The organism is Streptomyces sp. NPDC007863 (assembly GCF_040633895.1).
In the GTDB taxonomy this organism is placed as follows: Bacteria; Actinomycetota; Actinomycetes; order Streptomycetales; family Streptomycetaceae; genus Streptomyces.
In genome coordinates, this window is sequence record NZ_JBEYEI010000021.1 from 1 (window position 1) to 109,920 (window position 109,920).

Annotated in this window: 111 protein-coding genes and 1 tRNA gene; 37 read left to right on the top strand and 75 right to left on the bottom strand. The window is 72.5% G+C overall.

Annotation, left to right across the window (positions count from 1 at the left end):
• Window positions 1-217 precede the first annotated feature (217 nt).
• The 3 genes from ABZ621_RS29150 to ABZ621_RS29160 form a co-directional block, all read right to left on the bottom strand.
• On the bottom strand, window positions 218-1,315 hold the full coding sequence (locus tag ABZ621_RS29150; RefSeq protein ID WP_360609415.1) for a ParB N-terminal domain-containing protein: 1,098 nt from the start codon (window positions 1,313-1,315) through the stop codon (window positions 218-220).
• 210 nt (window positions 1,316-1,525) lie between these two features.
• Window positions 1,526-2,431, bottom strand: a complete 906-nt coding sequence (galU, locus tag ABZ621_RS29155; protein ID WP_360609416.1) for a UTP--glucose-1-phosphate uridylyltransferase GalU — start codon at window positions 2,429-2,431, stop codon at window positions 1,526-1,528.
• A gap of 240 nt (window positions 2,432-2,671) precedes the next feature.
• Window positions 2,672-3,523 carry a TetR/AcrR family transcriptional regulator gene (locus ABZ621_RS29160; RefSeq protein ID WP_360609417.1) on the bottom strand — a complete coding sequence of 284 codons (852 nt, stop codon included), beginning with the start codon at window positions 3,521-3,523 and terminating at the stop codon, window positions 2,672-2,674.
• 297 nt (window positions 3,524-3,820) lie between these two features.
• Here ABZ621_RS29160 and ABZ621_RS29165 point away from each other — a divergent pair, with 297 nt between their 5' ends.
• Window positions 3,821-4,990: a transposase gene (locus ABZ621_RS29165; RefSeq protein WP_360609418.1), complete on the top strand. Its 1,170-nt coding sequence runs from the start codon at window positions 3,821-3,823 to the stop codon at window positions 4,988-4,990.
• 24 nt (window positions 4,991-5,014) lie between these two features.
• Here ABZ621_RS29165 and ABZ621_RS29170 read toward each other — a convergent pair whose 3' ends face one another.
• Together ABZ621_RS29170 and ABZ621_RS29175 are read right to left on the bottom strand one after the other, a co-directional pair.
• Window positions 5,015-6,418, bottom strand: coding sequence for a phosphomannomutase/phosphoglucomutase (locus ABZ621_RS29170; protein WP_360609419.1), 1,404 nt, complete (start codon window positions 6,416-6,418; stop codon window positions 5,015-5,017).
• A gap of 109 nt (window positions 6,419-6,527) precedes the next feature.
• Entirely contained in the window at window positions 6,528-7,220 is a 693-nt protein-coding gene (locus ABZ621_RS29175) for a ScbR family autoregulator-binding transcription factor (RefSeq protein WP_360609420.1), read from the bottom strand.
• Between the two features lie 101 nt (window positions 7,221-7,321).
• Here ABZ621_RS29175 and ABZ621_RS29180 point away from each other — a divergent pair, with 101 nt between their 5' ends.
• From ABZ621_RS29180 to ABZ621_RS29190, 3 genes are all read left to right on the top strand, one after another.
• A complete protein-coding gene (locus ABZ621_RS29180; protein WP_360609421.1) occupies window positions 7,322-8,254 on the top strand; it encodes a ScbA/BarX family gamma-butyrolactone biosynthesis protein in 933 nt (310 codons plus the stop codon).
• An 80-nt stretch (window positions 8,255-8,334) separates the two neighbouring features.
• Window positions 8,335-8,410, top strand: a tRNA-Arg gene (locus ABZ621_RS29185).
• Between the two features lie 144 nt (window positions 8,411-8,554).
• A complete protein-coding gene (locus tag ABZ621_RS29190) occupies window positions 8,555-8,998 on the top strand; it encodes a hypothetical protein (RefSeq protein ID WP_360609422.1) in 444 nt (147 codons plus the stop codon).
• A 265-nt stretch (window positions 8,999-9,263) separates the two neighbouring features.
• Here the strand turns inward: ABZ621_RS29190 and ABZ621_RS29195 are convergent, their stop codons facing one another.
• The 12 genes from ABZ621_RS29195 to ABZ621_RS29250 form a co-directional block, all read right to left on the bottom strand.
• Window positions 9,264-10,421, bottom strand: a complete 1,158-nt coding sequence (locus ABZ621_RS29195) for a site-specific integrase (protein WP_360609423.1) — start codon at window positions 10,419-10,421, stop codon at window positions 9,264-9,266.
• Window positions 10,421-10,609 (bottom strand): helix-turn-helix domain-containing protein, encoded by a 189-nt coding sequence (locus ABZ621_RS29200; RefSeq protein WP_360609424.1) that lies wholly within the window; start codon window positions 10,607-10,609, stop codon window positions 10,421-10,423. The genes ABZ621_RS29195 and ABZ621_RS29200 overlap by 1 nt, the downstream gene beginning before the upstream one ends.
• A complete protein-coding gene (repSA, locus tag ABZ621_RS29205; protein ID WP_360609425.1) occupies window positions 10,606-12,009 on the bottom strand; it encodes a replication initiator protein RepSA in 1,404 nt (467 codons plus the stop codon). The genes ABZ621_RS29200 and repSA overlap by 4 nt, the downstream gene beginning before the upstream one ends.
• Complete coding sequence (locus ABZ621_RS29210) at window positions 12,006-12,203, bottom strand: hypothetical protein (RefSeq protein WP_360609426.1); 198 nt, start codon at window positions 12,201-12,203, stop codon at window positions 12,006-12,008. The genes repSA and ABZ621_RS29210 overlap by 4 nt, the downstream gene beginning before the upstream one ends.
• Window positions 12,200-12,379, bottom strand: a complete 180-nt coding sequence (locus ABZ621_RS29215; RefSeq protein ID WP_360609562.1) for a hypothetical protein — start codon at window positions 12,377-12,379, stop codon at window positions 12,200-12,202. The genes ABZ621_RS29210 and ABZ621_RS29215 overlap by 4 nt, the downstream gene beginning before the upstream one ends.
• A 94-nt stretch (window positions 12,380-12,473) precedes the next feature.
• Window positions 12,474-13,022: a GGDEF domain-containing protein gene (locus ABZ621_RS29220; RefSeq protein ID WP_360609427.1), complete on the bottom strand. Its 549-nt coding sequence runs from the start codon at window positions 13,020-13,022 to the stop codon at window positions 12,474-12,476.
• Window positions 13,023-13,027: 5 nt separating this feature from the next.
• A complete protein-coding gene (locus tag ABZ621_RS29225; RefSeq protein ID WP_360609428.1) occupies window positions 13,028-13,339 on the bottom strand; it encodes a SpdD-like protein in 312 nt (103 codons plus the stop codon).
• Between the two features lie 13 nt (window positions 13,340-13,352).
• Complete coding sequence (locus tag ABZ621_RS29230) at window positions 13,353-13,508, bottom strand: hypothetical protein (RefSeq protein WP_190223725.1); 156 nt, start codon at window positions 13,506-13,508, stop codon at window positions 13,353-13,355.
• A 19-nt stretch (window positions 13,509-13,527) separates the two neighbouring features.
• Window positions 13,528-13,716, bottom strand: coding sequence for a mobile element transfer protein (locus ABZ621_RS29235; protein WP_169094251.1), 189 nt, complete (start codon window positions 13,714-13,716; stop codon window positions 13,528-13,530).
• Between the two features lie 21 nt (window positions 13,717-13,737).
• Window positions 13,738-14,439: a DUF2637 domain-containing protein gene (locus ABZ621_RS29240; protein ID WP_360609429.1), complete on the bottom strand. Its 702-nt coding sequence runs from the start codon at window positions 14,437-14,439 to the stop codon at window positions 13,738-13,740.
• A 78-nt stretch (window positions 14,440-14,517) separates the two neighbouring features.
• On the bottom strand, window positions 14,518-15,879 hold the full coding sequence (locus ABZ621_RS29245; RefSeq protein ID WP_360609430.1) for an FtsK/SpoIIIE domain-containing protein: 1,362 nt from the start codon (window positions 15,877-15,879) through the stop codon (window positions 14,518-14,520).
• A 2-nt stretch (window positions 15,880-15,881) separates the two neighbouring features.
• The gene (locus ABZ621_RS29250) at window positions 15,882-16,214 is read right to left on the bottom strand and encodes a hypothetical protein (protein WP_360609431.1); all 333 of its coding nucleotides are present in this window, start codon (window positions 16,212-16,214) and stop codon (window positions 15,882-15,884) included.
• Window positions 16,215-16,367: 153 nt separating this feature from the next.
• On the opposite strand from ABZ621_RS29250, the gene ABZ621_RS29255 reads away from it, so the two are divergent.
• Window positions 16,368-17,162 carry a GntR family transcriptional regulator gene (locus ABZ621_RS29255; protein ID WP_360609432.1) on the top strand — a complete coding sequence of 265 codons (795 nt, stop codon included), beginning with the start codon at window positions 16,368-16,370 and terminating at the stop codon, window positions 17,160-17,162.
• Entirely contained in the window at window positions 17,159-17,842 is a 684-nt protein-coding gene (locus ABZ621_RS29260; RefSeq protein WP_360609433.1) for a YdcF family protein, read from the top strand. The genes ABZ621_RS29255 and ABZ621_RS29260 overlap by 4 nt, the downstream gene beginning before the upstream one ends.
• Here the strand turns inward: ABZ621_RS29260 and ABZ621_RS29265 are convergent.
• From ABZ621_RS29265 to ABZ621_RS29275, 3 genes are all read right to left on the bottom strand, one after another.
• Window positions 17,815-18,612: a nuclease-related domain-containing protein gene (locus tag ABZ621_RS29265; protein WP_360609434.1), complete on the bottom strand. Its 798-nt coding sequence runs from the start codon at window positions 18,610-18,612 to the stop codon at window positions 17,815-17,817. The two genes, ABZ621_RS29260 and ABZ621_RS29265, sit on opposite strands and share 28 nt — an antisense overlap.
• Before the next feature lie 707 nt (window positions 18,613-19,319).
• Entirely contained in the window at window positions 19,320-19,820 is a 501-nt protein-coding gene (locus tag ABZ621_RS29270; protein WP_360609435.1) for a hypothetical protein, read from the bottom strand.
• A 378-nt stretch (window positions 19,821-20,198) separates the two neighbouring features.
• Window positions 20,199-20,513: a hypothetical protein gene (locus ABZ621_RS29275; RefSeq protein WP_360609436.1), complete on the bottom strand. Its 315-nt coding sequence runs from the start codon at window positions 20,511-20,513 to the stop codon at window positions 20,199-20,201.
• 673 nt (window positions 20,514-21,186) lie between these two features.
• On the opposite strand from ABZ621_RS29275, the gene ABZ621_RS29280 reads away from it, so the two are divergent.
• The gene (locus ABZ621_RS29280) at window positions 21,187-21,477 is read left to right on the top strand and encodes a hypothetical protein (protein ID WP_360609437.1); all 291 of its coding nucleotides are present in this window, start codon (window positions 21,187-21,189) and stop codon (window positions 21,475-21,477) included.
• Window positions 21,478-21,834: 357 nt separating this feature from the next.
• Here ABZ621_RS29280 and ABZ621_RS29285 read toward each other — a convergent pair whose 3' ends face one another.
• The 17 genes from ABZ621_RS29285 to ABZ621_RS29365 form a co-directional block, all read right to left on the bottom strand.
• Window positions 21,835-23,058, bottom strand: a complete 1,224-nt coding sequence (locus ABZ621_RS29285; RefSeq protein WP_360609438.1) for a DNA sulfur modification protein DndB — start codon at window positions 23,056-23,058, stop codon at window positions 21,835-21,837.
• Window positions 23,059-23,498: 440 nt separating this feature from the next.
• Window positions 23,499-24,755, bottom strand: a complete 1,257-nt coding sequence (locus ABZ621_RS29290; RefSeq protein ID WP_360609439.1) for an ATP-grasp domain-containing protein — start codon at window positions 24,753-24,755, stop codon at window positions 23,499-23,501.
• Window positions 24,756-24,840: 85 nt separating this feature from the next.
• Window positions 24,841-26,070 (bottom strand): hypothetical protein, encoded by a 1,230-nt coding sequence (locus ABZ621_RS29295; RefSeq protein ID WP_360609440.1) that lies wholly within the window; start codon window positions 26,068-26,070, stop codon window positions 24,841-24,843.
• A gap of 3 nt (window positions 26,071-26,073) precedes the next feature.
• Window positions 26,074-26,574, bottom strand: coding sequence for a flavin reductase family protein (locus ABZ621_RS29300; protein WP_360609441.1), 501 nt, complete (start codon window positions 26,572-26,574; stop codon window positions 26,074-26,076).
• Window positions 26,571-27,986: an NtaA/DmoA family FMN-dependent monooxygenase gene (locus ABZ621_RS29305; RefSeq protein ID WP_360609442.1), complete on the bottom strand. Its 1,416-nt coding sequence runs from the start codon at window positions 27,984-27,986 to the stop codon at window positions 26,571-26,573. The genes ABZ621_RS29300 and ABZ621_RS29305 overlap by 4 nt, the downstream gene beginning before the upstream one ends.
• A 65-nt stretch (window positions 27,987-28,051) precedes the next feature.
• Window positions 28,052-29,011, bottom strand: coding sequence for a D-2-hydroxyacid dehydrogenase family protein (locus ABZ621_RS29310; RefSeq protein WP_360609443.1), 960 nt, complete (start codon window positions 29,009-29,011; stop codon window positions 28,052-28,054).
• 1 nt (window position 29,012) lies between these two features.
• Window positions 29,013-30,020, bottom strand: coding sequence for a dipeptide epimerase (locus ABZ621_RS29315; RefSeq protein WP_360609444.1), 1,008 nt, complete (start codon window positions 30,018-30,020; stop codon window positions 29,013-29,015).
• Window positions 30,017-31,393, bottom strand: coding sequence for a DUF6025 family protein (locus ABZ621_RS29320; RefSeq protein WP_360609445.1), 1,377 nt, complete (start codon window positions 31,391-31,393; stop codon window positions 30,017-30,019). The genes ABZ621_RS29315 and ABZ621_RS29320 overlap by 4 nt, the downstream gene beginning before the upstream one ends.
• The gene (gene acnA / locus ABZ621_RS29325; RefSeq protein WP_360609446.1) at window positions 31,390-33,948 is read right to left on the bottom strand and encodes an aconitate hydratase AcnA; all 2,559 of its coding nucleotides are present in this window, start codon (window positions 33,946-33,948) and stop codon (window positions 31,390-31,392) included. The genes ABZ621_RS29320 and acnA overlap by 4 nt, the downstream gene beginning before the upstream one ends.
• Entirely contained in the window at window positions 33,945-35,354 is a 1,410-nt protein-coding gene (locus tag ABZ621_RS29330; RefSeq protein WP_360609447.1) for a citrate/2-methylcitrate synthase, read from the bottom strand. The genes acnA and ABZ621_RS29330 overlap by 4 nt, the downstream gene beginning before the upstream one ends.
• Before the next feature lie 55 nt (window positions 35,355-35,409).
• Window positions 35,410-36,972: an amino acid adenylation domain-containing protein gene (locus ABZ621_RS29335; RefSeq protein ID WP_360609448.1), complete on the bottom strand. Its 1,563-nt coding sequence runs from the start codon at window positions 36,970-36,972 to the stop codon at window positions 35,410-35,412.
• Window positions 36,973-37,141: 169 nt separating this feature from the next.
• Complete coding sequence (locus ABZ621_RS29340) at window positions 37,142-38,371, bottom strand: MFS transporter (protein ID WP_360609449.1); 1,230 nt, start codon at window positions 38,369-38,371, stop codon at window positions 37,142-37,144.
• 72 nt (window positions 38,372-38,443) lie between these two features.
• On the bottom strand, window positions 38,444-39,121 hold the full coding sequence (locus tag ABZ621_RS29345) for a response regulator (RefSeq protein WP_360609450.1): 678 nt from the start codon (window positions 39,119-39,121) through the stop codon (window positions 38,444-38,446).
• Window positions 39,118-39,909: an ATP-binding protein gene (locus ABZ621_RS29350; RefSeq protein WP_360609451.1), complete on the bottom strand. Its 792-nt coding sequence runs from the start codon at window positions 39,907-39,909 to the stop codon at window positions 39,118-39,120. The genes ABZ621_RS29345 and ABZ621_RS29350 overlap by 4 nt, the downstream gene beginning before the upstream one ends.
• 97 nt (window positions 39,910-40,006) lie before the next feature.
• On the bottom strand, window positions 40,007-40,741 hold the full coding sequence (gene lepB / locus ABZ621_RS29355) for a signal peptidase I (protein ID WP_360609452.1): 735 nt from the start codon (window positions 40,739-40,741) through the stop codon (window positions 40,007-40,009).
• 123 nt (window positions 40,742-40,864) lie between these two features.
• Window positions 40,865-42,553: an MFS transporter gene (locus tag ABZ621_RS29360; protein WP_360609563.1), complete on the bottom strand. Its 1,689-nt coding sequence runs from the start codon at window positions 42,551-42,553 to the stop codon at window positions 40,865-40,867.
• Between the two features lie 442 nt (window positions 42,554-42,995).
• Window positions 42,996-45,350, bottom strand: coding sequence for a serine hydrolase (locus ABZ621_RS29365; protein ID WP_360609564.1), 2,355 nt, complete (start codon window positions 45,348-45,350; stop codon window positions 42,996-42,998).
• Window positions 45,351-45,533: 183 nt separating this feature from the next.
• Between ABZ621_RS29365 and ABZ621_RS29370 the strand changes: the two genes are divergently transcribed.
• The 3 genes from ABZ621_RS29370 to ABZ621_RS29380 all read left to right on the top strand — a co-directional run bounded on the left by ABZ621_RS29370 (window position 45,534) and on the right by ABZ621_RS29380 (window position 47,809).
• A complete protein-coding gene (locus ABZ621_RS29370) occupies window positions 45,534-46,232 on the top strand; it encodes a GPP34 family phosphoprotein (RefSeq protein ID WP_169094262.1) in 699 nt (232 codons plus the stop codon).
• A gap of 228 nt (window positions 46,233-46,460) precedes the next feature.
• Window positions 46,461-47,321 carry a helix-turn-helix transcriptional regulator gene (locus tag ABZ621_RS29375; protein ID WP_360609453.1) on the top strand — a complete coding sequence of 287 codons (861 nt, stop codon included), beginning with the start codon at window positions 46,461-46,463 and terminating at the stop codon, window positions 47,319-47,321.
• A gap of 287 nt (window positions 47,322-47,608) precedes the next feature.
• The gene (locus ABZ621_RS29380) at window positions 47,609-47,809 is read left to right on the top strand and encodes a DUF397 domain-containing protein (RefSeq protein WP_169094264.1); all 201 of its coding nucleotides are present in this window, start codon (window positions 47,609-47,611) and stop codon (window positions 47,807-47,809) included.
• A 97-nt stretch (window positions 47,810-47,906) separates the two neighbouring features.
• Here ABZ621_RS29380 and ABZ621_RS29385 read toward each other — a convergent pair whose 3' ends face one another.
• Entirely contained in the window at window positions 47,907-48,734 is an 828-nt protein-coding gene (locus ABZ621_RS29385; protein ID WP_360609454.1) for a hypothetical protein, read from the bottom strand.
• A gap of 82 nt (window positions 48,735-48,816) precedes the next feature.
• Here ABZ621_RS29385 and ABZ621_RS29390 point away from each other — a divergent pair, with 82 nt between their 5' ends.
• On the top strand, window positions 48,817-49,602 hold the full coding sequence (locus ABZ621_RS29390; protein WP_360609455.1) for an SDR family oxidoreductase: 786 nt from the start codon (window positions 48,817-48,819) through the stop codon (window positions 49,600-49,602).
• 10 nt (window positions 49,603-49,612) lie between these two features.
• On the opposite strand, the gene ABZ621_RS29395 is transcribed toward ABZ621_RS29390, so the two are convergent.
• Window positions 49,613-50,707: an ADP-ribosylglycohydrolase family protein gene (locus ABZ621_RS29395; protein WP_360609456.1), complete on the bottom strand. Its 1,095-nt coding sequence runs from the start codon at window positions 50,705-50,707 to the stop codon at window positions 49,613-49,615.
• 180 nt (window positions 50,708-50,887) lie between these two features.
• Here ABZ621_RS29395 and ABZ621_RS29400 point away from each other — a divergent pair, with 180 nt between their 5' ends.
• Window positions 50,888-51,274, top strand: coding sequence for a hypothetical protein (locus ABZ621_RS29400; protein ID WP_360609457.1), 387 nt, complete (start codon window positions 50,888-50,890; stop codon window positions 51,272-51,274).
• Here ABZ621_RS29400 and ABZ621_RS29405 read toward each other — a convergent pair.
• Window positions 51,187-53,817: a bifunctional FO biosynthesis protein CofGH gene (locus tag ABZ621_RS29405; protein WP_360609458.1), complete on the bottom strand. Its 2,631-nt coding sequence runs from the start codon at window positions 53,815-53,817 to the stop codon at window positions 51,187-51,189. The genes ABZ621_RS29400 and ABZ621_RS29405 overlap by 88 nt on opposite strands.
• Window positions 53,818-53,870: 53 nt before the next feature.
• Window positions 53,871-54,704, bottom strand: coding sequence for a TIGR03619 family F420-dependent LLM class oxidoreductase (locus ABZ621_RS29410; RefSeq protein WP_360609459.1), 834 nt, complete (start codon window positions 54,702-54,704; stop codon window positions 53,871-53,873).
• Between the two features lie 91 nt (window positions 54,705-54,795).
• Between ABZ621_RS29410 and ABZ621_RS29415 the strand changes: the two genes are divergently transcribed.
• Window positions 54,796-55,569 carry a GNAT family N-acetyltransferase gene (locus ABZ621_RS29415; RefSeq protein ID WP_360609460.1) on the top strand — a complete coding sequence of 258 codons (774 nt, stop codon included), beginning with the start codon at window positions 54,796-54,798 and terminating at the stop codon, window positions 55,567-55,569.
• Here the strand turns inward: ABZ621_RS29415 and ABZ621_RS29420 are convergent.
• Window positions 55,535-56,014: a GNAT family N-acetyltransferase gene (locus ABZ621_RS29420; protein ID WP_360609461.1), complete on the bottom strand. Its 480-nt coding sequence runs from the start codon at window positions 56,012-56,014 to the stop codon at window positions 55,535-55,537. The two genes, ABZ621_RS29415 and ABZ621_RS29420, sit on opposite strands and share 35 nt — an antisense overlap.
• Before the next feature lie 59 nt (window positions 56,015-56,073).
• On the opposite strand from ABZ621_RS29420, the gene ABZ621_RS29425 reads away from it, so the two are divergent.
• Window positions 56,074-56,289: a hypothetical protein gene (locus tag ABZ621_RS29425; RefSeq protein WP_360609462.1), complete on the top strand. Its 216-nt coding sequence runs from the start codon at window positions 56,074-56,076 to the stop codon at window positions 56,287-56,289.
• Window positions 56,290-56,384: 95 nt separating this feature from the next.
• Here the strand turns inward: ABZ621_RS29425 and ABZ621_RS29430 are convergent, their stop codons facing one another.
• From ABZ621_RS29430 to ABZ621_RS29455, 6 genes are all read right to left on the bottom strand, one after another.
• Complete coding sequence (locus tag ABZ621_RS29430; protein WP_360609463.1) at window positions 56,385-57,950, bottom strand: APC family permease; 1,566 nt, start codon at window positions 57,948-57,950, stop codon at window positions 56,385-56,387.
• Between the two features lie 292 nt (window positions 57,951-58,242).
• Entirely contained in the window at window positions 58,243-59,700 is a 1,458-nt protein-coding gene (locus tag ABZ621_RS29435; protein WP_360609464.1) for an aldehyde dehydrogenase family protein, read from the bottom strand.
• Complete coding sequence (locus tag ABZ621_RS29440; RefSeq protein ID WP_360609465.1) at window positions 59,697-61,424, bottom strand: D-aminoacylase; 1,728 nt, start codon at window positions 61,422-61,424, stop codon at window positions 59,697-59,699. Before ABZ621_RS29440 ends, ABZ621_RS29435 begins: the two co-directional genes overlap by 4 nt.
• Window positions 61,425-61,622: 198 nt before the next feature.
• Window positions 61,623-62,747 carry an LLM class flavin-dependent oxidoreductase gene (locus ABZ621_RS29445; protein WP_360609466.1) on the bottom strand — a complete coding sequence of 375 codons (1,125 nt, stop codon included), beginning with the start codon at window positions 62,745-62,747 and terminating at the stop codon, window positions 61,623-61,625.
• Between the two features lie 90 nt (window positions 62,748-62,837).
• A complete protein-coding gene (locus ABZ621_RS29450) occupies window positions 62,838-63,599 on the bottom strand; it encodes an SDR family NAD(P)-dependent oxidoreductase (RefSeq protein ID WP_360609467.1) in 762 nt (253 codons plus the stop codon).
• 11 nt (window positions 63,600-63,610) lie between these two features.
• The gene (locus ABZ621_RS29455; protein WP_360609468.1) at window positions 63,611-64,528 is read right to left on the bottom strand and encodes a TIGR03619 family F420-dependent LLM class oxidoreductase; all 918 of its coding nucleotides are present in this window, start codon (window positions 64,526-64,528) and stop codon (window positions 63,611-63,613) included.
• Window positions 64,529-64,668: 140 nt separating this feature from the next.
• Between ABZ621_RS29455 and ABZ621_RS29460 the strand changes: the two genes are divergently transcribed.
• Both ABZ621_RS29460 and ABZ621_RS29465 read left to right on the top strand, forming a co-directional pair.
• Complete coding sequence (locus ABZ621_RS29460; protein ID WP_360609469.1) at window positions 64,669-64,941, top strand: hypothetical protein; 273 nt, start codon at window positions 64,669-64,671, stop codon at window positions 64,939-64,941.
• On the top strand, window positions 64,938-65,330 hold the full coding sequence (locus ABZ621_RS29465; RefSeq protein ID WP_360609470.1) for a DNA-binding protein: 393 nt from the start codon (window positions 64,938-64,940) through the stop codon (window positions 65,328-65,330). The genes ABZ621_RS29460 and ABZ621_RS29465 overlap by 4 nt, the downstream gene beginning before the upstream one ends.
• Before the next feature lie 18 nt (window positions 65,331-65,348).
• Here the strand turns inward: ABZ621_RS29465 and ABZ621_RS29470 are convergent, their stop codons facing one another.
• Entirely contained in the window at window positions 65,349-66,575 is a 1,227-nt protein-coding gene (locus ABZ621_RS29470) for an amidohydrolase family protein (RefSeq protein ID WP_360609471.1), read from the bottom strand.
• Window positions 66,576-66,729: 154 nt separating this feature from the next.
• Here ABZ621_RS29470 and ABZ621_RS29475 point away from each other — a divergent pair, with 154 nt between their 5' ends.
• From ABZ621_RS29475 to ABZ621_RS29485, 3 genes are all read left to right on the top strand, one after another.
• The gene (locus ABZ621_RS29475; protein WP_360609472.1) at window positions 66,730-69,765 is read left to right on the top strand and encodes a BTAD domain-containing putative transcriptional regulator; all 3,036 of its coding nucleotides are present in this window, start codon (window positions 66,730-66,732) and stop codon (window positions 69,763-69,765) included.
• Between the two features lie 218 nt (window positions 69,766-69,983).
• Entirely contained in the window at window positions 69,984-70,193 is a 210-nt protein-coding gene (locus ABZ621_RS29480; protein ID WP_360609473.1) for a hypothetical protein, read from the top strand.
• A gap of 468 nt (window positions 70,194-70,661) precedes the next feature.
• Window positions 70,662-71,486, top strand: a complete 825-nt coding sequence (locus ABZ621_RS29485; protein ID WP_360609474.1) for a hypothetical protein — start codon at window positions 70,662-70,664, stop codon at window positions 71,484-71,486.
• Window positions 71,487-71,655: 169 nt separating this feature from the next.
• Here ABZ621_RS29485 and ABZ621_RS29490 read toward each other — a convergent pair whose 3' ends face one another.
• The gene (locus ABZ621_RS29490) at window positions 71,656-71,859 is read right to left on the bottom strand and encodes a hypothetical protein (RefSeq protein ID WP_360609475.1); all 204 of its coding nucleotides are present in this window, start codon (window positions 71,857-71,859) and stop codon (window positions 71,656-71,658) included.
• A gap of 173 nt (window positions 71,860-72,032) precedes the next feature.
• Between ABZ621_RS29490 and ABZ621_RS29495 the strand changes: the two genes are divergently transcribed.
• Together ABZ621_RS29495 and ABZ621_RS29500 are read left to right on the top strand one after the other, a co-directional pair.
• Window positions 72,033-72,767 carry a DUF6879 family protein gene (locus ABZ621_RS29495; protein ID WP_360609476.1) on the top strand — a complete coding sequence of 245 codons (735 nt, stop codon included), beginning with the start codon at window positions 72,033-72,035 and terminating at the stop codon, window positions 72,765-72,767.
• A gap of 30 nt (window positions 72,768-72,797) precedes the next feature.
• A complete protein-coding gene (locus tag ABZ621_RS29500) occupies window positions 72,798-73,688 on the top strand; it encodes a helix-turn-helix transcriptional regulator (protein WP_360609477.1) in 891 nt (296 codons plus the stop codon).
• Window positions 73,689-73,734: 46 nt separating this feature from the next.
• Here ABZ621_RS29500 and ABZ621_RS29505 read toward each other — a convergent pair whose 3' ends face one another.
• From ABZ621_RS29505 to ABZ621_RS29520, 4 genes are all read right to left on the bottom strand, one after another.
• Window positions 73,735-74,265, bottom strand: a complete 531-nt coding sequence (locus tag ABZ621_RS29505; protein WP_360609478.1) for a hypothetical protein — start codon at window positions 74,263-74,265, stop codon at window positions 73,735-73,737.
• A gap of 2 nt (window positions 74,266-74,267) precedes the next feature.
• A complete protein-coding gene (locus ABZ621_RS29510; protein WP_360609479.1) occupies window positions 74,268-74,807 on the bottom strand; it encodes a matrixin family metalloprotease in 540 nt (179 codons plus the stop codon).
• Between the two features lie 82 nt (window positions 74,808-74,889).
• Entirely contained in the window at window positions 74,890-76,389 is a 1,500-nt protein-coding gene (locus tag ABZ621_RS29515; RefSeq protein ID WP_360609480.1) for a HAMP domain-containing sensor histidine kinase, read from the bottom strand.
• Window positions 76,382-77,056, bottom strand: coding sequence for a response regulator transcription factor (locus ABZ621_RS29520; protein ID WP_360609481.1), 675 nt, complete (start codon window positions 77,054-77,056; stop codon window positions 76,382-76,384). Before ABZ621_RS29520 ends, ABZ621_RS29515 begins: the two co-directional genes overlap by 8 nt.
• Before the next feature lie 95 nt (window positions 77,057-77,151).
• Between ABZ621_RS29520 and ABZ621_RS29525 the strand changes: the two genes are divergently transcribed.
• A complete protein-coding gene (locus tag ABZ621_RS29525; RefSeq protein WP_360609482.1) occupies window positions 77,152-78,546 on the top strand; it encodes a DUF2079 domain-containing protein in 1,395 nt (464 codons plus the stop codon).
• A 6-nt stretch (window positions 78,547-78,552) separates the two neighbouring features.
• On the opposite strand, the gene ABZ621_RS29530 is transcribed toward ABZ621_RS29525, so the two are convergent.
• Window positions 78,553-79,227, bottom strand: coding sequence for a hypothetical protein (locus ABZ621_RS29530; RefSeq protein ID WP_360609483.1), 675 nt, complete (start codon window positions 79,225-79,227; stop codon window positions 78,553-78,555).
• Window positions 79,228-79,359: 132 nt separating this feature from the next.
• Window positions 79,360-80,910: a FadD3 family acyl-CoA ligase gene (locus ABZ621_RS29535; protein WP_360609565.1), complete on the bottom strand. Its 1,551-nt coding sequence runs from the start codon at window positions 80,908-80,910 to the stop codon at window positions 79,360-79,362.
• Window positions 80,911-81,011: 101 nt separating this feature from the next.
• Here ABZ621_RS29535 and ABZ621_RS29540 point away from each other — a divergent pair, with 101 nt between their 5' ends.
• Genes ABZ621_RS29540 through ABZ621_RS29550 form a run of 3 tightly spaced genes read left to right on the top strand, consistent with a single transcriptional unit; the run spans window position 81,012 to window position 83,363 of the window.
• Window positions 81,012-82,154, top strand: a complete 1,143-nt coding sequence (locus ABZ621_RS29540; RefSeq protein WP_360609484.1) for a lipid-transfer protein — start codon at window positions 81,012-81,014, stop codon at window positions 82,152-82,154.
• A gap of 4 nt (window positions 82,155-82,158) precedes the next feature.
• Complete coding sequence (locus ABZ621_RS29545; RefSeq protein WP_360609485.1) at window positions 82,159-82,590, top strand: OB-fold domain-containing protein; 432 nt, start codon at window positions 82,159-82,161, stop codon at window positions 82,588-82,590.
• A complete protein-coding gene (locus tag ABZ621_RS29550) occupies window positions 82,587-83,363 on the top strand; it encodes an enoyl-CoA hydratase/isomerase family protein (protein WP_360609486.1) in 777 nt (258 codons plus the stop codon). Before ABZ621_RS29545 ends, ABZ621_RS29550 begins: the two co-directional genes overlap by 4 nt.
• On the opposite strand, the gene ABZ621_RS29555 is transcribed toward ABZ621_RS29550, so the two are convergent.
• Window positions 83,329-83,955 (bottom strand): hypothetical protein, encoded by a 627-nt coding sequence (locus ABZ621_RS29555; RefSeq protein ID WP_360609487.1) that lies wholly within the window; start codon window positions 83,953-83,955, stop codon window positions 83,329-83,331. The genes ABZ621_RS29550 and ABZ621_RS29555 overlap by 35 nt on opposite strands.
• A gap of 134 nt (window positions 83,956-84,089) precedes the next feature.
• On the opposite strand from ABZ621_RS29555, the gene ABZ621_RS29560 reads away from it, so the two are divergent.
• On the top strand, window positions 84,090-84,770 hold the full coding sequence (locus ABZ621_RS29560; protein WP_360609488.1) for a hypothetical protein: 681 nt from the start codon (window positions 84,090-84,092) through the stop codon (window positions 84,768-84,770).
• On the opposite strand, the gene ABZ621_RS29565 is transcribed toward ABZ621_RS29560, so the two are convergent.
• Together ABZ621_RS29565 and ABZ621_RS29570 are read right to left on the bottom strand one after the other, a co-directional pair.
• The gene (locus ABZ621_RS29565) at window positions 84,767-87,136 is read right to left on the bottom strand and encodes a PQQ-binding-like beta-propeller repeat protein (RefSeq protein ID WP_360609489.1); all 2,370 of its coding nucleotides are present in this window, start codon (window positions 87,134-87,136) and stop codon (window positions 84,767-84,769) included. The genes ABZ621_RS29560 and ABZ621_RS29565 overlap by 4 nt on opposite strands.
• Before the next feature lie 125 nt (window positions 87,137-87,261).
• A complete protein-coding gene (locus ABZ621_RS29570) occupies window positions 87,262-88,152 on the bottom strand; it encodes a VOC family protein (RefSeq protein WP_360609490.1) in 891 nt (296 codons plus the stop codon).
• Between the two features lie 188 nt (window positions 88,153-88,340).
• On the opposite strand from ABZ621_RS29570, the gene ABZ621_RS29575 reads away from it, so the two are divergent.
• Complete coding sequence (locus ABZ621_RS29575; RefSeq protein ID WP_360609491.1) at window positions 88,341-88,988, top strand: TetR family transcriptional regulator; 648 nt, start codon at window positions 88,341-88,343, stop codon at window positions 88,986-88,988.
• Between the two features lie 153 nt (window positions 88,989-89,141).
• On the opposite strand, the gene ABZ621_RS29580 is transcribed toward ABZ621_RS29575, so the two are convergent.
• Window positions 89,142-89,627: a nitroreductase family deazaflavin-dependent oxidoreductase gene (locus ABZ621_RS29580; RefSeq protein ID WP_360609492.1), complete on the bottom strand. Its 486-nt coding sequence runs from the start codon at window positions 89,625-89,627 to the stop codon at window positions 89,142-89,144.
• Entirely contained in the window at window positions 89,627-90,733 is a 1,107-nt protein-coding gene (locus tag ABZ621_RS29585) for an acyl-CoA dehydrogenase family protein (RefSeq protein WP_360609493.1), read from the bottom strand. Before ABZ621_RS29585 ends, ABZ621_RS29580 begins: the two co-directional genes overlap by 1 nt.
• Before the next feature lie 104 nt (window positions 90,734-90,837).
• Between ABZ621_RS29585 and ABZ621_RS29590 the strand changes: the two genes are divergently transcribed.
• From ABZ621_RS29590 to ABZ621_RS29600, 3 genes are read left to right on the top strand one after another with little or no spacing between them, the layout of a single operon-like run.
• Window positions 90,838-92,031, top strand: a complete 1,194-nt coding sequence (locus ABZ621_RS29590) for an acetyl-CoA acetyltransferase (protein WP_360609494.1) — start codon at window positions 90,838-90,840, stop codon at window positions 92,029-92,031.
• Window positions 92,032-92,089: 58 nt separating this feature from the next.
• Window positions 92,090-92,752 carry a pyridoxal 5'-phosphate synthase gene (locus ABZ621_RS29595; protein WP_360609495.1) on the top strand — a complete coding sequence of 221 codons (663 nt, stop codon included), beginning with the start codon at window positions 92,090-92,092 and terminating at the stop codon, window positions 92,750-92,752.
• A gap of 30 nt (window positions 92,753-92,782) precedes the next feature.
• Window positions 92,783-93,031: an SCO4226 family nickel-binding protein gene (locus ABZ621_RS29600; protein ID WP_360609496.1), complete on the top strand. Its 249-nt coding sequence runs from the start codon at window positions 92,783-92,785 to the stop codon at window positions 93,029-93,031.
• Window positions 93,032-93,064: 33 nt separating this feature from the next.
• Here ABZ621_RS29600 and ABZ621_RS29605 read toward each other — a convergent pair whose 3' ends face one another.
• The 5 genes from ABZ621_RS29605 to ABZ621_RS29625 form a co-directional block, all read right to left on the bottom strand.
• The gene (locus ABZ621_RS29605) at window positions 93,065-94,933 is read right to left on the bottom strand and encodes an AMP-dependent synthetase/ligase (RefSeq protein ID WP_360609497.1); all 1,869 of its coding nucleotides are present in this window, start codon (window positions 94,931-94,933) and stop codon (window positions 93,065-93,067) included.
• A gap of 119 nt (window positions 94,934-95,052) precedes the next feature.
• Window positions 95,053-95,670, bottom strand: a complete 618-nt coding sequence (locus ABZ621_RS29610; RefSeq protein ID WP_360609566.1) for a TetR/AcrR family transcriptional regulator — start codon at window positions 95,668-95,670, stop codon at window positions 95,053-95,055.
• A gap of 126 nt (window positions 95,671-95,796) precedes the next feature.
• Window positions 95,797-97,134 (bottom strand): dicarboxylate/amino acid:cation symporter, encoded by a 1,338-nt coding sequence (locus ABZ621_RS29615; RefSeq protein ID WP_360609498.1) that lies wholly within the window; start codon window positions 97,132-97,134, stop codon window positions 95,797-95,799.
• Window positions 97,135-97,503: 369 nt separating this feature from the next.
• The gene (locus ABZ621_RS29620; protein WP_360609499.1) at window positions 97,504-98,283 is read right to left on the bottom strand and encodes a GntR family transcriptional regulator; all 780 of its coding nucleotides are present in this window, start codon (window positions 98,281-98,283) and stop codon (window positions 97,504-97,506) included.
• On the bottom strand, window positions 98,283-98,828 hold the full coding sequence (locus ABZ621_RS29625; RefSeq protein WP_360609500.1) for a UTRA domain-containing protein: 546 nt from the start codon (window positions 98,826-98,828) through the stop codon (window positions 98,283-98,285). The genes ABZ621_RS29620 and ABZ621_RS29625 overlap by 1 nt, the downstream gene beginning before the upstream one ends.
• 132 nt (window positions 98,829-98,960) lie before the next feature.
• Here ABZ621_RS29625 and ABZ621_RS29630 point away from each other — a divergent pair, with 132 nt between their 5' ends.
• Window positions 98,961-99,215 (top strand): hypothetical protein, encoded by a 255-nt coding sequence (locus ABZ621_RS29630; RefSeq protein WP_360609501.1) that lies wholly within the window; start codon window positions 98,961-98,963, stop codon window positions 99,213-99,215.
• 181 nt (window positions 99,216-99,396) lie between these two features.
• On the opposite strand, the gene ABZ621_RS29635 is transcribed toward ABZ621_RS29630, so the two are convergent.
• Entirely contained in the window at window positions 99,397-99,663 is a 267-nt protein-coding gene (locus ABZ621_RS29635; protein WP_360609502.1) for a DUF4229 domain-containing protein, read from the bottom strand.
• 204 nt (window positions 99,664-99,867) lie between these two features.
• Between ABZ621_RS29635 and ABZ621_RS29640 the strand changes: the two genes are divergently transcribed.
• Window positions 99,868-100,401, top strand: a complete 534-nt coding sequence (locus ABZ621_RS29640) for a GNAT family N-acetyltransferase (protein ID WP_360609503.1) — start codon at window positions 99,868-99,870, stop codon at window positions 100,399-100,401.
• 108 nt (window positions 100,402-100,509) lie between these two features.
• Complete coding sequence (locus ABZ621_RS29645) at window positions 100,510-101,394, top strand: helix-turn-helix domain-containing protein (protein WP_360609504.1); 885 nt, start codon at window positions 100,510-100,512, stop codon at window positions 101,392-101,394.
• A 54-nt stretch (window positions 101,395-101,448) separates the two neighbouring features.
• Here ABZ621_RS29645 and mqnE read toward each other — a convergent pair whose 3' ends face one another.
• Together mqnE and ABZ621_RS29655 are read right to left on the bottom strand one after the other, a co-directional pair.
• Complete coding sequence (gene mqnE / locus ABZ621_RS29650; protein ID WP_360609567.1) at window positions 101,449-102,612, bottom strand: aminofutalosine synthase MqnE; 1,164 nt, start codon at window positions 102,610-102,612, stop codon at window positions 101,449-101,451.
• 50 nt (window positions 102,613-102,662) lie between these two features.
• Complete coding sequence (locus ABZ621_RS29655; protein WP_128976305.1) at window positions 102,663-103,118, bottom strand: Lrp/AsnC family transcriptional regulator; 456 nt, start codon at window positions 103,116-103,118, stop codon at window positions 102,663-102,665.
• Window positions 103,119-103,272: 154 nt separating this feature from the next.
• Between ABZ621_RS29655 and ABZ621_RS29660 the strand changes: the two genes are divergently transcribed.
• Window positions 103,273-103,398: a hypothetical protein gene (locus ABZ621_RS29660; protein ID WP_360609572.1), complete on the top strand. Its 126-nt coding sequence runs from the start codon at window positions 103,273-103,275 to the stop codon at window positions 103,396-103,398.
• On the opposite strand, the gene ABZ621_RS29665 is transcribed toward ABZ621_RS29660, so the two are convergent.
• From ABZ621_RS29665 to ABZ621_RS29675, 3 genes are read right to left on the bottom strand one after another with little or no spacing between them, the layout of a single operon-like run.
• A complete protein-coding gene (locus ABZ621_RS29665; protein WP_360609505.1) occupies window positions 103,395-104,078 on the bottom strand; it encodes a UbiX family flavin prenyltransferase in 684 nt (227 codons plus the stop codon). The genes ABZ621_RS29660 and ABZ621_RS29665 overlap by 4 nt on opposite strands.
• Before the next feature lie 10 nt (window positions 104,079-104,088).
• Window positions 104,089-104,991 (bottom strand): menaquinone biosynthesis prenyltransferase MqnP, encoded by a 903-nt coding sequence (gene mqnP / locus ABZ621_RS29670; protein ID WP_360609506.1) that lies wholly within the window; start codon window positions 104,989-104,991, stop codon window positions 104,089-104,091.
• A complete protein-coding gene (locus ABZ621_RS29675) occupies window positions 104,991-106,442 on the bottom strand; it encodes a menaquinone biosynthesis decarboxylase (protein ID WP_360609507.1) in 1,452 nt (483 codons plus the stop codon). The genes mqnP and ABZ621_RS29675 overlap by 1 nt, the downstream gene beginning before the upstream one ends.
• 90 nt (window positions 106,443-106,532) lie before the next feature.
• Between ABZ621_RS29675 and ABZ621_RS29680 the strand changes: the two genes are divergently transcribed.
• Window positions 106,533-106,916: a PLD nuclease N-terminal domain-containing protein gene (locus ABZ621_RS29680; RefSeq protein WP_360609508.1), complete on the top strand. Its 384-nt coding sequence runs from the start codon at window positions 106,533-106,535 to the stop codon at window positions 106,914-106,916.
• Window positions 106,916-107,800 (top strand): LysR family transcriptional regulator, encoded by an 885-nt coding sequence (locus ABZ621_RS29685; protein ID WP_360609509.1) that lies wholly within the window; start codon window positions 106,916-106,918, stop codon window positions 107,798-107,800. Before ABZ621_RS29680 ends, ABZ621_RS29685 begins: the two co-directional genes overlap by 1 nt.
• Here ABZ621_RS29685 and ABZ621_RS29690 read toward each other — a convergent pair.
• Window positions 107,712-108,632, bottom strand: coding sequence for a DMT family transporter (locus ABZ621_RS29690; RefSeq protein WP_360609510.1), 921 nt, complete (start codon window positions 108,630-108,632; stop codon window positions 107,712-107,714). The genes ABZ621_RS29685 and ABZ621_RS29690 overlap by 89 nt on opposite strands.
• 190 nt (window positions 108,633-108,822) lie before the next feature.
• Between ABZ621_RS29690 and ABZ621_RS29695 the strand changes: the two genes are divergently transcribed.
• On the top strand, window positions 108,823-109,446 hold the full coding sequence (locus ABZ621_RS29695; RefSeq protein WP_360609511.1) for an NAD(P)H-dependent oxidoreductase: 624 nt from the start codon (window positions 108,823-108,825) through the stop codon (window positions 109,444-109,446).
• A gap of 23 nt (window positions 109,447-109,469) precedes the next feature.
• Here ABZ621_RS29695 and ABZ621_RS29700 read toward each other — a convergent pair whose 3' ends face one another.
• Together ABZ621_RS29700 and ABZ621_RS29705 are read right to left on the bottom strand one after the other, a co-directional pair.
• Window positions 109,470-109,673 carry a hypothetical protein gene (locus tag ABZ621_RS29700; RefSeq protein ID WP_360609512.1) on the bottom strand — a complete coding sequence of 68 codons (204 nt, stop codon included), beginning with the start codon at window positions 109,671-109,673 and terminating at the stop codon, window positions 109,470-109,472.
• Entirely contained in the window at window positions 109,670-109,849 is a 180-nt protein-coding gene (locus ABZ621_RS29705; RefSeq protein WP_360609568.1) for a hypothetical protein, read from the bottom strand. Before ABZ621_RS29705 ends, ABZ621_RS29700 begins: the two co-directional genes overlap by 4 nt.
• Window positions 109,850-109,920: the final 71 nt, after the last annotated feature.

The following is a 109,920-nucleotide window of genomic DNA, read 5'->3' on the forward strand; positions in this document are numbered from 1 at the left end:
GCCTGTCCGGCACCGGCTCACCGGCACCACCACTCGCCGCCGCGCTCGCGTCCGGACCCGGACGCGCACTCTCGACAACCGACATGACCAACCAGTCCTTTCACACAGGGGGGACGGCCCTCCGAGCGGGGAGGACGGCCCTTCGAACACGAAGAAGCAGGGGGATGGGGGGTGGGGGTGGGAGATCAGGGGGAACTCGGGTTGGTGCGCGGCGCGTTCAGGCGGAGGACTCCGTGGAGCCCCGGCGGCGGAGCTCCTCCGACAGTTCCAGCCAGACCCGCGCGCACTGGGCGGCTGCGGCGGCCGCCGTCTCGGCGCGGTACGGGGGGACCGCGGCGACGATCCGTTCCCGCTGGCGCAGGGCGCTGACCTGGAGGTCCAGCATCCGCAGCAGGAGGCGGCCCGCCTCGCTGAGGCGAAGCAGCGGGTCCTTGCACAGTGCGGGCACCAGGGCGGCGAGCCGCTGACCGGCCGCGCCGGGCGGCCCGGGTTCGTCGCCCGGCCCGGATCCACCGGTCGGACCGGACCCACCGGGCAGGCCGGATCCACCGGATACGCCGGTGCCTCCGGGTACGCCGGACAGGGCGCCGCCGTCGTGGAGCGGGGGGCGGGCGCGCCGCTGGCCGGCGGGCACCGGGTCGGCGCCTTCGCCGATCCGGCGCCGGACGTCCCGTACGGTCGACGGGGCGATGCCGGCCGCCCGGGCGATCTCCCGGAGCGACGCCTGGGGGTGGTCGGCGAGCAGCCGGGCCGCGGCCTCCCGGCCGCGCACCGGGTCCAGGGGCCGGATGCGGCCGTCGCGGCCGATCCTGCCGTCCACCGCCGTCGGCCCGGTCGCCCGGGCGCGCAGTGCGGCGACGGTCCGGGCGGACAGCCCGGTGCGGTCGGCCAGGAAGCGGTCGGACCAGTCCGGGTGGGTCCGGAGGATCCGCAGGGCGGCGGTGGTGCGCTCCCTGCGGGTGAGGGGGCGTCCGTGGCGGATGTTGGCCTCCACGGAGAGGACGAAGGCGTCCTCGGCGCTGCCGTCGAAGAAGACGACGTCGACGGTGTGCCGGCCGCGGAGCCGTGCGGCGCGCAGCCGGTGGGTGCCGTCGATGACCCGCATGGTGGCGCGGTGGACGAGGAGCGGCCGGTACGGACCCTCGGCGGTGGCCAGGGTGCGTGCGTACTCCTCGTCGAGTCCGACGGTCCGCGGCGAGTCGGCGGTCCGCAGGCTGGTGGTCGGCACTCTGACCACCGCGCCGGCGGCGTCGGCGATCGGGGTGGTGTGCGCGAGGGGGGTGGGGAGTTTTCTGAGGTTCAGGTTCAGGTTCATGGGTTCACCTCCTTCCGGGAGTGGCCCGGGCGCCGGGTTCCTTCGGCGTACCCAGAAGGACAGTAAGTAACTACCGTTCGGTAACTGGCATCGGACGTGGGCGTCCGGCGCGACTCTGGCAACTCACCGCCCCGGGGCGGCCGGTGGCGGGCGACTGCGGGTCTTGCGCACTCGCCCACCCCCTCGCCCGCCGCCGGGCGAAGCGGCCGGTCAGACACCCACGAGCTCCTGCGCGCCGACGAAGTCCCGCAGCCAGGTACGGAATCCGGGCCCGAGGTCCTCGCGCTCGCAGGCGAGACGGACGGTGGCCTGGAGGTACTCGGCGCGGTCGCCGGTGTCGTAACGGCGGCCGCCGAAGACGACGCCGTGCACGGGCCGGCCGCGCTCGACGAGCCCGCGCAGCGCGTCGGTCAGCTGGATCTCGCCGCCCCGCCCCGGACGGGTGCGGCGCAGCTCGTCGAAGATCTCCGGGTCGAGCAGATAGCGCCCGATCACGGCGAGGTTGCTGGGCGCGGTGCCGGGGGCGGGCTTCTCCACCAGGTCGGTGACGCGGACGCCGTCGCTGCCGGCCAGGTGCCGTACGGCGGCGCATCCGTACTGGTGGATGCGGTCGGGGCCGACCTCCATGAGGGCCACGACGCTGCCGCCGTGGCGCTCGCGGACCTCGGTCATCCGGGCGAGGAGGGGGTCGCGGGGGTCGATGAGGTCGTCGGCCAGGAGCACGGCGAAGGGCTCGTCGCCGACGTGCGGGGCGGCGCAGAGGACGGCGTGCCCGAGGCCGAGCGGGTCGCGCTGGCGCACGTAGTGGATGTCGGCCAGTTCGGTGGAGGCGCAGACGCTGTCCAGCTTGTCCTGGTCGCCCCGGCGGGCCAGGGCCTCCTCCAGCTCGTGGTTGCGGTCGAAGTGGTCCTCCAGGGCCCGCTTGTTGCGGCCGGTGACCATGAGGATGTCCGCCATGCCGGCGGCGACCGCCTCCTCGACGACGTACTGGATGGCGGGCTTGTCGACGACCGGCAGCATCTCCTTCGGCGTGGCCTTGGTGACCGGCAGGAACCGGGTGCCGAGACCGGCCGCGGGAATGACCGCCTTGGTGATGGGGGAAGGTGTTTTCGACATGCTGGTGAGGCTAGGGAATCCGACCCGGGAAAAGCACTTCCCGGCGTTCCCCCGGACCCCACTTCGGCATTTCGTCAAAGTCGCGTGGACCACCGCGAGCCGAATGCCGTAAATGCGGTACGAGGGATTCCGGTGACGTTTTCCGCGCCCATACGAAAAGCCCCGACCGCGAAAGAGCGACGGTCGGGGCGGTCGGAGCGGTAAGGGGCAAGGGGTCAGGGAGGTCAGGGGTCAGGGAGGTCAGGGGCCGCCCTGCGGCGGGATGGACGACGGACGACCGCCGTACGGGAGAGCGGCCTGGAGCCCGCCGTACGCGCCGGCGCCGGGAGGTACCGCGATCGGACCGGCGGCGGGAGGTCCCGCGTGCGGCTCCGCGACCACGCCCCGGCACACGAGCCGCCACAGCTCGCGCAGCTCCTCCAGCGCGCGGCCGGGCAGGGCGGTGGGCCGCCGCCGGACGCGCCAGGCGGTGCCGGACAGCAGATGGCAGGCGAGCCCGGCGATCCGGCGGGGCTCGGCGCCCGGCGCCAGCTCCCCCTTCGCGGCGGCCTGTTCGAGCAGCGCCTGGAAGGACGGGAGCCAGGCGCCGCACCACGACGGGCCGGACCGCCCGCCCTCCTGGGTGAGGCGGATCGCGGCCCGGACGGCCGCCTCGCGCTCGACCAGCGCGCCGAGGGCGAGCAGCTGGACGGAGGCGGTGTCGACGGCCCGGCCACCGCGCCGCTCGGCGTCGCCGGCGACGCCGCGGGTCAGGGCCGTTCCGCGCTGCACCACGGCGGCGGCGAGATCGGCTTTCGCGTCGAAATGGAAGGTCACCGCACCCACGGAAATGCCCGCGCGCCGGCTCAACCGGGAGAACGAGGTCCCCTCGTAACCGTGCAGGTCGAATTCGACCGCGGCCGCGGAGAGAAGCTGCTGACGGGTGCGCACGGCGCGCGTTTGTTTCACCACGTGTTCATCACTGCCATTCGGATCGTCACTGCCCCGCCGATACGCGTCGACACGCACGCGTCGGTGCGCGTGCACCGGTGCGCGGGCGTCGACACACACGTCGGCACGCGCACGTCGGTACACACGCGCCGGTACGCGCATCGCTCCACGCGTCGACCGCGTCGGCGCGCGCCGTCGCGCGCCGTCCCCGGAGGGGTCAGCGGCCCGCAGCCTGCCCGTCCGCGCACCCCGACGCGAGGGCTACTTGGCGAAGACGTCACCCGCCCCTGGGTACTCCGCCGGGCGCCCTCCCCCAACCTGCCGAAGTCGTCCCTCGAAGACCAGAGGAACACTCGAAAAAAAACGATCGTTCTGTATTCTGCAGGTACGGATCGATCGACGGATCCGATGGATCGCCCGGCCGACGCACCCGCCGGCCGTTACCGAGGAGGCGGAGAGATGACGGCACTGACCCTCCCCCTGGCTCCCAGAGCCACGGAGACGCCGCACGAGCGGTTACCCCAGCCCACACCGCGGTCCGGCCCCGGACCCACACCGCTGCCCACCCCCGACCCGGCCCTGACCGGCTACACCGAGCGGCTCTTCGGCCATCTGTCCCGCGCCGACCAGCGGCGCTGGGCGGGGGTCTACCTCCAGGGGCTGCTGACCGCGCCGGGCAAGAAGTCCGTACGGGAGCTGGCCGCCTCGGTCACGGACTCCCCCACCGCGTACCAGTCGCTCCAGCAGTTCATCAACGCGAGCCCCTGGGAGTGGGAGCCCGCCCGCCGCGAACTCCTGCGCTGGGTCGGCGAGCGCCACGCCCCCGCCGCCTGGACCATCGGGCAGGCGGTCCTGCCCAAGCGCGGATCCCACTCCGTCGGCGTGCACCGCCGGTTCGACCCGGCCGCCGGACGGACCCTCAACTGCCAGCTCGGCATCGGGATCTTCGCCGGCCTCGACGAGGTCACCGGCATCCCGGTCGACTGGAGGCTGATGATCCCGGAGCCCTGGCTCGCCGACACCGACCGGCGCCGCCGCGCCCGGATAGACCCCGCGACCTCCTACCGCTCCCCCGCCGCGCTGATCCTTGACCTCGCGGACGCCGTCCGGGACGCGCCCCGCGCGCCCCTGGTCGCGGACCTGAGCCGGACGGCACGGGCGGGAGAGCTGGTCGCCGCGCTCGCGGCCCGCGGCTGGGACCTGCTCGTCGCCGTCCCGCCGACGCTCACGCTCACCCCCGCCGGTCTCCCCACCGGCACCGAACTCACGGCCGCCGGCGTCGCCACCCTCGGCCGGCTGCGCCACCCCCAGGCGATGCGGGTCCACTCGACCCTCGTACGCCTCCCCGACCTTCCGCAGCCCTGCCGCCTGTTCAGCCAGCGTCGCAACGGCCCCTTCTGGCTCACGACCCTGACCCGTCACCGGATGGACGACCTCCTCCACCTGACCCTCCACCAGGGCGCACCCGCGGCGACGGCCCGCCGACTGGCCGACGCGTACGGCCTCCTCGACTTCGAGGGGCGCTCGTACCCCGGCTGGCACCACCACATGACGCTGGTCTCGGCCGCGTACGCCTACGACGTCGCCCCCGCGCCCGTGCGCCGCCACCGCCTCCCCGGCGCGGCATGAGGGCCGGGGAGACGTGCCGGACGGTCACCCGTCGGCGCGGAGCAGGGCAAGGACCTGGTCGCGGACCTCGGCCATGGTGGCCGTGTCCCGCGCCTCGACGTTGAGGCGGAGGAGGGGTTCGGTGTTGGAGGCGCGGAGGTTGAACCACCAGTCCGCGGAGGTGACGGTGAGGCCGTCGAGCTCGTCGAGGGTGATGCCGTCCTCGTTCGCGTACGCGGCCCTCACGGCGGCGGTACGCGCGCCCTGGTCGGCGACGGTGGAGTTGATCTCGCCGGAGCCGGCGTACCGGTCGTACGAGGCGACCAGCTCCGACAGCGGCCCCTCCTGGCCCCCGAGGGCGGCGAGCACGTGCAGGGCGGCGAGCATCCCCGTATCGGCGTTCCAGAAGTCCTTGAAGTAGTAGTGCGCCGAGTGCTCGCCGCCGAAGATGGCGCCGGTCCTCGCCATCTCCTCCTTGATGAAGGAGTGCCCGACGCGGGTGCGCACGGGGGTGCCGCCGTGCTCGCGGACGACCTCGGGAACGGACCAGGAAGTGATCAGATTGTGGATGACCGTCCCGCCCGGGTGCCTGGCGAGTTCGCGCGCGGCGACCAGGGCCGTGATCGCGGACGGAGAGACCGGCTCGCCCCGCTCGTCGACGACGAAGCACCGGTCCGCGTCCCCGTCGAAGGCGAGACCGAGGTCCGCGCCCTCCGCGAGGACGCGGGCCTGGAGGTCGACGATGTTCTTCGGGTCGAGGGGATTGGCCTCGTGGTTCGGGAAGGTCCCGTCGAGCTCGAAGTACATGGGGACGGTGTCGAGCGGGAGGCCGTCGAAGACGGTGGGGACGGTGTGCCCGCCCATGCCGTTGCCCGCGTCCACGACGACCTTGAGCGGCCGGACCGCCGTGAGGTCGACCAGCGCCTTGAGGTGGGCGGCGTAGTCGGCGAGCGTGTCCCGCTCGGTAACCGTGCCAGGCACGGTGGCGGCCTCGGGGGCGCCCTCCGCCAGCCAGCGCTCGGCGAGCGCACGGATGTCGGAGAGGCCGGTGTCCTGCCCGACCGGAGCGGCGCCGGCACGGCACATCTTGATGCCGTTGTACCGGGCCGGATTGTGCGAAGCCGTGAACATCGCACCGGGCAGACCCAGGCTGCCGGAGGCGAAGTACAGCTGATCGGTGGAGCACAGCCCGATGAGCGTGACATCGGCACCGACCCGCGCGGCACCGCGGGCGAACGCGCCGGAGAGGCCGGGCGAGGAGGGGCGCATGTCATGCCCGACGACGATGGCGTCGGCCTCGGTGACACGGACGAAGGCGGCACCGAAGAGTTCGGCGACCTCCTCGTCCCACTGGTCCGGGACGACCCCGCGGACGTCGTACGCCTTCACGATCGCGGCCAGCGAGACGACGGGGGACGACAGGACCGGGGACGGCAGGACCTTCGACACGGCGGGCTCCTTCAGGCGGAGGGGAGGGACGCCGCCGGACGCTACCCGCGCTTCCATCCCACCCGCCCGCAGACCGCCGATTCACACGACGGCTATGGCACCTCGGCACTCACCCCCCGACACCGACCCCGTCCGGCGCGGACTCCGCCTCCGCCCCGGGCTCCGACTCGGACTCCGACTCGGGAAGGTCGAACCGCAGCGCGTCCCGGACCTCGGGCACGGCCACTCCGGGCAGCAGGTAGCGCCACAGGGAGACGACCCGCTGGGGCAGGTCACGCCGCTCGGACGACACCTGGGAGAACAGCTGCGCACCGGTGAAGGAGCTCACGAGCACCCAGGCGAAGTCCTCGTCGTCGAGTCCGGGCAGGAGCTCGCCCCTGGCGCGGGCGAACCGCAGCTGCTGCCGGAACTCCAGCACCCAGGCCTGGTACGCCACGTCGTCGCGCAGCCCGAACTCGCCCTGCTCTACGGCGAGTCGGACCCCGGCGCGGAGCAGCGGATTGCGCCGCAGCTCGACGGCCAGGTACAGGGTGATGTCGATGAGCCGCTGGAGCCCGTCCTCCCCCTTGGGGAAGACCAGGCCCTCTCCCTGACTGACCATCACGGAGTAGGCGAGCTCCTCCTTGGAGCCGAAGTGGAAGTACATGCCTCCCTGGGTGACGCCGGCCCGTTTCATGATCTTGCTGATGCTGGCGCCGCTGAACCCGAACTCGTCGAACACCTCGGCCGCGGCGCGCAGGATCACCGCCCTCGTCTGCACCGCCCTCGGCTGCGGCGTCCTCTGCCGGTTCCGATCTGCCACGGTCCCGCTCCCCTCTCGACAAAAAAAACGAACATCCTCTATTTTAGGGCGTGCGCCCGGTCAGGGCCATCCACACTGCGCACGACACCTGGGGGAATCCGATGACTCCATACGTCGATCACACCGCGACCGCGAACCACGCGGGTCTGAGCAGCGCGTTACCGAGGGAGTACGTGCACAAGAGCGCGCACTCCGAAGTCCTCCTCACCGGCTGGAAGACGGAAGGTCCCGACACCTTCACCGTCACCGCCCAGTGGCCCCGCACCCACGCGTTCTACGCGCCCACCGACGGCCGTCACGACCCGCTGCTGCTCGCCGAGACCGTCCGCCAGGCCGTCCCGCTGCTGAGCCACGTCGCCTACGACGTGCCCTTCGGCCACCGCCAGATCTGGAACACCTTCTCCTTCGCGCTCGACCCCGACGCCCTCGCCGTCGGCGCCACCCCGGCCGAGGTCGACATGCACGTCAGGTGCACCGACGTCACCCGCCGCGCCGGCCGCCTGCACGGCCTCACGATGCGGGTCGAGCTCACCCGCGACGGCGCTCCCCTCGGCACCGCGCAGGCCGCCTTCACCAACCAGCCGCCCCACCTCTACCGGCGGCTCCGCGGCCCCTACGCCGACACGGCCCGCGCCCTCTCCACGGCCCTCCCCGCGCCGTCCCCACTGCCTCCCCACCACGTGGACCGCGACCGCCGGAGCGACGTCGTCCTGGCCCCCACCCCGGCCCCCCACCGGACCCAGCTGCGCATCGACACCACGCACCCGGTGCTCTTCGACCACCCCGTCGACCACGCCCCCGGCATGCTCCTCATCGAAGCCGCCCGCCAGGCCGCCCACCACACCACCCCGGACGGCCACCCCGCCGCCGTCCTCACCGGCCTCCACACCACGTTCCACCGCTACATCGAACTGGACGCCCCCTGCTACATCACCACGGTCCCGACCCCCGCCCACACGGTCGAGATCCAGGCCACCCAGAACGACCGGCTCTCCTTCTCCGCGGCCGCCACCCTCACCCCCCGCACCAAGTAGCCACCCCGCCTCCCCCCACCCCCCACAAACCGAGGCGCCCCCACCACCCCCCATCCGCTAGGCTGTGACCGGCCATCCCCGCCTCCGTAGCTCAGGGGATAGAGCACCGCTCTCCTAAAGCGGGTGTCGCAGGTTCGAATCCTGCCGGGGGCACCAGCGCGAAGACCCCCTACCGATCTTGGTAGGGGGTCTTCGACATCCACGGCCGACATCAACGGCGGCGGTCGGCCGAGGACCGCCGCGAGCGCGCGGAACGAAATACAGGTGCCGGCTCCCGGGCCTGGCGGGCAGGATCGCGCCATGTCGACGGATGTCAGCGGAATGATCGAGTGCCGACCAGGGGCCCGCCTGTGGGGCCTGGACGATGAGGACACGGTCTGGAAAGCGGGCATCGACCTCTTCCTGCTGAACATGGGCAACGCCTACGACGGCCTCGCGTGCCTCTTCGGAATCCGCAACTCCTTCGGCTTCCGTCCGCTTGCCGAGGACCGAGGCTTCCCGGACGACGCGTCCGAAGGGCTGCGCCGCGAGTTCGCCGGCCCCGACTTCGCGTACGGGACGACATGGGTGACCTGGGCCGAGCTGGCCGCCGCAGACTGGCAGGAGACGAACGCCTCCGGCACACGAAGCCGTGCATCGGCCGCAGGGAACGACACCGACTGGGGCCGCGTCTGGAGCGTCATGCGCATCCTCAGCGAGGTCCACGGCGCGGAGAACGTCCGTCTCGTCGTCTGGTTCTACTGACCCGACCCCGCGCTGAACACGGGGTTGGGTCAGACAGGCATCAGCGCACGCAGCCACAGTCTGGGCGGTCCCAGACCCGCTTCTACTTGAGGGGCTACCCAGCGGTCACCCCACCGTCGGTTGACTCCGCGATCCGGGAGGAGAGCGCCGCCCCGTCGGGTCTCCCCCGCCAGACGCGCAACGTCCTGACCAGTGGAGAGACGCCGGGGGTGACGCGAGGACCCCCAACCGAGGGTGGTTGAGGGTCTTGCCATGAAGCGCCACGTCAACGGTGGCGATCAGGCCGCTTCCGCTTGAGGAGCCGGTCCATGTGGCTGATCGCCTCTCGCTGGGTGTCCTGGACGACGTGCGTGTACACGTCCATCGTGATGCTGATCTGGCTGTGGCCGAGGATCTCCATCACGACGCGGGGCGCGACGCCGGCGGCGGTGAGCAGGGTCGCCGTACCGTGCCGGGCGTCGTGCAGCCGGATCACACGGAGGCCGGCGGAGGCGGCGACGCGGGTGAAGGACCGGTACACGTTCCGCGGCTCGACGGGCCGACCGCTGGCGGTGGTGAAGACGTAGCCGCCCTCCTCCCACTTCTCCCCCGCCTTGGCCCGCTGATCGTTCTGCCTCATCCGGTGCCACCGCAGGGGCGCGATGCACATGGCGGGCAGAGACACGGTCCGCCGGCGACGTCCCTTGGGATCGTCGTCGTACAGGACTCCTCGGCGCCGCTGGGTCTGCTGGCGGACATAGAGGACGCGCTTGTCGAGGTCGACGTCCGCCCAGCGCAGCCCGACCAGCTCGCCCCGCCGCAGCCCCATGGCGATGGCGAGGACGAAGGCCGCGTACAGCGGGTCCCGGCGGGAGGCGGCGAGGAAGTCGAGCGTCTCGTCCAGGGACCACGGGCTCAGCTCTCGCGCCTTCGGCCGCGGCGGCTCGACGAGGGAGGCCACGTTGCGCGAGATCAGCTCCTCACGACAGGCGGCGGTGAGTGCGGTCCGCAATACGCGGTGGGACTCCTTTGCGGTGGCGGCAGTGGTCTTCTTCTCCAGCTGGACGAGGAAGCGCCGGACATCGGCCACGCTCAGGGACTCCAGCCGCTTCGAGCCGATCCCCGGGACGAGGTAGAGCCGGACGTGCGCCTCGTACTTGTCGTACGTGCTGAGCTTGCGGCGCGGCTTCACGACGTTGTCGAGCCAGTACGGAAGCCACTCGGAGAGCTTCGCCGAGCGGGTAGGCACAGGAACGCCGTTGTCGACCGCGTCGAGGAGTGCGCGACGCTTCACGTCACACTCGGCCCAGGTCTTGCCGTAGGCGAACTTCCGGGCACGGGTGCCGTCCGGCTGGAGGACGTAGACGGCGGCCTGGAAGCGTCCGTCCTTCCGCTGGGTGATGGTGCCGGCGCCGTTGGGGTTGCGCTTGCGCTGGGTGGCCATCAGGCGGCCTCCTCGATCTGGTTGTCGATGAAGTCCCGGACGGCGTCGATGGGGACGCGACGCGACCGGCCGACGGTGATCGAGACCAGACGGCGGGAGCGGATGAGGTCGTAGACGGTGGAACGTCCGAGCTTGAGCCGTGCCATGACCTCGGGAACAGTCAGCAGTTCAGCGGTGGAGGTCGTCACGCCAACTCCCCTTCCAATGCGGCTATTTCGGTTCGGATCTCTCTGGCGTGTTCGCGGTTGTGCTGGATGTCGCGGCGGATGTTGGCGGCGAGCCAGGACTCGCCGGGGGTGTGGCCGTGGCCGGCGTAGGCCCAGTGGGCGACGACGAGGAGGGTGGACTCCGGGTGTTCGTCGGGGTCGGGCAGGCCGAGGGCGGTGCGTTGCTGCTGCGCGCGGTAGTCGGCACGGACCTGGCGTAAGGCGCCGAGGGTGGTGGAGTAGGCGCGGGACTTGGTGGAGAAGTGGCCGCGGAAACCGAGCATGTGGGCCCAGGCCCTCAGACGCCGGTCGGGGTAGGCGGCGTCGAGGTCCATGCAGGCTTCCATCAGCCTCCGGGGGTGGTCGGGGACGCCGAGGAGGACGAGGGCCTCCTTGTTTCCGACGGGGTGGTTGACGGTGCCGGTCGTCTCGGCGGCCTTGGTGGCGTACTTGGCGACATAGGCGGCCACGGCCTGTTCGGTCAGTTCCTCGCCCTGGCCGAAGGCGCCGATGGGCTGGACGTCGAGCTGGGTGCCCCAGGTGAGGACGCGGTCCTGGTCGATGCCGTGGGCGGGGGCGGCGTCGACGGTGACGCGGACGCGGGCGGCGGCCGCGTGGATGGCGTCGGTGAGGAGTTCGAGGGTGGCCCAGGGCGGGGGCGGGGTGTGTGGCCCGTCGGGGCCGTCGAAGCGGATGACGGTGTGGAAGTGGACGGCTCCGCGTTTCTGGTACTCGGCGACCTTGCCGAAGGAGACGCGGGACTGTTCGCGGGCGGCTTTCTGGGTGAGGCCGGCGCGGGCGGCGATCTCGCGGCGGAGGTAGATCGTGAAGTACCGCCACAACTCGGAGGCGTGGTTGTTCCACAGCACCGCGCCCACGTAGTCGTACGAGGACGGGTCAAGCGGGGTACCAAGTTCGGGCGCGTCCTCGGCATGCGGAGTCCCGCAGCGGCAGGGGCGGGTGCCGGGGCGGTTGTGGACCGGGCCGAAGGACGGGGCAGTGAGGGTGGCGAAGACCCGCGGGTGGTCGCGGATCGTCTCGGGGGTGCCCTTGTCAGGGTCTCCGGTGAGGCCGGCGCGGATGAGGTGGTAGGTGTCGCCGGCGTAGGTCCAGGCGCAGGCCGGGCAGCGCGAGGCGCGGCGGTTGCCGCAGGCGACGCGCAGGACGCCGCCGGGTTCGGCGTCGGTGGTGTAGGCGTGGATCACAGTGCGGGTGGCGGGGTCGAGGAGCTTGGTGCCGCCGGTCAGCCGGATGGGGGCGGTGCAGCCGCCGGTGCGGCGGATCTGTTCGTTGAGGCGGTCGAAGCCGGGGGACCCGGCCACCCGGAGCAGATCGCTCAGGGTGGCCGGGTCCAGGCCCGCCGCAGTGGCGGAGTCGGTCACCAGCGGCGCCCCTTCTTCGGGGTGTTGACCGAGGCGTCGACGGGGCCGGTGATGTTCTTGGAAGGGCGGCCCCACGAGCCCTTGCGCGGCTGCTTCTCTTCCGGGCGGTGGGCGTCGTGCGTGTTGTGCGCGTCGACCAGCTGGTCGACCCGGTTCCAGTCGTCGAGAGTCGTACGGCGGAAGGGGATCCTCATGCCGACACCTCCGCGCGGCGCATGATGCGGGCGGTGTTGCTGCCGGTGCCCTTGCAGGCGGGGCAGGTGGCGGCGAGGGTGCGGCGCCGACCATCCGTGGTGGTGCCGGCGGTGATGTGGACGATGGGGAAGCCGTCGCAGTGGGAGCAGACGCGGGCGGGCGGGGTCTGGGGCATCATGAGGTTTCCCTTTCGGGTCTGGTGGATCTGGAATGGGGTGAAGGCGCCCGGGGCGGCGGAAGTTTGGCGACCGAGGCCGCCCCGGGGGCCGCTAGCGGGTGTTGCGCCTGCCGTGGCCCTTGACCGCGTACATCGACGCGTCGGCGGCCGAGAGGGCGTCAGTCAAGACCGGGACCGGCAGGTCGTTGCGGTGGCAGTGCCCGACCGAGGCGGAGACCGGCAGGACGTGCCCGCGATGAGTGACCGGTGCGTCCAGCGCGGCCCTCAGTTCGGCAAGGCCGGGGGTGCGAGTGGGGCCGGTGACGATGGCGGCGAACTCGTCTCCGCCGAGTCGGGCGGCGATGCCGTGTCGGCCGCACCAGGCGGTGAGACGTTCGGCGGTGGCGGTGAGGACCGTGTCTCCGGCGGCGTGGCCGTGGGTGTCGTTGATGGCCTTGAAGTCGTCCAGGTCGACCAGGACCACGAGCGCGTTCGGGTGCTTGCTCATGAGGTGGTCGGCGCGGGTGGTCCATCCGGCGCGGGTGTGCAGGCCGGTGAGGGGGTCGCGGCGGGCGGTGGCCAGGCGGCGCCAGAGCAGTCCGCCGTGCAGGGCCCAGCCCAGGGCCGGTAACCCGGCGGCGGCGAGCGTCTGCGTGTCCACGGGAGTCACTGGCCCTTCTGCATGTCGCGGACCAGGAGGCGGAGGACGACCGCGACGACGGCGATGGACGCGGCGCTGATGGCGACGGCGAGGAGCATGGAGACGAGGACGGCGCCGACGACCAGGACGACGGCACCGCCGCCGGCGGCGAGGGCGACCGCGCTGCCCGGGGTGAGCTGGACCGAGCCCCGGGGCGTGGTGGACGGGGCGGGGGCCGTTACCGGGGCCGGGGCCGGGGTGGTGGCGGGTTCGGTTCGGGTCGGGGGGCTGGGGTGGCTGGGCGGGAGCGGGTTGACCGGGATGCGGGGCTGGAGCATGACGCAGGTCTCCCTACTTGGCGATGGGGTCGATGAGCGGGGTGAGGAGGCTGTCGGCGAGGAGGTAGCCGCCGAGGAGGAGGGCGGCGACGAGCCACCAGGGCGGGCGGATGAGCTTGATTCCGAGGCCGCCGATGACGATCAGGGCGAGCCAGAGCGGGACGTCCATGACGCGATCTCCTGATTTGCTAGCGGGGCTGGCAGCGGTGGGTGCGGGCGGCGAGTTCGGCGGCGGCGCGGGTGTTGTAGTCGGCGGAGAAGTCGCAGCCGGGGGCCGTGCACACGGCGGTGTGCTTGGTCCGGCCGCGGCCGTCGCGGTGGGTGCCGACCTGCACCGGGCCGATCTTGATGACGTTGTGGAAGCGGTTGGGTCGCACGGGACGTACCTCCTTCCTGGGTCAGGCGAGCTGGAGGGCGATGGAGTCGGCGAGTGCCGGGGGCATGCCGTGGCGGGTGCGGAGGGTTTCCGCGTCGATCGGCCGGCCGGTCTGGGCCCGGTGCGCGTCCGCGATCTTCTGGGCGTGAGCCATCAGCGCGGGCGGCACCGTCACAGCAGGCACCGCAGGAACGGGCTCGGGTTCGGGCTGCTCTTCATCCGGGTCAGGTTCCGGCTGGGGCCCCGCCGGTTCGGGTTCGGCCGGCGGAAGTTCGGGAGCGGGTTCCGGGGCCCGTTCCACGGTGACTTCGGCGACCGGTTCCGGGATCGGTACGGATTCCGGGGCCGGGGCGGGTTCGGGGGTGGGGTGGGCGTGAGCGAGGAGGGTGCCGCCGAGGAAGGCGATGGCGGGCCATCCGGCGACGAGGATGCGCAGCCAGGCCGGGACGTGGTTCATGTCGAGGAGGCCGGCGGTGGCGACGTTGGCGCCGAGGGAGGCGATCAGGGCGATGGCGAACCAGAGCCAGGCGTCCCGGTTGCCGCTGTCGGTGCGCATTCGGCGCCAGGCGGCGACCAGGAGGAGGTCGACGGAGACCGGGTAGGCCCACGCCTTCCATCCGTCCTGCCCGGCCGCTGCGGCCAGGTCGTGGAGGTGGGCGAAGGACAGGGCCCCGGCGATGACGGCCTGGATCAGGACGGCGTCGAGACGGAAGGGGCGGAACACGCGGCCGCCTCCTTTCGGGCATGGGTCGGTAGGGACCTGGCGTGAGACGGTCACGCCGACCGAGGGAGCGGGGGGGTGTTACGAGGTGGCCGGGGCGGGCTTGACCAGCGGGTCGGACTCCACGACGTCGAGGTCGATGTCGTCGGTCTGGGCCGGCCGGTAGGCGGCGAGGGCGGGAAGGTCCGGGGTGAGGTCGGCGTGCTGGGTGCAGATGTCGGCGACTTCGGCGGCGGACAGTTCGGGGGTTCGGATGCGGGTCCAGCCGCCGGAGGTGTCACCGGCCACCGCGACGCCGGGCCGGTCCGGAGGGATGGCGGTCACGGCCACCACCGCGTCCGGGGCGATGTCACCCAGGCCCATGTCGGCGGTCTGCTTGTCATTGACCCGGTGCACGACCCGGCCGGTGAGCTGGGCCCGCAGGGTGGTGGCGCCGCGGCCGAGGTCGGAGCCGAAGCGCTGCCCGCACACCTCCAGGTAGATGCCGGCCGCGCGGGCCATCTGCCCGAGCCGGATCATCTGCATGACCATCCGGTCCCGGCGTTCCTCGTCCTTCTTCCCCGCGACGAGGAACAGCTCCGCGACCTCGTCCACCAGGACCACGACCGGAACCGGACGTGCGGCCTCGGGCAGGGCCCAGATGTCGGCGACCCCGGCGAAGCTCAGCAGATCGAAGCGGTCTTCCATCTCCCCGACCAGCGCGTCCAGCAGGCCGGAGGCTTCCTCGGGGGTGGTGGCGAACCCCGACAGGCGAGGCGCGTACCCGCGCTGTTCCACACCCCGCTTGCAGTCGATCCCGACCAGAGCCACGTCGAGGCGGGCGAGCTGGGAGATGAGGTTGCGCTGATACATCGACTTGCCGGACTGGTTCGCGCCCAGGGTCAGCGCATGCGGGACCTTCAGGTAATCCCGTACGAACGCCGAACCGTCCTCCCGCAGCGCCACCGGAACCGCCATCGGCCCCGACAGGCGACGTCGGGAGCGCGGCATCCGGACCCGGCGCAGAACGTCGTAGCCGGTCATCCGCAGTTCCACGAACCCGGGCTTGGTCTCCACAACGTTCACGGAGTGGACGCCCCAGGCGTGCCGCAGCCGCTCCGAGGCCGCCATCACATCCGCGGGCTCCAGACCGGCCGGGAGCCGAAGGGTGACCCGCATCCCCGTCGAAGTGCCCCGCACGCGGCGGACCTTCGGCGGAACGGGCTGCACCTCGGAACGGCGGGCGACGTTGCGGACCACGAACGCCCGCAAGCGGGACGGCTGCACCGTCAGCCCGCACACGTCCATCGTCGCGTGGTAGTTCACCGCGAACCGCACCCGCGTGACCGGCAGACCCACCAGCGACCAGAACACCCGCGGCGCTCGAACCTTGGCATATCCGAGGCCGCCGGCGGTTGTGGCGAGCGGGAGGCCGACCTCCCATAAGGTCGAAACGTCAGCCATGATCAGGAGCCCATCGGGGTGACCGCGACGGCGCGGAAGGAGATGCCGTGGCGGGTCTGGCCGTTGAACGTGTTCTCCCAGTCCCGGGCCTTGAGCCCGATGACCGACACCGGCATGCCCGGCATCAGCCCGTCGGGGAGACCGGTCTCCGGGACCGTCACCTGGTAGAGGTTGCCCTCCCCCTCGTCCGAGATCAGCAGGCCCACCGTCGAGAGCCCGGCACCGGTCTCCCGGTCCACCGCCCTCTCACCGGTCTGCTTGCTCACGAGCTTCGGCGTGGGAGCGGTCGCGACGAACACCACGGCGCTAGAAAGGTCGATCTTGAAGGACGGCATCAGCACTCCTACGTTGTGGGGCAGCCCAAATGAGACTGCCGACGCCCGCTGTCCTAGGACTGCGAGCGCTTGAGTAGATAGTGCCCAGCAGTCCTAGGACTGTCAACAGTCCTAGGACTGTGTTTGACTGGTTCCTGTTGAGAGGGGTTCGAGATGGCGCCCAAGTGGCGGGAGCTGGCAGACAAGCTGGCTGAGCAGATCCGGAGGGGTGAGTACGAGCCCGGTCAACGGTTGCCGCAGATCAGAGACTTGGTCGAGGCGGGAGAGGGCTCCAAAGCCACGGTTCACGCCGCCTACAAGGCACTGGAGTCCGAAGGGCTGGTCACCTCTTCCCGGGGCCACGGGACCGTCGTCCGCGAACACGTACCGCTCAAGCGGCTCGGCATCGCCCGGTACGACAAGGCCAAGTGGCGTGACGGTGACGAGGTCGCCTTCATCGCGGATCGTGTCGCCTCAGGTCGGGCGTACCGCCGGAACGAGCAGACTCAGACCGTCAGCCTTGTCGAGGCACCGCCAGTTGTGGCGTCCGCCCACGGCCTGGAGCCGGGCGCACCGGTCTACGCGCGGGCCCGACTCGTGAAGGAAGGCGACCAGCCGACGCACTCGCTGACCAGCTACTACCGCCCCGAGCACGTCGAGGGCACCCGCTTGGTCGATCCGACTCCGGGGCCCGCGGGCAGGGGTGGTGGGTTCCGAGTTCTCTACGACGCCGGATACGAGATCGACCACATGAAGGAATCCCTGTTCGCCCGCATTCCGACGGCGGAGGAAGCGCGGATGCTTCAGCTTCCCCCTGGCGAACCCGTGGTCGAACTCCACCGCACGACGTACACGGCCGCCGGCACGGTGGTCGAGTTCGCGATCGGGGTACACGCAGCTTCGCGCTTCGCGTGGGAGTACGACTTCAAGGTGCCCGACTCGGCACAGCCCCAGGAGGACCAGCAGTGATCTCGACGCAGGACTGGGCTGACACACGACTCCTCTGGGAGTACCACCAGATGGGGCACGTCCCCCGGCCCTGCTCGGTGGCGATCGGCCTCGGTAGCCACGACCTCGGCGTAGCCGACACCGCAGTCGACCTGTACCGGCGTGGCCTGGCTCCCCTTCTCGTCTTCACCGGAGCCACCAGCCCCACGACCCGGGAGCGCATGCCCCGCGGCGAAGCCGTCCACTACCGCGAGCGGGCCCTCGAACTCGGCGTCCCGGCATCGGCCGTGCTCGTGGAACTACGCGCTCGGAACACCGGGGAGAACATTCGGTTCTCCCGGGACCTGCTCTCCGAGGCCGGCGTCGAGGTGTCCTCCGTCCTGTTGGTCAGCAAGCCGTACGAGGAGCGCCGCGCTTACGCCACAGCCAAGAAGGTGTGGCCCGAGGTCGAGATCGTGAGCGCCTCAAGCCCGATGACGCTCCAGGGCTACGTCGACTCGATCGGTGACCCCCGCTTGGTGATCGACATGCTGGTAGGCGCCCTACAGCGGCTCCTCGTCTATCCGGAGCAAGGGTTCATGATCAGCCAGCCGGTGCCAGCGGAGGTGACCGTGGCGTATGAGCGGCTGCGCGACGCCGGATTCACCAGCCGCCTTCTCCGCAACGAGCAGGGTCAGCCCCTCAGCCAGACCCGGCGGTGACGGGCCACCGCGTAGACGGCCTCGACCTGTTCGGCGGTGAGACGCCCGGTGAGCGGCCCCAGTGCGGCTATCTCCCGCTCTCGGCAGACGCGGACCGGGCTCTGAGGATTCGACTGGTGCAGGGACTCCACACCCACGAAGACCAGCATGGGCTCGACCGGCACGTCGAAGTCGCAGTACCGCTGAAGGGATCGCCGAACGAAGTCCGCCTCACTCTTGCTCGCGGCAGCGTACGGGCGAGGCTGGCCTCCGTTGACCTTGACCATGGCGTCCCCCACCCAGACCGCAGCGCCGCGGTGGGTCTTGGTGTTGATCGCGAGGACTCCGCCCGGCCCGATCAGTAGATGATCGATGTCGCCGCCGTTGCCCTTCTGGATCCCGTGAAGCACGTGCCAGCCGAAACGGGATAACCGAGCGAGTTCCCGACCGACCTTCTGCTCCCCTTCCAGCCCGGTGTAGAAGCTGTCCCACTCCGACAACTGGCGTAGCAGTTTCCAGCGGAGCCGATGCACAGTGGACAGCCCCCGCTCAGCCATCAGCCCGATGAGCCGCGCACCCGGAGGATTGCTGGCGAGATCTTCACTGGGGGTGAGAGGCGGGAGGGATGCCGGCCGCGCCACACGGCTTGGAGGGGGTGGTGCCTGGTGTGGACGGGTGGCAGACGAAGCCGAGGGAGCCGAACCAGACGCATCGACAGTGAGCCCGTCGCCAAGATGCGCCCGAAGCAAGGCCAGCGCTTCCTCCTGATACTGCCGCACCTTGATCGTCACGGCTCCGGTCGCTCGATCCGCCCAGGCCACCGCGGTCCCGTCCGGGAGATTCACGTACAGCCGATCCCTGCCGTGCCGCTTCCACGACTTCACCGTGAGACCACTACTCACCCGCCGCCCCCCTGCAGACAGATCCCCACACCTATGGCAGCACCTGCCGACTACGCCCACAAGAGCGCCCGTTCCGGGGACCTGTTACAGGTTTCTCTACCTCATCAAGCACCCGGCTGCGCTCCGCTCCGCCGGGCGGGCTTCCCGGCTCCGCTCGGGGCGCCGCTCCTGCCTTCGGCCCGCTCCGCCCCCGCTGCGCCGACGCCCGCCCCTGCAAGACGGGATAGGCCCAAGAGCATGAGTCCGAGCCCCGACGGCCGCCGGTTCCTCAGGTCACCGACATGCCTCCGGCGGGGGCGCTCAGGCTCCGGGATGGGAGGGGCCCGCAGGCGGGTGCCGGCCGGTGGGGTGTAGCGGTGGGGAACTCCCATCCCGCCTGCCGTCGACCCAGGCAGAGCCGAGCAGACACGGCACCGGGCGTCCAGGTCGTTCGTACAGTGGCGCGCTCCACCTGGACGCCCGGCACCGCGCCTGCTCCACGGTGTGTGGGTCGACGGCAGACGGGATGGGAGTTGGGGCGAGCGGAGGCATGAGCTCGCCCGCAGCTTCTGTCTACAGCCCGAGATTCTCACCTGAGCGAAGCTGGGCTCCCCCCATCAGCCCCAGGACTTCCACTTGTCGAAAGTCGCCTGATTCTCTTCGAGGATCTCCTCGTAATTCAGATTCCGCGGGGTAACGCCCCACTGGGTAATCATATTGAAGACAACACCCTCAAACGTCATCCGCCCCGTTCGAAGGTGATGTTTCTTTTTGAGCAGGCCATTAGGATTAAGCGCCGCGCTTCCGATATGAGAGTGCGGGTACTCTACATCACTAGATCCGGTCGGATGCCAATGCCAGGCAATCTGCTCCTCGTCGTCACTGGACGTGACGCTATACATGTAGCCCCGCGTAGACACCTTGTACCGGTCCGCAGCCCCTACGGGCTGACCAAATACATCACGCTCTCGCTGGGTGATGGTGAACTTAATTGAAGCTTCAAGGAATATCTTGTCGTCCGGTATTTTGAAACCGACTGGATCCCCTCGGTTCAATGAAACCGTGTGAATTTCCCCGACCGGATTCCCCCGAAGCGGACTTACGACCCACTGGGACATGGTGACACAGGAGGAGGCAGCCCTCAGGGGCTCCATGAACGCCTCGACAGCGGCGTGAGGCGTTCTACCGGGCATTGTCCCGCGCGGGCCGGACGAACGGAAGGAGGTCAGCCACCTCCTGCGCCTTCACGTTTTCTTGGTCGCCGGAATAGTCCCCTGAATCCCAACGCCGGATAAACTCTTCTCCGGAAATTCCCAACTTCCTTCGCGCCGCCCGATCCAAGATTTCCACTCCCTCCGAGTAGCCAACCTCGACGACTTCGGGGAGAACTGCGACCAAATGAGATCGGGAGTTCAGGGAAGGCTGATTCCCTGAAACCTCCAGGGACTCGCTAGATGCACTGGTCGTCGGTTCAAGAGATACCGCGTACGTCGAAGTCACTTTTCTCCCCCCTGAGCATCGAACTTTTCCGCCGTCTTCTTGAGGACGTCAATTAGCTCGTCGAGGTGCCTCCGAGAAACCGCAAGACGGGTGATCCCGCGCACGGGAACATAGCTGATCTTCTTCGCTTGATCGCGCACCTGCTCCTGATCCCCCATCAAGACAGGGGGGGTGGCCGTGCCGAAGCTCAGGAAGACATGATCTTGATCAACCTGAGTGAGCACCTGGTTGGAGCTGAGCAGGGGCAGGTCATCAAGGCCTACCCACAGTAGCGGGACCTTGACCGCCCTCTCCGTATCGTTGTCTCCCATGCCGCCATCGTGGCACGGGCTGCTGACATGCGATACGGGGATGTCGACACTGTCAGCCATCCGGCTGGCTAACCCGATCGCATGTACTGCAACCCTGGGCTCCTGCCTTGAGGTGGTGGCAGGCGGCCCCTGTCAGGGTCTCTTTCTCTAGAAGAGAGACAGGCCTCACCCTTGTGAGCTGCGGGAGGTGTCGCCGCCTGCGCTCCTGAAGCCATTGCCGCGTAAGGGCAAGCTTGGAAGTGCGCGCGGCCGGCGCTGGCAGGGCACTCTTGGCCATCGGCGGAGCCTGGCCGTCGGTTGGGTCCCGGGTTTGCACCGGGCCGCCCCCGGACAGAGCCAGGGATGCAGCTGCACTACAGAGCTGGACACCTCGGAAGCCGACCGCGCGCAGCTGGACGCTATCCCGAGGCACTGACAGGCGCCGGCCAGGACCGTGCCACATCTGTGCCAGATCGTGAGGGGAACCGCGGGGAACGAGGGGCGTGTTCGGGTTCTGGGGTGTCGATCAGCTCTCGCAGTGTCTGTACAGGTCAGGCCGGGGTTCGCCCTCCCGCTCTCCTAAAGAGGTGGTGGCCCTCTGGGACCAGTGACGTTCGGCGGCGGAGACCGCCGGACCTGCTGCATGGTGCGAGACTCTCTACAAGATCTCTATCAATCGTCGAGGATGCTCGCCATGGATGCACAGCCGGTGGAAGCTTTGATCACGGTGCTGCTCGATCGCGGTGCCGACATCGGTGCCCGCGACGATGCCGCCATGGATCTGTACGCCACGGATGACGAGCAGGCCCGCCAGGCGCTCCTCACGGTGGCCATCGACCCGGAGACGCCGGAGATGGTCCAGGCGAGCGCGGGTGAATCGCTTGGACAGATAGTCGCCAGGACCGGGCGAGCCCTCTCGGAGGAGGAACGAACTAGCCTGGCACCTGCTGCCGGCAGTGAGTATGAGGTCGTCCAGCCGGGCTGAGTAGAGCGGTCTTCGACATCCGCGGCTGACATCAACAACGGCGGATGACGGCGGTCCAGCGCGGCTGTCGATGGCGACCGCGAGCAGGGGACTGCCCTCTCTTGGGGCAGCCCGATCGAACTCCTAAAGCGGGTGTCGCAGGTTCGAATCCTGCCGGGGGCACACGGCAAAGGGGCAGTTACTTCTTCAGTAACTGCCCCTTTGGGCATCAACGGCTGACATCAAAGGCCGTGGCTGCGGGCGGCCGGGCCGCCTCTTGAGCAGCCGGTCCATGCAAGGTGTCAATCACCATAAAGTGCAGGCCCAAACCACATCGGCCCCTGACCAAACTCACTGGTCAGAGGCCGGTTGCTGCAGCTAGAAGCGTCCGCGGATCTGCTTACCCGTGTCACTCTCCGGGTGGTTCAGCGCGTCGTAGACCTTGTGTCCGGAATCACGGGCACCGCCGGCCCAGGAGACACCCCGGTCGGTCACCTTGGCTGCGATGCCACTCCAGTACTTCGCCTCGCGCTCCCACTCGATACCTTCCAACATGCGCTCCAGAGTCACGCCCTCAGGCATGGGATCGGTGCTCCAGGACATGGTGCGGTTCATGGTCGCGCCGAGGCCGGCCACGACGGCGGGGGCGGTGACGGCAGTCTTGGCGTGGAAGAGGGCGGCGTTCTCCTGGAGGAACGTGCCCACCGTCTCCATGACCTCGCGCTGGACGACCGCCTTGTCCGGTCGGTCGCCGCTCTCGTTGACGGGGATGTCCTCATGCTCGATGCCGGTCGACGCAGCGTGAATACCGGCCTTACCGAGCATGGCCGTGGCGACGAGGGTCCGCAGGACCGACATCGTCATCCACTCCGGGGCCTTGTCCGACACCTGGCGCTTGCCGGTGAGGATCAGGCTAGACAGCGGAACCGTGGTCTCGCCATTCGGCACCTGCAGCGACTCCATCAGCTTGCGCGTCACGGTGGTGCCGAAGTCGCGGCCATCCATGGACATGGCCAAGGACTTGTCGACCGGAACGCCCTTCAGGTTACGGTCATGGAAGATCTGGCGGGCTGCCATGACGCTGATGCCGTGGAAGATCTCGAACGACAGCGGGATCGCTCCGAAGTCGCAGTCCTCCAGGCCGTACGCAGCCGGGTTCTTCTTGATCCGGTGCCAGGCGGTGACCTGAGTCTCGCTGTCGAGAGCGAAGAGACCGTCCTTGATCGGTAGGGCCGACGAGCCATCCTCAGCAATGATCAGCGGGCGCGGCGACCACAGGGTGATCTGCGGCAGCGACCAAGCGTCGTCGTAGTCCCCTCGCAGGCCAGCCGCAATGTAGTCGGCGTACTCGCCGACGTTCTTAGCCTTCTTACTGCCCGCGGTGCCCAAGAGTCGCTGGATCTCAGCGCGCGTGCGGGCGTACTCGCCGATCGGCTGCCCGGCCTTCTGCGCGCGCTTGGTGGCGTCCTCGACCTCCTGGGGGTCGTTGACGATGGCCAACAGGTTCTCGCAATCGATGACGCCGTTCGCCATGACCCCCTTGCGGATCTCCCGGAGGTCGGCGGGCAGGCCAGTGGTCACCGGCTTCAAGGGCGTGGGCATGCTCGGGTTCCTCCCCCTTCACGGACGTCACTTTGACGCACCGTCACAGCCGTGGACGCTAACGAACGCTTCATTAGGGAGTCAATTGAGGTGGCTCAGAACGACCTTAATCTATGCCGCAGTTGGCAACTTTCGCGTGTTGCTTAGCTAAGCTCCCTGCAGATGCAACCATGATTGTTCTTCTTTGATCGGTTCAGCTGTCCGCGGAAATGAAGAGGCCTCGAAGAAGCGCGCCTTGATCAGCTCAGGTCATGACGGTCACTCTGGCGTGTCTGGCTGCATGGACTGCTCGTGGACCATCTCGGCGCTGGGCGGCGACCGCGGGGCCCCGACCTGGCGGGTGTCGCAGGTTCGAATCCTGCCGGGGGCACACGGCGTGAGGACCCCTACCGGGAACGGTAGGGGTCCTCGTCGTTTTCCCCGGGGGGGGATCCGGGCGGTCAGACGGCCTGGGTTCGGTGGGGGGTGGTCCTCAGGGTGAATTCGAGGTGCTCGGCGGCGGCTCGTGCCGCGTTCACCGCTTCCTCGGGGGTGGCCGCCACCGCTCGGGCGAAGGCGACGCGGGAGGCGGAGGAGGTCAGGCCGGCGATCCTGGTGCCCGGCTTGGCGAGGAGGGTGACCTCCGTGACGCCGGGGAGGGAGCGGGCCTCGTCGAGGCGGGAGACGTGGTCGAGGACGCCGGTGGTCTCCAGGGCGGCGAACCAGACGGCCGAGCAGCGGGGCGGACGGGGCTCGGCCAGGGTGGTGCGGACGGACGGCAGGACGCTCCGGCCGAGGGTCTGGCGGGTCGCGCAGTCGTCGATGTCGACGCCGGTGGCGTCGCGGACGAGGGCGGGGATCTCGTCGCCGCCCATGCGGACGTGCGTCTCGATCAGCCGGGGGCCCTTCTCCGTGAGGCAGATCTCCGAGTGGGTCGGGCCGAACTCCACGCCGAGGGCGTCGAGTACGGCGCCCACGTAGGCGTGGATCCGGTCGCGGACCTCGTCGGCGAGCGGCGCCGGGGTGACGTGGCCGAGTTCGACGAAGGTGGCCGGGTCGGAGAACTTCGCGGTGATCGCGACGACCTGGTGCTCGCCCGCCTCCGTGACGGCCTCGACGCTGAACTGCGGCCCGTCGAGGAACTCCTCGACGAGGACGCCCGCGTTCGGCAGGTCCCCGTAGCTGCCGTCGGCGCGGGCGAAGGCCTCGGCCAGTCCACCCTCGTCGGTCACCTTCGTGATGCCGGCGCTGCCCGAGTTCGAGACCGGCTTCACCACGCACGGCAGGCCGTGGTGGAGGACGAAGGCGCGCAGTTCGTCGACGTCCGCCACGCGGGCGCCTGCCGTGCTGTCGACGCCCGCCTCGGTCAGGCGGGCCCTCATCGCGTGCTTGTCGTGCACCAGGTGGACCGTCTCCGGGCGGTGCGCCGTGAGTCCCAGCGCCTCGGCGATGAGGGCGTAGTGGTTCTGGTTGCGCTCGCCGAAGGTGCCGATCCGGGTGAAGGGGTCCCGGGCGTGGACGGCCACCGCCAGGTCGACCCACTCCTGCTCCGGGGCGTCGTCCCGGAGGCCCAGGACGCGGGCGTTGTCGCCGGGGGCGCGGACCCGGCCGACGGAGTCGAGGCGGCAGAACACCGTGGTGCGGGCGCCCGGGTGGGCGGCGCGGATGCGGGCGGGGAAGTCGCGGCCGGTGCCGACGATCAGGACGTGCTCGGACAAGGCTGCTTGTCCCTTCCTTGTGGGAGGAGAGCGGGAGGCGGAGGGGGAACCGGGAGGGGGACGGGGGGAGGGGTTGCCCCGTCGGTTACTCCCAGACGGTGTGGGTGTTCCACCACTCCGTGGCTTCGGCCAGGCGGGACTCCACGGCCTCCGTGGTGTCGGCCTCGACGAAGACGTTGGCCACCGCGTCGGCGGCCGACTCCACGCCCCGGCACAGCGTCCCGGCCTCGCGCATGAGGGTCAGCTCCACGCCGGGGACCGGGCACGGCACGGCCGGCGGGACGAAGGCGCCGTGGCCGGGCGAGAACAGGACGTGGCCGACGGCCCGGGCCGGGGCGGCCGGCTGGGCGGTGAGGGTGAGCGGGAGCCCGCACTGCGCCCGGAGCCCTTCGCGCGCCAGGTGGACGCCGAAGGCCCTGGTGTACTGCTCCGCGATGAGCCCGCCGCCGGCGCGGCTGGCGATCTCGCAGAGCACGGGGACGCCGTCCGGGCCGACCCACGCCTCCAGGTGGAAGGCGAGGGGGTGCGGCGCCGGGGGCAGGGCGGCGGCGACGTCGGCGGCCAGCCGCTGGAGGGCGTGGGTGACGGCGTCGTCCGGGGCGAGCAGGACGCTGCCGGTGTGGAGGTCCTCGCTGACGCGCTCGGCGAGGCCGCCGGAGTAGCGGGAGGGCCAGGAGTGGACGATCCGGCCGTCGCGCATGATGCCGTCCACGTGGTGGAAGTCGCCGTGGGCGACGCTCTCCGCCATCCACTGGCCGGGCAGGTACGGCACCTCGGAGCCGCGTTCGCGGGCGAAGAAGGCCGTGACGTCCGCGGGCTCGCGCAGGAACGCCACCCCCTCGGCGCCGGCGCCGGAGCGCGGCTTGACGACGACGGGCAGGCCGTGGGCGTCGACGAAGTCGAGGAGGTCCCGCGGGCTGTCCACGGCGGCGAAGTCCGGGACCCGGACGCCCGCGGCCCGGGCGAGCTCCTTCATGACGACCTTGTCGCGGTAGGCGGTGGCCGAGGCGACGTCCTGTCCGGGCAGGCCGAGCCTGCCCCGGAGCCGGGCCGCCCGCAGCACGTCGCTCTCGCTGGTGCTGGCCACCAGGTCCGCCCCGTACGCGCGGGCGGCCTCCTCCGCGATCTCCTCGGTCGCCCAGCCGTGGTAGTCGTCGACCAGCCGGTGGCGGGGGAAGGAGGCGGCGAGGACGTCCTCGGCGCCGGCGACCGCCTTGGGCGTGGTGATCAGGACGGCGTCCTCGGGACGGTCGAGCCACTCCTGGAGCGGCCGGCCGGTGAGCGGCTGGCGCGAGAACAACAGAACGGTGGGCATGTGTCAGGTCCTTGCTGGAAGAGGAGTCGTGACCGGCTGCAGGTCCCCGTGGCGGTGGACGAGGCCGTCCCCCCGCTCGCCGTGCTCGGCCCGCTCGACGGCGCCCACCAGCAGGTGGTGGTCGCCCAGGCGCACGGTGCTGTGGCGCGAGCACAGCAGGCGGCCCAGGCAGCCCGCCAGGTACGGCACGCCGTGCGGGCCGGGGTGCCAGGCGGTCGGCGGGGCGAAGCGGTCGGTGCCCGGGGTGGCGAAGCGGACGGCCGTGTCCGCCTGGTCGGCGCCGAGCAGGTGGATCGCGAAGTGCTCGCTGTGCGCCATCTTCCGCCAGGTGGTGGAGGTGTCGGCGAGGGCGACGGCGACGAGGGCGGGTGCGGCGCTGATCGAGGTGAAGGAGGTGACGGTCACTCCCACCGGGACTCCGCCCGGCCCGGCGGCGGTCAGGACCGTGACCCCCGACGGGTGGGCGCGCAGGACGGAACGCAGCGCCGTCGCGTCGACGGTCATACCGCGCCCGCCGGGGCCGGGGAGGAACCCGCCGGGGCCGGGGAGGAATCCGCCGGTGCCGGGGCGGAGCCGGCCGCCACCGGCGGGAAGGCCGGCCTCGGCAGGCCCAGGTTCTCCCGGAGCGTGGTGCCCTCGTAGCGGGTACGGACCAGGCCGCGGCGCTGCAGTTCGGGGACGAGGAGGTCGACGATGGCGTCGAGGCCGCCCGGGTGGTAGTCCGGCATGATGTTGAAGCCGTCGGCGGCCTCGTTGACGAACCAGTCCTCCAGCTCGTCGGCGATGCTCTCCGGGGTGCCGAGCAGGAAGCGGTGGCCGCGTCCGGCGGCGACCGCCAGGTAGAGCTCGCGGATGGTCAGGCCCTGCCTGCGGGCCTGCTCGTAGATGACCTGCTGCTTGCTGGTGCTGCCCTCGATGGCGGGCAGTTCGGGCAGGGGGCCGTCCAGCGGGAGTCCGCCGAGGTCGACGTTGCCGAGCTGGTACGAGAGCATCCCGAGGCCGACGACCGGGTCGACGAGGGACTGGAGGGTCGCGTACTTGTCCTCGGCCTCCGTCAGGGTGCGGCCCACCACGATGAAGGCGCCCGGCAGGATCTTGACGTGGTCGGGGTCGCGGCTGTGGTCCGCTATCTGCTTCTTCAGGCCGCGGTAGTAGACCTGTGCCTGGTCCAGGGTCTGCTGGACGGTGAAGACGACCTCCGCCCACCGGGCGGCGAAGTCCTGGCCGTCCGGGGAGGAGCCGGCCTGGACGATGACGGGGTGGCCCTGCGGCGGGCGGGCGACGTTCAGCGGGCCCCGCACGGAGAAGTGCTCGCCCTTGTGCCCGAGGATGTGGAGCTTCTCCGGGTCGAAGAAGCGGCCGGACTCCTTGTCGTAGAGGAAGGCGTCGTCCTCCCAGCTGTCCCACAGGCCGGTGACGACCTCCATGAACTCCCGGGCGCGGTGGTAGCGGGCGGCGTGCTCGGGCTGCTTGTCCAGGTGGTAGTTGCGCGCCTCGGCGTCCGTCGCGGAGGTCACCACGTTCCAGCCCGAGCGGCCGGCGCTGAGGTGGTCGAGGGAGGCGAACTGCCGGGCCAGGGTGAAGGGTTCGTTGTAGGTGGTGGACGCGGTCGCGGTGAGGCCGATGTGCCGGGTGTGCACGGCGAGCGCGGACAGCAGGGTAAGCGGCTCGAAGTGGACCATGCGGCCCTGGCGGCTCAGCTCGTCGGCGTCCTTGTACCGGGTCCGCACCCCCGCCCCGTCGGACAGGAAGACCATGTCGAACATGCCGCGCTCGGCGGTCTGCACCAGGGAGCGGTAGTAGTCGAAGTCCAGGCCGCCGTCGGGGCGGGCCTCGGGGTGCCGCCAGGCGGCTATGTGGTGACCGGGCGCGGGAAGGAAGGCGCCGAGCTTCATCATGCGGCGGTGCGGACTCACCAGGGGTTCTCCACGGTCGGCAAAGCAGGGGCGGGTGGGGCGGACGGGACGGGAGGGAAGGGGTCTCAGCCGAGGAGGCGGACGGGCGCTCCCGCGAGGTACGCCTCGATGTCCTCGACGGCGTGCGTGTAGTAGGTGCGGTAGTTGTTCTGGGAGACGTAGCCCAGGTGGGGGGTGGCCAGGAGGCGGGGCGTGGTGCGCACCGGGTGGTCGGCGGGCAGCGGCTCGACGTCGTACACGTCCAGGCCGGCGCCGGCGATGCGGCCCTCGCGCAGGGCGTCCAGGAGGGCGTCCTGGTCGATCAGGCCGGCCCGGGAGGTGTTGACCAGGTACGCGGTCGGCTTCAGGAGCGCCAGTTCGGCGGGGCCGAGGAGGCCGCGGGTGCGGTCGCCGAGGACGAGGTGCAGGGAGACGAAGTCGCTGGTGGCGAGGAGTTCCTCCTTGGAGGCGGCCCGCCGGACGCCGACCTCGGCGGCCCGTTCGTCGGTGAGGTTCGGGCTCCAGGCCTGGACGTCCATGCCGAAGGCGAGGGCGACCTGGGCGACCCGGCTGCCGATCTTGCCGAGGCCGAGGAGGCCGAGGGTGCGGCCGTGGAGGTCGGCGCCGACGGTGGACTGCCAGGGGCCGCCGGTGCGCAGCGCGTCGTTCTCGGTGACGATGCCGCGGGCCAGGCCGAGGAGGAGGGCCCAGGTCAGTTCGACGGGCGGGGTGGAGGTGCTGGCGGTGCCGCAGACGGTGACGCCGTTGCGGGCGGCGGCCTCGTAGTCGATGACGCTGTTGCGCATGCCGGAGGCGATGAGGAGGCGCAGGCGGGGCAGCCGGTCGAGGAGGGAGGCGGGGAAGACGACGCGTTCGCGCAGGGTCACGACGATGTCGAAGTCGGCCAGGGCGGCGGCGAGTTCGTCCTCGGTGGCGAAGTGTTCGGGGAAGCTGACGACCTCCACCCGGTCCTTGAGGGGGCTCCAGTCGGCGGCGGTGGTGGCCACCTGCTGGAAGTCGTCGAGTACGGCGCAGCGAAGGCTCATGTCAGTCCTTGTCCCAGGTGATCGGGGTCGGATGGAGGGTAGCGGCGCCGATGCCCGGGCCGGTGGGAAGGGCGAGGGTGCCGTCGTCGACGCGTACCCCGGTGTAGGGGTCGTCGCGCAGGCCCACGGCGCCGTCCAGGTCGAGGTGGTCGGCGAGCGGCGCGAGCTGGGCCATGGCGGAGACACCGAGGGCGCTCTCGACCTTGCAGCCGAGCATGGTCCGCAGGCCGCAGGCGCGGGCCAGCAGGATCATGCGGTGGGCCTCGGCCAGGCCGCCGCAGGTGACGAGCTTGATGTTGACGCCGCTGACGTGTCCGCGCAGCCGCAGGACGTCGTCGGCCGTGGCGCAGTCCTCGTCGGCGAAGACGGGGACGGGCGAGCGCTCGTGGACGTGGCGCAGGTCGTCGGGGCGACCGGGGGCGACGGGCTGTTCGAGGAGTTCGACGTCGTGGCGGTGGAGTTCCTCGGCGACCCTGAGGGCCTGCTCGCGGTCCCAGGAGCCGTTGCCGTCGACGCGGATGCGGCCGGGGTAGACGGCGCGGAGGATCCCGGCGCGGCTGCCGTCGTCCTCCGGGGTGAGCTTCAGCTTGAGGACCGGCCAGTGGGCGAGCGCGCGGCCCCGGCGGACGAGTTCGTCGTCGGGGCAGGCGCCGATGGACAGGGCGGTGGGCGGTACGGGCAGGCCGTCGAGGCCGAGGAGGTGGCGCAGCGGGCGGCCGGTGGCCTTGCCGAGCAGGTCGTGCAGGGCCATGTCGACGGCCGACCGGGCCGCCGGGCCGATGCCGGGCAGCGCGTCGAGGGCGGCGCGCAGCCCGTACGGGGAGGCGCCGGCGAGCGCGGGCGCGCAGGCGTCGAGGTCGGCGGGGTCGGCGTCGCGGGCGGTGCCGAGGCCGCGCAGCCCTTCCCAGGCGAGTTCGACGACGCGCTGGCGCACCCGGGTGGTGACGCCGGTGTTGCTGACGAAGGGTTCGCGCAGGGCGATGACGATCTCGTGGTGGGTGAGCCTCATCCGAGGACCTCCTCGAACGCGGCGACCGCACCGCACGCCTGACGGAAGGTCAGCTGCCGGAAGCCGTCGGGTTCGACGGGGACGGCGGGCTCCCGCACGGTGCCGTCGGCCGGTACTCCGCTGCCGCCGGCGAACCGGCCGCGCAGGTACGGCGAGAGCTGCTCGGCGTGGCCGTCCAGCCAGCGCAGCGTCGTCTCGTGGGCGGCGGCCGGGCCGGCGGCCCGGAGCCGGGCGAAGAGGCCGGCCATCAGGTCGACGTCGCGGGGCGAGGTGCTGGGCGGGCAGAGCATGAAGGTCTGGGCGGGCAGCAGGACGAACGCCACCGGGCGGGCGGCCTCGAAGTGCTCGACCAGCGGGTCGGTGATGGCGCGCAGGGACCGCACGGTGGAGCGCCGGGTCAGGTAGCCGTGGCGCCGGGGCGGGCAGCCGGCCATGGCGCGCGCTCCCCAGTGCAGGTGGGTGATGAAGGGCCGCTCCGGGGGGCCGGGCGGGGCGTCGGGGTGGTGCGTGTCCAGGAGCGCGAAGAGGACGTTGGTGAGCTGGAGCGACATCACCGGCAGCAGCGGCGGCAGTCCGGGCAGCCGGGCGAAGAACGCGGCCGGGTCGACCAGCGCGTGGACGGTGACCATGACCGCCTCGGCCAGGGCGCGCGCCGACGGGTAGTACTGGTCCTCCAGGAGGTAGCCGGAGCCTTCCGGGCGCACCCGGCAGCGGGCCACCTCGCCGTCCGTGCGCACGGCCTGGCTGATCAGTTCGGCGAAGGCCTGGTTGCGGCCCTGGGCGGCGGCCTGCTCCAGGAGCAGGGTGAGCATGTCGGTGACGAGCTCGGCGCGGTCGGTCAGGGCGGTGGCCCAGTGCCGGAAGCGGTAGCCGGGCAGGGCCTCCATCCGCTGCCGGTGCAGGTCGACGAGGGGGACGAGCCGTCCGTCGACCTCGGCCTGCACCAGGGGGCAGAACAGCGGTGCGGAGCGGTCGCGGCGCACGAAGCGGGTGCCGTCCCAGGTGTGCAGCGGCAGGACGTGCCGCTTGCCCTGGTCGATGAGGGAGCCGGGCTGGTACGCCTCGTCGCCGCCCTCGGTGTCGGCCTCGGTGCGGGTGAAGCCGTAGATCAGCGGGTAGCCGTGGCCGCCGCCGCAGATGGCGGTGTTGAAGTCCATCGGCCCGGCGCGGCCGGCCGCGATGTCCTCCCAGTTGCCCAGGTGGCCGGTGCGCGGCGGCAGCAGCGACGGGTCCTCGGCGAGGGCGTCGAGGAGGGTGCCGACGGGCAGGTCGTGGGTGCCGGCGTGGACGGGGACGAAGGTCTTGGCGCCCGCGGTGAGGGCGTCGGCGTCGACCGCGGTGCGCAGGCCCAGGGTGTCGAGGATGTGCGTCACGCGGTGGCCTCCGGTCGGGCGCCCATGGTCCGCAGCAGGTAGGGCAGGGTGCCGCCGGCCAGCAGGACGTCCCATTCGCCGGCCGACCGCACGTCCGCCCGTACGGCGAAGGCGGTGCCGTCGGCGGTGACGTGGGCCTCGCCGCTCTCGCGCACCCGCGACAGGTCGATGCCGAACTCCTCGCGGCCGGTCAGGCCGAGGTCGCGCCAGCTCCGCCCGGCGGGCAGGAGCAGCGGCAGGATGCCCATGGCGCACAGGTTGGCCCGGTGGATGCGCTCGAAGTCCTCGGCGAGGACCGCGCGGACGCCGAGCAGCCAGGGTCCCTTGGCGGCCCAGTCGCGGGACGAGCCCATGCCGTAGCCGCGCCCCGCCAGGACGATCAGGGGGGTGCCGCTGTCGGCGTAGCGCCGGGCGGCGTCGTAGACGGGCAGCCGCTCGCCGCCGGGCAGGTGCAGGGTGGTGCCGCCGCTGTCGCCGTCGCCGACCAGCAGGTTGCGCAGGCGCGGGTTGCTGAACGTGCCGCGGGCCATCACCTCGTGGTTGCCGCGCCGGGAGCCGTACGAGTTGAAGTCGCGTACGCCCCGCTCCCGCAGGTACGCGCCGGCCGGGGAGGCGGCCGGGACGGCGCCGACGGGAGAGATGTGGTCGGTGCTGACGTGGTCGCCGAGGGCCACCAGGGCGCGGGCCCCGGCCAGGACGGGAAGCCCGCCCTCGGAGTCCGCGTAGGCGGGCGGGCGGATGTAGGTGGAGGCGTCGTCCCACGCGTACACCTCGCCGGCGGGGGCGGTGATCGCCTCCCACGCGGGCTGCGGCGCGGTGTCGGCGGCGAACACCTCGGGGGTGACGTACCGCTCCTCCAGCTCGCGCAGTTCGGCGGCGTGCGGCCACAGGTCCCGCAGGTGGACGGGGACGCCGTCGCGGTCGACGCCCAGCGGCCGGCTCTCCAGGTCCGTGCGGACGTCGCCGACCAGGGCGAGCGCCACGACCAGGGCGGGCGAGGCGAGGTAGCCGGCGCGGACCTGGCCGTGGACCCGGGAGGCGAAGTTGCGGTTGCCGCTGAGGACGGCGGCCACCGTCAGGTCCCCGCGGTCGACGGCCTCGCCGACGCCCTCGTTGAGGGGCCCGCTGCCGCCGTTGCAGGTCATGCAGCCGTATCCGGCGACGTGGAAGCCGAGGGTCTCCAGGCCGGTGAGGAGCCCGGCGTCGGCCAGGTAGCGGGTGACCGCCCGGGAGCCGGGCGACAGGCTGGTCTTGACGTGGGCGGGCACCCGCAGGCCCCGCTCGGCGGCGCGCTTCGCGAGCAGGCCCGCGGCGAGCATCGCCTTGGGGTTGGAGGTGCTGGTGCAGGAGGTGATGGCGGCGATGACGAGGTCGCCGTCCTGCACACCGCCCTCGCTCCGCGGCCCCTCCGGGAGGAGCGCGGCCAGCGAACCGGGCAGTTCGCCCAGGGAGATGCGCTGGTCGGGGCGGCTGGGGCCGGCGAGTCCCGGGCCCACCTCGCTCAGGTCGAAGACGACGGTCCGCCCGAAGGCGGGCTCGGCGGCGGCCCGGAGCAGGCGCTGCTCCCGGCAGTACTCCCGTACGCGGGACACCGCCGGCTCGTCGCGGCCGGTGCGCCGCAGATAGTCGAGGGTCTCCTCGTCGACCGGGAAGAACGCCGACATGGCGCCGTATTCGGGGGCCATGTTGGCCACGGTGCAGCGGTCGGGCGCGGAGAGTTCGTCGACGCCGGGGCCGGTGAACTCCACCATCAGGCCCTGGACGTTCTCCTCGCGCAGCCGCCGGGTCAGCGCCAGGACGACGTCGGTGGGCGAGGTCCCGGGGCTGAGGGCGCCGGTCAGCCGCACCCCCACGATCGCCGGGATGCGGATGGCCTGCGCCAGGCCCAGCATCTGCGCCTCGGCCTCCAGGCCGCCGACGCCCCAGCCGAGCACGCCCAGGCCGTTGACCATGGTGGTGTGGCTGTCGGTGCCCAGGACGGTGTCGGGCACGAGGGAGCCGTCGGGGCCCTCTGTGACGACGGTGGCCAGCTGCTCCAGGTTGACCTGGTGGACGATGCCGCGGCCCGGCGGGATCACCCGCACCCCGTCGAAGACGCCCTCGGCCCACTTCAGGAAGGCGTAGCGCTCGCGGTTGCGGTCCATCTCCAGGGCCTCGTTCAGGCCCAGGGCGTCCGGGCGGCCCGCCCAGTCGGTCTGCACCGAGTGGTCGACGACCACGTCGACGGGGAGGGCGGGGTTGACCCGGCCCGGCTCGGCGACCCGGTCGCGGAGCACGGCCAGGTCGACCAGGAGCGGGATGCCGGTGTAGTCCTGCACCAGGATGCGGGCGGGGCGGAACGGCATCTCCAGGGCCGGGTCCTCGCCGAGCGCCAGGCGCTTGCCCAGGAGCGCGGCCCGCGCGGGGTCCCCGGCGCGCAGCAGCGATTCCAGCAGGACGCGGCCCGTGTAGGGGACGGCGTCGAGGTCGAAGCCGTGCCCGGCGGCGAAGTCCGGCAGACGCACGGGCGCGGGGGACGGGTCGGAGACGGGGGACGGGTCGGACGCGGTGCTCATCGCGCGGCTCCCGAGGGGTAGGTGAGGCCGCGCGGGCCCGCGTAGGCGAGCAGCGGGCGGATGAGGACGTTGTTGGCGTGCTGTTCCAGCGCCTGGGCGACCCAGCCGGGCGTCCGTCCGACGACGAACAGGGCGACGGCCAGGTCGTCCGGCAGGCCGAGGAGGCGGTAGGAGAGGCCGGCGTAGAGGTCGACGTTGGGGGCGACGCCGTGCCGCTGCCGGGGCAGCATCGCGGCGGCGACCGCGTCGAGGACGTCGAGGCCGGTGCGGTCGCCGCGCTCCTCGCTCAGCTCGACGACGCTGGCGCGCAGATGGCGCATGCGCGGGTCCTCGGTGCGGTAGACGCGGTGGCCGAAGCCCATGACGGGCTCGCCGCGGCTCTGCAGGGCGGCGACGTGCGCCTCGGCGTTCTCGGGGGTGCCGACCTCGTCGACGAGGGTGATGGCCCGTTCGGCGGCGCCGCCGTGCACCGAGCCGGAGAAGGCGGCGATGGCGGCGGTGAGCGCGGCGGTCATGTCGGCGCGGCAGCCGATGGCGACGCGGGCGGTGAACGCGGAGGCGTTGGAGCCGTGGTCGGCGTGGACGACGAAGCCCTTGTCGATGACGCGGACGGCGGCCGGGGTGGGCTCCTCGCCGAGGAGCACGGTGAGGAACGCCTCGGCGTGGCCGGCGTCCTCGCGGGGCCAGACCGGTTCGCGGCCGCTGCGGAAGGCGTGGTGCGCGGCCACGATCATCGGTATGCGGGCGATGAGTTCGATGCCGGCCTCGCGGGCCTCCGCGAGGCTCTCGTCGGTGCCCGCCGCCCGGCGGGGGGCGAACGCGCCGAGCGCCGAGACGCAGGTGCGCAGCGCCTCCATCGGATGGGCGTGCGCGAGGGAGCGGGCGAGGTCCAGGACCGGCGCGGGCAGGGTTCGGGCGGCGCGCAGCTGCTTGGTGAAGACCTCCAGGCCGGCCGCGTCGGGGAGGTCGCCGTGGACCAGCAGGTGGGCGACCTCCTCGAAGGAGGCGTGCTCGGCGAGGTCGTGGATGCTGTAGCCCCGGTACTCCAGGATGCCCTCGGCGCCGTCGATGTGGGTGACGGCGGAGTGGTCGAAGGTGACGCCCTCCAGACCCCGGTGGACGGTGACGCCGGCCGCGGGGGCGCCCGCGGCACCGGAGTCCGTACGGGCCCCGGCGGCAGCGGGCTCGCCCAGGCCGTCGGCGAAGGCGCGCACCGCGTCGAGGGTGCGCAGCTCCAGCATGAGGTCGTCGTCGACCTCGACGCCGTACTCCTGCTCCAGGGCGACCATCAGCGCGACGTGGCCGAGCGAGTCCCACTCGCGGACGGACTGGTAGGCGAGATCGGCGGTGAGGCGGTCCTCGGTGATGCCCAGGGTGCGGGCGACGAGCTGGTCGACTGTGCTCACGATGGGCTCTCTTCGGTGGTCGCGGGTCGGAGGTCGCGGGGTAAGGGGGCGGTGCTCACAGGCCGGCCCGGAGGAGGTCGCGCAGCGCGCCCCGGTCGGTCTTGCCGTTGCCGTTGAGGGGCATCTCGGCCAGCACGTGGATCCGGGAGGGCGTCATGTAGGGGGGCAGCGCGGCCTCGCAGGCGGCGGTGAGGGCCGCGGGGTCGGCGTCGCCGCAGACGACGGCGGTCACGGTGTGGGCGTCGGGCCACTGCAGGGCGACCGCCTCCACGGCGCCGGCCCGCCGCAGGACGGCCTCGATCTCGCCCAGTTCGACGCGGTAGCCGCCGATCTTGACCTGCTGGTCGTTGCGGCCCAGGTGGACGTAGGCGTCGCCCTGCAGCCGCACCAGGTCGCCGGTGCGGTAGTAGGTGCGGCCCTCGTGCGGGAAGAACCGCTCGGCGGTGAGTTCGGGCGCCCGCCAGTAGCCGGGGGCGGTCTGCGCGCCCGCCACGCACAGCTCCCCGGTCTCGCCGTCCGCGACCGGGGTGCCGTCCTCGCCGATCACCAGCGGGTGCAGGCCCGGGTAGGGGCGGCCGATCGGCACGTTGCCGTGGACGCAGGACGCGGGGCCGGTCACCGGGTCCCAGCGGTGCGCCGTGCAGGCGATGGTGAGCTCGGTGGGCCCGTACAGGTTCTCCACCACCGACCGCGGGGCGGCGGCCTGCCAGGCCTCGGCGGTCTCGCGGGGCAGCGCCTCGCCGCAGAAGAGGCTCCAGCGCAGCGTGGGCATCGTCCCGGGGAGGAGCTTGCCGCGCCGCCGCAGGACGGCGGCGACGGACGGCACGGAGAACCAGACGGTGATCCCGTTGCGCTCCAGGTACTTGAACGGGGACAGCAGCTCGATGGGGTCCATCGAGCAGACCCGGGCGCCGTTCTCCCAGGCCATGAAGAGGTCGAAGACCGACAGGTCGAAGGTCTGGTCGAAGGTCTGCGTCAGCCGGTCGTCGGGGGTGAGCCGGTAGCGCTCCTGGTTGGCGTCGAGGAACGCGCGGACGTTGCCGTGGGTGACGGGCACGCCCTTGGGCGCGCCGGTGCTGCCCGAGGTGAACAGCAGATAGGCGAGGTCGTCGGGCGCGACCGGGGGCAGGTCCTCCAGCGGCGCGGCGGCGGCCAGGTCCCGGGCGTCCAGGACCCGGGCGCCGCCCAGGTCGCCGGCCTCGGCCCGCTCGGCGTCGGGGAGCATCACGACCGGCGTCCGCGGCAGCCCCCGCAGCAGCGCGGCGAGGCCGGGCAGGGAGCCGGCGTCCACGATGATCGCGTCGACGTCGGCGCGCTCCAGCATCGAGCGGGTCCGCTCGGCGGGGAACCTGCGGTTCAGCGGGACGAACGCGGCGCCCGCGCAGAGCGCGGCGGCGACTCCCAGGTAGGAGGCCTCGCTGCGGTGGGCGAAGACCGCGACCCGGGCGGGCCGGCCGCCGGTGGCCTCGACCAGCAGGGCGGCCCAGCGGCGCGCGGTGGTCGCGGCCTCGGCGTAGCCGATCTCCCGGCGCCCCAGGGTCAGCGCGGTGCGGTCCGGCTGGACGAGCGCGTGCCGGAGGAGGCCGGCGCCCAGGCGTACGTCCGTTGCTGTGGTCATGTCTGTCCGAACTCGTCGACGGCGGATTGGCTCGAAACTATCGACGGCTCGGGGGGCCGGTCCCGGTTGTGCGCGCTGCCGCGCTAAACACCCTTGACCGGGGAAAATCGCGTTCTGCTCGTTTCCCCCGCACGCGACGCGCGGACGGAAGGACCGCGCGGGCGGGCGCTCAGACGGTGGCGGCGTCCTTCGCCGGGGCCGCCGCGGCGGCCTTGCGGGCGCCGTGGGCGACGACGGCGGGGACGGCGGCGCCGAGGACGGCGTAGGCCACGGCCAGGACGACCCAGCCGACGGCGCCGTGCCCGATGATCAGCCAGGCGAGGACGGCGGGGGCGAACATCTTGCCGATGTCCTGGCCCATCTTGTACGTGCCCTGGTACTGGCCCTGCGCGTGGTCGGGCGCCAGGTCGAAGACGATGGTCCAGCTGCCCGCGGCCTGCCGGATCTCCCCGAGCGCGTGCAGCAGCGCGCCGACGGCGAGGAGCACCCCGGCCGCGACGGCCTCCGCGCCGTCGGTGAGGGCGAAGAGCAGGCAGGCGGCGGCCACGCAGCCGGCGCCCTGGAGGCTCGCGAAGGACGCCGACCTCGGGCCGTCGACGCCGCGCGCGGCGCGGGTCTGGAGGGCGACCACGAGGACGGTGTTCAGCAGGAGCAGGGCCGCGCTGGTCCAGCGCGGCGCGTCCGTGTGGTGGACGACCCACAGGGGCAGGACGAGGTCGAGCAGCAGGGCGTGGGTGGCGAGGGCGCCGTCGAGGACGGTGAACGCCAGGAACGGCGTGTCCCGCAGCACCTTGAAGGCCGCGCCCGGCGTGGCGGGCGCCGGCGGCACCGGCCGCTCCTTGAGCGTGAGCAGTCCCGTGATCAGGAAGCACACGGCGGTGAAGAGGACGGCGCCCTGGTAGCCGGCGCGTTCGTCCCACACGAGGACGAGGCCGGCGAGGCAGGCGCCGACCGCCAGGGTCGCGTTGACCGCGGCCCGGATGTACGCCATGACGTGGACCCGCTCCTCCCGGGGCACGTTGGCCGCGATCATCGCCTTGCGGGCGTTGTTGCCGGCCCGGTAGGCCAGCCCCTGCACGGAGGTGACGATCAGGTACGACCAGAAGCCCTGCGCCGCGACGAGGGCCGCGGTCAGCGGGGCCAGGGCGAGGAACGACCACAGCTGTACGGTGCGCGGTCCCGCGCGGTCGGCGAGGTGGCCCAGCGGGATGCTGGAGACCAGGACGAGGACGGCCGTGATGCCGAGGGCGATGCCCAGCTCGCCGGGTGACATGCCGACGACCGTCACCGCGTAGATGGCGCTCAGGGCCATCCACAGCCCCTGACCCAGGCTCATCACCATGGTGATGAACGTCAGCAGCCGGGTGGGGCCGGGCTCGGGGAGTATGCGGATCGGCACGGTCGGATTCCTGTCGCGTGGTCGGGTCGTGCGGAAGGGCGAGGCGTACGGAAGGGCGGGCGGACCGCCGCTTCACGCCCGGGAGTAGAGGTGCTCGGGCCGGCCGCTGGTGCCGTACTTGAGGGTGAGCCGCAGCCGCCCGCTGTCGGCGAGGTGCTTCAGGTACCGCTGGGCGGTGGAGCGGCTGATCCCCGTCAGCTCGGACACCTCCTGGGCGGCGAGTTCGCGCCCGGCGCCGTGCTCCTCGACCATGCGGGAGACGAGGTCCGCGGTGCGCTCGGAGAAGCCCTTGGGCAGGTCGCGGACGGCGTCCGGCGGGCAGGCGCCGCCGAGGGTCCGGTCGACGGCGTCCTGGTCCATCTCGGTGGCCTCGTCGAGCGCGGCGCGCGTCCGGGCGTACGACTCCAGGCGCTCGCGCAGGCTCTCCGGGGTGAAGGGTTTGACGAGGTAGTGCAGGACGCCGGCGCGGAGGGCCGCGCGGACCGACTCGGGTCTGCGGTCGGCGGTGACCATGAGGACGTCGACGTCCAGGTCGAGGCCGCGCAGGCGGCGGGTGACGGAGAGTCCGCTCTCGTTGGGGAGGTGCTGGTCGAGCAGGATGAGGTCGATGCCGCCGCGTTCGGCGGCCGCCAGGGCCGGGGCGGCGCTGTGGGCGATGCCCGCCACCCGGAAGCCGGGCGTCTCGGACACGTAGTGGGCGTTGATCCTCGCCACGTAGAAGTCGTCGTCGACGACGAGCACGTTGATCACCGGCCCTCCCCGGGCCGGCCGGACGGGCCCGCGTCGCCCTGGCCTGCCGTCCGCCGGCGGGCTCCCCTGCGCTGTTCGCCGACGCGCATGCGGACGGTGAAGACGGCGCCGCCGCCCCGCCGGGCCCGCACCTCGACGGAGCCGTCCCGCGCCTCGGCGACGGCGCGGACGAGCGCGAGGCCGATGCCCCGGGGGCGTTCGGGCGAGGCCGGTTTCGTCGAGGTGCCCCGCTCGAAGACCCAGCCGCGCAGACGGGGCGGCACGCCGGGCCCGTTGTCGTGCACGGAGAGGTCGACGGTGCCCCGGTCGTAGCGGAGCGCGAGCTCCACGCGGGGTTCCGGCCGGCCGCCGCCGGTGACGGCGTCCAGGGCGTTGTCGACGAGGTTGCCGAGGACGGCGCCGATCTCCCCCGCCCCCTCCAGGCCGTCGGGCAGTCCGGAGGCGGGACAGAGCCGGAGGTCCACGCCGCGTTCGGCGGCGGCTATGAGCCGGCCGACGACCTGGGCGCGGACCAGGGGGTCGCCGATCCGGCGGGTGATCGCCTCGACCGTGGCGAGCGGCACCCCGAGGGAGGCGGCGAAGTCGTCGGCCCGCTCCTCGGCGAACCGGGCGAGCACCTGGAGGCCCCTCAACGTGTGCAGCGCGTTGCGCCGTTCGTGCCGCCGCACCTCGGCGTCGACCAGATGACGGGCGCTCTGGAGACTGGCGAGCCAGGCGCGCTCCGCCGCCGTGGGAAGCGCGACGCGGGCCTGCAGAGCAGTCGCGTACAGCTGGCTGTGGTGGGTCATGACGGACTTTCCGTGGTCCTCGCACCGGTGAAGGTGAACCATTGGACCCGATCACGCCGAACACTTCAACGAATATGGCGTGAATAGATCACCTTGCTCAGTCCTTCGGTGTGAAGGCATCCGGGACCGGCAGGGTCGACCAGTGGGAGAGCGGCCAGGCCACCACGATGGCGCGGCCCACGACGTCGGTGAGGGGGACCATGCCGGCGTGCGGGTCGTCCTGGTGGTAGCGGGAGTCCTGGGAGGCCTGGCGGTGGTCGCCCATGACCCAGAGGTGGCCGGCGGGGACGGTCACCTTGAACCGGCCGCCCTCGTCGTCGCTGCACGGGGTGTTGCCCTCGTACACGTACGGCTCCGTGAGCGGGGTGCCGTTGAGTTCGAGCGGGCCGGTGCCGGTGCATTCGACGGTGTCGCCGGCCACGCCGATGACCCGCTTGATGAGGTGCTGTTCGCCGGCCGCGGGCATCAGACCGACGAAGCCGAGGGCCTTCTGGACGGTGCTCGGCGGCTTCATCTCGTGGCCGGCGAGCCAGTCGGCGGGGTCGCGGAAGACGACCACCTCGCCCCGGTCGGGCTCCGAGCCGAACCACGGGGTGAGCTTGTCGACGAGGACCCGGTCGTCCTCCTGGAGGGTGTTCTGCATGGAGCCCGAGGGGATCAGGAACGCCTGCACCAGGAAGGTCTTGATCAGGAAGGCGAGCCCCAGGGCGACCACGGCGAGGAGGGGGTACTCCAGCCACGGGGAGAGGGTGCGGCGCGGGCCCCTCCGGGGGGCCTCCTCGGGTTCCGGGGCCGGCCTCGGCTCCGTCGACACGTCCGTGCTGTCCGTCATGTCCGCCCGCCCCGATTCAGTTGGTTCCAGCCGCATGGGTCGACCCTAGGGCCCGTACCCCCCGCCGAGCAGTCCCCCGGCGGGTTCGCCCTCCTTACGGGTGACCCGCCCCGCGGCAGGGGGTCAGCGCAGTTCCTCCGGGCAGGCCGTGCCGCGCGGGAAGAGCTTGTACGGGGCCGCGAGGCGGTACGTGCCCGCCTTCGGGGCGACCAGTTCCGTCCACTCGTCGCCCTGCTCGTCCGGCTCGGCCTTCACCAGGCAGCCGTTCTCGTTGGCGAAGACCTTCGGGAGTTCCGTCTCGGACTCCTCCCGCGCCAGCTTGGACTCCTCCGTCTCCTGCGGGGGCTCCAGCTTGCCGCCGTTCTCGTCCATGAGCGCCAGCCACGGGGAGTAGGGGACGCGGATCTTCACCCGGGCCGGACGGTCCAGGTGGAGGACGACCTCGTTCTCGGCGGCGCGCTCGACCTGGGCCGGGGCGTCGGCGAGCGGGGTGGCGCCGGCCACCTCGTACAGCCGCCAGTTCGCGTCGGACCAGACCTGGTTCAGGTACGGCAGGCCCTCGCCGACCAGCTCGGCCTCCCGCTCGGCGCCCGAGTCGGGGGCGCCGGTCGGCAGGACGACGTACCGGACGGCCCAGCGGTGGAGCCACTCGCGGTAGTTCGAGGCGTTCAGCGTGTCGTCGTAGAAGAGCGGGTTGCGCTCCATGTCCGCCTGGCGGTTCCAGCCGCGCGCGAGGTTGATGTACGGGCTGAGCGCCGAGGACTCGCGGTGGCTCGACGCCGGGACGACCTCGACGCGCGCCTTGCGTGCCTCGCGCACCTGGAGCTGGTTGATCAGCGGCGCCACCTCGAAGGCCCAGGAGGCGTCCGGGCGGGTGCGGATCACGTCGTCGACGCCCTTGAAGCCGATCCAGAGGTTGAGGCCGAGGAAGGCGACGGCCAGCGCGTACCAGCGGCGCGACCGCGGGCGCGTGTACGGCAGCGCCGCGAGCAGCGCCACGCCCGCGAAGAGCATCGGGAGCCGCGAGATGTTCGACCCGATCTGGGAGTCGATCAGCCAGGTCAGGAAGGTGCCGACGGTGTAGCAGGCGGCGGCCGTGCGGACGGTGCGCCAGTCCCTCGGTACGAGGACGAGGACGAGGATCCCGAAGAGCAGCGGCAGCGACGTCGACCCGAAGGACATCGGCTGGGTGCCGGAGAAGGGGAAGAGCCAGGAGGAGACCGCGACGACCGCGACCGGGGCGAGGCCGATGGCGTACGCGCCCGGCCTCCGCTTGTTCAGGAAGAGCGCCGCCGCCACCACGCCGAGGAACAGGCCCGCGACCGGGCTGCACGCCGTCGCGAGCCCGGCGAGCGGCGCCGCGACCGCGGCCTTCGCCCACCGTTTGCGGCGCCAGCGGTGCGGCCAGCAGAAGACGGCGGCGACCGCGCCGAGCGCGAACATCATGCCGAGACCGAAGGTCACCCGGCCCGACAGCGCGTTGCAGAGGAAGGCGAAGACGCCCGCGAGCGAGCAGGCCATCGGGTTCCGGACGGCCGGCACCCGCACCAGGATCAGCGCGGTCAGGGCGGCCGAGAGCGTCCCCGCGATCATCATCGTGGTGCGGACGCCGAGCACCGACATCACGTACGGCGAGACCACGCTGTACGAGACCGGGTGCATGCCCCCGTACCAGGCGAGGTTGTACGCCGAGTCGGGGTGGCGGCCGACGAACTCGGCCCAGGCGTCCTGCGCCGCGAGGTCGCCGCCGCTGTTCGCGAACCAGAAGAACCAGAGGACGTGCAGCAGCGCGGCGACGCCCGTCGCCACCATCACGGGGTAGCGGCGCTTGCGGCGCCGTGGTGGCGTCGGAGCGGCGGGCACGGCCGGGGCCGGGGTCCGCTCGGGGGCGGAGCGCTGGTTCGGGAGCACTATTCGCGACGGTGAACCGTGGGTGGGGGGCGGGACGGTGCCGGAGGCCGGGGCGGCCTCCTGGGTGCCATCCTGCGCGACGGACGGCCCGGCGTCCTGCCCAGAGCGCGGCCGGGGGTCCGGACGCGTGGCGGTCCGGTCCGTGGCGGCCCCGTCCGGCGCGGCCTCGCCGCGGTCCGCGCGTGTCGGCTCGACGGTGGTCACTGCGGCCCTTTCCCGTGCTGCTTCCGTGCTGTCCCGTGCGGGTCGTCCCTCTCACGGGGGCGCGGCCGGCACCCCGAAGACGCTAACAGCAGGGCGCCCCGGCCGTCCGGGGCGCCCTGCCGTCCGCTCTCCCGGGGGCTCAGCCCACGCGGGTCAGCTTCTTGTCGAAGCCGGGCTCCACCAGGTCGGACGCGAGCGCCGCCGGGGCGCTGACCTTGCCGGCGCCCTCGCCGATCGAGACCGTGCCGACGACGTCCCCGGCCTTGCCCGCGTGGGGCACGGCCTTGCCGCCGTCGGTCAGCGCCAGGTCGACCTTCAGGCCCGGCCAGCCGATGGCCTTGATCTCCTTCGTCGCCACGACGGGGGTCTGCCCGCCGAGCCCGTCGTCGACGTACCCGACGACCTGGCCCTTCTTCACGACGGTGGCGGAGGTGACGTCGTCCTGCGCCTGCTTGATCAGCTCGTAGCTGTAGTCGAGCGACAGCTCCAGCTTCTTGTTGAGGGAGGCGGCGTCCTGCGCGCCCATCACGATGCCGAGGACGCGGTGGGTGCGGCCGTCGACGACCGTGTTCGCCGACCAGAGCAGGTTGCCTCCGGCGGGGGTCGAGGAGCCGGTCTTGATGCCGGTCACCCCGTCCTTGAGCAGCAGCCGGCTGTTGTTGTTCTCGATGTAGCCGACGCCCTCGATGGTGGCGTTCGGCATGTCCACGATCTCGCGGAAGACGTCGAACTTCATGACCGCCTTCGCCAGCTTCAGCTGGTCCTGAGGCGTGGACACGGTGGAGTCGAGCAGGCCGGACGGGTCCGTGTAGCGGGACTGGGTCATGCCCAGCTCCTTGGCGGCGGCGTTCATCTTGTCGACGAACGCCTGCTCCGAGCCGGCGTCCCAGCGCGCGAGCAGCCGGGCGACGTTGTTGGCCGACGGGATCATCAGGAGCTGGAGCAGCTCCTTCTCCGTGTAGGTCTGCCCCTCCTTCACCGCGGCCGTCGACTCGTGCGCCGCCTTCGCCTGCTCGGCGGCCTTCTTGTCGATGGTGATCTCCGGACCCTTCTGCTTCCCCTTGAGCGGGTGGTCGCGGAGGATCACGTACGCGGTCATGGTCTTCGTCACGGATGCGATCGGGGCCGGCTTCTGCGCCCCGTACGTGCCCATGGAACCGACGCCCTCGACCTCCACCGCGCCCTGGCCCTCGCCGGGCCACGGCATCTTCAGCGGGCCGCCCGCGAAGGTGTACGTCGGCGGCCCGGAGAGCTTCAGGGCGGGCGCCGGCAGCGGGCGGACCATCTGCACGATCGCGAAGACGATCAGGAGGAGCAGGACCAGCGGGGTCCAGATCCGGACCCGGCGCACGGTCGTGCGCCAGGCGTTCGGCGGCGGGGGCGGGGTGTTCGTCAGCTCGGCGAGCAGATCGAGCGGCGGCAGCGGAGGCAGCGGCTGCTGCCGCGTCCGCTCGGGCTCGGCGAGCGCGGGAGCGGGGGCGGGAGCGGGGGCGTCCGCCTTCGGCTGGGGCTTGGGGGCGGCCGCCTCCGCCTTCGCCGCCTTCCGCTCGGCCGGGACGTCCGGGCGCAGCGGCACGAAGGTGCTCGTCCGCTCGCTGTCGGAGTCGCGGCCCGCGACGTCGCGCGGCAGCTTGAGCGCGGTCGTCGGCTGGTCCACGACCGGCGGCCGCACGGCCCGGAACATGGTGGTGGGCTGGTCGACCGGTCCCTCGGACGCGGCGGCCACGGCGGCCTTCGCCCCGTCGGGCTCCGGCGCGGCGGGCTTGGGCACCTCGGCCTTGGGCACGTCGGCCTTGGGCACCTCGGTCTTGGGCACGTCGGCCTGGGGCGCCTCGGTCTTGGGCACGTCGGCCTGGGGCGCCTCGGTCTTGGGCACGTCGGCCTGGGGAGCATCGGCCTCGGGCGCGGAGGCCTCGGGCTTCGACGGCTCGGCCTCCCGCTCCTCGGCCTCCGGCTCCTCGGGCTTCTTGGCGGCGAACCACGACGGCTCCGCCGCCTTCGGCGCCTCGGCGGCCGCCGCAGGGGCCTCCGCGGGCTCGTCGGCGGCCCCGTCGGCCTCCGCGGGCTCCTCGGGCTCCTCCGGCGCGGACGCGGGCTCCTCGGCCTTCGGGGACGCCTCGTCGGTCCCGGGCTCCTCCTGGGCGCCCTCGGCGGCCTCCTCGGCCCCGTCGTCCTTCGCCGCCGTCGCGACCCACGCCGCGACGGCCTGCTTCAGACGGTCGCCCTCGGGCGCGGCCTCGTCGCGGGTCTCGCCGGACTCCGGAATCGATTCCTCGGCGGGGCCGGCCGGCGCCTTCGACGCCGACGGCTCCGCGTCGTCCTCCGGGACGCGCGGCGCCAGGGTCTTGAAGACCGCCGTCGGCTGGTCCACCGGCGCCGGCGCGGACACCGCGGACGCCGGGGACTCCGAGGAGGCAACCGTCGACGACACCGCCGGCGTCCTCCCCTCCGACGACCCCTGCTGCTCCGCCCTGTCGGGGGACTCGCCCGCCACCGTGCCTCCTCCATGCGTCATGCGTACGTCCGAACCGTCTACCAGTGTCCTGTGTGAACCCCTTGGCTCCCGTGCTAGACGAGAACGACATACCTACTGGTTCCCGGACGAACCGCACAGGCACTCTCGACAGATGAATGTGAGAGGGGTCACCCTGTCATTCATCCACGCGGGGAGGCATGGATGGGCAGGAGCCGCAGAACCATTCCGGAGGAGCTTCTGCTGCTCGCTCTGGACCCGACCACGGGTACCACAGCGCAGCCGCAGTCGCTCGATCTGGGCCTGGCCGGAGCACAGCTAGTAGAGCTGGCCCTGGCAGGACGGATAGCCCCTGACGGGGATCGTATCGCCGTGGTGATGCCACGGCCGACCGGAGATCCGACTCTGGACTCCGCACTGGAACTGCTGCGCAGGCGCGGCAGTCCGGTCCGGGCCGTCCACTGGATCGGCGGACCCCGACTGGGGCTCCGCCAGACGTATCTCTCGCATCTGGAGCGATGCGGCATGGTGCATGCCGTGGAGGGCCAGATGTGCGGGGTGCTGCCGACGACTCGCTACCAGGCGACGGACACGGCGATCAGCCGGGAGATCAGGGCCCGGCTGGACAGTGCGATCCGCACCGGGGTACCCCCGGACCCGCGGACCGCGGCGCTCGCCGCACTGGCCCACGCGGTCGGTCTCGGCAAGCACCTGTACCCCGGCAACGAAGGACGGTCGTCGCGGTCCCGGCTGCGCGACCTGATCCGGCACGACCCCATGGGCGGTCTCGTCGCGCACGCCGTGATGGACGTCCAGAACGGCGCGGCCGCACAGCCGCGCCGGAGCGGTCAGGGCGTACCCGCCCAGCCGCGCGGCAGCATGGCCCGCGCCGCCGCCCACTGAGGCGGGCGCACGGGCCGGGCACCACACCGCACCACCGCACCGCCGCACCACGACCCTTCCGGGAGCCGCACCCGGTGTGCGGGGCGCCTCCGGGCGTCCCGCACATCGGTGTCCCCGGCCCCGGGTTGTCGGGTTTTCCCAGCGCACCCGGCACCTTTGGTGGCAGTCTGCCAAGCAGTAGATACTCACAGCTACGCATCGCAGACAGCAGCCGGAGGTGCAGTTTCCGTGGCGTCCAGTGTCAACCCCACCGTCAGGCGACGCCGATTGGGGCAGGAGCTGCGCAAGCTCCGCGAGGGCAAGGGCATGACGGCCGAGCAGGTCGCCGAGCGCCTCCTCGTCTCCCAGTCCAAGATCAGCCGGCTCGAGAACGGCCGCCGCTCCATCAGCCAGCGCGACGTGCGCGACCTGTGCGGGGTGTACGAGGTCGACGACGAGGCGATGGTCAACTCCCTCATGCAGATGGCCAAGGACTCGCGGCAGCAGGGCTGGTGGCACGCCTTCGGCGACATCCCGTACAGCGTCTACATCGGCCTGGAGACGGACGCGCAGAGCCTGCGCGTCTACGAGCCGCAGATCATCCCCGGACTGCTGCAGACCCGCGCGTACGCGACCGCCGTCATCTCCGGCGCGCTGCCCGAGTCGACGCCGGCCGACATCGAGAAGCGGGCCACCGTCCGCACCCGCCGCCAGGACCGGGTCCGCGACGAGGAGCGTCCGCTGCGGCTGTGGGCGGTCATCGACGAGGCCGCGCTGCGCCGGGTGGTCGGCAACCGGCAGGTGATGGCCGAGCAGCTGGAGCACCTCGTCGAGCAGTCGCACCTGCCGCACGTGACCGTGCAGGTGCTGCCCTTCGACACGGGCGCGCACCCCGGCATCAGCGGCCAGTACTCGATCCTGGAGTTCCCGGACGCCTCCGACTCCAGCGTCGTCTACATCGAGGGCGTGACGAGCGACCTGTACCTGGAGAAGGGGCCGGACGTCGCGAAGTACAGCTACATGTACGAGCACCTGCGGGCGCAGGCGCTGGGCGTGGAGCAGACGCGGGACTTCGTCGCCGGCATCGCGAAGCGGTACGCGGACGGCTGAGCCGGCCGGAGGCCGCGGCTCGGGCAGGCCGGAAATGACCGTCAGGCACCGACAGATCTGACAGATCCGGTACGTCCCGCGGGCCTGACAGGTCCGGACCACAGGGGGGAAGGCACGGTACACCCCCGACTCGGCCCGACGGAAGCCCAGTTGGAATATGCCACCCGGTCGTGTGAACGCCGGTCCCGCCGCTCGGGACCGGCGAGTAGCGTCGATCAGGCCGGTGGAGATCACGCCGGCACCGACTCTCACGCCCCCTTTCGGGCAGAACCGGAGCTGAGCACATCATGGCCATCATCCAGGGTGCCACCGACAACTGGACCAAATCCTCCTACTCCGGCGGCAACGGCGCCTGCGTCGAGGTGAAGTCCCCGGCCGTGGCGGCGATCGCCGTCCGCGACTCCAAGGCCCCCGAGGGTCCGTCCCTCTCTTTCGGACCGGGCTCGTGGAACGCCTTCGTCGGCCAGGTGAGCGACGGGGCCCTCTGAGTCCCGCAGCACCGCCCGCAGTACCCCAAGAGCGCCCTCTCGTCCGGTCCGCCGTCCTGGCCGAGAGGGCACGCTCATGTCCGGGCCCGGAAGCGCGTCACCTCAGCAGGTCCACGTACCGGTCCGTCCCCGGCACGGTCGGGACGAAGGGGGCCACCAGCTCCACCCTCCCGGCGTCGCCGGCGAGGTCGGCCAGACCGGCGAAGTGCGCGTCCCAGCAGTCGCGCGGGTCCCGCTCCAGGAACCAGAGCAGGGTGAGGCGGGTGTCGACACCCTCCACCTGCTTCACGTACGTCATCCGGTCGCCGGGCAGCGGCGTCGGACGGAAGACCGTCACCATCGCCGCGGGCGAGCCAGCGAGCCGGCGCGGGAGGTCGCGGGCGACGAGCCGTTCGAGGAGGGCCGCGCGTTCCCGGGCCCCCGCGCAGTCCACGACCTGGAGGACAAGGCCCGCGTAGGGGTGGTCGAGGGCGTGGACGTCGCGCGGGCCGGCCGCCCCGTCCCGGTACACCGTCGCCGCGTGGTCCTGGAAGGACGTGAAGACGTGGGTGCGGTCGTGGTAGACGCGGGCGTCGCGGTTGAGCCGCTTGTTGATGGCGACGGTCCACTTCATGTGCTCGTCGTAGCGGCCGTCGGTGATCCAGTACGTGGAGAGGTAGCAGCCGGCCGTGACCGGCTGGGCGACGGCGGACTTCTCGGGCGTCCGCAGCGCCTGGAGGTCGCGGGTGGCGACCCAGCGGCGGCCCGCGAACATCCAGGGCATCGCCATCGCGCCGGCGTAGTAGTGGTCGTCCTCGTACCAGCGGTTGTACGCGTACTCGTGCCCCGGGTGCGGCTCCACCATGGTGATCAGCGCATGGCCGGGCCTGACCCCGTACGGGCCGCGCGCCGCCAGCTCCCCGTACGCCTCGACGTCACTCGTCACTGCCGTCTCCCTTCCCAGTGCGACTCGGGGCACCTACTCTGACGGACCGTCAGATCAGTGGCCAGAGGCGGGAGGCACCCGGATGCTGCTCCAGGGGAAGACGGTCGTCGTGTCGGGCGTCGGGACCGGACTCGGTCACCGGGTCGCGGAGGCGGTGGTGCGCGACGGGGGCAACGCGGTCCTCGGCGCGCGGACCGGGGCGAACCTCGTCAGGACCGCGACCGCGATCGACCCGTCCGGCGGGCACACCGCGCACCGGGCGACGGACATCACCGACGAGGCCCAGTGCGAGGCGCTCGCCGCGCTCGCCGTCGAACGCTTCGGCGGCATCGACGCGGTCGTCCACGTCGCCGCCTGGGACTCGTACTTCGGCGGCCTCGCCGACGCGGACTTCACGGCCTGGCAGGGCGTCCTCGACGTCAACCTCCTCGGCACGCTGCGGATGACCCGGGCGTGCCTGCCCGCGCTGCGGGCGGGCGGCGGCGGCGCGGTCGTCTTCATCGGCACGCAGTCGGCCGTCGCCGCGCCGACCCAGGTGCAGCAGGCGGCGTACGCGGCGTCCAAGGGCGCCCTGACCTCGGCCATGTACTCGCTGGCGCGGGAGCTGGGCCCGGACCGGATCCGGGTCAACACGGTGCTGCCCGGGTGGATGTGGGGGCCGCCGGTCGAGGCGTTCGTCCGCTTCACGGCGGCGTCGGAGGCGGTCGAGGAGGCCGAGGTCCTGGCGCGCCTCACCTCCCGCGTGGCCCTGCCGGAGCTGGCCACGGACGCGGACGTCGCCGACGCGGTCACCTTCCTCGCCTCCCCCCGGGCCCGCGCCGTCACCGGCCAGTCCCTCCTGGTCAACGCCGGCGAACTCATGCGCTGACCACCGCCGTTCAGGGCGTCGGGTAGCGGGTGTGCCAGGTGGGGGTGTGGAGGGTGGGCGACTGGGTGAGTTCCATGGCGAAGTCGTCGGCGAGTTCGAGGATCGTCCCGCGGCCCTCCACCGCCGCCAGCCACGCCGGCGGCAGCGCCGTCTCCCCGTGCTGCGCGCCGAGCAGCGCGCCCGCCACCGCCGCGGTGACTGCGGACGGCCCGTCGTGGTTGACCGCCAGCCGCAGCCCGTGCCGGACGTCCTCGCCGACGAGCGCGCAGTAGACGGCCGCCGCCAGCTGCCCCTCCGCCCGGTCCTCGTCCGCCCCGAGCGCCGTGACGCGCTCCGCGTCCGGCACCCCCTCGCGGACCGCGGCCAGGGCGCGCGTCAGCGCCTCCGTCACCGGCTCGTGGCCGGGGCGCGCGGCCAGCAGGCCCAGGGCCGTGGCGGCGGCGGCCTCGACGGAGGCGCCGCGGGCCACGCCGTGGACGGTGACGGCGAGCGCGCCGGCCGCGAGCGTCGCGGCGGGCGCGCCGTGCGTCTGGGCGGCGCACTCGACGGCCAGCTGGCAGACGAGCTGCGGCTCCCAGCCGACGAGCAGGCCGATGGGCGCGGAGCGGGCGAGGGCGCCGGAGTCGCCCGCCTCGGGGTTCTTGGGCTGGTCCGGTGTGCCGAGGCGCTCGTCGCCGAGGCCGGTGAGGCAGGCGCGGGGCGCGTCGCGGCGGGCGTACAGCCACTCCTGGCGGCCGAGCCAGCCGTTGTCGCGGCGCCGTTCGTCGGGCCCCCAGTCGCGCTGGGTGGCCGCCCAGCGCAGATGGGCGCGGTGGATCTCGGTGGGCGGGTGCCAGACGCCGCCGTCGCGGCGGACGTGGGCGCGGATGAGGCCGTCGACGGTGAAGAGGCCCATCTGGGTGGCGGCGGTGACGGGCAGGGTGCCGTCGGGGGGTTCGGCGAGGCCCGCCTCGCCGTGCGCCGTACGGATCTCCTGGAGCGTCCGGTCGTGGACGCCCGCCCCGAGCGCGTCGCCGACGGCCGCGCCGAGCAGACAGCCGCGGACGCGCGCCCGGAAGTCCTGTTGTTCGGTGCGGCCCCACACGGCCGCGGCAGTGGTGGTCACGACGTGCCCTCCCCCGTCCGAGGTCCTGCTCTCTCGCCGTTCTGACACCGGTCTGCGCAGCACTCTAATCGACCGGGTGTGTCCGTTCGGGGGGCGGAACCTTATGTGATCGGACGCCCTTCAGGCCGCTTTTGACCAGAGTTCACCCGAGCTTCGCCCTTCGCCTGAACGATCCGCCGCATGACCCCCGTGACACGAGTCAAGTACTCCTCCGCGGCACTGGCCGCCGCCCTCCTCCTCGGCCTCGCCGCACCCGCCGCCTCCGCGCACGCCCCCGCGCGCGACGCGCACCGCGTCCCCTTCACCGCCGCGACCGTCACCGACAACGCCGACGGCACCTCCACCATCGCCTGGACCGCCCCCGGCGTCCGCACCGTCGCCATCCGCTCCGAGGGCCGCACCGTCGCGCGCGGCGGCGCGACCGGCTCGGTCACCGCCCCGGTCCGCCCCGGCGCGACCTGCTGGTCGGCTGACCGCCCTCAGCCCTCGACCACCGGCAGCAGCTCCGGCAGATGGCCGTCCGAAGCCCGGGCGGCCCTCTGGCGCTCCTCGGGCACCTCGCCGTAGAGCGTGGTGCGGGGGCGGGACGGCCGGCCCGCGGCCTCCGCGATCGCCTCCAGGTCGCGGATCGACCGGTACGAGCCGTAACTCGACCCGGCCATACGCGAGATGGTCTCCTCCATCAGCGTCCCGCCGAGGTCGTTCGCGCCGGAGCGGAGCATCTCCGCCGCGCCCTCCGCGCCCAGCTTCACCCAACTGGTCTGGATGTTCGGGATGTGCGGGTGGAGGAGGAGACGGGCCATCGCCGTCACCGCGCGGTTGTCGCGGACCGTCGGCCCGGGGCGGGCGATGCCCGCGAGGTAGACGGGCGCGTTGGTGTGGATGAAGGGCAGGGTCACGAACTCCGTGAAGCCGCCCGTCCGCTGCTGGATGGAGGCGAGCGTGCGGAGGTGCCCGAGCCAGTGGCGGGGCTGGTCCACGTGCCCGTACATCATCGTCGAGGACGAGCGCAGGCCCAGCTCGTGCGCGGTGCTGACGACCTCGATCCAGGTGGCGGCGGGCAGCTTGCCCTTCGTCAGCACCCAGCGGACCTCGTCGTCGAGGATCTCGGCCGCCGTGCCCGGGATCGAGTCGAGCCCCGCCTCCTTCGCCGCCGTCAGCCACTCGCGGATCGAAAGGCCGGTGCGGGTCGCGCCGTTGACGACCTCCATCGGGGAGAAGGCGTGCACGTGCATGCCGGGCACGCGCTCCTTCACCGCCCGGGCGATGTCGAAGTACGCGGTGCCGGGCAGGTCCGGGTGGATGCCGCCCTGCATGCACACCTCGACCGCGCCCACCTCCCACGCCTGCCGGGCGCGGTCGGCGACCTGGTCGAGGGAGAGCGTGTACGCGTCGGCGTCGGTGCGGCGCTGGGCGAAGGCGCAGAAGCGGCAGCCGGTGTAGCAGACGTTGGTGAAGTTGATGTTCCGGGTGACGATGTACGTCACCTCGTCGCCGGACACCGACTTCCGCACGTCGTCCGCGACCCGCGTCAGCGCGTCGAGCGCCGGGCCGTCGGCGTGGAAGAGGGCGAGGGCCTGCGCGTCGGTGAGCCTCGTCGGATCGTCGGCGGCGACGGCCAGTGCCTCCCGCACGTCGGCGTCGATCCGCTCGGGGACGGCGTCGGGCACCAGGCCCGGCGCGGCGGCCTCCCGCAGCGCCCCCCAGTCGCCGTACACCTCGTCGAAGTCGTCGCGCCGGTCGCCGGTACGGCCCTCGGTGTCGATCGTCGCGTGCAGGTCGGTGCGGCCCGAGGCGGTGAAGGCCTCGTCCGGCTCCTGCCACGGCAGGCCGCGGACGACCGCGTCCGGGTTCGCGAGACCGGTCTCCGGGTCGGCGAGGGCCCGCACGTGCGGCACGATCCGCGGGTCCAGCCACGGCTCGCCGCGGCGCACGAACTCCGGGTACACGCAGAGCCGTTCGCGCAGCTCGAAGCCGGCGGCGCGGGAGTGCGCGGCCAGCTCGTCGATGCGCGGCCAGGGCCGCTCGGGGTTGACGTGGTCGATGGTGAGCGGGGAGACCCCGCCCCAGTCGTCGACGCCGGCCGCGATCAGCCGCCCGTACTCGGCGTCCACGAGGTTCGGCGGCGCCTGGAGGCAGGCGGAGGGGCCCATGATGAGCCGGGCGACGGCCACGGCGGCGACCAGGTCGTCGAGTTCGGCGTCGGGCGTCGCGCGCATCGCCGTGTCCGGCTTGGCGCGGAAGTTCTGGATGATCAGTTCCTGGACGCCGTGGTACGCCCGCGCGACCCGGCGCAGCGCGAACAGCGACTCGGCCCGCTCCTCGTACGTCTCCCCGATCCCGAGGAGCAGCCCCGAGGTGAAGGGCACGGACGACCGTCCGGCGTCCTCCAGGACCCGCAGCCGCACGGCCGGTTCCTTGTCCGGCGAGCCGTAGTGGGGGCCGCCGGGCTCCGACCACAGCCGGGTGGCGGTCGTCTCCAGCATCATGCCCATCGAGGGCGCGACCGGCTTGAGCCGCTGGAAGTCCGTCCACGACAGGACGCCCGGGTTGAGATGCGGCAGGAGCCCGGTCTCCTCCAGGATCCGCACCGACATGGCCCGCACGTAGGCGAGGGTGTCGTCGTACCCGTGCGCGTCGAGCCACTCGCGCGCCTCGGGCCACCGGTCCTCCGGCTTGTCGCCGAGCGTGATCAGCGCTTCCTTGCAGCCGAGGGCGGCGCCGCGCCGGGCGATGTCCAGGACCTCGTCCGGCGACAGGAACATCCCGTGCCCGTCGCGCCGCAGCTTCCCCGGCACGGTGACGAAGGTGCAGTAGTGGCACTTGTCCCGGCACAGCCGGGTCAGGGGTATGAACACGCTCTTCGAGTACGTGATCACTCCCGGCCGCCCCGCCGCCGCGAGCCCGGCGTCCCGCACCCGCCCCGCGACCGCCACCAGCTCGTCCAGGTCCTCGCCCCGTGCCCGCAGCAGCACCGCCGCCTCGCCGACGTCGAGCGCGACCCCGTCCCGCGCCCTCCGCAGTGCCCGCCGCATCGCGTTCCGGGTCGGGGGCGCCGTCGAGCTCTCGGCCTGCTGGTCGGCCTCCCGGCCGGTCTGGTGGTCCGTCATGCACCGAGCATACGAGCGGCGGCGGTGCGGGGAGGACGGGTCCCCGCAGCTCGTCACCGCAGGTACTCCGCGTACGCGTCGAGGACCCGCAGCACCTCGGCCTCCCCCGCCGGGGGCAGCTGGAGGACGGTCTCCGCGCAGCCGAGCTCCGCGTAGTGGGCGAGCTTTCCGGGGTTCGGCAGGACGGCGTACGGGACGATCCGGAGGGCCTTCGGGTCGCGGCCCGCGTCCTCCCAGGCCCGTCGCAGCACCGGCAGGTTCTCGGTGAGACCGCGGCCGCCGATCGGCATCCAGCCGTCGGCCCGCTCGGCGACCGCCGCGAACAGCTTCGGTCCGGCCGCGCCGCCGAGGAGGACGCGGGGCGCCCCGCCGGCGGGCTTCGGCCAGGCCTCGGAGGCGCGCACGGAGTACCCGAACCCGCCCTCGTACGCCGTCGGTTCCGGCGCCCACAGGGCCCGCATCAGGGCGAGCCGGTCGTGCACGAGGTCCCGGCGGGTGCCCCAGGCGACGCCGTGGTCGGCGGCCTCCTCGCGGTTCCAGCCGTAGCCGACCCCGAGGGTGAAGCGGCCGCCGGAGAGGTGGTCGAGGGTCGCGATCTGCTTGGCGAGCGCGATCGGGTCGTGCTCCGCGAGCAGCGAGATGCCGGTGCCGAGCCCGAGCCGCCCGGTGACGGCGGCGGCCTGCGCGAGCGCCACGTAGGGGTCCAGGGTCCGCCCGTACTCCCGGGCGGCCTCGCCGCCCGCCGGGTGCTCGGTGTCCCGGGACACGGGGATGTGGGTGTGCTCCGGCAGGTACAGCCCGTCGAAGCCGCGCTCCTCCAGCTCGCGGGCGAGCCGCACGGGCGAGATGGTCTCGTCGGTCAGGAAGATCGTGGTCGAGATCCGCATGACCGCACGGTAGGGGGTGCGGCCCGGGATTCCGAGGGGTACGACGCCAGCGCGCGGCCCGTACGCCCGTACGCCCGGCCGGCCTGCTTGGATGGCCCGCGTGCTGACGCGAATCGAGACGTACTACGACGCCGTCCCCCGCTCCTCCGCCCGCGCGGAGGACTTCGGCCCGCTGACCTTCTTCGTGCGGGAGGGCGCCGACGGCTGGCCGTTCTACGCCCGCCCGGCGCTCGGGCACCCGGGCCCGGTGTCGGTGGCGGACGTGGAGAAGGTGCGCGCCCGCCAGCGCGAGCTGGGGCTGCCGGAGGCGTTCGAGTGGGTGGCGGAGACGACGCCGGGGCTGCGGGCGGCCGTGGAGGCGAGCGGCCTGGTGGTGCACGCGCACCCGCTGATGGTCCTGGAGGGCGCGCCGCTGCCCGTGCCGGAGCCGGCGGGCGCGGCCGTGCGGACGCTCGGCGCGGACGACCCGGACCTCGCGGCCGCCGTCGCCGCCCCGTACGCGGCCTTCGGCGCGGTCCCCGGCCCCGGCGACGCGCGGCGGGTCGCGGACCGGATCACGGCCGGCCTGACCGTCCTCGCCGCCGCCTTCGACACGGCGTCCGGGGAGGCGCTGGCCGGCGGCCAGGTCCAGCCGGTCGGGCGGGTGGCCGAGGTCGTCGGCGTGGGCACCCGCCCGGAGGCCCGCCGCCGCGGCCTCGGCCTCGCGGTGACCGCCGAGCTGGTGGCGCGGGCCCGCGCGGCGGGCGTCGAGGCGGTCTTCCTGACGGCCTCGGACGCGACCGTGGAACGCCTCTACGCCCGTCTGGGCTTCCGCACGGTCGCCACCGCCCTCATCGCGGAGGCGCCGGAGGCACCGGCGTCCTGACCATGAACACGTCCACGCCGTCCTCCGCCTCCCGCACGAACCCCGCCCGCTCGTAGAGCCGGCGGGCCGCGCTCCCCCGGAGGACGGCGAGCCGGACGGTCTCCCCCGCCGCGTCGGCCCGTTCGAGCAGCCGGCCCAGGACGGCGGTGCCCAGGCCCCGCCCCTGGAGGGCGGGGTCCAGGTAGAAGTGCTCCAGGTGGAGGCCGCCCGCGGGATCGGGGCGGAGCGTGACGCAGCCGGCCGGGCCGTCCCCGGTCTCGATGACCGAGGTGTACGCGGGCGAGAACCCGTCCCTCAGCCGCTGCCGCACCCGGTGCGCGTCGTAGCGGCCGAGCCGCTCCAGGTCCGCGCGCATGACGACCGCCCGCAGCTCGGCGACGGCCTCGACGTCCTCGGGCCGCCCCGGCCGCAGCCGCCAGCCCTCACCCCCGTACCCCTCGTCCATGGCGTGATCGTAGGAACCGGGTCCGTAACCGCCCGCACCCGCCCCCCGTTGGAGCGGGCATGAAGAAGCTCCTCACCGCGGCCGCCCTGACCGCCTTCGCCGCCACCGGCGGCCTCGCCTCCGCGGGCTCCGCCGCCGCCGACACCGGCGGCATGAACCTGCCCTCGGTCGTCCCCCTCAGCGGCGTCCTGAACCCGAAGCCCGCGCCGCCCGCCGCCGCCGACATGCCCGACGCCAACAAGGCGGTGGAGAAGCTGCTGCCCGGCCGGAAGTAGCCCCGGAGAAGCCGGCAAAGACGAAGGTGGCGGCACCCCCCACGGGGCCGCCACCTTCGCGTTCTCGGTGACTCAGGTGTGTGCGTGGTGCCGGATCAGTCGGGGACCACCAGGGACGGGGTCTCCTTCGTCAGGACCTCGCCGCGGAAGAAGGCGGGGCTGCGGCGCTGCATCCACAGCATGAGGACGGCGCCGAGGACGAGGAGGCCGACCGCGATGACGAAGACGGAGCCGACGCCGAAGACGGCGGAGCCGGAGCCGTAGGCCGGGTCCCACATGTCGTAGAGGGTCTTGCCGAAGACCGCGGTGAGCATGAGGCCGCCGAGGGCCGGCATGAGGCCCTTGAAGGTGAGGTCGCGGGCCGAGCGGAAGAGGTCGGCGCGGAAGTACCAGACGCAGGCGAAGGCCGTGATGCCGTAGTAGAAGCAGATCATGAGGCCGAGCGCGTAGATGGTGTCGACCAGGACGTGCTCGCTGACCAGGGTCATGACCGTGTAGAAGACGCCGGTGGCGACGCCGGCGACGACGGTGGCCTTGCCGGGGGTCTTGAAGACCGGGTGGACCTTGGTGAAGGACTTCGGCAGCGCCTCGTACGTGGACATGGCGAGGACCGTGCGGGCGACCGGGATGAAGGTGGTCTGGAGGCTCGCGGCGGCGGAGGCCAGGACGGCGACGAAGAGCAGGACGCCGAGGACGGGGCCCATGACCGGCCCGGCGAGGGCGGCGAAGACGTTGTCGGAGGTCTCCGGGTTGGCGAGGCCGAGGCCCTGGTCGCCGGAGCCGACGGCCATCTGCGCGGCGATGCCGGTGGCGAGGTAGGAGCCGACCAGGACGACCATCGCGATGAGCGCGGCGCGGCCGGGGGTCTTGTCGCTGCCGACGGTCTCCTCGTTGGAGGCCATGCAGGTGTCCCAGCCCCAGTACATGAAGATCGAGAGGGAGAGACCGGCGGTGAAGGCGGCGAAGGACTGCACCGCGAAGGGGTTCATCCAGGACCAGGAGAAGTCGACCGAGGTCTCGAAGGAGCCCGCCTTGGAGAGGGCGAGGGCGACGAAGACGGCGAGGACGACGAGCTGGAGGACGACGAGGGTGTACTGGACGCCCTTGGTGGCCGTCATGCCGCGGTAGCTGATCGCGGTGGCGGCGGCGATGAGGGCGAGGCAGGTGAGGATGTGGACGGCCTTGTTGTCGTCCAGGGCGGCGATCGACTCGCTGCCGGTGATCTCGCCCGCGAGGAGCCAGAAGTACGAGGTGGCGACACCGGCCAGGTTGGAGAGCACGATGATCGTGGCGATCACCAGGCCCCAGCCGCACATCCAGCCGATCTTCGGGCCGAAGGCCTTCACGGTCCAGGTGAACGAGGTGCCGCAGTCGGGCATGGCCCGGTTGAGCTCCCGGTACGCGAAGGCGACGAGGAGCATCGGGAGGAAGCCCGCGAGGAACACGGCGGGCATCTGGAGGCCGACCTCGCCGGCGGTGGAGCCGAGCGTGGAGGTCAGGCAGTAGACCGGGGCGACGGTGGAGATGCCGATGACGGCGTTGCCGAAGAGGCCGACGGAATTGCCGCCGAGGCCCTTCTTGCGGACGCCGCCGGCGTCGCCCGGGGCGGTCGCGCCCCTTACCGTGTCTCCGGCCTGGGGCCGTGCTTCCACCTGAGTCATGAACAGGACGTTAAGTGCTGCGGTTTCCTTATCCGGAGGGTCCAACTCCGCTCAGTTGATCGATCATCGCCTTGCATTGCGAGGGCAGATCGGGGCACTCGCCAATGATTGAAAGATCGACCAACCCGAGGGACCGACCAACTGGTAGGTCGGCCGCCGGGCGTCCGATATGCGGGAACCGCAGCAAAGGGCGAAATGTCCGTTTCCAAATTTTCCCGAGGAATTTTCCCGGGCGCCCGCCGGGCGGCCGGAACCCTTGGGAGGACTGGGTTCCGGCCTTTGTACCGACCGGTCAGCCCGGCCAGACGAGCGCCTGCGTCTCGCTGTAGGCGTGCAGGGCGTAGGACCCCACGTCCCGCCCCACCCCGCTCTTCCTGAAGCCGCCGAAGGGCGCCTCCATGTTCCGGCCGATGGTGTTGATCCCGACCCCGCCGGACCGCAGCCGCGCCGCGATGCGGAAGGCGCGGGCGACGTCGCCGGACCACACGTAGTCGATCAGGCCGTAGTCGCTGTCGCCGGCGAGCGCGATCCCCTCCTCCTCGTCGTCGAAGGGGACGACCACGACGACGGGACCGAAGATCTCCTCCCGCACGACCCGCATCTCGGCCGTGCAGTCGGCGAGCAGCGTCGGGGCGACGTAGAAGCCCTTGGCGAGGTCCGGGCGCTCGCCGCCCGTGACGATCCGGGCGCCCTCCTTCCGCCCCAGCTCCACGTACGCCTCCACCCGGTCGCGGTGGGCCGCCGAGATCACCGGCCCGACCACCGTGCCCCGCTCCGCCGGGTCCCCGACCTTCAGGTGTCCGGCGTACGCGGCCAGCCTGCCGACGAGCCGCTCGTAGATCCCGCGCTGGGCGAGGACCCGCGTCGGGGCGGTGCAGATCTGGCCGCTGTAGAAGGAGAAGGTCGTCCCGATCCCCAGCACCGCCGCGTCGAGGTCGGCGTCGTCGAGGACGAGGGCGGCGCCCTTGCCGCCCAGCTCCATCAGCTGCCGCTTCATGGAGCGGCCGCAGACCTCGCCGATGGCCTGGCCGACGGCGGTGGAACCGGTGAAGGAGACCATGTCGACGTCCGGGGAGTCGACGGCCGCCTCGCCCACGGCGGGCGCGGAGCCGGTGACGAGGTTGACGACCCCGGCCGGGACACCCGCCTCCTCCAGGGCGCGGACCATGGCGAAGACCGACAGCGGGTCCTGCGGGGCCGGCTTCACCACCACGGTGTTGCCCATGGCGAGCGCGGGGGCGATCTTGCCGGCCGGGTTGGCCCAGGGGTTGTTGTACGAGGTGACGCAGGTGACGACGCCGACCGGGCGGCGCACCGCGACGGCCCCGAAGACCCCCGCCCGCCCCATCGGCCCGGCCTCGTTGATCTGCGGCGGCAGGGCCTCCTCGACGGGCTCCAGGGCGCCCCGCGCGTACCGCCGGAAGCGCGCGGAGCCGACGGCGACCTGCATGGCGCGGGCGGTGGCGGTGGTGGCGCCGCTCTCGGCGCGGGCGAGGGCGGTGTGCGCGTCGGCGTCCCTGGCGATGATCGCGGCGGCCCGGTCGAGGATCTCGGCCCGCTCCCCGGGCTTCGTCCGCGACCAGGACCGGAAGGCCTCGCGGGCGGCGGCGGCCGCCTCGTACACCTGGGCCCGGGAGGCCTCGGGCGCGAGGCCGACGAGCTCCTCGGTGGCGGGGTCGGTCACCTCGTAGTGCCCGCCGTCGGGCTCGGTCCACTCCCCGCCGATGTAGAGCCTCTCGCGGATGGTCATCGCGTGCTCACCGTCCTCGTGTCGCGGCCCGAGCGCAGGACGCGCCCGGGGATCGCCCCGGTCACCTCGTCGTCGCGGACCGTCTCCACGCCGTTGACGCGTACGGAGACGATGCCGACGGCGCGCGAGTCCAGGCGCGGGCTGTCGCCGGGCAGGTCGTGGACGAGGGTCGCCGGGCCCGCGTCGATCCGCTCGGGGTCGAAGAGCACCAGGTCGGCGTGGTAGCCCTCGGCGATCCGACCGCGCTCGCGCAGGCCGAAGAGCCGGGCCGGGTCGTCGCTGAGCATCTTCACGGCCCGCTCCAGCGGCACCAGCCTCCGGCCGCGCAGGCAGTCGCCGAGGAAGCGGGTGGTGTACGGGGCTCCGCACATGCGGTCCAGGTGGGCGCCGGCGTCGGAGCCGCCGAGGAGCACGTCCTCGTGGTCCCAGGTCTCGCGGCGCAGCGCCCAGGAGGCGGGGTCGTTGTCGGTGGGCATGGGCCACAGCACGGTCTTCAGGTCGTCGTTGGCGCAGATCTCGACGAGGCACTGGAAGGCGTCCTGGCCGCGTTCGGCGGCGATGTCCTTCACGACCCGGCCGGTCAGGCCCTCGTTCTCGCGGCTGTACGTGTCGCCGATGACGTACCGGCCGAAGTTCGCGAGCCGCCGGAAGACGCCGGCCTCCTTGGAGTCGGCGCGGCGCAGCAGCTCGGCGCGGACCTCGGGGTCGCGGAGCCTGGCGACGCGCTCGTGGAGGGGGAGGGAGAGGACCTCCCCCCATCCGGGGATGAGGTTGAGCGCGCAGAAGGTGCCGAGGGACATGTTCATGGGCGTGAGGATCGGCATGGTGAGGGCGACGATCCGGCCGCCGGACTTGCGGGCCCGTTCGGAGGCGGTGAGCTGGCGGGGGACGCGTTCGGGGACGGCGGCGTCGATGGTGAGGACGTTCCAGTTCAGGGGGCGTCCGGCGGCGGCGGTCATCTCGACGAAGAGGTCGATCTCGGCGTCCGAGAACTGGTCGAGGCAGCCGGCGAGGATCGCCTCGATCTGGGTGCCCTCGTGCTCGCCGACGGCCTTGGAGAGGGCGATCAGCTCGGCGGGGGCGGCGTGCCGGGAGGCGACGGGGGCGCCGTCGCCGTCGGAGTGGGTGGAGGACTGGGTGGTGGACAGGCCCCAGGCGCCGGCCTCCATGGCCTCCTTGAGGAGGGCGGTCATCCGCGCGAGCTGCTCGTCGGTGGGCTGCCCGCCGACGGCGTCCTCGCCCATGACGTACCGGCGCAGGGCGCAGTGCCCGACCATGAAGCCGGCGTTGACGGCGATCCGGCCCTCCAGGGCGTCGAGGTACTCGCCGAAGGAGGACCAGCTCCAGTCCACGCCCTCTTCGAGCGCGGCCAGGGCCATCCCCTCCACCTTGGACATCATGCGGCGGGTGTAGTCGGCGTCCTCGGGCCGGCCGGGGTGGAGCGGCGCCAGGGTGAACCCGCAGTTGCCGCCGGCGACGGTGGTGACGCCGTGGTTCATGGAGGGGGTGGCGTACGGGTCCCAGAAGAGCTGGGCGTCGTAGTGGGTGTGCGGGTCGACGAAGCCGGGCGCGAGGACGAGGCCGGCGGCGTCCTCGGTGGTGCGGGCGGCGGCGCCGGGCGGCGGGAAGGTGATCCGCCCCTCCTGGATCCCGACGTCCGCGACGTACGCGGGGCCGCCGGTGCCGTCCACGACGGTGGCGCCCTTGATGAGGTGGTCGAGCATGGCGATCCCTTTCTGTACGTGGCGTCCGCACGCGGGTGTGCCCCGGCCGGAGCCGCCGCGGAACGGCCGCCGGCCGGGGCGGGTACGGGGCGACGGTCCGGGAAGACACCGCCCCGCGCTCTTCGGTGTGCGTGGGGGCGGGCGCCGTCCCGCGGGAACGGGCCGGGCCCGGAACGCGGAGGCGCCGCCCCGGAGGGGCTACGCGCCCGACGCCTGGCGGAAGCGGGTCGTGCGGTGGACCGGGTCCGTGTCGATCTCGGGGATCACGTGCTCGCCGATCAGCTTGATCGAGTTCATCGTGTCCTCGTACGAGATCCCGATCGGGAGCCCGAAGGAGAGCTGGTCGGCGCCGGCCTGCTCCCAGCGCCGGCACTGGGCGAGCACCTCGCCCGGGTCGCCGCAGATCATCAGCTCCTCGGCGATGAGGAGTTCGATGATCTCGGCGGAGTACTCGGGGAGGAGTTCGGGCCACTCGGGGATGCCCTCGGGCCGCGGGAAGGTGTCGTGGTAGCGGAAGAGCAGCGACTGGAGGTAGTTGAGCCCGCCGCCGACCGCGATCTCGACCGCCTTCTCGTGGGTCTCGGCGCAGATCGCCGTGGACGTCACCATGACGTTGTCGTTGACGAAGTCCCCGACCGCCTTGGCCTCCTTGATGGCGTTCTTGTAGGACTCGACGACCCATTCCATGTCGGAGACCTTCTGGACGCTGAAGCCGAGCACGCCGAGCCCCATCTTCCCGGCCATGGCGTACGAGGACGGGGAGCCGGCCGCGTACCACATGGCGGGGTGGGACTTGCCGTACGGCTTGGGGAGGACCTTGCGGGGCGGCAGGGACCAGTGCTTGCCCTGGAAGCCCGCGTACTCGTCCTGGAGCCACATCTTGGGGAACTCCGCGATGGTCTCCTCCCAGATCTCCTTGGTGTGGTTCATGTCCGTGATGCCCGGGAAGAAGCCGAGGATCTCGTGGGAACCGGCACCGCGCCCGGAGCCGAACTCGAAGCGGCCGCCGGAGAGGTGGTCGAGCATGGCGACCTTCTCGGCGACCTTCACCGGGTGGTTGACCTGGGCGAGCGGGTTGAAGATGCCGGAGCCGAGGTGGATGCGCTCGGTGGCGTGGGCGAGGTAGCCCAGGTAGACGTCGTTGGCCGAGAGGTGCGAGTACTCCTCCAGGAAGTGGTGTTCGGAGGCCCAGGCGTACTTGAAGTTGTGCTTGTCCGCCTGGATGACGTACTCGGTCTCCTCCATGAGGGCCTTGTGCTCGGCTTCGGGATCGGTCTCGGCGCGCTTGCCGACGTATCCCTGTACGAAGATCCCGAATTCCACGGAAGTCACCGTCCTCGTGAGTTTCTGACGTGTCGTCAGATTCTTGGATGCACTGCGCCGTGTCAATACCTGACGATCCGTCAGACATGCTCAGAACAGGGAGACGCCCGCCAGCCAGCCGCCGTCGATCACGAACGGCTGCCCCGTCACGTACGAGGAGTCGTCCGAGGTCAGGAAGAGGGCGAGGGCCGCCACCTCCTCCGGGCGGCCGATCCGGCCGAGCGGCACGAGCCTGCGGTACAGCTCGCCGGTGGCCGCCGGGTCCACCCCCTCCGGGTTGCTCATGGCGGTGTCGATCGCGCCCGGACAGACCGCGTTCACCCGGATCCCCTTCGAGGCCAGCTCCAGGGCCGCCACCCGGGTCAGCCCGAGCACCGCGTGCTTGGAGGCCGCGTAGGCGCCGACCCCGGCCATGCCCGTCACACCCGTGTACGAGGCGGTGTTGACGATCGTGCCGCCGCCGGCCGCCGCGATCTCCGGCGCGACCGCCCGGATCCCGAGGAAGCAGCCGGTCTGGTTGACGGACACGATCGCCTGGAACTCCTCCAGGGGCGTGGCGAGCAGCTCGTTGAAGCGGAGGATGCCGGCGTTGTTCACCAGGCCGTCGATCCTCCCGAACCGCTCCTTCGCGGCGGCCACCGCGCCCGCCCACTCATCCTCGCGGGTCACGTCCAGGCGGACGTACGCGGCCCGCTCCTCCCCCAGCTCCTTGGCGAGGGCCTCCCCCGGCCCGTCGAGCACGTCGGCGAGGACGACCTTCGCCCCCTCGGCGGCGAAGAGCCGCGCCTCCTGCTCGCCCTGCCCGCGCGCGGCCCCCGTGACGATCACGACCCGCCCGTCCAGCTTGCCCATGCGCACACTCCCTACAGAAGGGGGGCGACCTCCGACCCGAAGGCCGCCATCTGGTCGATGAGTTCGGTACGGCTCCGGCTGCGGAACCGCACCTGGATCTGGCCGACGCCCATCGCCCCGTACTCCCGGAGCGAGGCCGCCAGCTCCTCCGGCGCGCCGGAGAGCGTGCGCCGCCCGGTCTCCCAGCCGGGGGCGCCGACGTACAGCGGCTCGGCGATCGCGCCGAAGACGAAGGGCTCCGCGATCCCGGCCTCCTCGCGCAGCCGCCGGATCCGCCCGATCCCGCGGGCGAGCACGTCCCGGGGGTCGCCCTGCGGCAGCCAGCCGTCGCCCTTGAGCGCGGCGCGGCGCACCGCCGCCGGGGAGGAGCCGCCGACCCAGACCGGGACGCGTTCCTGCGCGGGCCGGGGCCGCTGCCCGAGGTCCTTGAAGGCGAACCGCTCGCCGAGGTGCTCCGGGTACTCCTCCGGTCCGAGCGCGGCGCGCAGCGCGTCGAGCGTCTCGTCGAGGACGCCGCCGCGCCCCGCGAAGTCCGCCCCGACCGCCTCGAACTCCTCCTGCACGTGCCCGGCGCCCACCCCGAGGACCAGGCGGCCGCCGGAGAGGTGGTCGACGGTCGCGTACGCCTTGGCGGTGACCAGCGGATGCCGCAGCCCGACGACGGCGACGTGCGAGAGCAGCCGGACCCGCTCGGTGGCGGCGGCCAGGAAGGAGAGGGTGGCGACGGGGTCGTACCAGACGGTGCTCATCCCGGCGGCGAGCCGGCGCGGGATGGCCACGTGGTCGCAGCAGGCGACGTAGTCGAAGCCGTGCGCGTCGGCGGCGCGGGCGACGGCGAGCAGATCGGCCGGCCCGGCGGCGGCCTCCCAGGTCTCGGCGTAGATCACGGACTGGGACTGGACGGGCAGCTGCATCCCGTAGACCACCATGGTGCCCCCTCATCCTCATCTGACGCTTCGTCAGTTACGGCGACGGGGCCATGCTGGCGGCTGACGGGTCATCAGGCAAGGGGGTGGAGGGAGGGAGGGATTAACAATCGAATTATTAATTTACTGCTATCATTCGCTCCATGAGCGAGCAGCCCGGCCCTGGCGAGGGCCCGACCCGCCCCGTCTCCGTCTCCCTGCACGAGGGGACGATCGCCGCGCTCAAAGAGCGCACCGGCAGGCGCGGCATGTCCGCCTACATCGAATCCCTCATCCAGCGCCAGCTGGAGCGGGAGCGGCTGCGCGAGCTGATCGAGGACGCCGAGGCGGAGCTCGGTCCCGCCGACGCAGCCGCTGTCGAGGTGAAGCGCGCGTTGCTCCGCGGCGAGGCCGCGAAGTCGGCGGACGCCGCGTGAGCGGGACCCTCGTCCTGGACTGCGAGGGACTGTCGCTGCTCGTACGGCGCTCCGCCGATCTCCTCGAATGGCTCGTGGCCGCCGAGGCTGAGGACATCAGGGTCGTGACCAGCTCCGTCACCCTCGTCGAGGCCCGGGACGCCCGAGTCCCACAAGCCCGCTTCGACTACGCCGTATCCCGCGTGAACGTGATCCCGCCCAGCGAGGCGATCGCCCGCCTGGCGTGCAGGCTCCTGGCGGACGCCGGCCTGCACGGCCACGAGTACGCCCTGGACGCCCTCGTGGCCGCGACCGCACTGTCCTCGCCGGCGCCGGCGACGGTCCTGACCTCGGATCCGGAGGACCTGACCGCCCTGTGCGGGCCCGGCATCCGCGTGATCAAGGTCTGAGGGACCCCGACCCTCACCTCACGGCCGCCACAGCCCCTCCGGGCTCAGCCCCAGCAGGTCGACGGCGTTGCCGCGGACGATCCGCTCGACGACGTCCGGCGCCAGGTGGCCCATCTGCGCCTCCCCCACCTCCTTGGACTTCGGCCAGGTGGAGTCGGAGTGCGGGTAGTCCGTCTCGTAGAGGACGTTCGCCGCGCCGATCGCGTCGAGGTTCCGCAGCCCGAAGGCGTCGTCGAAGAAGCAGCCGAAGACGTGCCCGGCGAAGAGCTCCGACGGCGGCCGGGTGACCTTGTCGGCGACCCCGCCCCAGGCCCGGTTCTCCTCCCAGACGACGTCCGCCCGCTCCAGGATGTACGGGATCCAGCCGATCTGGCCCTCCGCGTACATGATCCGCAGGTTCGGGAAGCGTTCGAACTTGCCGCTCATCAGCCAGTCGACCATCGAGAAGCAGCAGTTGGCGAAGGTGATGGTGGAGCCGACGGCCGGCGGGGCGTCCGCCGAGGTGGACGGCATCCGGCTGGAGGAGCCGATGTGCATCGCGACGACCGTGCCGGTCTCGTCGCAGGCCCGGAGGAAGGGGTCCCAGTGGTCGGTGTGGACCGAGGGCAGCCCAAGGTGCGGCGGGATCTCGGAGAAGGCGACGGCCCGGACGCCCCGGGCGGCGTTCCGCCGCACCTCGGCGGCGGCCAGCTCCGGGTCCCAGAGCGGGATGAGGGTGAGCGGGATCAGCCGCCCCCGCGCCTCGGGCCCGCACCACTCCTCGACCATCCAGTCGTTGTAGGCGCGCACGCAGAGCAGCCCGAGCTCCCGGTCGGACGCCTCGGTGAAGGTCTGGCCGCAGAAGCGCGGGAAGGTCGGGAAGCAGAGCGCGGACTGGACGTGGTTGACGTCCATGTCGGCGAGCCGGTCCGGCACGGAGAACGAACCCGGACGCATCTGCTCGTACGTGATCACTTCGAGCCGTATCTCGTCCCGGTCGTAGCCGACGGCCGTGTCGAGCCGGGTGAGGGGCCGGTGAAGGTCCTCGTAGACCCACCAGTCGCCGATGGGCCCGTCGTCGCCCCGCGCGCCCATGACGGGCGCGAACTTGCCGCCGAGGAAGGTCATCTCCTTCAGGGGGGCGCGGACGATCCGCGGGCCGGTGTCGCGGTACCGCGACGGGAGCCGGTCCTGCCAGACGTGCGGGGGCTCCACGGTGTGGTCGTCCACCGAGATGATCCTGGGGAAGGTCTCCTGGGTCTCCATACCTCCCACGGTAGCGCCGATCTGACGAACCGTCAGCTATCGTGACGCCCGGCCCCGGTCACAGCTCCTCCACAAGCGCGCCCCGATGCTGACGCGCTCCCTCCGGACAAGGCAGACTGTCTGGGGCGATACCACCGGCAGGGCAGGGGGAGCCATGGGTCAGGACAGAGGGCCGCGCGTCCCGGCGCAGGCCCCCGGCACACGGGAGGCCGGGGCCGCCCTCGGCGTGCCCCGACAGCGGCCGGGAGCGGGCGGAACCGGCCGGTCCGACGGGGACACGACGGCCGAGGACTCCCCCGCGGCCGCTCTGCGCTTCGGCGTGCTCGGCCCCGTGCGGGCCTGGCGGGGCGAGGAGGCGCTGGCCACCGGTTCGCCACAGCAGCGGGCGGTCCTGGCCGCGCTGCTGCTGCGCGGCGGGCGGACGGCGACCGCCGCCGAACTGATCGACGCGCTCTGGGGCGAGGAGCCCCCCTCGCAGGCGCTCGCCGCGCTGCGCACGTACGCCTCCCGGCTCCGCAAGGCACTCGGCGCCGAGGTGCTGGTCAGCGTGGACGGCGGCTACGCGCTGCGGACCACCGCGCTTGACCTCACCCGGGCGCGGGAGCTCGCCGCCGAGGCCGAGCGGCTGCGGACGGGCGGCGACCGGGCCGGCGCGCGGGACCGGCTCGCGGAGGCGCTCGACCTGTGGGACGGCGAGGTGCTGGCCGCCGTCCCGGGGCCGTACGCCGAGAACCAGCGGACCCGCCTGGAGGAATGGCGGCTCACCCTCCTGGAGACCCGGCTCGACATCGACCTGGAGGTCGGCGCGCACGCCGAGGCCGTCTCCGAACTGACCGCGCTCACCGCCGCGCACCCGCTGCGCGAGCGGCTGCGCGAACTCCTCATGCTCGCGCTCTACCGCGGCGGCCGGCAGGCCGAGGCGCTCGCCGTGTACGCCGACACCCGCCGCCTCCTCGCCGACGAGCTCGGCGTCGACCCGACCCCGGAGCTCTCCCGCCTCCAGCAGCGCATCCTGCAGGGCGACGCGGAACTGGCCCGCCCGGTCGAGGAGCAGACCCCGGCGGCGGCACCAGTCGCCCGCCCGGCCCAGCTCCCCGCGACCGTCCCCGACTTCACCGGCCGCGCGGCCTTCGTACGGGAGCTGGGCGACCGGCTCGCGACCGCCGAGGGCTCCGTCATGGCGGTCTCGGCGCTCGCCGGCATCGGCGGGGTCGGCAAGACCACGCTCGCCGTGCACGTCGCCCACGAGGCGCGCCCGCACTTCCCGGACGGACAGCTGTACGTCGACCTCCAGGGCGCGGGCGCGCAGTCCGCGGCGCCGGAGACGGTCCTCGGCTCCTTCCTCCGCGCGCTCGGCACCCCGGACTCGGCCATCCCGGACTCCCTCGACGACCGTGCCGCCCTCTACCGCTCGACGCTGGACGGCCGGCGCGTCCTGGTCCTCCTGGACAACGCCCGGGACGCCGCCCAAATCCGCCCGCTGCTGCCCGGCACGGCGGGCTGCGCGGCCCTCGTCACCAGCCGGATCCGGATGCTCGACCTGGCGGGCGCGCACCTGGTGGACCTGGACGTGATGTCCCCGGAGGAGGCGCTGCAGCTCTTCACCCGGATCGTCGGGACGGAACGCGTCCAGGCGGAACGCGAAGCGGCCCTCGACGTCGTCGCGGCCTGCGGCTTCCTGCCGCTGGCGATCCGCATCGCCGCCTCGCGCCTGGCGGCCCGCCGCACGTGGACGGTGTCGGTCCTGGCCGCGAAGCTCGCCGACGAGCGTCGCCGCCTCGACGAGCTCCAGGCCGGCGACCTCGCCGTCAAGGCCACCTTCGAGCTGGGCTACGGCCAGCTGGAACCGGCCCAGGCGAGGGCCTTCCGCCTCCTGGGCCTGGCGGACGGCCCCGACATCTCCCTGGCGGCGGCGGCAGCCGTCCTCGACCTCCCCCTGTGGGACACGGAGGACCTCCTGGAAGCCCTGGTGGACACCTCCCTCCTGGAGTCCGCCGCCCCCGGCCGCTACCGCTACCACGACCTGGTCCGCCTCTACGCCCGCGCCTGCGCCGACCGCGACGAGCACCCCCCGACGGAGAAGGCCGCGGCCCTCTCCCGGCTCCTCGACTTCTACCTCTCGACGGCGGCACGGGTGTACGCCATCGAACGCCCCGGCGACCGCCTGGTCGACCACCTGGAGCCGACCGAGTACGAAGGCCTCACCTTCACCGACCGCCACCAGGCCCAGGACTGGCTCTACGCCGAATCCCACTGCCTCCTCGCCTGCGTCCGCCACTCCGCCACCACCCCGACGACCCTCCGCCGCGCGGTCGACCTCCTGTGGGCGTCCCTGGACCTCGGCGAATCCGGAGCCGACTCGCGGGAGTTCGAGGCGACGGGCGCCGTCGTCAGGGACGCCGCCCGTGCCCTCGGGGACGACAAGGCCGAGGGCCGCGCCCTCACCGTCCTGGCGGGAGTCCACCACACGGCGGGGCGGTTCCAGGAGGCGGACCGCGACGCCGAGCTCGCGCTTCCCTGCGCGGAGAAGGCCGGCGACCCGGTGCCGGCGTGCTGGTCCGCCAACGCCCGGGGCATCATCGCGCTCTACCAGAACCGCTTCGCCGAGGGCGAGCAGCACCTCACCGAGGCCATCGAAAGGTTCCGGGAGATCGGCGACGACCCCGGCGAGGCGAGCGCCCTCTGCAACCTGTCCCGGATGCACCTGGCCATGGGGCGGACGTCGAGCGCGATCGGGCTGGCCCTCCGCGGCACGGAGATATACGACTCCATGGGGCACGCCCTCCGCGGCGCGAACGGGAGGTACGCGCTGGGGCTGGCGCTCACCCAGGACAACCAGCTCGCCGCGGCGGGCGAGCGCCTGCAGGAGGCCCTGGCCGTCTTCGCCGACAGCAGGCAGCGGCTGTGGGAGGGCATGACGCTGTTCCGCCTCTCCGAGGTGGACCTCGCCGCCCGCCGGTACGCCCAAGCCGCGTCCAACGCCGAAATGGCCCTCACGGTGCTCCGGGGCATCGGCGGCGAGTGGCGGCGGGCCAACGTGCTCACCGTCCTCGGGCGCGCCCTCTACCAGCTCGGCCAGAGCGGCCGGGCTCAGGCGTGCTGGCACGAGGCACTGGGCGTCTTCGACGCCCTCGACTCCCCGGAGGCGGCGCAGGTGCGCGCGCTGCTGGCGCCGGCCGCGGCCGCCTAGACGGCCTCCGCCAGCGCGTTCATCGTTCGTTTATCGCCACCCGGCATGCTGGTTCTCACAACAGGCCGCCGCGTCGGGGGACGGGCGGCCCGGTGCGAAGGCCGACAACCCGGGGGTTAGGGTGGTCGGCCCGGGAGATCCGGCCGGTTTTCCACGGGGGAAAGGGTCGGCCGGATCTCCTCCTCTTCTTCTTACTTCACACGCAGGAGTTGACGAGCATGACCGACCCGCTGAAGCAGGACCCGATCATCAAGCCCCTCGACATGCACGCCACTTCGACGCCCGCCGTCGATGCCATCACCGAGAAGATCACGGGTTCGGCCGAGGCGGACATCACCACCAAGGACATGCACGCCACCTCCGAGCCGGCCGTCGACGCCATCACGGAGAAGGTCGTCGGCGAGGGCAACACCGCCCCGGCCAAGTAGGCCACTCCCCACGGGGATGACGGCACCGGCGGCGACTTCGGGGGAGTTGCCGGTGCCTCCACAGGGGGCCGGTCGACGGGGGAGCGCGCGGTACGGGGGAAGTCCGGCGGAACCAGGGGGGATCCGTCCGGGCGGTGACCGCGCGCGACGCGACCAGGCAACCGCACAGGAGGGGCCGGGCTGATGCCCGGCCCCTTCGGCGTGCGCCGCGCTCACGTCCCCCGCCGCCCCGAAGCTCAAGCTCCGACCTTCGAGCCGTCCTTCTATGGAATGGATACGGGCCTGGACTGAACCCGCCCTACCACCCAGCGAGTTGACCCGCAAGCACGAAGAGTCGCCGAGTTGCCACAGAGCGTCATATGCCTCTACCGTGCCCCTGAACCTGCGAAAACAGGCGACCCCCGCAAGGTGCTACCAACACCCGCGGGGGTCTCGCCACAAGACCGAACTCTCCAGAGGAGTCGACCCATGGCTGCCGCCGATTCTAGTGACGCCGTTCATCCCCTGGCCAATCCCGGCTACGGCAAACGCACCGCGCCGTACCAGGAGCCGCGCGGCCCTCAGGACTTCGCCCATCTCCCGGCCCGTGAAGCCGCCGTCGCCGCCTACGTCGACCGCCTGCCCGACGGCAGCGACATCTCCGTGAAGACGCTGGCCAAGCACCTCCCCTATGGCCAGTGCGCCCTGCGTACCTCCCTCAACCGCATCCAGCGCGCCGGTCACCTGCGCCGGGGGCGCGAGCACCTCGACGGCAAGTGGATCACCCGCACCTGGTTCTCCCGCGCACCTCGCGACAGCGCCTGGTGGGCCGCCTTCCAGCAGGGCGACGTGCCCCGGGAGGCCAAGAAGCAGACCCGCTCCCGCGCCTACGTCCTCCTCGCCGCTCTCGGACGCGAGAACTCCGCCCTGTCCCTCTCCCACATCGAGTGCCGCTCCCTCGTCACCCTCGTCGAGGAGTGGTTCGCCCGGGACGCCGACGAGACGTACATCCTGCGCGCCCTGACCAGCGGCCTCCCCCAGCCCGTCCACCACCCCGCCGGCCTCGTGCGCCGCCGCCTCACCGACAAACTCCCACCCCTGCCCATCCGCCGCGAACCCGCGCCCCCACGCATCCTCGAATGCGGAAAGTGCGGCGCCCCGGGCTACACCGATACCCTCCACGACGGCGACTGCGCCCCCTGCCGAGGCGAACTCCCCCCACTCCCGCGCCCCCGCCCGGCTTCCCTCCCCGCCCCTCAGGTCCGCGCCCACGCAACCGAGATCCGAGAGCAGCTGGAAGCCCGACGCGGCTGAGCCCCGCGCCCGCCCTACCGCCGGTGGCACGGACACTCGCACTTGCGCACGAGCAGAATCTCTCCGCCGGAGTGCGGCAGGGGTACGTCCCGGGTCTGTCGGCACCATGCGTGAACGTCTCCGTAGCCAGACCGCCGGCCGAGTCGGCACTCGGCGGACAGGGCACGCTTCACGCCTTGGGGCATCGGATGTGCTCGTACTCGACATCGGGCATTCCTTCACGGGCGCCGATGATCCTGAGGCGACGGGCCATCTCGTCGGACGCGATGATCCTCCGACACCTCGGACACGACTGCCCGTCCGGCGCGGCGGTTCCGTACTCGGGCACTCTCGTGGGGCGGGCGTCGGAGGCTGCTGCGGACGTCTTGGCCATGCGTGCTCCCCACATCGGTCACGGTTGACGAAATCGACGGTAGGGAAAGGAAGTTGGGGAAGAGGGAGAATATTCTCGACTATTCTCACGTGGCCGTCGGGAATTCCTCGACATTCGCAAGAGGTCCCGGGCACTCTGTGTCTCGTCGTTCGACTCGGAAGAGGTGATCGAGCATGACGCGAAGGCTGCGCTTCAACGGCACGGGGTCCGGCGAAGGAGGATGCCCGGCGGTCCACGAGGACGTGGAGTCGGGCGAGGTGATCGTTCACGGGCCGCCCCTGACAGACCCGGGGGACTTAAACCAGCTCAGGCACCTGGGCGAGGGCGAGGTCGCCGTCGTCGTGCCACGAGAGCTCCTGACCGACTGGGCACCGAAGGACAGGACACGGCAGGCGCGGATCATCGATCTCGACGCGTTCGGCATGCTCTTCGAGAACTTCGAGCACACGGCATGGCGACTGGAGACCCGCCGTAGGTACGCGTCCGACGAACTCACCGACACGTACGGGCAGTTCCTACGGGGCGAGGCCCCTGCATGGGACCTGGAAACGCCGTGGGCCCGGACCATCAAGGAGAAGACCACAGGCGGGGCGATGGTCTGCCGGGTGCGGATCATCGATACCCCACCCACCGACGGGCAGCGTTACCTCACGGCCCACGCCGAGAAGAACGAGGCGCTCGGGGAATCCATCCGGAACCTTCCTCGCGCACAGGCCGATACTCTCCGGCTCCCCGCCGAGGACTTCTGGTTGTTCGACAGCCGACTCGTGGCACTGCTCCGGTTCGACGGCGAGGACAACCTCGTCGACGTGGAGTTGATCACCGAGCCGGCCGAAGTCGTCCGGTACGCCATGATCCGAGATGCGGCGTGGCATCAGGCCGTGCCCTACCGGGAGTTCACGGCATAGCCAGGCAATCAGAAGAAGAAACGAGTACCGGTGAGCGGCACGGACTATCAGAGGGCACGCGCGGAACTGGGGCGGAGGCTGCGAGAGCTGCGCTCCGAGAGTCCTCACGGCTGTCTCACCGGTATCGCCCTGGCGCGGTTGCTCGACTGGCCCCAGTCGAAGATCAGCAAACTGGAGAACGGGCGCCAGACCCCCACTGCGGAAGACCTCCGGGCCTGGGCGGACGTCACCGGGCACCCGGAGGTGTACGAGGAACTGCACGCCCGCTTGAGGGGCTTCGAGTCGCACATCCGGTCATGGCGACGGCAACTCGCCGCAGGGCAACGCCCCGTGCAGGAAGCACACAACGCGGCACAAGCGAACGCGACGGTTCTTCGAGCCTGGGAATCGTCCTGGGTCGTCGGCGTCCTCCAGACCCCCGACTATGCACGTGCGATCCTCAGCAGCTTCGCGGAACTTCACCAGACACCGCGGGATGTCGAAGAAGCAGTGCGCTCCCGCATGAGGCGACAAGAGGGTCTGTACGACGCGAGTAAGCGGTACCACATTCTTCTGTGGGAAGGGGCGCTTCACGCCCGGGTGTGCCCTCCCGAGATTCTGGCGGCCCAGCTGGACCGCCTCATGGGCACTGTGGGCATGGACACCGTCCGACTCGGGATCGTGCCTCTGGACGCCGCCCTGCGAATACCTCCCGGCAATGGCTTCTGGATCTACGACGATCGCGTGGTCACGGAGACCTGGCACGCCGAACTGTGGCTCGAGGATGCGGAATCCCTGGCTACGCACCTTCGCGTGTGGGAGACGCTGCACCAGTCGGCCGTGTTCGGCCCCGATGCCCAGCGTCTGATCGGCAGGGCCCGACGCTCCATGGACCACGGTGAGGACTACGGCGCGGCGCCGGATCCTCGGGCCACCGCATGACCGCGGGGCGCGGCAACCGCGCCACACCATCGGCCACGCACGGCACTCACGCCCCCTCGGCGCAGCCCTCCGGGGGCGGGGCGATCGCGCCGCCGGAGACGTGGGCCGTCCAGCGGGTGAGGGCCGAGTCGGGTTCCTGTTTGGCGTAGCGGGCGTAGCCGTCGCCGTAGGCGGGGTCCTGGGTGTAGCCGACGACGTAGGTGCGGCCGGGGAGGAGGACGGGGTACTGGGGGTCGTGGCTCGTGTAGCGGCCCTGAGGGTCGCGGCCGACGCCCTGGCCGAGGGTGAGGGCGGCGGGGACCTCTCCCTTGAGCGGCCGCAGGACGCGGAGGCGGACGCGCTGGATGCCGCCGGGGCCGCCGTCGGTGTCCGGGTCGTAGCCGACGACCGATTCGACGGCGGCGTAGGCGAGGTGGGTCATGGCGGCCGGTACGTACTCGTCGTGGGAGAGATCGGGGAGGCAGAGGGCGTGCACGGGGGCCGTACGGGCGGTGAGGGCTTCCGTCGCGGCCCAGGCGGTGGCGCCGAGGACGAGCGTCCCGGCGAGGGCGAGGCCGGCGATCCGGGATCGGTTCATGGTCACTTCCAGAGCTTGCGGTAGTTCGCCTCGTCGCGGTCCGTGGGCGCCGTCGGCGGGTTGTCGGGAACCTTCGTCCACATCACCGAGGCCCAGGTGTCCGGCTTGTGGCACAGGCCGAGGGCGTGGCCGAGCTCATGGACGGCGATGTGCCGGCGAGAGCCGCGATCCTTGTAACGGCCGTCCAGGTAGTACGCGTTCAGGTGGATGTAGTCGACGCCGGGCTTGCCCTGCCAGTAGCCCCCATGGCCGTCGGCCTTGGAGTAGTCACGCCACTCCAGGTCGTTGACGCTTCCGGCGTCGTCGGGTGCGATCTTCACCAGACCGAGCGACCAGGCCCGGTGGGCCCAGGTCAGAGCGTCGTTGTACTTGCTGTCGTCCTCCCAGCGGAGCTCCTTGCCGTCCACGCTGGAGTCCCCGCGGGTCTCGGACTCGCCCGCGACGCACGGCGCGGGACCGGCCTCGGCACGGGCGGCGTGCGGGCTGAGGAGCTGGGCCGCCGCCAGGACGGCGGCGACCGTGACGGGACCGGCTGCCGGCATGGGGGCTCCTCGCGCGATCCAGGAACGGGTCTCGGAGCGTATCCGCAGGTCCGGAGCCGGGAAGGGCGGATGCGCCGGGGTGTCATCCGGACGGGCGAGCGCCCGCCGGGAAGCGGGCTACCAGACGCGCCCCGCGCGCCGAGTCCGCGATCGTCAACGTGCCCCCGTGGTGCGTGGCGATGCCCCGGGCGATGGGGAGGCCGAGGCCCGCCCCGCCCGAGGAGCGGGTGCGGGCCGCGTCGAGGCGGGTGAAGCGGTCGAAGACGCGGGTGCGGTCGGCGGGCGGGATGCCGGGGCCGTCGTCGTGGACCGTGAGGAGCAGGTCCGGGCCGGTGCGGGCGACCGTCACCGTGACTTCCGTGCGCGCGTGCCGGCAGGCGTTCGTCAGGAGGTTGCGGATCAGGCGGTCCAGGTGGATCGGGTTGCCGGGGAGGACAGCCGGGGCCGGGGCCTCGCAGCGGAGGCGGAGCGCGGCCGACTCCGGGAGGTGCTGGTGTTCGCGGACCAGGTCCTCCGCGAGCGCCGAGAGGTCCACGGGTTCGCGGTCCCGTGGCGCCGCGCCCTGGCCGGCCAGGAGCAGCAGGTCGTCGGCGAGGCGCTGGAGGCGGATGACGTCCGTCGCCGCTTCCCGGACCACCTCGGGCCAGTCCTCGACCGACTCCGGGTGCCGGAGGGACGATTCGAGCTGCGCGCGCAGCGCCGCGAGCGGGCTGCGGAGTTCGTGCGCCGCGTCTGCGGTGAACTCACGCTGGCGGGTGGCCGCGGCCTCCACCCGGTCGAGGGTGGCGTTCGTCGTGCGGGCCAGGTCCGCGATGACGTCCTCCGTCGCCGGGACGGGGACGCGGCGGTCGAGCGACTGCCCGGTGATGTCGGCGAGTTCGCGCCGGATCGCCTCGACGGGGCGCAGCGAGCGGGCGACCATGGCGTGGACCAGGGAGCCGGTCAGGAGGGCGACCAGCGGGACGCCGGTGGTGAGCGCGATCCAGTAGACCTTGTCGAGGGAGTCGTACGCGTCGTTCAGGGACTGGAACACCTGGACGGCCGCGAGGAACAGCGCCCCGGTGGCCGTCCCCGCCGTCAGGGCCACCCGGCCCCTGAAGGAGAGCCGGGCACCGCCCCGGCCGACCGCGACCGCGACGGCCGCGCCGGTGATGAGGCCTGCGGAGGGGGCGATGCAGGCGACGGCCCAGCGGAGGGCCTTCTCGGCGACGTCGATCTTGTGGAGTTCGTTCTCACGGAGGAGCCAGCTGCCGTAGGTGGCGTACAGGCAGGCGGTGACGGCGGCGGCGACGGCCGCGCCGCGGATCCGGACCCACCACGGGCCGCCCCGGCCCGCGAGGAGGCAGACGGAGGCCACGTACAGGGCTCCGGCCCAGGTGCCCCACGTGGTGATCTGCTCGATCTGCGGTCCGACCCGGTCGTGGTTGAGGTGGACGGCGGGCCAGGCGGAGCGGAGGCCTGCGGCCCGGTCCGCGTACTGGAGCCAGGCCACCGCGGTGCCGACGACGAACGCGGCGGCGAGGCCGGACGCCCAGACCGGGCGCGTCGCCCACGCCGGGCGTGGGGCCTTCCCGCTAGCCACGGCCCCGCACCCGGTACCCCGCGCCCCGTACCGTCTCGATCGTGTCGCGGCCGAAGGGGGTGTCGATCTTCTTGCGCACGGCGCTGATGTAGACGTGCACGATGTTCGGGTCACCGGTGAAGTCCGCCGACCACACCTCGTCGAGGACGTCGAGCACCGGCACCACCTCGTCGAGGCGGCCGAGCAGGCAGTGCAGGACGGCGAACTCCTTGGGGGTGAGGGCGATCGGTTCGGGCCCCCGGCCGCAGGTGCGGCGGGTCGGGTCGAGCCAGAGGTCACCGGCCTCCAGGAGTGCGGGGACACGGGCGCCGCCGCGGCGGACGAGGGCGCGGAGGCGGGCTTCCAGGACGACGTACGAGAAGGGCTTCGCGAGGTAGTCGTCGGCGCCGGTGTCGAGCCCCTCGGCCTCGTCGTACTCGCCGTTCTTCGCGGTCAGCATCAGCACCGGCACCGTGTTCCCCTCGGCGCGCAGCCGGGCGCACACCTGGTAGCCGCTGAGGCCGGGCAGCATGAGGTCCAACAGGACTGCGGCGTAGCGGTGTTCGCGGGCCATGTGGAGGCCGGTGACGCCGTCGTGGGCCACGTCGACGGTGTAGCCGACGGCGGTGAGGCCGCGCCGCAGCGACGCCGCTATCCGCTCCTCGTCCTCGATCACCAAGATGCGCATGGGCCCGAGTATCGCCCGTCCGCCGGCGGGCCCTCCTGAGGAAATCCTCAGGAGGCTTCAGCGGCGCTTCAGGGGTTCCTGCCCAGGCTGCCCCCATGCTCATGATCACCGCTGTCGGGAAACCGCCCGTCGTCGTCCCGTACCGGCGGACCGGGCCCGTGCTCGTCTCCGCCGCGCTGTTCGTCCTGCACTGCGCCTTCGCGCTGCGCCACCACGCGCGGTTCCGGACGACCGGGTACGACCTGGGGATCTTCGGGCAGGCGGTGCGCTCGTACGCGGAGGGGCGGCTGCCCGCGTCGGAGATCCGGACGGCGACCGCGCCGGCCGGGTTCGAGGGGGAGGCTCTGCCGCTGCTCGGGGACCACTTCCATCCGGTGCTCGCGCTCCTCGGGCCGGTGTACCGGCTGGTGCCGCACGTGGAGGTGCTGCTGGTGGCGCAGGCGGCGCTGGTCTCGGCGGCGGTGTACGTGACCGGGCGGACGGCCCAGCGGCACCTGCCCGGGCGGCCGTACGCCGGGGTGGTGCTCGGTGCCGCGTGCGGGCTGGCGTGGGGTGTCCAGGCACTGGTCGGCTTCGACTTCCACGAGGTGGCGTTCGCGCTGCCGCCGCTCGCGCTGGCCTGCCGGGCGTATCTCGACGGGCGGTTGCGGGCCGCGGTCTGGTGGGCGGCGGGGCTGCTGCTCGTGAAGGAGGACCTGGGGGCGACGGCGGCCGTTCTCGGTCTCCTCGTCGCCCACCGGGCGCGGGACCGGCGGGAACGGCGGGCGGGGTTCCTGCTCGCCGGCGGGTCGGTGCTCGCCGCTCTGCTGGTGCTGAAGGCGGTGATCCCGGCGTTCGCGCCGGACGGACGGTATCTGTACGCGGAGCGGGTCGGGGGCGCGTACGGGATTCTCGACGGCTGGTCCGTGAAGGTGCTGACGGTGCTCGCGCTGCTGGCCGTCACGGGCGGGCTCGTGGTGCGCAGTCCGCTGGCGTGGCTGCTGGTGCCCACGCTGGCGTGGCGGTTCGCGTCGTCGGTGCCCTCGCACTGGGAGCCGGGGCTGCACTACTCGGCGGTGCTCGTACCGGTGGCGTTCGCGGCGCTGGTGGACGCCCTGCGGCGCGGGGCGAGGCTGCCGCTCGCCGTGCCGCTCGGGGTCGTCCTCCTGCTGCTGCCCCTCCAGCCGACCGCCCAGGTGGCCACCCCAGGCTTCTGGCGGGAGGGGCAGCGGGAGGCGGCGGCCCGGGCGGCGGTGGGACGCGTGTCGGACGGGGTGCGGGTGGCGGCGAGCAACACGCTGGCCCCGCACCTGACGGACCGGACGGTGGTACGCCTCGCGGCGCCGGGGCTGCTCGACCGGGCGCCGGCCGTGGAGTGGCTGGTCCTGGACCGGACGGACGGGTTTCCGGCGGGCGCGACGGAAGGCGTGCTGCGCGAGGTGGCCGGGCACCCGTCGTGGCGGGTGGTGCGGGAGGAGGCCGGGATCGTCCTCCTCCGCCGCGAGCGGTGACGGGTGCTAGTTGCGGGCGTACGACCCCAGCCCCACCAGGCAGTAGACGTATTCGCTGATGGTGGTGCCGTTCATGGTGTAGCGGTGGGAGAAGGCGTACTCCGTCTTGGGGTTGGCGTTGCACCGGTCCATGTCGGAGGTCATGGGGAAGGTCTGGATGACCTTGTAGTGGGCGTCCGAGGCCGAGCAGGAGACCTCTTCGACGCCGCTGACGGACTGGGCGGTCTCCGAGTTCGGGAGGGTGCCGTTGAGGCAGGTGCCCTTGTCGTACGGATCGGGTTCCTCCTCGGTGGGGGTGGCGGTCGCGGTGGGGGCGAGGTCGCCGAGGTCGAGGCTGGGGAAGGGCGAGACGGAGAAGGTGGGGATCGTGGGCCGGGCGTCGGGCGTGTCCGTCTCGTCGTTCGCGTTGAGGAGGTACGAGCCTCCGATGATCGCGCCGATGACGAGGAGCGGGACGAGGCAGCCCGCGACGCCGGACCGGCGCTGCCGCGGGGCCTGGCCGCCGGCGACGGTGATGCGGAGGAGGACGGTGCCGCCGGCGAGCTGGACCGGGACGAGGTCGCCGTGGCGGCAGGGCGGGACGTGGAGCTGGGTGGGGCCGGTCGGCAGGGTGACCGGGATGACGACTCCGGTGGCGGCCTGCTGCGGGGTGAGCGTGAGCGGGATCTCCTGGGTGGACACCTGCTGCTCCTCGGATCGGAGGGGGACGGGGAGTGCGCGCCTCTATGACGTGTGCACGCGGCGGACCGGTTGCGCCCGCGGAGGGGTTTCTATAAACGGATTCCAATCCTCCGGAAGTCGCTCCCGCCCGCCTCAACTCCGTTTCCGCAGCTCGCCCTTGACCACCTTCCCGCTCGCGTTCCTCGGCAGTTCCGTCACGAACTCGACCTGCCTCGGCACCTTGTAGTTGGCCATCTCGCGCCGCGACCAGGCGATCAGGTCGTCGGCGGTGACCCGCGCGCCCGGGCGCCGTACCGCGAAGGCCTTGCCGACCTCGCCCAGGCGGGCGTCCGGGACGCCGATGACGGCGACATCGGCGATGTCCGGGTGCAGGCCCAGGAGTTGCTCGATCTCGGCGGGGTAGGCGTTGAAGCCGCCGACGATGAACATGTCCTTGAGCCGGTCGGTGATCCGCAGGTTGCCCGCCTCGTCGAGGACGCCGATGTCGCCGGTGCGCAGCCAGCCGTCGGGATCGATCGCGGCGGCCGTGGCCGCCTCGTCCTCGAAGTAGCCGCGCATCACGTTGTGGCCCCTGACCAGGACCTCGCCCGCGTCGGAGAGGCGGACCTCGACGCCGTGGACGGGTCGGCCGGAGGTGGTGGCGACGGTCTCGTCGGGGTCGTCGCGGTGGCACATGGTGACGAGGCCGCTCGCCTCGGAGAGGCCGTACGCGGTGAGGACGGTGCCGACGCCCAGTTCGGCGCGGAGGCGTTCGACGAGCAGCAGCGGGACGACGGCGGCGCCGGTGACGACCAGGCGGAGGCTGCTCAGGTCGTGGGCGGCGCGGGCCGGGTGGTCGAGGAGCGACTGGTGGAGGGTGGGCGGACCGGGCAGCACGCTGATCCGTTCGGCGGCGATGTTGGCGAGGACGGTGTCGACGGTGAAGACGGACTGCGGCACGATCACCGCCCCGCGCATCAGGCAGGCGAGGACGCCCGCCTTGTAGCCGAAGGTGTGGAAGAAGGGGTTCACGACCAGGTACCGGTCGCCCTCCGCCAAGCCCGCGAGGCCGGCCCACTCCGCGTAGCAGCGCAGGGTCTGGGCGTGGCTGATGACGGCGCCCTTGGGGCGGCCGGTGGTGCCGGAGGTGTAGACGATGTCGGAGGGGCTGTCCGGGGCGATGGCGTCGGCACGGGCCCGTACGCGCTCCGCCGGGACCCGGTCGCCCTCGGCGAGGAAGGCCTTCCAGGTGGTCCACTCGGCCTCGTCGGGCGCGGTGTCGCCGAGGACGACGACCCGCTCCAGGTGCGGCAGCGGCACTCCGGCGCGGCGCAGCGAGGCGACGTACGAGGTGCCGAGGAAGGTGCCGGTGACGAAGAGGAGGCGGGCGCGGGAGCGGGCGAGGACGTCGGCGGCCTCGGTGCCCTTGAAGCGGGTGTTGAGGGGGACGAGGACGGCGCCGGCGGTGACCGCGCCGAGCGCGGCGACGATCCAGTCGAGGCTGTTGGGCGCCCAGACCGCGACCTGGTCCCCGGCGCGTATCCCGGTGGCCAGGCAGGCGGCGGCGGACCGCTCGACGCGGGCGGCGAGTCCGGCGTACGTGATCCGGGTGCGGCCGTCGACGACGGCCTCCCGCTCGCCGTACCGCTCCCCCGCCGACCGGACGAGTCCCGGGATCGTGCCCCACTCCAGGTCGCCGCGCACGTCCATACCCAACCTCCCGGTGGCTCACCCGTAGCTGACTATCCGTCAGATTAGTTGTAGCCTGACGCGCTGTCAGCAGTGCTGCCCCAGAAGGAGGTCCGGTGCTCAAGGACGCCACAGCCATCGTCGGGATCGGTCAGACGGCCTTCGCGAAACACCTCCCCGAGACCGAGAAGGCCCTCGCCTGCCGGGCGATCCTCGCCGCCCTCGACGACGCCGGCATCGCCCCGTCCGAGGTCGACGCCTTCGCCTCCTACACCATGGAGGAGACCGACGAGGTCGAGGTCGCCAAGGCCATCGGCGCCGGCGACGTCACCTTCTTCTCCAAGGTCGGCTACGGCGGCGGCGGCTCCTGCGCCACCGTCGGCCACCTCGCCGCCGCCGTCGCCACCGGCCAGGCGAGCGTCGGCGTCGCCTGGCGGTCCAGGAAGCGCGGCTCCGGCCCCCGCCCCTGGAAGAACACCGCCGTCCAGCTCCCCACGCCCGGACAGTGGACCCGCCCCCACGGGCTGCTCCGCCCCGCCGACGAGATCGGCATGCTCGCCCGCCGCTACATGCACGAGTACGGCGCCACCCGCGACCACCTCTTCAACGTCGCCCTCGCCTGCCGCAACCGCGCCAACCAGAACCCCGACGCGATCATGTACGAACGCCCGCTGACCCGCGAGATGTACATGACCTCCCGCTGGATCAGCGAACCCCTCTGCCTCTTCGACAACTGCCTGGAGACCGACGGCGCGCTCGCCTGCGTCGTCGTCTCCGCCGAACGCGCCCGCGACTGCCGCCGGAGGCCCGTCTACGTCCACGCCGCCGCCCAGGGCCTGCCCGCCCAGCACCACGGCATGGTCAACTACTGGAACGACGACCCGCTCACCGGCCCCGCCTGGACCGCCGCCCGCCACCTGTGGAAGCACGCCGACTTCGGCCCGGACGACGTGGACGTCGCCCAGATCTACGACGCCTTCACCCCGCTCGTCCCGCTCTCCCTGGAGGGCTACGGCTTCTGCGGCCGCGGCGAGGGCGCCGCCTTCACCGAGGGCGGCGCCCTCGAACTCGGCGGCCGGCTCCCCCTCAACACCGGCGGCGGCGGCCTCTCCGAGGCCTACGTCCACGGCTTCAACCTCATCACCGAGGGCGTGAAGCAGCTCCGCGGCACCTCCACCGCCCAGGTCCCGTCCGCCGCCACCTGCCTCGTCACCGCCGGCGAGGGCGTCCCCACGTCCGCCCTACTCCTCAGGAGCTGAACCGATGCTGACCCCTGTCGTCGACGAGGACGGCGCGCCCTTCTGGGAGTACGCCGCCCGCGGCGAACTCCGCGTCCAGGCCTGCGCCGGGAAGGACTGCGGCGAACTCCGCTTCCCGCCCCGCCCCTGCTGCCCGCACTGCCAGTCCTTCGCCGCCGAGTGGCGGCTGATGTCCGGCCGCGGCCGGATCTGGTCGTACGTGCTCCCGCACCCGCCGCTCCTCCCCGACTACGCCGAGCAGGCCCCCTACAACGCGGTCCTCGTCGAACTCGCCGACGCGCCCCGCATCCGCCTCGCCGGCAACGTCGTCGCCGCCCCCGACGCGCCCCTGAACTCGGTCGACCCGGCCCGGCTCCGCATCGGCGCCCCCGTCCGCGTCGCCTTCACCGAGATCGACGGACTCGCCGTCCCCCGCTGGCTCCTGGAGCGCGGATGACGATCTCGGTGGAGCGCGACAAGGAGACCGGCGTCGCCGTCGTCACCCTCGACCGGCCCGAGCGGCTCAACGCGCTCACCCTCGCCATGGCGGACGGCCTCGCCGCCGTCTGGCGGGGGTTCCGGTACGAGGACGAGGTCCGGGCGATCGTCGTCACCGGCGCCGGCGGACGGGCCTTCTGCACCGGCATCGACCGCGACGACGCCGGCCGGGTGCCGCAGCCCTCGTCCCCGTACACCATCGACGACCCGCTCGTCGCGATCGGCCCCAAGGCCAACGACCTGTGGAAACCGGTGATCGCCGCGGTGGAGGGCATGGCCTGCGGCGGCGCCTTCTACCTGCTCGGCGAGGCCGAGTTCCTCGTCGCCGGCGAGACCGCCGCCTTCTTCGACCCGCACACCACCTACGGCATGGTCAGCGCCTTCGAGACCGTCCACATGGCGCAGCGGATGCCCTTCGGGGAGGTCGCCCGGATGGCCCTCATGGGCTCCGCCGAACGGGTCTCCGCCCGCCGCGCGTACGAGACCGGCCTGGTCAGCGAGGTGACGGAACCCGGCGGGGCGCTCGCCGCGGCCCGTGAGGCGGCGGCCGTCATCGCCTCCTACCCGACCGGGGCCGTCCAGGGCACGGTCCGCGCCCTCTGGTCCGCCAAGGAGGCCGTCCGGTCCCAGGCCCTCGCCCAGGCGCCGCACCTCGTCACCCTCGGCAACCTGCCGGCGGAGCGGCAGGCGGAGCTGTTCAGGAGGAGGGGGACGGGGTACCGGACGCGGTAGCCGCGGTCGGCGCGACGACCTCGACCGCTTCGGCGACCACGCACTTCCTGACCTTGTCGACGAGCTTGGGCTTCGTCATCCTCACGTCGAAGTCCAGCCGCTCCCCGGCCCCCACGGTCACCGTCGTCACCGTCCTGTCGACCGCGGAACCGGCGGCGTCGCGGAACTCCAGCGTCACCCGGTAGCTGTCGGTGGTGCTGTACAGCCCCTCGTTGACGATCCGGAGCGTCGCCGTGGTGTCCGCCTTGCGGGCGGGCTTGCCCTTGCGCTTCTTCTGCGCGGGCTTCACGCAGTCGACGACGAGCACGTCGACCCCCGGACCGTACGTGGCCGTGGCCGTGGCCGTCGGCTCGGCGGTGTACTCGCCCCCGCTGCCGCTGCCGCCGGAACCCGAGCCGGAACCCTCGTAGTCGTCGTTGTCCTTCTTGTCGCTGGAGCAGCCGCCCCCGCCGCTGCTCTTGGACTTGCTCTTGCCGCCGCCGCCCTTGCCGCCGCCGCTGCCGCCGCTGCTGCTCGTCTGGAAGCCGGTCAGCGCCAGCACCACCACCGTCAGCGTGGCCGCCATCTTCAGCCGGGTCCGTACCACGGTCACCGTCTCCCCGTCCGTCCGTCGTGTGCGCGCCACACCCTAGCGGGGCGCCGGATCCCGCATGGCGGGCCCCCGGGACCGGGCGTAGCGTCGAGAGCGAGAGAGCCGGACCGCGCAGCCCCCGAGGAGGCCGATCGATGATCCGCAACGTCGTCGGCTCGGTCCTGGCCCTCGCCGGAGCGACGGCCGCCGTCTGGAGCCCCTTCCGTGCCTGGTACGACGGCCGTCACGGCAGCGACTATCCGATCGGGGACCTCTTCACCGGCATCGGCGACTCCGGGACCGGCGCCGTCGGCTCGATCCTGCTGCCGTTCGCCTTCGCCGCCCTCGTCGCCCTGCTCGGAGTGGTGCTGCGCTCACGGCTGCTCGTCGCGACGGCCGGGGTGATCGTCCTCGGCTTCACGGTCCTGTGGATGGTGCGGGTCGGGCAGGCCGAGGGCAGCCTGGTGGTCTCCGGGGACGGCCGCGGCCTCGGCGACGGCGTCGCGAACGCCGTCGGCGGCGGGCTGCTGCTCCTGATCGGCGCGCTCGTCATGTCGGGCCGCCCGAAGCGCCACCTCCTGGAGCCGGCCGCGGCACGGCCGCACACCCACCCGACGCTCGACGAGGGCCCGCCGCCGGAGCCGTACGGAACCGAGGCCGGAACCGGGGCCGGAACCGGGGCCGGAACCGAGGCCGGGACCTGGACCGGGACCCGGGACCCGTACGACTCCGAGACCCGGTCCCTGCCGTACGCCGCCCCCGGCCGCTTCGACGTCCCCGCCGAGCCGCCGGGCGACCCGGACGGCCGCCCGTCGGACGGCGGCCCGAGGGCCTAGGCCTGGCGGGCCGCCGCGCCCCGGCCGGCCGTCGCCGTGCCCTTCGCCGCGTCGAGCGCGTACACGCACCGGTCCTTGCTGCACGCGTACACCACCCCGCCCCTGACCACCGGCGAGCCGGTGATCTCGCCGCCGGTGGCGAGCTTCCAGCGGAGCTGTCCGCCGGTCGCGTCCAGGGTGTAGAGGACGTGGTCGGCGGAGCCGAAGTGGACCCGGCCGTCGGCGACGACGGGCGTGCCGACCAGCTCGGCACCGGCCGCGAACCGCCACCGGGGCGTGCCGGTGACCGCGTCCAGGGTGTAGAGCGCGCTGCCGCTGCCCACGTGCACGTTGCCGTCCGCGACGAGCACCGGCTCGGACGACTGGCGCTGCTCGGTGGCGATCCGCCAGCGGTCCTGGCCGGTGGTGGCGTCGAGGGCGTACACCGTGCCGAGGTGGTCGGCGAGGTAGACGCCGCCGCCGGTGACGGCCGGGCCCGGCGCGAAGGCGGGCGGGGAGAGGAAGACGGCGGGCGCCTCGAAGTGCCAGCGGACGTGCCCGGCGGCGATGTCGATCGACAGGACGCGGGTGCCGGCGGAGACGTACACGCAGCCGTCCTCGGCCGGGGCGACCCGGACCGGCACGTGCCCGCAGGAGGCGGCGTCGCCGATCGGGTACGACCAGCGCTCGACGCCCGTCCGGGCGTCGAGGGCCCTCAGCCGGGCGTCCTGCCACACGTACACGGTGTCGCCGTGGATCGCCGGACCGGCCTCCGGGGTCTCGAAGTCCGTCTGGCAGCCGGTGACCTCCCACAGCTTGGCGCCGTTGGACGCCTCCCAGCCCTGCGCGCCGCCGCCCCGGGTGCCGGTGACGACGGTGCCCCGGTCGACCTTGAGGGAGTACACCCAGGCGTCGGTGCGCAGCCGCCAGCGCTCGCCGCCGTCGGTGGCGTCGAGCGCGTACAGGGTCGGCCCGTCGGAGGCGTGGATGCGGCCCTGGGCCACCGCCATCGACCAGGCGACGTCCCGGGTCTTGAACTGGCGCCGGCCGGAGCCGGTGTCCAGGGCGTGCACCTCGAAGGAGGTCACGTAGAGCAGGTCGCCGTCGACGACCGGCGTCCCCCACACGTCGTTCGACATGCGGAAGCGCCACGGCCGCCAGGGCCCCGGCTCGGGCTGCGCCGCCTGCTGCGGTACGGGCGCGGGCGTGGCGGCCGGCGCGGCCTCGCCGCCCGGCGGACGGACCCAGCCGGTGGCGTGCGGGTCGGCGGCCTGGCCGAGGCGGAGCGCCGCCCGGGTGTCGGCGACCCGGGGGCCCGGCCCGATCGGCACGGTGGCGCCGCCGAGCCGCACCGGACCGCCGGACTCCGCCGCGGGGCCCGCGTGCCGGCCGCCCGCGTGGGCGGGCTCGGGCGAGCGCGGGTCGCCGCCCTCGTACGGGGCGGGCGGGCGCGGCGGCATCGGCGGCGGGGAGACCGGCGGCTGCGGGGTCGTGCGGCCGCCGCGCCGGGTCTCGATCATGGTGACGGCGGACTCGGGCAGCCACGCGGAGGCGGTGCCGCTGTCGTCGCTGCCCGGGCCGAAGAGGTGCGGGGCGAGCATGGCCTGGAGGTCGGCCGGGGTGGGCCGCTGGGCCACGTCCATCTGCATGCACGCGTCGATGAGCGGCCGCAGCTCGTCCGGCAGGCCCTCCAGGTCCGGCCCGTCGCGGAGCAGCATGAAGACGGTCTCGACCGGGTTGGCCCCGTGGAAGGGCGCGTGCCCGGTGGCGGCGAAGACGAGCATGGAGCCGAGCGAGAAGACGTCGCTGGCGCCGGTGACGCTGCGCGAGTCGCGGGCCTGCTCGGGCGACATGTAGGCGGGGGTGCCCACGGCGACGTTGGTCATCGTCAGCCGTGTGTTGGAGACGCCGGACGCGATGCCGAAGTCGATCACCCGGGGCCCGTCCTCGACGACGAGCACGTTGGACGGCTTGAGGTCGCGGTGGACGAGCCCGGCGCCGTGGATGGACTGCAGCGCCTCGGCGACGCCCGCGGCGAGCCAGCGGACGGCCTGGGCCGGGAGCGGCCCGCACTCGTTCACTATCTCTTCCAGCGAGGGCGCCGGGACGTACGCGGTCGCCAGCCACGGCACGGCGGCCCGCGGGTCGGCGTCGACCACGGCGGCCGTGTAGAAGCCGGACACCGCCCGGGCGGCCTCCACCTCACGGGTGAACCGCACCCGGAACAGCTGGTCCTCCGCGAGCTCGGTGCGCACGGTCTTGATCGCCACGCGCCGGCCGGACGCCGAACGCGCGAGATAGACCAGACCCATACCGCCCGCGCCGAGCCGGCCCAGCACCTCGAACGGCCCGATGCGTCTCGGGTCGTGCTGCGTCAGCTGTTCCACTTGCCTGCCACCTCCCCGTACGGGCCACGACGATACGGCCCCGGGCCCTGATTCTTCCTGTCCGAGGCCCCGGTTGCGAACCCGGGGGCGGATCGGGGTGTCACAGGTCATATCGAGCGGATCGCTCACGGCGCGGCGGGGGGCTCCGAGAGGGTGGACGGGGTGGGGGCGGGGGTGCCGAGCGGGGTGGTGTCGGTGGAGAGGGCGGCGGGTTCGCCGGGGGCGAGGAGGGGGTCGGCGGGGATGGGTTCGGCGAGGACGGCGAAGCGGGCGCCCTGGTTGTCGTGGAGGACGGCGATGCGGCCGTAGGGGGTGTCGACGGGGGGTTCGGCGATCCGGCCGCCGAGGCGGACGGTGGTGGCGCAGGCCTCGTCGCAGTCGCGGACGGCGAAGTAGACGAGGACGTGGCCGGGCATCTCGGCGGGGAAGGCGTCGGTGATGACGGCGCGGCCGCCGAAGGCGGTGTCGTCGCCGGGGCGGGAGCCGGGCGGGGACCAGACGCGGTAGTCGAAGCCGGGCTCCTTGCCCTCCTCCGCGGGGTCGGCCTGGCGGCCCAGCCAGCCGAAGACGGAGGCGTAGAAGGTGTCCACGGGCCCGGGGCGGCGGGTGTACACCTCCATCCAGCAGAAGGAGCCGGGTTCGTTGGTGACCTCGAAGCCGTCGTCGTCGCCGGACTGGCGCAGGCCGAGGACGGCGCCGCCGGGGTCGGCGGCGAGGGCGAGGACGCCGAAGGGGCCGACGGGGTACGGCTCCATGACCATCTGCCCGCCGGCGGCCTTCACCCGGGCGGCGACGGTGCCGGCGTCCTTGGTGGCGAGGTAGACGGTCCAGGTGGTGGGCATGCGGCCGTCCCGCTTGGGGAGGAGTCCGGCGACCCGGCGGCCGTCGAGGAGGGCCTCGTCGCGGTCGTCGTCGAAGGTCCAGCCGAACAGCTCGCCGTAGAAGCGCTTGCCCGCCTCCAGGTCGGGGAGCTGCGCGTCCACCCAGCAGGGGGTGCCTTCCGTGTATACGGCCATGGCCCCACGCTAGGGCGGCGGGGGCGGGGACGCCCTCCGGTGTGCGCCGTCCGGGGCGGGGGCGGGTGCCTGGCGCGATCCCGTCGCACGACGCGCCGAGGAGACCCCCGCCGACCTCGGAGAACGGGGTGCACCCCATTTGCAGTCGGCCGAATCGCGCGCTGATCCCCCCTCGGTAAGCTGACGGCATGACAGGACAAGTACGCACCGTCGACGGCCGCGTGGCCGGACGACGCGGCCAGGCGACGCGGCAGAAGCTGCTCGACTGCCTCGGTGAGATGCTCAGCTCCTCGCCGTACCGGGACGTCAAGGTCATCGACGTGGCCCGGAAGGCGGGTACTTCACCCGCGACGTTCTATCAGTACTTCCCGGACGTCGAAGGCGCCGTCCTGGAGATCGCGGAGGAAATGGCGAAGGAGGGCGCCGGGTTGACCGAGCTGGTCTCCGGCCGCTCCTGGATCGGCAAGGCCGCCTGGCAGACCTCCGAGGAACTCGTCGACGGCTTCCTCGACTTCTGGCGGAAGCACGACGCGATCCTGCGGGTCGTGGACCTCGGCGCCGCGGAGGGCGACAAGCGGTTCTACAAGATCCGCATGAAGATCCTGAACTCGGTCACCAACTCCCTGACGGACGCGGTGAAGGAGCTCCAGGCCAAGGGCAAGGTGGACAAGGAGGTCAGCGCGGCCGCCATGGCCGGCTCGCTCGTGGCGATGCTGGCCTCGGTCGCCGGCCACCAGAAGGGCTTCACCACCTGGGGCGTGAAGCAGGCCGAACTCAAGCCGAACCTGGCCCTGTTGGTGCACCTGGGCATCACCGGCAAGAAGCCGGTCAGATAGGGCCGGGGCCGTACCGGAGCCCTCTCCTTCACCCGTCCTGTCGTCGACGCCGACGCCGGTCGCCGCCCCCGCGAGGGGCGGGACCGCCGTCGGCGTCGTCGTGTGTACGGGCAGGGCCGGGTCGGCGCCGTCGTCCGTACGGGCCGGGCGGGATCACCTCCGGGTGAGCCGGAAGAGCCGGATCTCGCGCTCGATCCGCGCCTGGTAGGAGGCGTACGGGGGCCAGAAGGCGAGGGCCGCCTTCCAGGCCGCCACCCGCTCCTCCCCCGTCAGCCGTTCGGCCCGCACGGGGATCGTCTCGCCCTTCCAGCTGATCTCGGCGTCCGGGTGGGCGAGCAGGTTGGCCGTCCAGGCGGGGTGGCCGGGGCGGCCGAAGTTGGAGCCGACGAGCAGCCAGGTCCCCCGCTCGGGCTCCGGCATGCAGGCGAGCGGGGTGCTCCGCTTCTGCCCGCTCCGCGCGCCCGTGGCGGTGAGCACGACGCCGGGCAGCATCCGGGTGCTGAGCAGCGTCTTTCCCCTGCTGAGCCGGTGGACGGCCTTGTCGAGCGCGGGGATGACGTGGGGTGCGATCCGCGCGAAGGTCCGGGTCGAGGAGACCTTCTGGACGAGTCCGACGCCGAGCTTCGGTCCTCTGGCCATCAGGCGGCCGCCTCTCCGGTGGGGCCGAGGAGACCGGTGCGTTCCGCCGCGCGGGCCCGGAGGCGTCCGGCGGGGCCGAAGAGGAGCGCGTCGGCGGTGGCGCGGCGGCCGTAGCGGTCGGCGTCGTGCGGCGGTACGGCCTCCCCGGCGGCGTCGCGGAGGACGTCGAGGGCCTGGGCGAGGGCGAGGGGCCCGCTCTCGGGGCCGGGTCCCGGCTCGCGGGCGGCGCAGTAGGTAAGGGTGCGGGCGGCCTCGACCTGGACGTGGAGGTCGGCGAGGCGGTGCCGTTCGCGGGCGGTGACGTGGCCGAGGGCGCCTTCCAGGGCGCCCCGGGCGGCTCCGGTGGCCTCGGCGGCGAGGAGGACGGCGGCGGTGCGGCCCGCGGCGGCGAGGGCGCGGGTGATGTCGGCGGGGTCGGCGGGGTCCTCCCCGAGGAGCTCGGCCGGGACGTCGCGGAGCTGGACGGTGGCCGCGGAGCGGGTGGGGTCGAGTCCGGCGTGCCGGGTGCGGACGAGTCCGGTGCCGGCGTCCCGCGTGCGGACCAGGTAGAGGAGCGTACGGCTGCGGGCGAAGCCGCCGGTGTGGGCGGCGACGAGGAGGAGGCCGGCGCTGTGGCCGTCGAGGACCTGGGCGGCCTCGCCGTAGAGGAGCCAGCCGTCGCCGTCGGGCGCGGGGCGGGCCTGGACGCCGCCGGCCCGGCCGTCGCCGGACCAGGCGCCGGTGGTGTTGTCGCCGGTGAGGCCGAGGGCGTGGGCGAGGGAGCCGCCGGGGGCGGCGAGCGCGCAGGTCAGCTCGCCTGCGGCGATCCGGGGCAGCAGCTCGGCGTGCTGGGCGGCGGTGCCGAGGGCGGCGACGAGGGGTGCGGTGAGGACGGTGGTGGCGAGCAGCGGGGAGGGGGCGAGGGCGCGGCCGGTCTCCTCGCAGGCGAGGGCGAGTTCGGGGAGGGCGAGGCGGGCGAGCCCGAGTTCGCCGGACATGCGGGCCCAGAGGGCGGGGTCGTACCCCTCGGGGGTGGGGCCGGGGGCGGGGGCGGGGCGGGCGTACCGGTCGAGCAGGTCCCGCAGGGTGCGGCGGATCTCCCGCTGTTCCTCGGTGGCGGTCTCCATGGGACTCCCTCCGTATCTGACGGTGCGTCATGCTAGGCCCGAGGAAGGTGGGTTGCCATACCGGCGGGGCCCGGATCGCAGATATCTGATGTACCGTCAGATTCATGACCTCCCTCGCTACCGCCACCGCTTCCCCGCGTACCGCCCGCCCCGGCCGGCGCCGGGTCGCCGTCGCCGGCGTCGCGCTCTCCGACTGCGGCCGGGTCGACGAGGCCACCCCCTACGCGCTCCACGCCCAGGCCGCCCGGCGCGCCCTCGCCGACAGCGGACTCGACCGCTCCCTCGTCGACGGCCTCGCCTCCGCCGGGCTCGGCACGCTCGCCCCCGTGGAGGTCGCCGAATACCTGGGCCTGCGCCCCACCTGGGTGGACTCCACCACGGTCGGCGGCGCCACCTGGGAGGTCATGGCCGCCCACGCCGCCGACGCGATCGCCGCGGGGCACGCCAAGGCGGTCCTGCTCGTGTACGGCTCCACCGCGCGCGCCGACATCAGGGCCCGGCGCCGCACCTCGAACCTCTCCTTCGGCGCCCGCGGGCCGCTGCAGTTCGAGGCGCCGTACGGCCACACCCTCGTCGCCAAGTACGCGATGGCCGCGCGCCGCCACATGCACGAGTACGGCACCACCCTGGAGCAGCTCGCCGAGGTCGCGGTCCGGGCGCGGGCGAACGCGGCGCTGAACCCGGAGGCGATGTTCCGCACCCCGATCACCGTCGACGAGGTCCTCGACGGCCCGATGATCGCCGACCCCTTCACCAAGCTCCACTGCTGCATCCGCAGCGACGGGGGGTGCGCGGTGCTGCTCGTCGCCGAGGAGTACGCGCGGGACCTGGCGAAGCCGCCCGTCTGGATCCTCGGCACCGGGGAACACGTCTCGCACACGACGATGTCCGAGTGGGAGGACTTCACGGTCTCGCCGGCGGCGGTCAGCGGCCGCCTCGCCTTCGAGCGGGCCGGGGTGACGCCCGCGGACATCGACGTCGCCGAGGTCTACGACGCCTTCACCTACATGACGCTGGTGACGCTGGAGGACCTCGGCTTCTGCGCGAAGGGCGAGGGCGGGGCGTACGTCACGGACAAGTCCGCGGTCCCGGTCAACACCGACGGCGGCGGCCTGTCCGCGTGCCACCCCGGCATGCGGGGCCTCTTCCTCCTGGTCGAGGCCGTCCGCCAGCTCCGGGGCGAGGCACCCGGCCTCCAGGTCCGCCGCGCCGACGGCTCCCTCCCCGAACTGGCCCTCGCCTCCGCCACCGGCGGCTGGTTCTGCTCCGCCGCCACCCTCATCCTGACCCGCGCCTGACCCACCACCGCGCCGCGCCGCCGCGCCGCGGAAAGGCGCCGCGCCCTACGCTCGGCGCATGAGCGACTTCCATCACGCCCTGCGTTCGCTGCGGGTCTGGGACGGCGAGCTGCCCGCGTTCGACCCGGGCACCGCCCCCGCCGCCCCCCTCGCCCTCTTCCACTCCTGGTTCCTCGACGCCGTCGACGCCGGCCAGAGCGAACCGCACACGCCCTCCCTCGCGACGGCCGGCGCGGACGGCCGCCCCGACGTCCGCACCGTGATGCTGCACGACGCCGACGACCGCGGCTGGCACTTCGCCTCCCACGCGACCAGCGCGAAGGGCCGGCAGCTGGCCGCCAACCCGGAGGCCGCGCTGGGCTTCTACTGGCCGGTGCGGGCCCGCCAGGTCCGCGTCCGGGGCCGCGTCGCCACGGCGAGCCGCGAGGAGGCGTACGCGGACCTGCACGCCCGCACCACCGGCGCCCTCGCCGCCGCCCTCACCGGCCGCCAGAGCGAACCCCTCGACTCCCCCGAGACCCTCGCCGCGGCGAGCGACGCGGCCTGGCGCCGCGCCGAGGCCGAGCCGGACGCCGACGCCCCCACCTGGACCCTGTACGTCGTCGAACCCGCCGAGGTCGAGTTCTTCCAGGGCGACGCCCGCCGCCGCCACCTCCGCCTCCGCTACCGCCGCGACCCCGGCGCCCCCTCCGGCTGGGCCAAGGAGCTGCTCTGGCCCTGAGGGCGCACCATGGAAAGGGAGGTATGAACCATGGCCACCTACATGGACGTGCACCGCGGCATGGTCGGGATCACGGAGGACCAGCTCCTCGAAGCCCACCGCGCCGACCTCGCCATCGAGAAGGAGGAAGGGGTCCACTTCCAGAAGGCGTGGGCGGACCCCCAGTCCGGCACCGTCTACTGCCTGTCGACGGGCCCCTCCGCCGACGCCGTGCAGCGGATCCACCAGCGGACCGGCCACGCGGCCGACGAGATCCACGAGGTGCCCCTGACGGTGTGAGCGCGGCCCCGGGCGTCCCCTGGCGGGGCGCCCCTACGCGTCCTCCGGCCCGTGCCCGCTCCCGGGCCCGTACATCTCCTCGATCTCCCGCGCGAAGTCCCGCAGCACCGCCCGCCTGCGGAGCTTCAGCGAGGGCGTGAGATGGCCGGAGGTCTCGGAGAACTCGGTGGTCAGGACGCGGAAGGCGCGGATGGACTCGGCCCGGGACACGAGCCGGTTGGCGTCGTCGACCGCCTTCTGCACCACCGCGAGCAGCTCCGCGTCCCGCGTCAGCTCCCACAGCGCCAGGTGGTCCTTCTGCCGCATCCGCCGCCAGTGGGCGAGCCCCTCGTGGTCGAGGGTGATCAGCGCGGAGACGTACGGGCGGTTGTCGCCGACCACCATGCACTGGGCGACCAGCGGGTGGGCGCGCAGCCAGTCCTCCAGCGGCGCCGGGGCGACGTTCTTGCCGGCCGAGGTGATGAGGAGGTCCTTCTTGCGGCCGGTGATGGTGAGGTAGCCGTCCTCGTCGAGCGAGCCGAGGTCGCCGGTCGGGAACCAGCCCTCGTCGGTGTACGGGACGGCGGTGCCGCGCTGCGCGTCCCAGTACCCGGCGAAGACGTGCGGGCCGCGCAGCCACACCTCCCCGTCGTCGGCGATCCGCACCCCCGTGCCGGGCAGCGGCAGCCCGACGGTGCCGGTGCGCGGCGCGAGCGGCGGGGTGACGGTCGACGCGGCCGTCGTCTCCGTCAGGCCGTACCCCTCGAAGACCTCGACGCCCGCGCCCCGGAAGAACTCCGCGAGCCGCACGCCCAGCGGCGAGCCGCCGCAGATCACGTACCGCACGCGCCCGCCGAGCGCCGCCCGGATCCGGCGGTAGACCAGCGGGTCGTACAGGGCGCGCGCCGCCCGTACCGAGAGCGAGGGCGCCTCGGTCTGCCCGAAGCGGCGGGCGGCCCGCGCGGCCCGGTCGAAGGCGGCGCCCTTCCCGGAGCGCTCGGCGATGGCCCGGGCCCGGTTGTAGACCTTCTCCATCACGTACGGGATCGCGAGGAGGAACGTCGGGCGGAAGGCGGCCAGGTCGTCGAGGAGGTCCTCGCCCTCCACGGACGGCGCGTGCCCGACGCGTACCCGTGCCCGGACGCAGCCCACCGCCACCATCCGCCCGAAGACGTGCGAGAGCGGCAGGAAGAGCAGGGTGGACGGCGGCTCGCCGCCCTCGGGGGCGAAGACCGGGTGGAGGAGCCTGACCGCGTTGTCGACCTCGGCGAAGAAGTTGGCGTGGGTGAGGGCGCAGCCCTTGGGCCGGCCGGTGGTGCCGGAGGTGTAGACGAGGGTGGCGAGGGCGTCCGGGGTGAGCAGCCCGCGCCGGGCCGTCACCGTCTCGTCCGGGACCCGCGCCCCGGCCTGCCGCAGCTGCTCGACGGCCCCCGCGTCGAGGACCCAGAGGTGGCTGAGGCCGGGCAGCCGGCGCCGTTCGGCGGAGACGAGCCGCGCCTGCCCGGCGTCCTCGACGACGCAGGCGACGGCGCCGGAGTCCTGGAGGATCCAGCGGGTCTGGAAGGCGGAGGAGGTGGGGTAGACGGGGACGGTGACGAGTCCGGCGGCCCAGGCGGCGAAGTCGAGCAGCGTCCACTCGTAGGTGGTACGCGCCATCAGGGCGAGCCGGTCGCCGGGGCGCAGCCCGTGGGCGATGAGCCCCTTGGCGACGGAGTGCACGTCGGCGGCGAAGCGGGCGGCGGTGACGTCCCGCCAGTTCCCCTCCCCGTCCTTCCGGGAGAAGACGACGGCGTCGGGTTCCTGCCGGGCGTTGTCGTACGGCAGGTCGGCGAGCGAACCGCGCTCGACCCGGGGCACGAGCGCGGGCGCGGACACCTCCCGTACCCGTCCGTCGACGCGGAGGAAGGCGAGCTCGGTCGACACGGGCGGCTCCTCGGTCTGCGCGATGAACGAAGGTCGTACGTCGTGGAGCAGAAGTGCGGGCCGTGCGGGGTCCGGGGACCCGGGTATGACTAGCCGGTAACCTTACTGCGCGGTAAGGCTCAACGGGGAGACCAGCGCTCGTTTTTCATGAGGTTTCCGAGCCCGGACCAGGCGAAGTTCATCAGGGTGGCCGCCGCCTCCCGCGCCGTCACCCCCGGCGTCTCGTTGGCCCAGGTCGCCAGCGACTCGGCGGATCCCACCAGCGCCTGCGCCAGCGCCGCCACGTCGCGCTCGCCGATCTCGACCGGCCCGTGCGCGGCCCGCGCGGCCCCGTCGATCAGCCCGGTCACGAAGGCGGCGATCTCCTCCCGCATCCGCGCCGCCTCGGTCGCGAAGGGCTCGCCCTGGGTGCGCGCGTGCCGGCTGAGCACGGCCCACGCGTCGGGGTGGTCGGCGGCGTGCCCGAAGAAGGCGAGGAGTCCCGCCCACAGCCGCTCGTCCGGCGGCGCGGACGCGTCGGCGACGGCCTCGGCGACGGCCGCGAGCAGCGCCTGGGCCTCCCGCCGGATGCAGGCGGTGAAGAGCTCCTCCTTGGAGTTCAGGTACAGGTAGACGAGCGGCTTGGACACGCCCGCCAGTTCGGCGATCTCGTCCATCGAGGCCGCCTGGTACCCCTGCCGCGCGAAGCACGCCACGGCGGCGTCCATCATCTGCCGCTCGCGCACGGCCCGAGGCAGCCTCCTGGTCCCCGCCACGCGTCTCCTCCGCCCCGCTTCCAAGATCGATTACCGAGTCGCCCGCGAAAGCCTACGTGCCCCCCGCCCGGACGGGGGCGAGGGGCACGCAGGCGTCGGGGGACGGGGTCAGGCAGCGACCGCGACCTTCTCCGGGGCGGCCTCGCGGGCGCCCTCGGGGCCGTCGATCGGGGACGACGAGGCGTTCTCGTACGCGGTGAGGTCGAGGATCTTCTCGCGGGCGGAGACGATCACCGGGACGAGCGCCTGGCCGGCGACGTTGGTGGCGGTCCGGATCATGTCGAGGATCGGGTCGATCGCCATGAGCAGACCGACGCCCTCCAGCGGGAGGCCCAGGGTGGAGAGGGTCAGCGTCAGCATGACCGTGGCGCCGGTGAGGCCGGCGGTGGCGGCGGAGCCGATCACCGAGACGAAGGCGATGAGCAGGTATTCCTTGATGCCCAGCTGGACGTCGAAGATCTGCGCGATGAAGATCGCGGCGAGCGCCGGGTAGATCGCGGCGCAGCCGTCCATCTTGGTGGTGGCGCCGAACGGGACGGCGAAGGAGGCGTACTCCTTCGGGACGCCGAGGCGCTCGGTGACGCGCTGGGTGACCGGCATGGTGCCGACCGAGGAGCGGGAGACGAAGGCCAGCTGGATGGCGGGCCAGGCGCCCTTGAAGAACTGGACCGGGTTCACCTTGGCGACGGTCGCGAGGAGCAGCGGGTAGACGCCGAAGAGGACCAGGGCGCAGCCGATGTAGACGTCGGCGGTGAAGGTCGCGTACTTGCCGAGGAGGTCCCAGCCGTAGTTGACGATCGCCTTGCCGATGAGGCCGGCGGTGCCGATCGGGGCGAGGCGGATGACCCACCACAGGGCCTTCTGGAGCAGCTCCAGGATCGACTCGGAGAGGGAGAGGATCGGCTGGGCCTTCTCGCCGAGCTGGAGGGCGGCGATGCCGGCGACGGCGGCCATGAAGACGATCTGGAGGACGTTCAGCTCGGTGAAGGGCGTGATGACGTCCGTCGGGATGATGCCGGTGAGGAAGTCGATCCAGCTGCCCTGGCCCTCGGGGGCCTTGCCGTCGGCGGGGGTGAGGCCGGTGCCGGCGCCGGGGTTGGTGACCAGGCCGATCGTGATGCCGATGGCGACCGCGACGAGCGAGGTGATCATGAACCAGAGGAGGGTCTGGGCGGCGAGGCGGGCCGCGTTGTTGACCTTCCGGAGGTTGGTGATCGAGACGAGGATCGCGAAGAACACGAGCGGGGCGACGGCCAGCTTCAGCAGCTGGACGAAGATGCCGCCGACCTGGATCAGGGTCTCCTTCAGCCAGGCGACGTCCTGGCTCCGGGCGATCCAGCCGAGCAGGACGCCGAGGACGAGACCGGCGACGATCTGGGCCCAGAAGGGGACCTTGGGTATCCGGGACGAGGGCTTGGCCTCGGTGGCGGACGCGGACGCGGACACGGACACACTCCACTGATGCGTATCGGGGAATACGGAAGGGGGGGTGCGGCACTCTCTCGCGCTCTCGCGCGGGGCGCCGCTGCATGCTGCCGGGGAGGCCGGGGCCTCAGGACTCGCGGCGACAACAGGCCGCGGACATACAGCGGCAGAGATCGACGTGCAGGCGCGCCACGAGCGGGGTACCCGCGGCGTGAAGGAGGCGCTCTGCTGTCGTCATGGCCGATACGTTAACACTTGAACTTTGAGAACCTCAAAGCCCTTCTTTGAGACAAGGAACCGGCCACTCCGGCCCGAAACACAAACACCCCTGGTGAGAGCCATCCAGCTCACACCAGGGGTGCGCGATCTGTGAGGAACCTTACGCGGCCCCTACATCTCGCCTTCCGGCACGGGCAGCCGATACCGCATCCGGTACCGGTGCGCCGCCTTCGTCATCAGCGTGACCTCGATCGGACGCCCGCCGTCGGAGAAGACGACCCGGAAGGCGACCAGGACGGGCATGTCCTTCGGCAGCTCCAGCGCCACGACCTCCTCCTCGGTCGGGATCTCGGACGACAGCTCGTCCACGAACTCACGCGGAGGAAAGCCCATCGAAGCGAGCAGCGCGGGCGTACCGCCCCGGATGAGCCGCTTCTCCAGTACGGCCGTGCCTTCGACGACGCCCAGCGGGTAGTACGACCGCGTGAGCTCCGTCGGCTCCCCGTCCAGGAGGAGGAGCTGCCTGCGCAGCACGGCACGCTCGCCGTCCTCCAGCCGCAGCGCCTCGGCCACCTCCCGCGGCGGGACGACGACCTCGACGTCGAGGAGCCGGATGCGACCGGACCGCTGCCGCTTCGCGGCCTCGGACACCCACGGGTACGGCTCCCCCGGCCCGGCCGGCCGCATGTAGGCGATCGGCTCGACGGACTGCTGCACGTGCTGCCGCACGTACACGCCCTTGCCCGGCAGCCCTTCGAGGAGCCCTTCGGCCTTCAGCATCTGGAGGGCCTTCTGGACGGTCGTGTTGGCCACGCCGCCGTACCGCTCCATCAGCTCGGCCGTCGAGCCCAGCTTGCTGCCGGGCGGCAGGTCGCCCCGGGTGATCAGCCGCCGGAGCTCCGCCGCGATCTTCTGATGCGGCGACCTCGGGTCCGCGAACTCCCTCGCCATCACGCGCCCCCCTTCCCGAGCCGGTACGTGAGGTGCCTGCCGTCCGGCATGACCATCAGGGCCGCCTCCACGGGCGTCCCGTCGGCGGTCCGCGTCAGCCGCAGCAGCCGGAGTACGGCGCTCGACTCGGCCAGACCGAGATGCTCGCGCTCCTCCCCGGTGGCCAGGCCCGCACTCACGTCCTCGACGACGTCGGAACCGACGTACCCCAGCTCCTTGAGCAGCGTGACGGCACCGCCGGGCACCTTGCGCGGCGCGGCCAAGGGTGTGCCACCGGCGACGGAGAGCGGGTAGTAGGAGTCGGCCAGCTCCACGGGCCGGTCGTCCAGCAGGATCAGCCGACGCCTGACGACCACCCGCTCACCGGCGGGCAGTCCCCACGCGGCACGGACGGCGTCGGGCGCCTCGACCTCGCCCGCGTGGAGCAGCCGCTGCCCACCCCGGCGCCCGCGACGGGCCGCCTCCTCGGTCCACGCGTCACTCCGGCCGGGCTCACGCGGGGCCAGGTACGGCGCGGTCTCACTGATCCACGCATCGCCCGCCATGTTCCTACCTCCAGCTCTCACTGTTGCCAGTGACCCTACGACGGGCCTGAGCCCGGCCCTCCGGGCCCGCTCCGAGGCCGGATGGCGAGAGTTCCTCGACCGATGGTTCGCCGCCTGGGAAGAGTCGGAGCGATGAGCGGCCCGGACGGTGAAGGCGGGGAGGATCACCCACTCCTGCACCAAAGGGTGCGCGACATCGCGAGCGGTGGCGAGGGCGTGCTGACGGCGATCGCGCACGAGCGGCACGGCGGCCGACTCCTGCGCATCGCCCACATCCAGCCCGTCACGGGCGTCGCCTGGACCACGGCGGCGGACAACGTCGGCCCGGCCCTGTGGCGCGGCACACCGGAGAAAGAGCGTCCGCCGTCAGCGGTGCCGCCCAGCTGACCCGAGGTCAGGATCGCGTCGCGGGGACGCCGGACCTGGAGCTCCATCCAAGGAAGGAGGAACAGCCGACGGAATCGGGAACGGTCGCGCCCCGAACGGGGAGGGCGCGCGCCTCGAACCGGCCGGAATTCCGCCCGCCGCGGCCGCGACGGGGCACGGCCGCGCGGGCGGGGCGGGCTGCTTAGAGCGCGTCCTCGCGGGTGCGGTTCTCGTGGAGGCGGCCCTTGGCGCGGTCGACCTTCTCGACGATGTCGGCGCTCAGGTCGTCACGCTGCTTGCGGAGCAGGACGAAGCTCAGGGGGGCCGAGACGACGATGGAGAGGAGCAGGACCCACAGGAGGTTGGAGTCGCCGAGGCCGCGCGGGAGCGCGCCGACGTAGACGAGGCCCCACAGGGCGAGGAAACACCCGGCGAAGATGCCGAGCCGCATCAGCGAGTAGCGGAGCATGACCCACTCTTTCGTTCCGAGGTTCCGAGGATCCGGGATTCCGGGGTGCCGAACCTTCCCATTACGGGACGAGCGTCCCCCAGTGAAGCACGGGGAGGCACGTCCGCCGGAGGCGGGGGCCGGTACGCCCGCCTCCGGCGGGCGGGGCGTCCGAGGGGCGGAAGCCTCTTGAGGACCGGAGGGGGTAATAGATAAAATGCGATCATGACCCTTACCTTTGAGGCCGATCCGGCCGTCGACCAGTCCCTGACCGACGGCGTCCTCGCCCTCTGGGCCGACGTCTCCAACGCGGGCGGCGCCGTCGGCTTCGTCCCGCCCGTCACCGCCGAGGAGATCCGCCCCGCCCTCCGCACGCACCTCGCCGCCATGGTCCAGGGCACCACCCGGCTCCTGGTCGGGCGGGACGAGGACGGGGAGGTCGCCGCCACCGCCTTCTTCACGTTCAACACCCACCGCCTGATGACCCACTGGGTGTGGCTGTACACGGTGATGGTCCACCCGAAGCACCAGGGCAAGGGGTACGGTCTCGACCTCATGGCGGCCGCCGAGCGCACCGCCCGCACCGCCCCCGGCTTCGAGGCGATCGAGGCGATCCGGCTCACCTGCCGGGGCGGCACCGGCGTCGACTCCTTCTACGCCCGGGCCGGGTACAAGGAGGTCGGGCGCGTCCCCGGCGCCATCCGCGTCGCCCCGGGCGACGACCGCGACGACATCGTCATGCTGCTGCCCCTGACCTGACCGGCCGACCCGACCCGATCGGGCACCGATTGTCGGGTCAGGCCCCGCACCCCGTTCCTACGGTGGGGACCACAGGAAGCAGGAAGGACAGGCCGTGCTGGAGGGACTTTGCTGGAGGGACTGAACCAGGCCCTCGACCGCATCGAGGAGCGCCTCGACGGCGACCTCGACCCGGCCGAGCTGGCCCGGATCGCCGCGACGTCCGAGTACCACCTCCGGCGGCTCTTCTCCGCCCTCGCGGGGATGCCGCTGTCGGAGTACGTGCGGCGCAGGCGGCTCACCGTCGCCGGCGCCGAGGTGCTCGCCGGGGAGCGGACGCTCCTGGAGATCGCCGTCCGGTACGGCTACGGCTCCGGGGAGGCCTTCGCCCGCGCGTTCCGCGCCGTCCACGGCATCGGGCCCGGCGAGGCCCGCCGCGCGGGCGCCGCGCTCACCGCCCAGCCGCGCATGTCCTTCCGCCTCGTCGTCGAAGGGAACAGCAGCATGAGGTACCGCACCGAGGCCAGGGGCGCCTTCCGGATCACGGGCAGCAGGGCCCGCGTCCCGCTCGTCCACGAGGGCGAGAACCCGGCGATCGCCGCGCAGATCCGGGGGCTCGGCCGGGAGACCCTGGACCGGCTCGCCGCCCTCTCGGCCGGGGCGCCCGCCGGGCTCGTCTCCGCCGTCGTCCACCTCGCCGACAGCCGTGAGGAGGGCGTGGAGCTCGACCACTGGTACGGCGCGATCACCGGACCGGAGGAGCGCGGGGGGCCGGAGCGGCCGGAGGAGTACGAGAGCCTCCACGTCCCCGCCGGCACCTGGGCCGTCTTCGAGAGCGAGGGTCCCTACCCGCAGGCGCTCCAGCACCTCTGGCGGGACGTCTTCACCGAGTGGTTCCCCTCGAACCCGTACGTCAGCCGCCCCGGCCCCGAGATCCTCTCGGTCCGCCCGGCGGAGGACTGGAAGACGGCCGCGGCGGAGCTGTGGATCCCGGTGGAGCACACGACGGCATGACGCGGAACGGCCCGGCGGGGGATCCCCGCCGGGCCGTTCCTCGCGCTCGGGACGTCAGACCCGCATCGGCTGCGGCGACTCCCGGCGCCCCTCGTCCGGGCCCGGGTACTCGCGGATGATCTCGTACCGGGTGTTGCGCTCGACCGGCCGGAAGCCGGCGTCGCGGATCAGCTCCAGCAGGTCGTCGCGGGTGAGCTTGTTCGGCGTGCCGTAGTTGTCGGCGTCGTGCGTGATCTTGTACTCGACCACCGAGCCGTCCATGTCGTCCGCGCCGTGCTGGAGCGCCAGCTGCGCGGTCTGCACGCCGTGCATGACCCAGAAGACCTTGACGTGCGGCACGTTGTCGAAGAGCAGCCGGGAGACCGCGAAGGTCTTCAGGGCCTCCGCGCCGGTCGCCATCGTCGTGCGCGCCTGCAGCTTGTTGCGGACCTTGCCGTCCTGCATGTCCACGAAGTCGTGCTGGTAGCGCAGCGGGATGAAGACCTGGAAGCCGCCGGTCTCGTCCTGGAGCTCCCGCAGCCGCAGCACGTGGTCGACGCGGTGGCGCGGCTCCTCGATGTGCCCGTAGAGCATCGTCGAGGGGGTCTTCAGGCCCTTGGAGTGGGCGAGCCGGTGGATCCGGGACCAGTCCTCCCAGTGGGTGCGGTGGTCCACGATGTGCTGCCGGACCTCCCAGTCGAAGATCTCGGCGCCGCCGCCGGTCAGCGACTCCAGGCCCGCCTCGATGAGCTCGTCGAGGATGTCGGAGGCCGACATGCCCGAGATGGTCTCGAAGTGGTGGATCTCGGTGGCGGTGAAGGCCTTGAGGGAGACGTTCGGCAGCGCCTTCTTCAGCTCGCTCAGCGACCGGGGGTAGTACCGCCAGGGCAGGTTGGGGTGGAGCCCGTTGACGATGTGGAGCTCGGTGAGGTTATCGCTCTCCATCGCCTTGGCGAGGCGGACGGCCTCCTCGATGCGCATCGTGTACGCGTCCTTCTCGCCCGGCTTGCGCTGGAAGGAGCAGTAGGCGCAGGAGGCGGTGCAGACGTTGGTCATGTTCAGATGCCGGTTGACATTGAAGTGGACCACGTCGCCGTTCTTGCGGGTCCTGACCTCGTGGGCCAGCCCGCCGAGCCAGGCGAGGTCGTCGGAGTCGTAGAGGGCGATGCCGTCCTCACGGCTCAGCCGCTCCCCGGCGAGCACCTTCTGCTCCAGCTCACGCTTGAGCCCCGCGTCCATGCGGCCGCCTCCCATGTATCCGACGAAATCAGGCTTCACCCACCGTACTCTCAGGCCTCTTCGGGCAGGTCCCCGACCCGGTTCTCCCACTTGGTGGAGAGCACGATCGTCGTCCGGGTCCTCGACACGCCCTTGGTGCCGGAGAGGCGGCGGATGGTCTTCTCCAGTCCGTCGACGTCGTTGGCGCGGACCTTGAGCATGAAGGAGTCGTCGCCGGCGATGAACCAGCAGTCCTCGATCTCGGCGAGGTCCTTGAGCCGGCGGGCCACGTCCTCGTGGTCGGCGGCGTCGGAGAGGGAGATGCCGATGAGGGCGGTCACGCCGAGGCCGAGCGAGGCGGCGTCGACGGTGGCGCGGTAGCCGGTGATGACCCCGGCCGCCTCCAGGCGGTTGATCCGGTCGGTGACGGAGGGGCCGGAGAGCCCGACGAGCCGGCCCAGCTCGGCGTACGAGGCGCGGCCGTTCTCGCGCAGGGCCTGGATGAGCTGCCTGTCCACGGCGTCCATAGGTATACGACCTTCCATTGTCCAGCGATACCGCAAGTTTAGGTGTAGAATCTAAGGCATGCAGGGCCAACACCCTGCGAATCTTTCAGTGGATCTGCGAAATTTCAGTGGATCAAAGACGGATCAACGACGATCTTTCAGGAGTGAGAACACCGTGTACACGATCGAGATGGCCTACGCCCGAATGCGCGAGCTGCAGGACCTGGCCAACCGCTCGCGTGCCCACCAGCCCACCACCGCTTCGAAGCGGGCCGTGAAGAAGGCCGCGAAGAAGCGCTAACCGGCACGGGGAACCCCCGGAGCTCCGCCTCCGAGTTCCCCCCGCCACCGGCGGTAAAGACCGTGCGGCACCCCTGCCGCGTCGAGCACCCGCCCGGCGACGAAGTCCACCAGATCCTGGATGTGCGTCGCCCCCGCGTAGAACGCCGGAGAGGCGGGCAGCACCACGGCGCCCGCCTCGTCCAGCGCCACCATCTGCTTCAGCGTCTGACCGCTCAGCGGGGTCTCCCGCACCGCGACGACCAGCGGACGCCGCTCCTTGAGCGTCACGCTCGCCACCCGCTGCAAGAGGTCCTTCGACAGACCGAGCGCCACTCCCGCCACCGCGGCGGTCGAGGCCGGCACGATCAGCATCCCCTTCGCCGGGTACGACCCCGAGGACGGCCCCGCCGCCAGGTCGCCCGCCGCCCAGTACCGCACGTCGCCGACGTCCACGTCGCCGTACGCGTCCGGCTTCCCGTCCGCGCCCCGCGCCAGCCACGTCGCCAGGTCCTCGCGCCAGTGCGCGTCCCGGAAGCCGATCCCCGTCTCGTCGAGCAGCGTCAGCCGCGAGGCCCGCGAGACGATCAGGTCGACGCTCTCCCCCGCCGCGAGCAGCCCCCGCAGCACGGAAGCCGCGTACGGCGTCCCCGACGCCCCGGAAATCCCCACGACCCACGGGGTGCGCTTGCCGTCGTCCATGGCGCCGAGCCTAGAGGGTGAGCCCGCGGACCAGCAGGTCGAGGAGGGCGCAGACGAAGAGGCTGATGCCGATGAAGCCGTTGGTCGTGAAGAAGGCGCGGTTCAGCCGGGACAGGTCGTGCGGCTTCACGATGGAGTGCTCGTAGCAGAAGGCCGCCACCACGATCACCAGGCCGGCCCAGAAGAACAGGCCCGCGTCCGTGGCCAGCGCGTACCAGACGAGCAGCCCCGTGGTGACGACGGCGGAGGCGCGGGCGCCCCACAGCGCCGCCGGGATGCCGAAGCGGGCCGGCACCGACATCACGCCGTGCGCCCGGTCCGCCTGCACGTCCTGACAGGCGAAGATCAGGTCGAAGCCGCCGATCCAGATGCCGACCGCGAGGCCCAGGACGACCGCGTCCCACGACCACTCGCCGGTCACCGCGAGCCAGGCGCCGATCGGGCCGATCGCCTGCGCGAGGCCGAGGATCGCGTGCGGGAAGTTCGTGAACCGCTTGCCGTACGGGTAGACGACCATCGGGATGACGGCCAGCGGCGCCAGCGCCAGACAGAGCGGGTTGAGCAGCGCGGCGGCGCCGAGGAAGACGACGACCGCGATCCCGGCCCCGGTCCACGCGGACCGCACCGACACCGCGCCCGTCACCAGCTCGCGCTGGGCGGTGCGCGGATTACGCGCGTCGATCTCGCGGTCGATGATCCGGTTGCAGGCCATGGCGAAGGTCCGCAGCCCCACCATGCACACCGTGACCAGGAAGAGCGTCCACCAGTGGACCTTCCGGTCCAGCTGGAACATCGCGGTGAGCGAGGCGATGTAGGCGAAGGGCAGCGCGAAGACCGAGTGCTCGATCATCACGAGCCGCAGGAAGGCCTTCGTACGTCCCGGCTGCGCGCCGGGGACGGCGGCGGTCGCCATCACAGCCCGTACTCCTTCCAGCGGCGGTCCACGAGGGCCGATGTCGCCGGGTCCGACTCCACCATGTCCGGCCAGCCGCCGTCCCGGGTGTAGCCCTCCTCCGGCAGCTTCTTCGTGGCGTCGATGCCCGCCTTGCCACCCCAGAACTGCTGGTAGGAGGCGTGGTCGAGGTGGTCGACCGGGCCTTCGACGACGGTCAGGTCGCGGGCGTAGTCGGTGTTCCCGAGGGCCCGCCAGGACACCTCGTGCAGGTCGTGCACGTCGCAGTCCTTGTCGACCACGATGATCAGCTTGGTCAGCGACATCATGTGGGCACCCCAGATGGCGTGCATGACCTTCTGCGCGTGCTTCGGGTACTTCTTGTCGATCGAGACGATCGCGCAGTTGTGGAAGCCGCCCGACTCCGGCAGGTGGTAGTCGACGATGTCCGGCACGATGATCTTGAGGAGCGGCAGGAAGAACCGCTCCGTCGCCCGGCCGAGGGGCCCGTCCTCCGTCGGCGGCCGGCCGACCACGATCGACTGGAGCAGCGGACGCTTCCGCATGGTGACGCAGTCGATCTTCAGCGCGGGGAACGGTTCCTGCGGGGTGTAGAAGCCGGTGTGGTCGCCGAACGGCCCCTCCGGCAGCATCTCGCCCGGCTCCAGCCAGCCCTCGATCACGACCTCGGCGTTCGCCGGGACCTGGAGCGGCACGGTCTTGCAGTCGACCATCTCGATCCGCTTGCCCTGCACGAAGCCGGCGAAGAGGTACTCGTCGATGTCGCCGGGCAGCGGGGCGGTGGAGGCGTACGTGACGGCCGGCGGGCAGCCGAAGGCGATCGCGACCGGCAGCCGCTCGCCGCGCTCGGCGGCGACCGCGTAGTGGTTCCGGCTGTCCTTGTGGATCTGCCAGTGCATGCCGATGGTGCGCTTGTCGTGCCGCTGGAGCCGGTACAGGCCCAGGTTCCGCACGCCGGTCTCGGGGTGCTTGGTGTGGGTGAGGCCCAGGTTGAAGAAGGAGCCGCCGTCCTTGGGCCAGGTGAAGAGCGCGGGAAGGAGGTCGAGGTCGACGTCGTCCCCGGTCAGAACGACCTCCTGGACAGGAGCGTCCTTCACCTTCTTCGGCGGCACGTGGACCATCGAGCCCAGCTTGCCGAAGGCCTCCCGGACGCCGACGAAGCCGTGCGGCAGCTCCGGCTTGAGCAGCCCGCCGATCTTCTCGCTGATCTCCTCGTACGACGTCAGGCCGAGGGCCTTGAGGAGCCGCCGGTCCGTGCCGAACACGTTCATCGCGAGCGGCATGGCGGAGCCCTTCACGTTCTCGAAGAGCAGCGCCGGGCCTCCCGCCTTGTTCACGCGGTCGACGATCTCCCCGACCTCCAGGTACGGGTCGACTTCGGCCTTGATGCGCTTGAGGTCGCCTTCGCGCTCCAGGGCCCTGAGCAGCGAGCGGAGATCGTCGTAAGCCATACGGGCAAGTATCGGTCACCGGCTACGCTGGACTTGTCACCGGGGCCGACTCGACGCGCCCCCGCCACCGCTTCCAGGGGGCTGCTCCACATGCTCAGGGCACTGATGTTCATCCTGCCGCTGGCGTTGACGATCTATGCCTTCATCGACTGTCTGAACACCCCCGAGGACGAGGTCAAGCACCTGCCCAAGGTGGTCTGGGTGATCATCATCCTGCTGTTCTGGATCGTCGGCCCGATCGTGTGGATCTTCGCGGGCAAGGCCCGGCGGACCACGGCCGGCGGCGGGCGCGGCGGCCGCGGCGGCTGGGTGGCGCCGGACGACAACCCCGAATTCCTGAAGTCCCTCTCCGACGAGAAGGCCGCGGAGCAGAAGGAGCGGGACGACGCCCTGTTCGAGGACTGGGAGGCGGACCTGCGCCGCCGCGAGGACGAGCTGAAGCGCCGCGAAGAGGGCGACGACAAGGAGAGCTGATGGAACTGCGACTCCTCTCCACCTTCGAGAAGGTCGCCGAAGTCCTCTCCTTCACCCGCGCCGCCGCCGAGCTCGGCTACGCCCAGTCGAGCGTGACCTCGCAGGTCAAGGCGTTGGAGACGGCGCTCGGCACCGAGCTGTTCGAGCGGCTCGGCGGCCGGATCCGGCTGACCGGGGCCGGCGAGCGGCTGCTGCCGTACGCGCGCCGCATGGCCGAGCTCGCCGAGGAGGCGCGGGCCGCGGTCGCCGCCGGGGAGGCCGCCGGGACGATCACCATCGGGACCATGGAGTCCCTCACCACCTACCGGCTCCCGCCGCTCCTGGAGTACGTCCACCACCGGTACCCGGCCGTCCGCCTGGCCCTGCGGCCCACGCTCGGCGACGCGACGCGGCAGGCGCTGCGGCAGGGCACGTACGACCTGGGCTTCCTCATGGAGGCGGAGACCGAGCACGACGGCCTGGAGACGGAGGTCCTGGCGCCGGAGCCGCTGGCCCTGGTGGCCGCCCCGGGCCACGCCCTCGCGGGCCGTACGGGACTGGCCGCGGCCGATCTCGCGGGCACCGCCCTGGTGGGCACCGAGCCGGGCTGCGCCTACCGCGACCTCTTCGAGGCGGAGCTGGCGGGCGCGTCGGGGCCCTCGCGGCCGGAGTTCCTCGAATTCGGCACGATCGAGGCGAGCAAGCGGGCGGTGGCGTCCGGGCTCGGGATCGCGCTGCTGCCCCGGATCACCGTCCAGGAGGAACTGGCGTCCGGGGCGCTGGCGGCGCTGGGCTGGGAGCCGCCGTTCACGCTCTTCACGCAGCTCGCGTGGCGGCGGGGGAAGCGGCTTCCGGCGCACGTGCGGCTGTTCGTGGAGCAGGCGCGGCGGCTCGCGCGAGAGTGACCTTCAGGCTGGCGAGGACGATCAGCGGGACGCCGAGCGCCTGCACGAGCCCGATGTGGTGCCCGTACACCGCCCAGTCGACGACCATCGCGACGGCCGGGTAGGTGAAGGCGAGCACGGCGATCTTCGGGGTGGGCAGCTTGGCGTAGGCGGCGTACATGAGGACGTACATCAGCCCGGTGTGAACGATGCCGAGCCCGGCCAGCCACCCCCACCCGGCGCCGAGCCCGGCGACCGCCCCGAAGTCGGCGAACGGCAGCAGCAGCGGCACCCCGGCCACCACCTGCACGAGGGCGATCAGATGCGGCCGTACGCCGCCGATCCGCTTGGTCACGAAGGTGGCGAGCGCGTACAGCACGGCGGCGGCGAGCGCGTACCCGAGCCCCTTGAGGGAGGCGGTGTCCCCCGGCCGCACGCCGGAGACGAGGACGAGCCCGGCGAAGGCGACGGCGAGCCACGCCACCTTCCCGGCGGGGATCCGCTCCCGCAGGAAGAAGGCGCTGAGCAGCACGAGGAAGAACGGCTGCGTGTGGTAGACGACGGTGGCGAGCGAGATGGACGAGGCGGCGTAGGCCTCGAACAGGAACACCCAGTTGAAGACGATGAACACCCCGCCGAGGAGGGCGAGTCCGAAGGACCGCGCGGTGAAGCCGTGCCCGGTGAAGTAGCCCCGCGCCAGGCTGTAGAGGCCGAGCGCGACCGCCCCGAAGAGGCACCGGAAGAACACGACCTCGAAGGGCGAGGCGCCCGACTCCACGACGAAGACGCCGAGCGTGCCCGACAGCACCATGGCGAGGGTCAGTTCGAGGGTTCCCCTGGTCTCGTTTCTCATGCCGCCGACGCTACGGACGGGGCCCGGCACGGGTCCACGGGCCGCTGGGGCGTCCTGCCGATGGGCCCCATCGGCGGATCCGATGGGGCCCGGGAGGGATTCGCTCGGCGAAAGCGGAATACCCGCGCACGACGACTAGTTGTCGGGGAAGCACGCCCGCCCGTGCGCACCCACGAGACAGGAGCACCCCATGTCCCCCGACGCGACCCCCGCCCAGGACCGTTCGTTCCTCTTCGTCCTCGGCAGCTCCCGCGCCGACGGCAACTCGGAGATCCTGGCCCGCGAAGCGGCCGCCCACCTGCCGGCCGGAATTCCGCAGCGCTGGGTGGACCTGAACCGCCTCGACCTCCCCGACTTCCAGGACGGCCGCCACGAGACCGCCGCCCACCAGATGGGCGAAGTCGAGGCGGACCTCCTGAAGGCCACCCGGGAGGCCACGGACATCGTCATCGTCTCGCCCCTGTACTGGTACACCCTCTCCGCCCAGACCAAGCGCTACCTGGACTACTGGTCGGGCTGGCTGAACCTCCCGGACTCCGACTTCAAGCAGCGCATGGCGGGCCGCACCCTGTGGGGCGTCACGGCCCTGTCCCACGAGCACCACGTCGTCGCGGACGGCCTCACCACCGCCCTCCACAACTCGGCCGCCTACCTGCGCATGCGCTTCGGCGGCGTCCTCCTGGGCACCGCCTCCCGCCCCGGCCGCATCCGAGCCGACGAGCAGGCCCTGATCCGGGCGAAGACCTTCTTCGAGAACGACGCCCCGCCGGCGCTGTTCGCGTACGAGGAGGAGGCGGCGGACGCCATGGCGTGAGGCGTGGGCGGGGAGACGGAGCCCTACGTCTCCGGCACCACCGAGTCCAGGGGGACCATCCACTCCCTTCCACCCCCGGCCTCGGGCCACAGGAACGCAGTGGGCCGCTTCCGGCGCCGACCGGGCAGCTCGGCGGGGTCCTCGTAGTCGACGATGACGTCCCGCAGGATGCCGACTCTCCCTGCGCCGTCCCGGACGCGCCCGCCGATGTGGCGGGCGGTGATCACGAGTGCCCCTCGGGATGCCGCCGCAGCAGGACGTTGCAGTCGGTCACGGTGGTGAGGTCCCCGACGACACGTGCCCGGTCCCGCACGTTCGCGAGCTCGACGCAGCCGGCGCAGCCGTCGACGGGCTCCGGGTCGGGGTCCGGGGAGGGCAGGGTGAGATGGACCGGGTCGCTCATGGTCGTCTGGCGCTTTTCCATGAACCTGACGCTAGAAAGGGGGAGTTGGGGCGAGCCAGGTAGCTTTCTCG

Excerpts from the sequence above, each read along its gene's own strand:
- ABZ621_RS29160 (WP_360609417.1), bottom strand. The coding sequence starts at position 3,523 with ATGCGCGTACCGGCGCGTGTGTACCGACGTGCGCGTGCCGACGTGTGT.
- ABZ621_RS29640 (WP_360609503.1), top strand. The coding sequence starts at position 99,868 with ATGACCCTTACCTTTGAGGCCGATCCGGCCGTCGACCAGTCCCTGACC.
- ABZ621_RS29520 (WP_360609481.1), bottom strand. The coding sequence starts at position 77,056 with ATGCGCATCTTGGTGATCGAGGACGAGGAGCGGATAGCGGCGTCGCTG.
- ABZ621_RS29230 (WP_190223725.1), bottom strand. The coding sequence starts at position 13,508 with ATGGACGTCCCGCTCTGGCTCGCCCTGATCGTCATCGGCGGCCTCGGA.
- ABZ621_RS29635 (WP_360609502.1), bottom strand. The coding sequence starts at position 99,663 with ATGCTCCGCTACTCGCTGATGCGGCTCGGCATCTTCGCCGGGTGTTTC.
- ABZ621_RS29590 (WP_360609494.1), top strand. The coding sequence starts at position 90,838 with ATGACCTCCCTCGCTACCGCCACCGCTTCCCCGCGTACCGCCCGCCCC.
- ABZ621_RS29280 (WP_360609437.1), top strand. The coding sequence starts at position 21,187 with ATGGATGCACAGCCGGTGGAAGCTTTGATCACGGTGCTGCTCGATCGC.
- ABZ621_RS29300 (WP_360609441.1), bottom strand. The coding sequence starts at position 26,574 with ATGACCGTCGACGCGACGGCGCTGCGTTCCGTCCTGCGCGCCCACCCG.
- ABZ621_RS29665 (WP_360609505.1), bottom strand. The coding sequence starts at position 104,078 with ATGGACGACGGCAAGCGCACCCCGTGGGTCGTGGGGATTTCCGGGGCG.
- ABZ621_RS29695 (WP_360609511.1), top strand. The coding sequence starts at position 108,823 with ATGTCCCCCGACGCGACCCCCGCCCAGGACCGTTCGTTCCTCTTCGTC.
- ABZ621_RS29195 (WP_360609423.1), bottom strand. The coding sequence starts at position 10,421 with ATGGCCACCCAGCGCAAGCGCAACCCCAACGGCGCCGGCACCATCACC.
- ABZ621_RS29430 (WP_360609463.1), bottom strand. The coding sequence starts at position 57,950 with ATGACTCAGGTGGAAGCACGGCCCCAGGCCGGAGACACGGTAAGGGGC.
- ABZ621_RS29620 (WP_360609499.1), bottom strand. The coding sequence starts at position 98,283 with ATGGCGAGGGAGTTCGCGGACCCGAGGTCGCCGCATCAGAAGATCGCG.
- ABZ621_RS29550 (WP_360609486.1), top strand. The coding sequence starts at position 82,587 with ATGACGATCTCGGTGGAGCGCGACAAGGAGACCGGCGTCGCCGTCGTC.
- galU (WP_360609416.1), bottom strand. The coding sequence starts at position 2,431 with ATGTCGAAAACACCTTCCCCCATCACCAAGGCGGTCATTCCCGCGGCC.
- ABZ621_RS29310 (WP_360609443.1), bottom strand. The coding sequence starts at position 29,011 with ATGAGCCTTCGCTGCGCCGTACTCGACGACTTCCAGCAGGTGGCCACC.
- ABZ621_RS29625 (WP_360609500.1), bottom strand. The coding sequence starts at position 98,828 with ATGGCGGGCGATGCGTGGATCAGTGAGACCGCGCCGTACCTGGCCCCG.
- ABZ621_RS29270 (WP_360609435.1), bottom strand. The coding sequence starts at position 19,820 with ATGTCCCAGTGGGTCGTAAGTCCGCTTCGGGGGAATCCGGTCGGGGAA.
- ABZ621_RS29585 (WP_360609493.1), bottom strand. The coding sequence starts at position 90,733 with ATGGAGACCGCCACCGAGGAACAGCGGGAGATCCGCCGCACCCTGCGG.
- ABZ621_RS29380 (WP_169094264.1), top strand. The coding sequence starts at position 47,609 with ATGGCCATCATCCAGGGTGCCACCGACAACTGGACCAAATCCTCCTAC.
- ABZ621_RS29480 (WP_360609473.1), top strand. The coding sequence starts at position 69,984 with ATGACCGACCCGCTGAAGCAGGACCCGATCATCAAGCCCCTCGACATG.
- ABZ621_RS29495 (WP_360609476.1), top strand. The coding sequence starts at position 72,033 with ATGACGCGAAGGCTGCGCTTCAACGGCACGGGGTCCGGCGAAGGAGGA.
- ABZ621_RS29370 (WP_169094262.1), top strand. The coding sequence starts at position 45,534 with ATGGGCAGGAGCCGCAGAACCATTCCGGAGGAGCTTCTGCTGCTCGCT.
- ABZ621_RS29455 (WP_360609468.1), bottom strand. The coding sequence starts at position 64,528 with ATGGTGGTCTACGGGATGCAGCTGCCCGTCCAGTCCCAGTCCGTGATC.
- ABZ621_RS29525 (WP_360609482.1), top strand. The coding sequence starts at position 77,152 with ATGCTCATGATCACCGCTGTCGGGAAACCGCCCGTCGTCGTCCCGTAC.
- lepB (WP_360609452.1), bottom strand. The coding sequence starts at position 40,741 with ATGACGGACAGCACGGACGTGTCGACGGAGCCGAGGCCGGCCCCGGAA.
- ABZ621_RS29250 (WP_360609431.1), bottom strand. The coding sequence starts at position 16,214 with ATGCCGTCCTTCAAGATCGACCTTTCTAGCGCCGTGGTGTTCGTCGCG.
- ABZ621_RS29680 (WP_360609508.1), top strand. The coding sequence starts at position 106,533 with ATGCTCAGGGCACTGATGTTCATCCTGCCGCTGGCGTTGACGATCTAT.
- mqnE (WP_360609567.1), bottom strand. The coding sequence starts at position 102,612 with ATGGACGCGGGGCTCAAGCGTGAGCTGGAGCAGAAGGTGCTCGCCGGG.
- ABZ621_RS29415 (WP_360609460.1), top strand. The coding sequence starts at position 54,796 with ATGGCCCGCGTGCTGACGCGAATCGAGACGTACTACGACGCCGTCCCC.
- ABZ621_RS29165 (WP_360609418.1), top strand. The coding sequence starts at position 3,821 with ATGACGGCACTGACCCTCCCCCTGGCTCCCAGAGCCACGGAGACGCCG.
- ABZ621_RS29490 (WP_360609475.1), bottom strand. The coding sequence starts at position 71,859 with ATGGCCAAGACGTCCGCAGCAGCCTCCGACGCCCGCCCCACGAGAGTG.
- ABZ621_RS29360 (WP_360609563.1), bottom strand. The coding sequence starts at position 42,553 with ATGGTGGCGACGGGCGTCGCCGCGCTGCTGCACGTCCTCTGGTTCTTC.
- ABZ621_RS29485 (WP_360609474.1), top strand. The coding sequence starts at position 70,662 with ATGGCTGCCGCCGATTCTAGTGACGCCGTTCATCCCCTGGCCAATCCC.
- ABZ621_RS29570 (WP_360609490.1), bottom strand. The coding sequence starts at position 88,152 with ATGGCCGTATACACGGAAGGCACCCCCTGCTGGGTGGACGCGCAGCTC.
- ABZ621_RS29350 (WP_360609451.1), bottom strand. The coding sequence starts at position 39,909 with ATGACCCACCACAGCCAGCTGTACGCGACTGCTCTGCAGGCCCGCGTC.
- ABZ621_RS29575 (WP_360609491.1), top strand. The coding sequence starts at position 88,341 with ATGACAGGACAAGTACGCACCGTCGACGGCCGCGTGGCCGGACGACGC.
- ABZ621_RS29425 (WP_360609462.1), top strand. The coding sequence starts at position 56,074 with ATGAAGAAGCTCCTCACCGCGGCCGCCCTGACCGCCTTCGCCGCCACC.
- mqnP (WP_360609506.1), bottom strand. The coding sequence starts at position 104,991 with ATGGCGACCGCCGCCGTCCCCGGCGCGCAGCCGGGACGTACGAAGGCC.
- ABZ621_RS29510 (WP_360609479.1), bottom strand. The coding sequence starts at position 74,807 with ATGCCGGCAGCCGGTCCCGTCACGGTCGCCGCCGTCCTGGCGGCGGCC.
- ABZ621_RS29705 (WP_360609568.1), bottom strand. The coding sequence starts at position 109,849 with ATGAGCGACCCGGTCCATCTCACCCTGCCCTCCCCGGACCCCGACCCG.
- ABZ621_RS29580 (WP_360609492.1), bottom strand. The coding sequence starts at position 89,627 with ATGGCCAGAGGACCGAAGCTCGGCGTCGGACTCGTCCAGAAGGTCTCC.
- ABZ621_RS29685 (WP_360609509.1), top strand. The coding sequence starts at position 106,916 with ATGGAACTGCGACTCCTCTCCACCTTCGAGAAGGTCGCCGAAGTCCTC.
- ABZ621_RS29215 (WP_360609562.1), bottom strand. The coding sequence starts at position 12,379 with ATGCCCCAGACCCCGCCCGCCCGCGTCTGCTCCCACTGCGACGGCTTC.
- ABZ621_RS29400 (WP_360609457.1), top strand. The coding sequence starts at position 50,888 with ATGACCCCCGTGACACGAGTCAAGTACTCCTCCGCGGCACTGGCCGCC.
- ABZ621_RS29600 (WP_360609496.1), top strand. The coding sequence starts at position 92,783 with ATGGCCACCTACATGGACGTGCACCGCGGCATGGTCGGGATCACGGAG.
- ABZ621_RS29595 (WP_360609495.1), top strand. The coding sequence starts at position 92,090 with ATGAGCGACTTCCATCACGCCCTGCGTTCGCTGCGGGTCTGGGACGGC.
- ABZ621_RS29335 (WP_360609448.1), bottom strand. The coding sequence starts at position 36,972 with ATGACCACAGCAACGGACGTACGCCTGGGCGCCGGCCTCCTCCGGCAC.
- ABZ621_RS29390 (WP_360609455.1), top strand. The coding sequence starts at position 48,817 with ATGCTGCTCCAGGGGAAGACGGTCGTCGTGTCGGGCGTCGGGACCGGA.
- ABZ621_RS29440 (WP_360609465.1), bottom strand. The coding sequence starts at position 61,424 with ATGCTCGACCACCTCATCAAGGGCGCCACCGTCGTGGACGGCACCGGC.
- ABZ621_RS29460 (WP_360609469.1), top strand. The coding sequence starts at position 64,669 with ATGAGCGAGCAGCCCGGCCCTGGCGAGGGCCCGACCCGCCCCGTCTCC.
- ABZ621_RS29150 (WP_360609415.1), bottom strand. The coding sequence starts at position 1,315 with ATGAACCTGAACCTGAACCTCAGAAAACTCCCCACCCCCCTCGCGCAC.
- ABZ621_RS29435 (WP_360609464.1), bottom strand. The coding sequence starts at position 59,700 with ATGACCATCCGCGAGAGGCTCTACATCGGCGGGGAGTGGACCGAGCCC.
- ABZ621_RS29475 (WP_360609472.1), top strand. The coding sequence starts at position 66,730 with ATGGGTCAGGACAGAGGGCCGCGCGTCCCGGCGCAGGCCCCCGGCACA.
- ABZ621_RS29420 (WP_360609461.1), bottom strand. The coding sequence starts at position 56,014 with ATGGACGAGGGGTACGGGGGTGAGGGCTGGCGGCTGCGGCCGGGGCGG.
- ABZ621_RS29505 (WP_360609478.1), bottom strand. The coding sequence starts at position 74,265 with ATGAACCGATCCCGGATCGCCGGCCTCGCCCTCGCCGGGACGCTCGTC.
- acnA (WP_360609446.1), bottom strand. The coding sequence starts at position 33,948 with ATGAGCACCGCGTCCGACCCGTCCCCCGTCTCCGACCCGTCCCCCGCG.
- ABZ621_RS29180 (WP_360609421.1), top strand. The coding sequence starts at position 7,322 with ATGACTCCATACGTCGATCACACCGCGACCGCGAACCACGCGGGTCTG.
- ABZ621_RS29470 (WP_360609471.1), bottom strand. The coding sequence starts at position 66,575 with ATGGAGACCCAGGAGACCTTCCCCAGGATCATCTCGGTGGACGACCAC.
- ABZ621_RS29255 (WP_360609432.1), top strand. The coding sequence starts at position 16,368 with ATGGCGCCCAAGTGGCGGGAGCTGGCAGACAAGCTGGCTGAGCAGATC.
- ABZ621_RS29245 (WP_360609430.1), bottom strand. The coding sequence starts at position 15,879 with ATGGCTGACGTTTCGACCTTATGGGAGGTCGGCCTCCCGCTCGCCACA.
- ABZ621_RS29560 (WP_360609488.1), top strand. The coding sequence starts at position 84,090 with ATGATCCGCAACGTCGTCGGCTCGGTCCTGGCCCTCGCCGGAGCGACG.
- ABZ621_RS29210 (WP_360609426.1), bottom strand. The coding sequence starts at position 12,203 with ATGAGGATCCCCTTCCGCCGTACGACTCTCGACGACTGGAACCGGGTC.
- ABZ621_RS29275 (WP_360609436.1), bottom strand. The coding sequence starts at position 20,513 with ATGGGAGACAACGATACGGAGAGGGCGGTCAAGGTCCCGCTACTGTGG.
- ABZ621_RS29690 (WP_360609510.1), bottom strand. The coding sequence starts at position 108,632 with ATGAGAAACGAGACCAGGGGAACCCTCGAACTGACCCTCGCCATGGTG.
- ABZ621_RS29410 (WP_360609459.1), bottom strand. The coding sequence starts at position 54,704 with ATGCGGATCTCGACCACGATCTTCCTGACCGACGAGACCATCTCGCCC.
- ABZ621_RS29190 (WP_360609422.1), top strand. The coding sequence starts at position 8,555 with ATGTCGACGGATGTCAGCGGAATGATCGAGTGCCGACCAGGGGCCCGC.
- ABZ621_RS29675 (WP_360609507.1), bottom strand. The coding sequence starts at position 106,442 with ATGGCTTACGACGATCTCCGCTCGCTGCTCAGGGCCCTGGAGCGCGAA.
- ABZ621_RS29545 (WP_360609485.1), top strand. The coding sequence starts at position 82,159 with ATGCTGACCCCTGTCGTCGACGAGGACGGCGCGCCCTTCTGGGAGTAC.
- ABZ621_RS29630 (WP_360609501.1), top strand. The coding sequence starts at position 98,961 with ATGAGCGGCCCGGACGGTGAAGGCGGGGAGGATCACCCACTCCTGCAC.
- ABZ621_RS29295 (WP_360609440.1), bottom strand. The coding sequence starts at position 26,070 with ATGCCCACCGTTCTGTTGTTCTCGCGCCAGCCGCTCACCGGCCGGCCG.
- ABZ621_RS29405 (WP_360609458.1), bottom strand. The coding sequence starts at position 53,817 with ATGACGGACCACCAGACCGGCCGGGAGGCCGACCAGCAGGCCGAGAGC.
- ABZ621_RS29285 (WP_360609438.1), bottom strand. The coding sequence starts at position 23,058 with ATGCCCACGCCCTTGAAGCCGGTGACCACTGGCCTGCCCGCCGACCTC.
- ABZ621_RS29225 (WP_360609428.1), bottom strand. The coding sequence starts at position 13,339 with ATGCTCCAGCCCCGCATCCCGGTCAACCCGCTCCCGCCCAGCCACCCC.
- ABZ621_RS29655 (WP_128976305.1), bottom strand. The coding sequence starts at position 103,118 with ATGGACGCCGTGGACAGGCAGCTCATCCAGGCCCTGCGCGAGAACGGC.
- ABZ621_RS29315 (WP_360609444.1), bottom strand. The coding sequence starts at position 30,020 with ATGAGGCTCACCCACCACGAGATCGTCATCGCCCTGCGCGAACCCTTC.
- ABZ621_RS29450 (WP_360609467.1), bottom strand. The coding sequence starts at position 63,599 with ATGGGCAAGCTGGACGGGCGGGTCGTGATCGTCACGGGGGCCGCGCGC.